A 115343-nucleotide genomic window follows, 5' to 3' on the forward strand; every position below is an offset into this window, starting at 1 on the left:
GTTCATTATCATCAACAGAAATAGCCCACCAATCCTGTGAAGGATCAGTGGGCTAATGGGCTTCCCTATACTAATTATTCATATTTAAAATGAGACAAAGAATCTTTTAACTGTGTAGACACTTCTTCCAACTGCTGCGACAACTCTACTAAACGAGTAGAAATGTTCAGTTGTTCGCCGCTAAGAGATGCCACTTCCTCAGAAGTTGCAGAAGCTTCCTCCGCGACCGCGCTCACATTACTCATCGCTTCAACCAGTGTTGCTTGTGCTTGACTCAAACGCTCGATCGAGCCAGTCACATGCTGCAAATTACCAATCATACCGCCCATCTGATGCTGTACTTGATTAAATATAACGTCAGTCTCGCGAACAGAGTCCGTCTGCATCTGGAAGATCGGGAATGCAGAAGACAATGCTTCAACCGTCTCGATAATTTCTTGTTGAATCTTTTCCGTAATTTGCCCAACAACGTCAATTGACCGATGAGACTGATCCGCCAGATTGCGAATCTCGTCAGCAACTACCATAAAGCCTTTTCCCGCCGCACCTGCTCGGGCCGCCTCAATGGTGGCATTTAACGACAAAATGTTGGTCTGCTTGGTCATGTTATTTAACACGTCCAATATTTGACGAATCGACTTTGTGCTCTCACTTAATTGATTCACTTTGCCAGCAAGAGAACGCATCATTTCTTCTGTCGACATCGTACGCTCCATCAGGGAAGTCATGTTAGAAGCTCCCGAGGAGCTGGACTGCTCGACATCCTGTGCAGATTGATCCATTCGTGTATTAGCCTCAACAACACTGATCATCTGCTCCGCCATATTGTGTGTTAAGTCGTGACCACGCTCCGCCTCAACTGCCAGACTGGTCGCGCCTTTGGCAATCTCTTCTGTAGCAACTGCAATCTCCCTTGCCGATATCGCCGTGCTGCGTGAAGCATCAGACAATGATGCTGCTGTCTCCAGTACGGAACGCGCACTTTCCTCCGTTTGTTTCACAAGTCCAGTTATCTGCTCCATCATTACGTTAAAGGCTGCAGACAACTTCCCGATCTCGTCTTGTGTCTTCACCTCAGCCCGTACAGCCAGGTTCCCTTGTGCGCCCTCATTCATCAGACGTTGAATGGTCATGAGCGGCTTAGAAATCATCCGCATAACCAGCAAGCCAATCACAATCGCAATAATGGCTGCAACCGCCATACTAATAAAGGTAACCAACAAAATGATAGAAGCATCCTTCACAAGTTCTTTTACAGGAACAGCTCCGACCAGAACCCACTTCGTAGACTGCATCTCATGGAATACAGTCAGCGCACGTTCCCCACTATCCGTGGATACCACCGCGCTGCCTGACCAATTGTCAGACTCCTTCTCGCGGTCCGGAACAAGCCATTTAGCCGCAGCAGTTGTCAGCTTTGCTCTGTCCTCTGCATACATGTACTCGCCTTGCGTATTGATCACTTGGACAGAAGAACCTTCTCCAATCTCAATGTCCTTTATCGGGTTGGAGATGGACGCCAGCTTCAGTTCCATTATGATAACGTATTCGGCAGTACCTGTGGACACATCTTTCATCTGACGCGCCAGTCCAATGGTTGGCGTCGTAGATTTGTTGATACCGTTAGGCATCGTACCTATCCACACAGGTTGACCATTGCTATTTTTTACTTCTTCAAACCATTTTTGATCATAAAACATCTGTGTGCTGACATTATACCCTTGTGCAGACAACGTCTGCTTCTTCTCCGTTAAAGGTACAAGATAAATGTTCTCCATTAACTCATTGCCCAGTGTATACCCTTGAAGTGTCTTTTGAATGCTGTCTAACGTTTGGACCATGTCATATGTATTTGCTTTAAGATCATTCAAACTTTTTACATACTTGGTCAAGTTCGGGTCGAACATAATTTGCATACTCATCTTAATGTACTGATTAAGCTGCATATCCAGCTTTTCTGCGCCCTGTATCATCGTCTGATAGCTAGTCTCAGATACTTTACGTTCAATAGCACTTTTGGACACCATGTAAGACAGCATCCCCACGATAAATACAAATGCAATAATGCTAACGACGAAAATGACAAACAGCTTACCGCCCACGGATTGAAGTGGGTTTTTTAGCATTTTGAGTCCCTTCAGGTCTAGCAGGCTCTTCATACTGGAAAGCGTTTTCTCGACGGTTCGCTTGATGCGCGGAACACCGTTCATGACTCGTCCAACTCCCTTGTCTCTGTATGATCTTAAGCATGACTTGCACTATGTATTGCAGGCCACCTCTGTGTACAAGAAGATAGAATGATCCCTTGTTGGACAAAGGTGACGTGTTAACGATATCCCATCTGCTTGTCACTTTAATCCATAATCTATGCTGTTTAAATTCGTGGATGCAAAAGGTAGTAAAGTAATGTGCTGATAGCATGTAAGACATTTTAAGGGGATTAAACCAGCTCGCGGTCAAAAGCTTCTACGATATCCAATCCAATTACTTCCACTTCGCGATAAAACTGAAAGTCAGGATGTTCTTCTATGAGCTTCTCTCTCGATGTTGTCCGCAATTGCGGTTCAGCCATAGGCTCCTCAGAGCCAATCACGAGTTGATCTACTCGCTCTTTCTCACTGTAATCAAAATCTATAGTCTTGCATGTCACGTCCACGATATGTAAATATCGGCCTGGATGGTACCCAACGTGCTTAAATGTTTTTTTGATTGCTTCATAGGTTAACGCCAACTTAGCCCACTCCTTCTTAATGGTATAACCTCTATAATAATATCGGCAGTTTGGATTCATTTCAAAAGACTTTTTTGCAATTTTCACATAAAAATTCAAAAAAACTTGTTAAATGTCGAATTTGCAACATAAAAAAGCGCAAATGCAGTGTGCAAATGCGCTCAGCCAGAGGATAAAACACAATATTTAACATCTATCGATCTTGGGGGGATACGGATGTACCAGCTGTGTTTCATCCCCTGGAGATGGAGCATGCCCCGTTAAACTGAACAGGAATGACGGTTTTATTAAACTTTGCGTTGAAAACGCATACATGCACCTGCCTATATTGTGCACTAGATGTGCATCAGTAAACAGTAGATAAACTATAGATTTAATGGCATAATTAAATAAATATTAATATATGTTTAAATGTTCATTTATAATTATTCGTCATCTTCGTCCTCGAAATGTCTCAAATGGCGTTGGAACATCGCCTTGACCTGTTCATGATTATGTTTTGCGATAAGTACATAAGCCATATCCCCTGCCTGGAACTTAGTTGCTCCATTTGGCGCAATCACCTGTGTGTCCCTCATTACAGCGGTAACGGAAGTGTTCATTGGAAGTGTCAGTTCAGCCAGCGTGGCGTGTTCCACAACGGAGCCTGCCCAGACCTTAAGGCAAATCATATCCATATGTGTATCCAAGCCAGGCAGTAGTTCAATCGTATGTACATGCTCAGCCTGTCTTCCCCTGGCAAGTCCGAGCTTTCCGGCCAAAGGCGAGATCGTTGCGCCTTGAAGCAGTGCAGATGTCAGAACAACAAAGAAAATAACGTTAAAAAACAACTTTCCATTTTCTAAATGTGCCGTTAATGGATAGGTCGCTAATATGATCGGGACAGCCCCCTTGAGACCCGCCCATGCAATCAACGTCTTTTCTTTACGATTGAACTTCGTAAATAGCAAGCTTAGCCATACTCCAATAGGTCGCGCAATAAACATAAGAATAAGGGATAATGCCATGCCTTGCCATGCAATACCAAGCAGCTGCTGCGGAAACACAAGCAAGCCAAGTAAAATAAACATCATGATCTGCATCATCCAGGAAAAGCCCTCGTTAAACCTAATAATCGAAAACCGATAAGTAAGATCCGCATTACCTAGAATAATGGCCATCACATAGACGGTAAGAAAGCCACTGCATTCCATTATAGCCGCTCCACTGTACGAGAAGATGCCGAGTCCTATGGCAAGTACGGGATACAAGCCGGCATTATCGAGACGTATACGATTCAGTAACTGGACTGACAAATAACCAAAAAGAAGGCCGAGCAGCAAACCCGCTCCCATTTGCCAGACAAAAAGTACAATCATTCTTACCCATGAAATCGCTTCTTGTTGTTGAATAAGTGTAATTATTGTAATGGTTAAGAAGACGGCCATCGGATCATTTGTACCTGACTCCGCTTCTAAAGTAGCCTTTAACGTACGCCGAATCGGCTTGCCGCCCAATACGGAGAATACAGCCGCCGCATCAGTCGATCCGACGATAGCGCCAATCAACAGTCCTTCCAACCAATCCAATTGAAGGATAAACTTAGCACATACCCCCACCAAACCTGCTGTGACTGCCACTCCAATAGTAGATAAAGACAATGCAGGAGACAAGATAGGCCGCATCCTGCTCCAGTTCGTATGCATCCCGCCTTCAAACAAAATGACGATTAGTGCCAAAATGCCAAACAATTGTGTCCGGTTTGCATTGTCGTAATAAATAAATGGATTCAATGCCATCCCCAATACGATAAACAGAACGAGTGAAGGCACGTTAAGCTTATTGGTCATCTTGGCACCGACAACCCCAACAAGAAGCATTAATCCAAGCAGAAAGAGAAGACCATCCGTTGTCCATATCATAGCCTTTCATGATCACTCCTTCTCATACCTTACACATCATAACACCTGTTATTTTATCAAATCACTTGATCTCGTACAAAAAAGAGCCCCTATTCAACACTCGTGAATAAAAGCTCTGTTTTCTCATAGGATGAGCTGCTTAAATATAGCCTTTGCTATCGCTAAGTGTCCTGTTGTGCCCGGATGTACACGATCACCTGCGATAACGGAAGGATACAGATGCTCCAGCATCTCATTCATAACAGCCTGTATATCGATAACCTTTATTTTATTTTCCGCGCCAATCTGTTTCACGATCGCTCCGTATCGGTCCATCTCTGCCCGCATCGGATCTTGCTCATTCGGTTCTACATAAAACGGCGTCAGCAGCATGACATCTACTTGCCACGCTAATGTATCATATACCAGATGACGCAGCGTAGCCTCATACTCCTCCGCATAGACAGCATCCTCTGGCATCCAGGGCGCGTCAAATTTGCGCCATACATCATTAATTCCGATACAAATGATAACACCATCAGGTTGTAATTGAATCACATCGTCCTGCCAGCGGCGCTTGAGGTCTCTCACCGTGTTACCGCTTACCCCCATATTGACGAGTCGAATCAAGGTAGCTGGATGTTCAGTCTGAAGCAGTGCATGCAGCAGCGCAACATAACCGTTGCCCAGCTTATTGGCGCTCCCCTCACCAACAGGACGCACTCGATCACAATCTGTAATAGAATCACCAATTACAACCAGCTTGTATCCATCATGTAATTGCATGGCAACCATCTCCTTTAATATCGACGTATCTATCAAATACATAGTTTGATTATCCATTGAATGCCAAACTTATCCTGATTGTACCACAGCCATTTGCTTTCGTCCGTGACTTTCTCTGTATTACCTTAATTGACCTCTTTCTTCCTGCCCTAATATCAAGTATACTGGGATATGTCTATTTTTCCGAACAATTAAACTGATATTTCTCGTATATGTGCAGGAATAGGCCTGTTCGTTTCTACCAGATCACCGAAATGATCGGACTACGGGAGTTAACTGTTCATACATACGGAAGGAAAGAAGTCCGTCAGCTGCGCTAGTCGCATACCTGCACCCTTCAATCCCTCGTTGACGAACAAGCTCTTCAGCCTGATGTTGCCGGTATCCCACCTGATACTGCTCGATCAGGCTTTTTCGTGTTCTGTGCACCCTAACATCCAAGGAGGAGTCCCACTATGAAAATGCTCAAAGACAAGATTTCACAAGAAGGTATCGTACTAAGCGAGACCGTACTAAAGGTAGATTCATTCTTGAATCACCAGATGGACCCTGTGTTAATGATGGAAATGGGTAAAGAATTCGCGCGTCGGTTTGCAGACCAGAAGATTACAAAAGTTCTCACAATTGAATCTTCCGGTATTGCACCCGCTTTAACGACAGCACTTGTATTAAATGTGCCGCTTGTTTTCGCTCGCAAGCAAAAATCCCTGACGCTAACCGAGGACCTGATCGTTGAAAAAGTGCACTCTTTTACGAAACAGACAACTAACGATGTCACCGTGTCACGAAAATATTTGTCACCGAATGACCATGTGCTTGTTATCGATGACTTCTTGGCGGTTGGAGAAGCTTCCTTCGGTCTTGCTCGCATCGCAGAGCAGGTCGGCGCAACCGTGGCTGGCATCGGGATCGTCATTGAAAAATCGTTTCAGCCTGGCCGCGGCAATCTAATAGAAGCTGGTTATCGTGTTGAATCATTAGCCCGTATCAAATCTCTCCATAACGGACAAGTACAATTTGTAGAAGAGTAATTATTGAAGTAGACCTATATATGCTTTCACCTTGAGGAGGAAAAGTTGTCATGCAACCAGAAGATCGCGTCTTTCAGCGCAATCGCCATCCATTTCAAACATTCTCACTTGGACTGCAGCACGTACTCGCTATGTATGCAGGTGCGGTTATCGTTCCCCTTATTGTAGGCGGAGCTCTGCACTTCACCCAGGAGCAGCTTACTTACCTGGTTGCTATTGACCTGTTAATGTGCGGCGTAGCAACATTGCTCCAAGTATGGAAAAATAAATGGTTTGGCATCGGCTTCCCGGTTGTGCTTGGGTGCGCATTTCAAGCCGTAACCCCAATGATTGCAATTGGTAGCGACCCCGATTATGGAGTGTCGTATATATATGGCGCGATCCTGGCCTCCGGCCTCTTTATCGTGTTGTGCAGCGGCGTGTTCGGCAAGCTGATTCGCTTGTTCCCGCCCGTAGTGACAGGTTCAGTTGTGACCATTATTGGTGTGACCTTAATCCCGGTTGCTTTCACAGACTTGGGCGGCGGAAGCGGCGCCTCAGACTTCGGCAGTTTGCAAAATCTCAGTATCGGGTTCGGCGTCTTGATCTTCATTATTCTAATGAATAAGCTATCTTCCGGCTTTCTTCGCTCCGTATCCATTCTGATCGGATTGTTTATCGGAACGCTTGCAGCCTCTTTCTTCGGTCTGGTCGATTTTGCTAAAGTATCGGCAGCTGAAACGTTCCATATGGTAAAGCCGTTTTATTTCGGATCACCTGAATTTGCGATTACTCCCATTCTGACCATGATAATCGTTTCTATTGTAAGCGTGGCAGAATCAACAGGCGTATTTATGGCGCTCGGCAAAATACTGGAAAAAGACGTAACCTCCAAAGATTTGTCGCGTGGATACCGTGCTGAGGGGCTCGCTATTATGCTTGGAGGGATCTTTAATTCATTTCCGTATACCACCTACTCGCAAAATGTCGGTCTGCTGCAAATGAGCCGCGTAAAGACACGAGACGTTATCGTAGTAGCTGGCGGCCTGTTGATCCTACTCGGATTCGTTCCCAAAATCGCTGCATTTGCAACTCTGATTCCGCACAGCGTACTGGGAGGCGCCATGGTTGCGATGTTTGGTATGGTCGTATCCTCAGGCATGCGAATGCTAGGCGCAGAGGTAGACTTAAATCGACACGAAAACTTGTTTATTATAGCTTGTTCCGTTGGTATGGGCCTTGGTGTAACAACTGTTCCTGGCTTGTTTGCCCAACTTCCTACCACTTTGCAAATTCTTACCGGTAATGGCATCGTAGCAGGTACTTTTACGGCAATTGTGCTGAATCTGATCTTTAACGGCTTAGGTGAAAAGAACTCAGATGCTGCTTCCAAAGCTGCCTGATCCAATTTCTACTTAACAGGCATCACATTTGTATGTCCTTAGTTCCTGCTGGTCAAGGGCCAGCAGACAAAACCGGAATAAATACCATGCCTAATAGAGAAGCCGTGTACGTCACATTGTGGAGCATACGGCTTCTTTTTTATGACATCGCCCTCGTTTGAAGGTGATTCTCTGTCATAAACCTGCATGCTCTATTTTGTATAGGCGTGTGATCGAACACTACAAACCGTCTGGACGGTTTGTAGTGTAACCTGTATTCTAGTTATATAAACGTTTTTCATTTTGACGGATTAATGCTGGAGGTGGGCATCCTATGTCTTCAAAATCTGAACAAACACGCGAGAAAATCATGAAGGCTGCCATTTATATCGTCAATAAGCAAGGTGTGCAGCATTTGACCCTAGAAGGTGTTGCCGCCCAAGCAGGCATTAGCAAAGGAGGATTGCTGCATCATTACGGCAGCAAAGAGTTACTTGTTAAAGCACTCCTGGAGTATACGACCCAAGGGTATTACAACGATGTACGTGCCTATGCTGAGGAGGAGAATCCCCGACCAGGGAGCTGGACACGCGCCATGATTAAGGCATCTGCTTGCGATGAATTATATCAGACCGACTTGAATACAGGGATTGCAGCAGCGTTGTTAACCAATCCACAGCTCTTGTCGCTTACACGCGAGCACTATGAATTTATGCAGCAGAAGTTGGAGCAGGATGGCCTCGATCCTGTCTTGGCTACTATAATCCGCTTAGCAGTTGACGGTTTATGGTTTGCTGAAATGCTTCACTTGGCCCCGCTAGATGCTCAAATGCGCGCAAAAGTATCAGAGCAGCTTATGCAGCTTACTTATCTAGGTAATAACGAACCTGAACAGGAATAAAGGAGTTTTACGATGCAAGGGTATATATTTTTGGCAGTTGCCATTGTTACAGAAGTATTCGGGAGCACCATGCTCAAATATTCGAATGGATTTAGCAAGCTTTGGCCTTCTCTTGGAGTTGTTGCAGGTTATGGAACGGCTTTCTATATGCTGGGATTAACCTTAAAGACGCTCCCTCTCGGAACGGCATATGCAATCTGGGCCGGTATCGGCACCGCACTCACGGCGATTATAGGATACTTTTTATTTAAAGACCAGCTCAGCACCTTACAAGGTGTAGGTATCCTGCTTGTCATCGGTGGTGTTGTATTACTTAATTTCGCAAAATAACTGTAGACCTGGCTTATATAGAGGAGAAAGCATCCGCGCTGCCTGTTAAAGGCAAGAACGGATGCTGTTTTGTTTAACTAGCTCTTATTTTAAATAATAGCTCTAGAACCCTCTCGTTCACTCTGGTCGTGTCAAAATAAACTTCTCTCCAAGCTTCGTGTAATCATGACCTGCCATACGGCTAATCGGATTCAGCTTCTCTGCTAAAATGCGGCCATTTTCATACACATCCTCCGCAATATGAAACCGAACAACCCGCGCTATCAATAGATCGCAGGCAGGCTGTTCGCCTGTCCCACCAAGAGGAATCACCTGTTCCAACCTGCATTCCATCCGAATCTTAGGTTCTTTAATGCCCGGTACAGCGACCAAATCACTTGGCACTGGGGTCAACTGTGTCCGATCAACCTCGCTCTCATCTGGAGCAAGATTGGCCGCTGTAAGGTTGACCTGCTCTATTATCGATTCATCTGTAATATGAATCACCAGTTCACCGCGATCAATCGCGTTTCTGGTCGTATCCTTGATTACGCCAGCTTTGCGCTGCACCGATATAGACAACAATGGTGGTTGGCTTGCCACGATTGAGAAGTAACTGAACGGGGCAGCATTTAGCGTGCCCTCTTGCGACAGCGTCGTTACAAAAGCGATCGGCCGCGGAATGACACTCCCGATTAGCAATTTGTAATTCTCATGATCGGTTTGCGCCGTTGGATCAATTGTAATCATCATATCCCCCATTTGCTTGCACCTGCTTAATCTGCTGCAACGTATTCTTTAAACCAAGCAGCTGCTGCATCCACTTCCTGAGCTGTAAGCTGATGGCCGAATCGTTCCCAATGTACCTTAACAGTTGCACCCGCGCCTTCAAGCAGCACCTGCAGCTCCTCTGTTTCGTGTGGCGGGCAGAGCGGATCGTTGCTGCCCGCTCCGATGAAGATCGGCATTCCCGTCATATCCGGCAGTTCTACGCCGCGACGCGGTACCATTGGATGGTGAAGTATTGCCCCTGTTAAGGAGTCTGCATAGTGGAACAGCAAGCTGCCTGCGATATTAGCACCATTCGAATAACCGATCGCAATTAAATGATTTCGATCAAATCCATATTGAAGTGCTGCCTCATCTAGAAAAGCATGGACCTCCTGCGTGCGTAATATGAGATCTTCTTCATCAAACACACCTTCTGCCAGCCGTTTGAAGAATCGGGGCATGCCATTCTCCAGCACATTTCCTCTTAGGCTTAATACCGATGACTGTGGTGAAATAATAGTAGCCAGCGGTAGAAGATCACGTTCTGTTCCACCTGTACCATGGAATAGCACAAGCGTTGGTGCCGAGATATCCGTGCCTTTAATAAAAATGTGTTTCATCATGATTGTTCCCCTTCCAATTCTCGCAACGTAATAGGTAGTAAGTTCGCTTCAATCTCAGCACGATGTGGTTCAAACCATGCTGGCAGCATCAATTGCTCGCCAAGCGCATCTGCAGATTCGTCCTTTGAAAACCCTGGAGGATCTGTCGCAATCTCGAATAGTATTCCCCCGCCCTCGCGGAAGTAAATAGCATTAAAATATTGACGGTCGATCACAGGTGTTACCTGATATCCGTGCTGTTCCACTACGTCTCGCCATTGTTCATGCTGGGTATAGTCTGTCGCGCGCCACGCAATATGGTGGACGGTGCCTGCTCCGCCACTCCCCCAATCCATGCTGGCTCTTGGAACATCAATGATATTTCCGATATCGCCTGTGCCTCTATAACGAACATAACCAACATCTTCAGCAACCTTTTCCAGTCCAAGCACCTGCTCCAGCGCAATTATCGTTTGGCCCGGATTGACACTGTAAAGTACAGCCCCACCAAACCCCTTAATCGCTTTATCGGTCGGTATACCACCAAACGACCACTTACTATTGACTCCTGCTTCACGCTCCACCAGTTCTAATTTTAATCCTTCATTATCTGTGAATTGTAAATAGCTTTCTGAAAATCTTGAACCCTTCATCATGGATATACCGAACTTGTGCAGCCGCTGCTCCCAAAAATCCATCGTACCAGGTGGAATAACATAGGAAGTAACTCCAACCTGACCGCCGCCCACTCGACCCCGCCGCGACTCTGGCCATGGGAAAAACGTAATGATTGTGCCTGGACTTCCTGCTTCATTACCAAAATAGAGATGATATACCTCAGTTGCATCAAAGTTAATTGTCTTTTTTACTAATCGAAGTCCAAGTACCCCTGCATAAAAATCTACGTTTGCTTGTGGGTCTCTTGCAAATGCGGTGATATGATGAATTCCTGCTGTGTGTAAAGTCATCTTCATCCACTCCTTATTTTATATCGTGCGGTGATAGCTTCCTGATGTGATACTCAGAGCTGTAGTATCTGTGAAGCACATTTTGGTGATATCTATCTCCTTGTTTCTTGTATCAGCCTAAAAAAATATTCCCATTCCTACATTCTCGATATCAAGATTTCTAATATACATGATCTCCGAGCGAAATCGTTCGAGCTGTATCATCTTGTAGTTCTGGATTGAATCGCAGCATAGGTATAAACTGTTCTTATTTCTTAAATTTAATGCTTGCTTCTCTTTTATATATATCTTTATTCTATTTATCTTGAATTAAAGATATATGATTTACGGACTATTGTCAACCCTCACGTTGGGAAATAGTCCAATCCTCCTCTATTCTTGATCTTCTCCCCGGATAGCTCCATCCAGCAATACCAAGCAAATCAATAAAGCCGCCAACCCTACTTTCTCAGTAGAGTTGGCGGCTTCAATACTTCATCTTATAGATGGAGGGTATAGCCTCTTCGTCAACCTCTTGACGGCTGGATTAGCCCTGCGGGAAATAACCAACCGCAACAGCATGTTCAATCATCCGTCGAATAAAGCCTTCATCGACAGGCGCACATTCGACCTCTGTCTCAGCGAGAGCTGCTGCCGTATGCATACAGCCATAACGGTAGTTGGAGTTCTTGGCTCCGTCCCCTTCCAACTGAGCCATGGCAAGATGCAGAGCTTCTGTATCCTTAGGGATCGCAGCGTCAAACAGCCAGTTGCTGTACGCGTTAAACTTCATTAGTTCTACGTCGTATCCACAGCGATTAATAAGTTCAATAAAGTCAGCGTACAATACTTGCTGGGGATTACAAATATGGAATACTTGGCCGATCGTGTCTGGTCTTAACGCTAAAGCCACAATCGATTGACTTGCATAATCAATCGGTGTAAAGTCCACATACCAATTTGCTTGTGGCGCCTTCCCAAGCAACAGCATCGCTTTGATCATACGATAAAACGCGTTGCTGTCGATATTTTTCTGGAAGCGGCCATGCTCCGAATGACAAGTCAAATTACCGGCGCGGTAAATATTAACCGCTGCCCCTTGTTTAGCGGCAGCAAACAACAGTTTCTCCGCTTCCAGCTTGCTATTCGTGTATACATTCTCCGCAGCAAGATCGGTTGCAAGCCCCTGCTCCTGCAACGCTGCATCCCACTTGCCTTCAAGTGCCAAATCCTCTGGTATGCCCATCGTTGACACGTGGTGGAACCGGACACCCTGCTTCGCCATAGCCATATCCAGCAAGAACTTCGTACCTGCCACATTGGTCTTCGCGAATTGCGCGACATCTCCGAAGTGACGTACATCTGCCGCACTATGAATGATCGTATCGACACATGAACGCAGCAAGTCTTGATCGTCCTCGGACAGCCCTAAATGATCGCGCTCTAAATCACCTTCAACAGCTTGTACACGATCTTTCATAAGAGTTGCAACCGTCTCGCCGAAATACTGCTTCATCGTATCCTGTAACCGACTGAGGCTTGCACCTGGCGTCGATGGTCTGACTAAGCAGTATACTGTGGCATCTGTTCGTTTCAATAGTTCGAATAAGATATGGGATCCCAAGTATCCCGTTGCTCCAGTTAACAAAACATGCTGCGGCTGCTTAAAGTCCTGTGCATCAAGTTGGCTTTCTAACCGGACAGGATGCTCATTCAAATCCGTTATGATCCACTCCGCTGACTGCTCTTCTTCCGTCACGCTGGACAACTCCGAAAGGATCTGTACACGCTCTGCTAATTCACTAAGCAGCTTATATTGGAAGAAATCGTTGATTCGCAGATTCGGAAAATGCGGCTTGAGCAGCGCCAGAACGTGAATAACACGCAAAGAGTCTCCGCCTACCTCAAAGAAGTTGTCATGGATGCCAATCGGCTTTACATGCAGCACCTGCTCCCACGCTTCCGCAATTTTGCGCTGCGTTTCATTTACTGGCGCAACGTATACACGCTCTGCCAGCTGCTGCTGTTCGATCTGCATCGCTGCCAATCCCTTGCGGTCAATTTTACCGGTTGGCGAAATCGGCATCCCCTCTAGTTGTGTCATATATTTCGGCACAAAATAGGAAGGCAGCTTATCTGCTAAGAATAGTCGTACATCTGCAATGGATACCTGTGATTGATCCTTGGTCGTAAAGAAAGCAGCAAGGACATTTTGATCCTCATCGTCTTTCTTCGCAACAATAGCCACGTCCTGGACATTTGGATATTGAGCCAACTTATCTTCAATTTCCCCGATCTCGATCCGATGTCCACGAATTTTAATTTGTGAATCCTTACGTGTCACATACTCAATCGTCCCGTCAGCCAACAATCGCGCAATATCACCCGATTTGTATACGAGCTCACTTGCCTCAAACGGACTGGCCACAAATGACTGCTCCGTACGCTCAGGCTGATTTAAATATCCTTTGGCAAGCCCAACCGTTGAAATATATATTTCACCAGGCACATTAACAGGACAAAGCTGATCATTTTCATTTACAATATACACTTTATAATTGCTAATCGGCTTCCCGATCGGAATATTGCTTAAAGTTTCCGGTACTAACTCACTCACTTTATGTGTAGTTGTACAAACCGTACACTCCGTTGGTCCATAGACGTTTACAATCTCGATCTGCTCACCGAACTTACGCTGGAATGCACGAACCTGCTCGCCATAAAGTGCTTCGCCCGCAACCGTAATCAGCTTTACTTTGGACAGCTTCTTGTACCCTTCATCTGACAGGTGTGCCGCCAATTGATTAAAGAACACTGTCGGCAGGATCGTAATGATCGTCGTATTGGTCCGCGCAATGGCCTCTGCAAACTCCTCCACAGAGACACGTTCTTCAGCGGACAGTAGGTACAAATGCGCGCCAAAGAACAATGCGCCTACCGTATCCCAAACCGATGCGTCAAAGCTGTAGGTCGCAAATTGGGTCAACACCTCATGCTCATTAATGTGGCAATCCTGCTGTACAACAAACCCGAGATTGACAACACCTTTATGGGCAATAAGTGCACCTTTGGGCTTGCCCGTCGAACCTGATGTGTAAATGATGTAGGCGAGATCATCAGACTGAACATCTACTGCCGGATCAGCAGACGAATACACGCTCAGGTCAGCATCAATATGAACAAGTTCCTTTACCGTCGAGATCGTGGATGATAAATGTGCAGCCTTATCCGCAAATTGTACTTTCGTCACAATAAAAGCAGATTTCGTATCCTCCACGATGTATTGATTACGTTCCTCTGGATGTTCTGGGTCAACTGGAACATACGCGCCGCCAGCCTTCATTATGCCTAACAAACTAATGACTGTCTCCAGACTCCGATCCATGTAAATCGTCACAAAGTCACCTTTGCGCAATCCCTTGGCTAGCAGCATGTGAGCGACCTGATTCGCACGGGCATTTAACTCTGCATAGGAATAACTAGCTTCGAGCGATGAAATAGCCGTTCGTGATGCAAATCTGTTCACTGCAGCCTCAAACATGCCATGAATGGTCTGCTCTGTAGGATAATCAACGTAGGTATTGTTTAACTGCCCGTACACCTTATGATCATCCTCAGTCAAAATATCAAAGCCACCAATTAGCACCTTCGGATCATTAATGACCGCATCAAGCACTTTACTGAAATAGACAGCATACCGCTCAACGGTTGCACGCTGCAGCAAAGACTGATCATATCGAATATTTAGCAAGAACTGCTGCTTAGCCGTATGAACGTTCCATTCAATAATCGGTTTAACATCACGACTTGATTGTGCATTTACCTGAAACACACTATCTGTTTCTGAAGATTCATGCAACAATGGGCTGCTTGCCAACTGGCCTTGTATGAAGTCCGTCAGAGCTTGGAACGTCTGCCCGCCTTCCAGCGTAGCAAACACTGCGCTCAAGGGTCTCTCCATACTATTGGTAGCCACCATCAGCTCTTTTTCACCCGATATCCGGTATACCCATACCATATATGCAGCCGTTAACAAAGCGTGAAGCTGGCCTGCTTGAGTTGCAGCAGCCAGCTTGCCATTCCACTTTCCAGAAAAATCAAAGGATACCTCAGTATAATCGTAAGTACGCAAATGTCTTGCCGCATCCAAAGGGACTTGCAGCATAGGCAGTATGGTATTTTTGTCAAGTGTATTTGGTTTCATAGAAGTTGCGATCATGTACGTTTGCCTCCAACACCTTATCTCTAATATAGGCTTCTCTTTTTTTATAGTTGAAAGTTAATGGCCATGTTGCTAGTCCAGATTACTTTGAATCCTCATCTGCATTCGTATCTTTGCTCACATGGAACTTCGTAATCAAATCTTCCAGCTGTTCGGACAGCTTAGTTAATCGATTCGATTCATGTAAGATAGAAGACATGGATGCCGTCTGTTCTTCCACGGTAGAGGTAATGGCGCTGCTGTTCTCCGCAGTTGTTTGCGCAGTCGCCAGCAATTCTTGAACGGTTGCAGTCAGCTCTTCTGTTCCTGCTGAAATTTCTTCCGTAGCACTGGAGACATCTTGAATTTGCCCAGTTACCGCTTTGGTCGCATTTAAAATATCATTAAAGAGACGTCCCGTTTGTTCTGTAATCACGATTCCCATTTGCACATCTTGTGTGCCTTTCTCCATCGCCTTAACTGCATTTACGATTTCCAACTGAATCTCGCTGATCAGTTCCGCAATTTGCTTCGCGGAATTTTCCGATTGCTCGGCCAGTTTGCGAACTTCTCCTGCAACGACCGCAAAGCCTTTGCCATGTTCACCTACACGTGCCGCCTCAATGGATGCGTTTAGCGCCAGCAGATTGGTCTGGCTTGAGATTCCGGTAATGATATGTAATATATCTCCAATTTCATTTGAGCGGCCTTCCAATGTCTTAATGGCTTTGGACGTATGATCGACAGATTTCGTAATCAATCCCATCTGTGTCGCAACTTGTTGTACAATTTCGTTCCCCTTGAGCGACTTTTCCTCCATCGCATATGCTTCATCAGACACTGTTGAAGAACTGCTTGCGATCGTTTGAATAACAGTGGCCATCTCAGCCATCGCACGCGCACTGTCTGTTGTTGCTTGCTCCTGCATATGAATGCCTTGCGATACTTCTTGCATATTTTTCGTTATAACGTTAGCTCGCTGCGTGTTCTCTTCTGTAATCGCCAGCAGCCCTCTCGCCGATTCCGTCACTTCGACCGACGTCTGCTGTACTTTTACGATCATATCGCGGATTTTAAGCACCATTTCGTTAAATCTCTCATTTACGACACCAAGATCATCTTTGCCTGTATTAATCTGAACGTCGAAATTACCATTACTGACTTCTGCTATACCTTTAATCAGATCTTTAATTGGTGACAACGTGAGTCGTACAATGTAATACTGAATAACTAACACCACAACCAGAAGAACAAGCAAAATAAACAATCCGTTCCAAAGGAGTCGTTGAAGGCCTTCTGGCACCATGCTTGCATCCGCATCAACTGCAAAGTAAGCGAAAATTTTACCGCTTGAATCTTGGAGTGGGTAAGCGATCGTAGTCCAAGTACCAAACATGTCTGAGTAGAAGCTAGTAAATGTAGGCTCTCCTGATTCCATCATCTTGCCCAGTGCTTTGGCAACTTCTCCTGGCTGTTCGTACAGATCCCCGATATTCACATTATTTTTCTTGAAATCTTCCATTAAATTGTTAGGCATTGCCACTAGAGAGGTTTTGTTACCATCCTGAAGTTCGACGCCGAACACATAAGCCTGTGCAATGTTAGGGTTATACTTGGATACTTCACTTAAATACTTGCGAAGCTTTGTTTGTATAGGTCCATCGTAATCCTTCTCTTGAATAGCAGCCGCTATCGCTTTCGTATCAAGACCTTTGACCCAGTTATCAGTCACCGTTTCGATCTGTTTGTGCAACTGATCCGTTAATGTGTACTCCGTATTCAAATAGTTGACCGTGATGAGAATCGTACCGATTAAAATGATGTTTACGGAGGTTAATAATAAGTTTTTCACAAAAAATGACATGCTTTTCAGTCTATTCACCTGGTTCACTCCTATAATGTTTTGACTTGATGACAGCTCCTTGTTGATTTGGCACATCGCTCTCCAATCTATATTTCCGTAATGAAATGAAAATGAAAAATGAAAAAGTATATTCAGTATATATTTCGACATTTTTCTACCAAACTTAATAGTTAGGACAAATTTAATGTGAAATATTTTTCATATGATCACTTTTTACTATAACACATAGTTATAAAGACCTGTTATTCCAGGCCGGTGAACTCTAGATCAATATTAGCAATATAAATAGGCTATTATCTTCACTTTCTATATGCGCACAAAAAACCAATGTTTATCAGGAGAAATTCCTGGTAAACATTGGTTTGAAGTTGGAATATATACAATACGTACATCATTTGTCGAAAATTATGGTGCGGTAGAGAGGACTCGAACCTCCACGGGCATACGCCCACTACCCCCTCAAGATAGCGTGTCTGCCATTCCACCACTACCGCATGTTTTACCTTTTAGAAGGGACAGTTGCTATTGTATCGTGTTCAGTGACGAATGTAAAGTCCTTATTTACAAAAATTCAATTTCATTTCCTATATATTTTTTATCAATATTCAAAACAGTTTGCCATTAATATAGATGCATTTACATTCAACTCCATTCATGAACTGAAATAAAATATCCACATACTGGTACGATGTTACAATGCAGCCACCCCTATTTTATACATTTATGCACCCAATATATACACAAGTTATACATCAGCTGCTTTATTAATGCTTAAATTTAAAGCTTTTACCTTCACCATCCGTCATAAAAGCAAGCATTTAGCTCTGGCACTACGCCTCGAACTTGTCGTACTATATTGTCGTAATCTATTTTTCAAAAAATTAGAATCTCACCTGCATTCATGAATACACGAATCTTCCCCTACATCCTTATCTGCCCCTAAGTATTTGTTAACGCTTTCATCTCAACAAAACGATATTCGCCACTCGAGAGGAGCACCACGTATGAACCGTAAATCTATTTCGTTGTTAAGCGTCCCTTATGGTAAGGGCGCCGCCAGAGCTGGAGCTGAAGCCGGCCCGGCAGCTTTGTTGGAAGCTGGACTCGTTCGTTATTTAAATCAATTGAACCTACAAGTGGTGGATGAGGGTGCTGTAACCCCTCCGCCTGTTATAGAAGAACAACCTCCCGCAAGCAAGAAGCTGAAGCATCTGCACGAGATTGTCGCCCTTAACAGCGCATTGGCAGATCGCGTAGCAGCTATCGCAAGTCACGATCAGTTCCCGCTTATTCTCGGCGGAGATCATAGCATTGCCATCGGTACACTGGCTGGCATTACACGCCATTACAACAATGTAGGCGTCATTTGGTTTGATGCTCACGGCGACCTGAATACAGAAGATACAAGCCCTTCCGGTAACATTCATGGCATGTCTCTGGCTGTAAATCTAGGTCAAGGTCACCCGCTGCTTAAGCAAATTAGACAACACAGCTCCCGTATTAATCCTGCCAAAGTAGTCATTATTGGGGCTAGATCACTCGATCAAGGAGAGCGTGATTATATCCGCGAAGCAGGCATCACCTGCTTTACGATGCATGACATCGATCGCAAAGGGATGCCTTACGTCATGGAGCAAACATTACGCATTGTAGGCGACGGAACGGATGGGGTCCATCTCAGCTTTGACATTGATAGTCTTGATCCTTACGAAGCTCCAGGCACCGGAACTGCCGTCCCCGGAGGTGTAAGTTTCCGCGAGGCGCATCTGGCACTTGAACTTATGTATGAATCAAACCTCATCACATCGGCTGAATTTGTAGAAGTGAATCCACTGCTTGATTCGAATAAGCGCACCGTCCAATTGGCAATTGGTCTTATTGGCTCCTTACTGGGTGAACAAATTTTGTGACCTTACAACATGAATAAAAGGAGGCACCACTCTTGAATCATACAATTAGAATCATCGATCAGACCGAGAAATACGGAGCGCGGAACTATACCCCGCTGCCAATCGTCATCTCGCAAGCGGAAGGTGTCTGGGTCTCAGACCCGGAAGGCAATCGTTACTTGGATATGTTAAGCGCATACTCAGCACTTAATCATGGACATCGCCATCCGGCTATCATTCAAGCCTTAAAGGATCAGGCAGATAAGGTGACGTTAACCTCGCGTGCTTTCCATAATGATCAGCTTGGACATTTGTACGAACGGCTCTCCAAGCTTACAGGCAAAGCTATGATTCTCCCGATGAATACAGGTGCAGAAGCTGTTGAAACAGCTATTAAAGCTGCAAGACGCTGGGGTTATGAACATAAAGGAATCCCTGATAATCAAGCAGAAATTATCGTATGTGACGGCAATTTCCATGGCCGTACCGTGACGATCACCTCCTTCTCGTCTGAGGAGGCTTACAAACGCGGCTTCGGCCCGTTCACACCAGGCTTCAAGCTGATTCCTTATGGCGATATAGCTGCGCTTGAACAAGCCATAACACCTCATACAGCCGCGTTTTTGGTCGAACCGATACAGGGAGAAGCTGGCATAATTCTGCCTGCACCAGGCTTCCTTCAGGCAGCACAGGACCTGTGCAAACAGCACAACGTCCTGCTGATTGCTGACGAGATTCAGACTGGTCTAGGCCGTACTGGCAAGATGTTCGCTTGCGACTGGGAAAACATCGTGCCTGACATGTACATTCTCGGCAAGGCGCTTGGCGGTGGAGTCATCCCAGTGTCCGCCGTTGCAGCCGATACCGAGGTACTCGGCACGTATACGCCTGGCTCGCACGGCTCAACCTTCGGCGGCAATCCACTCGGCAGCGCGGTCGCCGTTGCCGCATTGGATGTTCTAACGAGCGAGAAGCTTGCCGATCGTGCGTTAACGCTTGGCGATTACTTTATGGCCGGACTTCGCAAGCTGCAATCGCCGCTTATTAAGGAACTGCGCGGCCGTGGCCTTTTAATCGGGCTGGAACTGAACGAGCAAGCTCGACCATACTGCGAGCAATTGCAGCGCTTAGGCTTGCTCGCCAAGGAAACACACGACAATACCATCCGCTTTGCGCCTCCACTTATCATTACGACGGAAGAGTTGGACTGGGCACTAGAGCGAATCGAACAAGTGCTGACAAGAGCTTAGCATCTAGACATCCCTTTGCTCGGTATGGGAAATCATTCATCCATTTATTCATGGTCTGTATTTAGGTAACGGAGTTACGCTATAATTAATAGTAACCAGAAAGAGGAGCCTGAGACGGTTCCTCTTTCTGGTTACTACTTACCTTTGGTTTGGAGGAGTACGAATGACCATTAGTTCAGAACAGGATATCGATGGTCTCCAAGAAATTGGCAGAGTTGTTGCTTTGACGATCGCGGAAATGAAACGCTGTGCGCAAGCCGGGATGACGACCAAAGAACTGGACGAAATCGGTGAGCAAGTTCTACGCAGCAACGGCACCGTGTCAGCCCCGAAGAAGGTATTTAACTTCCCAGGGCATACATGTATTAGCCTTAACCGTAATATTGCACATGGCATTCCGGGCAGCACCGTGATACAAGCCGGTGATCTAATTAATGTTGATGTATGTGCGGAGAAGGATGGATATATTGCAGATGCGGGACACTCCTTCCAAATACCTCCCTATACTCATGCCATTACCCAACTTTGCCAACATACGCATAACACGATGATGAATGTCATTTCTGCTTTAAAACACGGTGTACGGATAAATGAGATTGGACGCATCATGCAAGCTGAAGCTGCAAGGGGCGGTTATAAGGTTATTCAAAATCTGTGCAGTCACGGAGTAGGAAGAGCCATTCACGAATCACCAGAAATCCTTCCCGTATATAACAAACACGATAAACGTATGCTGAAGGAAGGAATGGTCATTACAATTGAACCCTTCCTGTCTACAGGTGCAGACTATGTAGTGGAACAATCGGATGGATGGACGCTGCGGCTTCCTGATAACAGTCTAGCTGCTCAACACGAGCATACCATTATTATTACAAAAGATAAGCCGATTATCGTTACAGTTGCATAAGGAGTCATATGATCCAATAAAATTAAACCGGACCATTTAGCTGCAAGCAAAGACACTGCATATGGTCACGATTTACGCCAGCATGTTCGTTCCTAACGCTTAGATCCACTAGAATCGCTAACAAGGCAAGGGCACCGATCTATGATCGGTGCCCTTGCCTTGTTATATTACATCTTGCTTATACGCTTAGCGAATAATTAATCCTGCTTGGTTAAAATAAGCGGACCATCCGCCGTTATCGCCAGTGTATGCTCGTACTGAGCAGATAAGCCACCATCACGCGTTCTAGCCGTCCAGCCGTCAGGATCCCGTTTGCTCTGCCATACGCCTGTGTTAAGCATCGGCTCGATCGTAAGAACCATGCCCTCTTTCAAGCGTGTACCCTTGCCCGCAGGGCCATAATGCAGCACTTGCGGATCTTCATGCATTTCTTGCCCGATGCCATGCCCAATAAATTCACGCACAACAGAGAAACCCTCTGACTCTGCAAGTGTCTGAATCGCATGTGCAATATCACCAAGACGATTTCCTACAACTGCTTGCTCAATCCCTTTGTACATGGATTGTTCCGTGATCTTCAACAGATGAGCCGCTTCTTCAGATATGTTGCCTACTGCGTAGGACCATGCGGAATCGGCCAACCAGCCATTTAAATTTACAACCATATCAATCGTAACGATATCACCGTCTTTAAGCGCGGTTTCGTTCGGAAAACCATGGCAAATGACATCATTAACCGAAGCGCATGTTGCAAACGGATAACCCATATAACCCTTCTGCTCTGGTGTAGCGTTATGCTCCTTCAAGAACCGCTCAACAAAGCGATCAATTTCCAAAGTCGTAATACCTGGACGGATCAGTTTAGCGATCTCTTTATGACAGGCAGCCAGCACTTTGCCAGCTTCATGCATCTTCGCTATTTCTTCCTTGCTCTTAATAATAATCATCTTCTGCACCTCTTTGCTCGTTGACATAACCGTTCTGCTTCATACACAGTATGATGCGTGTCGCGTTCATGATTATGATCATAACAGGAATCCGTGAGAAAGACAAAATGGAAAACGAACGCATTCACATGCTAATTGTAAATTCCAAAGAAGCCTCTCTATGTGTATCTTGTCATTGTACAATTAGTCGTTTTTTATACCAGGTATATACAAAATAACCGATCGCATTCGTCAAGAACATCACAAGTACCCAACCCACATGACCGCGTCTATCATAATATACATTCATGACCGCCCATTCAGTAAAGAGCAGCCAATAACTTACGACTCGTTAAAGTCTTTGTTATAAAATTATCGTTTGTAGAAGAAATGACGGTGTTTCTAGCGCCCGGTGGCGACTTCTCAACATTGTATCTCTAGTCTAACGTGTCATTTACATAGTCACTCGTTGCCGCATCTACCTCGTATTGGAACAGGATAGGAGTAGATCCATTATCCCATTCTGTCTTGGCTAGATAACCCCCTTCTACTTAACCCTGAAATAAATATCAAAAAAACCCTCGCATCGCGAAGGTTGTCTGGATTAAAGTTATGGTGCGGTAGAGAGGACTCGAACCTCCACGGGCGTACGCCCACTACCCCCTCAAGATAGCGTGTCTGCCATTCCACCACTACCGCACATATGGGGTTGATGCTATTGCATCTCACCAGAAATAATAACTGGTGAGCCATGAAGGACTCGAACCTTCGACACCCTGATTAAAAGTCAGGTGCTCTACCAACTGAGCTAATGGCTCATGATGTCTGAACTTAGCTGTTGCCACACTTTCTACTACAGTTGAGCAGTTAGTGGTGACCCGTAGGGGATTCGAACCCCTGTTACCTCCGTGAAAGGGAGGTGTCTTAACCCCTTGACCAACGGGCCATGTCGTTCATCTTCGTCCGTCACCTCATCGGCGACAAGTAAGAGTATATCAAACGAAAACGATGTTGACAAGCCCTTTTTTTAAACCTATTATTTCCACCTTTATAACTACATCATGTACCCATTTTCTCTATTTTATTTATATAAAATAGATACTAAAGACCGTACTACTTCAACTGCGACAACAACACGTTAGTTAGTATAACCCCATAAATACCATTCATTCCAGCCAGAAACCCTAATCCATAATATAACTAAGGAATAAAGTCGCTGTACCGAAATATACCGTCAATGAGAAGATATCATTAAGGGTTGTTATCAACGGACCAGATGCTACCGCCGGATCGGCATTACATTTAAACAACAGGATCGGGATAATCGTGCCCGCCATCGTTCCAATAATAATCGTCAAAAACAACGAGCTCCCCACAACAAACCCTAACGCTATACTGGACTGCCAAAATCCGGCGACAAGCGCAACGCTTATTCCGCATACTGTTCCAATCAGCAGCCCAACCATCAATTCCCTCCACAAAAGACGGGTGATGATCCCTCTGTCCAAATTTTCCTCGGATGCCAGACCGCGTATGACAACAGCCAAGGACTGTGTACCTGTATTCCCTGTCATGCCGGCTATCATCGGCATAAAGAAAGTAAGGGCGACAGCTTTGCTGAGCGTATCTTCAAAACCGCTAATAATACTGCCGGACACAAGTCCAAGAAAGAGCAGCATAATCAGCCAAGGCAGACGACGACGCGCAGCTGTGAGCGGATTGGTACGAAAATCAATCGTCTTGTCTGTCGCAGATAATTTATTAATATCCTCGTGCGCTTCTTCGCGCAGAACGTCGATTACATCATCAATGGTGACCACGCCGAGCAGCTTACTGCTGTCATCTACAACAGGCATTGATAAGTAGTCATACTGTTCAAATAAACGGGCTACGTCTTCCTGATCCGTATCAGCTGTTACCGAGATGACGTCTTCCTGCATCAGATCTTCAATACGATCCTCTTCTTGAGCAAGCACCAGTTCCCGGTAAGTTAAACGCCCCAGAAGTTCTTTAGCCTCGCTGACCACATAAAAATAATGTACATGCTTTGTCAGCTCTGCAAAGGACTTCACTTTCTCGACCGCTTCCCTAACGGTATACCGGTTATAGAACCATACGTAACGATTCGTCATCAGACCACCAGCCGTCTCCTGTCCGTATGTCATCAATTCACGTACGGTATCGCTCTCGGATTGCTCCATCAGCGACAGCATGTACTCCTTGGCTTCATATGGCACCTCTGCCATCATATCCGCCAAGTCGTCATTATCCATCCGGTTAAGCGCCTCAGCTGCACGTGCACGGCCAACGAGCTGCAAAACCTCCATTTGCAGCCTCGGCTCGAGTTCACGCATCATGTCAACGAGGGGTTCAAGCTCAATGATATCAATTAAGAGCGATCTATGCCTTAACTCCAGTTCACGATAAGCAACTGACAGATCATACGGCTGCCATTTCTTGAACTGCTCCTGCATATTGGCACGGTTGCTCACATGGTCACTATGTAGTATTTGTTCCGCTGTTTCTGCTAAATCTCTGCCTGCCACATACAACGATGCCCGCTTTTCTACCTTTGGTCCCTGTTTCATCTATCCATCCCCTTAGAGACATCTATCTGTATATCATGTCCCATCCTTTCCATTAACACCATTCTGAGCATGGTAAACAAAAATTACATGTATTTAAAGATCTGTTCAAGGATTTATCCAAGGATATAACCCTCTTACAATCGTTCAACACAAGTACATTAGGATACCATGTTGGTTACCATGCTTTTCATTTAAGTTTTATTATGAATGTATCGAGAATGGCAGTGAAGATGCGAGAACATCCTAAACCATGAAATAACGAGGATAAAAGGAAGGGACACGTGCAGTACAGAAAGAAGTAAAATCAATAAAGTCAAAAACAAAAAAATCCCTCTCGGGATTCTCTTCATAAGCATTAAATTAACTGGCGGAGAAAGGGGGATTCGAACCCCCGCGGCTGTTACACCCTAACGCTTTAGCAAAGCGCCCCCTTCGGCCTCTTGGGTATCTCTCCATGTGGCTCCCCGAACAGGACTCGAACCTGTGACAACTCGATTAACAGTCGAGTGCTCTACCAACTGAGCTATCAGGGAATAACAATTTTAAATTTATCATAAAGAACGATAGGTGTCAATACTACTTCTCTGCATTTGAACCGGCAATATCCGATTCAACAAATTCTGTGCAGCAGGAGAGCCTGTCTTTATACGTCATCTTGACCCTCCTGTCACACCCTACAGCATCAAGCTAGCTTGGCATCGTACCATTGTGACAACTTTACAATCAAGACTCCCATCCGTTCCTCGTCAGGCACAAGTACACGTGACACACCCTCATCCTGCAGCGCAGCAGCAGTGATTTTGCCTACTGCCGCCGCTAAGGTGCGCTCGGCGAATATCCGGCGCAGTTCAGCTGCAAGTCCGTGTTTATGCGCATATTGAAACAGAAAACGCGCTTGCGGCGCACTAGTCATCGCAACGGCATCAATCTTGCCGTCAAGCAATTCCTGCAACAATAGCTCCAACTCTTGCTCCGCAGGAGGCGTATGGCGATATGGCATCAATTCCGTCCAACTTGCACCAGCTTCCTTCAGAAAGCTGACCAGCGTTGGAGCAGGATCGCCATGAAGCTGCAGCGAAACATGCATCCCACTCCAAGCGTTAATGCCTTGACTCTGCATACCACGCACAAGCCCAAGTGTGGAGCCGTCGTCATCACGCACATCCGGTGTGATCCCTAACTTGCGGAGCGCATTAATTGTTTTGTAACCACGTGCTGCATGCTTCATACCTGCAAACCGCTGCAGCAACAACTCTCGCTTACCTACATCTGCAGCTGCTTCTATTAACATGTTAAGCCCCATACCAGTCGTCCAGACAGCCCAATCCAATGGTTGATTCTGATCCAAGAGCTTGTCTACCTCATTGTCGAGATGATCGAACCCTGCAAGCAGTGTTCCTTGTGTGGCACGAATAAGCGGTGTTCCGCCCTGCTTCCGCACAAGTGTGGACATTTCTTCTGCCTTGCGCGGACCTGTCAGCGCTACTACTTTGCCTTCCAACTTCGCCATCGATAATCCCTCCTGTAATATAGATGCGAGCTTGTTATTCAGCTATAGCTTTAAGCGTAAGCTTGCCCCGGCATTTGCCGCATACGTACTTCTTTACATCCACCTTGCGTTTGCGCATATAACGCTGGCCGCATGCCTGACACAACAGGAAGTATCGATAAGGTTCCGTACGCTTCTTCCGAATGTCTGGCAAAGCCTTGCAGTACCTAGATCCGCCTACTTCAGCAAGCAAACGTTTAAAATCAGCGTCTCTATGCTGATAGCCTCTTCCCTCCAAATGCAGATGATAATGGCACAATTCATGCTTGATGATACGTTCCACTTCTTCTGCACCATTAGTCTCCCATTGCTTCGGATTAATTTCAATATCATGAGACTTTAAAAGATAGCGGCCTCCTGTCGAAGATAAGCGTGTATTCCACCGTGCGTGATGGCGGAACGGTCTTCCGAAGTCACGTGCAGATATTTGCTCGATCCAGCGCTGCAGCCCGTCATTGGACCAGTTGTTCGTCATTGTGTCCGCCTTTCATCCATTTAACTGCCAACCTGTGCTAAAAGATGATCCTACTTGAATTTGTACTTGAACTCCTTTACACTGTCAAGAGTATCCCATATGAACTTTGCAAATTATACCGATAGAAGTGACATGAAGGAGAGGACTACCCGATGTCGAAGATGCGTTATATCATCTTTCAACAGGACACACAACTGGAGTTCGTCGCAATGCCAGCGGATTACGCCTATCAACTAAGCGCGTTGAATCTCCGCTTAAATAAAGAGATTGGCAAGCTGACCGCGAGCAACGTGCCCAGCCTTCCCTTTGCAGTAGCGGAATGTGATCAACTTGAGCTGCTCCGTGAGCAGGACACGCTGACAAGCGGGATCGAATATATGACACGTCTGGAACAAGCCTTTGCTGCCATCCAGGAAACGGAGTATCCATTGATCTCGCTCCTAACCGAGATTCGCGCACTACTTGCGCAGTTGGAACAATGGTATGAGGAAGAAGAAGAGTTGTCATAATTACGAATGATATGAATAGACCGGAAGACCTCTGTATCTAATGCAGTTGGTCTCCGGTCTTTATTTCTTTCCTGCGGACCTGCACTTAATTCAACCCCTGCCCATAAGATAGCGGTACAACGAGAATCCGCATCTCCCCAAAGGAGGTATACTAATGCCGCAATGGTTGAGCAACCAATTGATGCGCGCCTTCCAGAAGAAGGACCGCCGACAAATCAAGCTGCTGAATGAGTGCTGGTTTTTTTACCGTACGAATCCACAAGCTCGCTATTAAATGGAAGCAGCGACGTCTGCAGCGAGCAAATCATGCCTCTTCCCCCCAACCGCCCGAGCCTCCAGATGGTAGCAGCGACTCACATCAGCAACCTTAATCTGCGGGCTAGCGCCCATAAGTCCCGCGCATCACATACGATGGCGGGATTTTTCAAATAGTCACAATCTTTAATGATACTCATCCCCTCTTCAAAACACGAATTAATTCATGTCCAGGCTAGAATTAAGTATCTTAGTCACCCTTCCGGATGCTTTGCAATAAGCTTTCACTGCTTGCTTCCAGCCTCATCGGATAATTAACCGTTAGGTCCGGAGCTGCCGCTTGAACCTGACTGTATACAGCTTGCGAAGCATATAGCCTGCAGTTTTCGGAACTGGATTGAGCTATAAACTGCCTCAGCGAATCAGGATGATCAATCCCTAATGGGATCGTAACAATATGATCAATGCCTGCCTCTTCTGCTTTTGCAGCCATCCACTGCCCACCTTTTAAGCCAAGACATACAAAGCCGACTTTCGTACCTGCCTGAAGCTTGGATAGATCAAGCAGCGCGTTAAATTCGACTGCCGCACCCAGCACGATTAATTCGTGCTTGTCTCCAATGAGTGCTTGTACTTCCTGCTCATGGTTTAAAGTGGTCACAACATATTGCGCGCGGCTTAAGCTTTCTTCTAGCAATGAGGGGGAGTACTTTATATCCTCCAAATAGAGCGTTGATGTACGGGCTCCTGTAATACGGACAATTTCTTGTTCATAAAAGTCATAATCATGCTCTTTACATTCGATAAATAACACTTCAGGCACTTGGCGAACAGGAAGCTGAAACAGTTGCGTATAAGCAAGTCCCGCTACGGCTAACTCCCGTATATCCAACTGGCGTTCGCACGCTTCATTAGACATGCTGTTCAACAGCTCATACATAACGACTCGGTTTTGCTTAAGCTTTCTTACCTGCTCATTATGCTGTACTTCAGTGCCCTTACCTTTCTGGATCGAAACAATGCCTTCATCCTTAAGCTGTATATACACCGCATTAATCGTGTTCCGATTAAGTCCAAGCTGTTCAGCCAATTGAACCGCAGGCGGCAAGAGCTCGCCAGGCTGAATTTGCCCAATCCCGATCAGCCACTTCAGCTGTTCTTTCACTTGCGTGTTAATACTATAGGTTAACGTTGGGTCCACCTGTATTAATAATTGATGCTCGTCCAAAGACAACTCCCCCCGCTATTATTAATCTGTTCATCATCAACTCACAAATACATAGTTAAGTAGGATTTTATGATTTTAGCATATCGGAAATGCACATATCACGCAAGCAACCATTCCCCGCTCCTTTCCGTACTCCTACAAGGACATGGAAGCGTTACACTAAGTTTAACTATACTATATTGATGATAGACTTGTAGTTTCATAACACCCTTGACTTTCCCCTGCACGGGAAACTGTATACTACCATTATGTTATAGATTGGAGGCAATATTTTGTTTAAAATCAGTGAGTTTTCCAGGCTAAGCAAGGTCTCTTTAAAAACACTGCGTTATTATGACCAGATTGGCATCCTAAAACCGAGAAAGGTGGATCACGATACGGGCTACCGTTACTATTCCGCAGATCAGCTTCTTGAGCTCAACCGAATCTTAATCTATAAAGAATTGGGTTTCACATTGCCACAAATTACACAGTTGCTCCATGAGGATATTACATTGGAGAATATTCAAGGGATGTTTAAGCTGAAAAGAAGCGAAATCCAGCAAATCATCGATGCGGAACAAGCCAAACTCCTCAGGATTGAGGAGCGTATGCAGCTTATAGAAAAAGAGGGGCAAGTTGAAACAGGGCAAGAAATCAGAGTCAAAACAGAAGATGACAAACAGTTTCTTTTTCAGAAAGCACGCGGGAGAGAAGAGGACATTCCAGACCTATTTCGTACATTTAATCAGTTATTAACAAAGGAAATTCGCGAATTGACTCAAGGGCCTCAGGTTGTTTTGTGGAAAGAAATAGACGGAAATGAGGAAGAGTTTGAGTTTGAAGTCGGTTATTTTTTAACCTGTGAGCTGCTATTAATTCCAGACCTATTTCAGCTGCGGACTCTTCCACCTGAGCCGATGATGGCCACTATGGCTTTTCGTTCAAATTCTAGCTTTGCTTGTACAGCCTGTGTTCATTTAGCTAAATGGATTGAGAAAAATAACTATCAGATCAAGGAAAACGAATCTGGAAGGGAAATATATTTACCATTATCTCCAGAACAAGATGCACAATTCATAGAAATACAAATTCCAATTATTAATAGATAACTAGAGAAGGAGTGGAGTGAAGTGAAAAATAAAGGGATCATCTATGTCCTGGCACTGGCTGTTTTTCTGATCGGAACCATTGAATACATTATTACAGGAATCATTGAAATGATCGCTTTGGACTTGGGAGTATCTACTTCCGAAGCCGGGTTACTGGTAACTGTGTTTGCTCTTGCAGCGGCCATAATCGCTCCGATTTTGATTGCATTAACGATAAATGCAGATCGCAAGAAGCTACTGATGGTCACCCTTACTGTGTTTATTGCCAGCAACGGACTTATGTTTGTAGATCTTGCTTACGAAACAGTACTATGGGTACGAATTATTCAAGGGGCTAGTGGAGGAATCACAACCGTAGTAGCCATGGCAGTAGCGACACGACTCGTTGAAAAAGAAAAAAGGGGCAATGCCATCGGTATCATTTTGATGGGGCTTAGCAGTTCGCTAGTGCTCGGTGTTCCCATCGGCACATTTTTTAGTGAGATGTTTGGATGGAGATTTCTATTTATTTTAATCGGTTTATTAAGTGTTCTTCCATTACTTATTATCTATAAAAAGGTTCCGGCAATCAAAGAAGAAGAAAAGGTTACCCTCAGAATGCAGTTCTCCATTTTAAGGAATTCAAAAATTCTGACTGCCTTGGTTATTACTTTATTTTATATCGGCGGCTATTCTACACTGTTCACTTATATAACGCCTTTCTTGCAAGCCACATCCTCTCTTTCCATAACCGAAATTAGCGGTGTTCTATTCCTGGCGGGAATTTGCAGCTTTGTCGGATCAAAAGTGGGCGGACAATTGGCAGATGCAAAGGGATCGAAATTTACAATTTGTCTCGGGCTCCTGTTACAAGGGACTTCTCTTCTTTTATTCACTCTAGCAGGTGTCAATTTCTTTTTATTAATCTTGGTGTTCATGATTTTTATGTTAGCAACGTGGAGTATTTCTCCTGCCCAGCAATTATATCTGGTTACGCTAGCGCCTCGAAATCCGGACATTGCCCTTAGCGTAAATACTTCGTTCATCCAATTTGGTTTTGCACTGGGATCAGGATTAGGCGGGCTTGTCATCAGTCGTACATCTGTCCTGTATTTGAATTGGCTGGGTTTTGCTGCTGTAAGCATAGCTTTACTTCTTGCCATCTTGCTATTTAAAAAAATCAGTATCAAGTCTGGAACCCCTATTGCTACTAAATAAATATGAAATGGACTGTACTAGGGTGAAACTAAAATAATAATCCGTCTTTTTCAAGCGGGGCAATCATGTATTCCTCATCCCTTAGCGTGAGCTTAAAAAAATAAGAAAGCATTTGACATGAATAAAAATCACATTTATATTTTAATAAATAACTAGTAACCTATGTATTTATTATTTTATATTTTTCAAAGGAGTGATTGTTCATGTCTCAGTCCCAAATTCAATCTCAACCCGCTGCACCTCCGATTCCTGCGCCTCTTCCAGCTTCAACGGAAGCAGGCAGCTATTGGACTAAGATGTCTACTGCTGCACGGTCACCACTTAAAGTATCCCTGCGCTCGTCGGCTATTGGGTTTGCCGGCGGGCTCATCTCGATCTTGTTACTCGCTTCTCTAAGCAGTTGGACCTCAACACTGTGGATAATGGCTCCCTTCGGTGCCAGTGCTGTCCTGGCCTTTGGACTTTGGGATGCGCCTTTATCGCAGCCCCGCAACATTATCGGCGGGCATTTGATCTCCACTTGTATCGGCTTATGTGTGTATCATTTATTTGGGTCAAGTCCGATGACGCTTGCACTTGGTGTTGGCGTTGCAATCGGTGCCATGATGCTCACCAAGACGACTCATCCTCCGGCAGGTGCCGATCCGATTGTCGTTATCACAGCTGGCTGCAGTTGGTCATATCTAGTCAGTCCCGTGCTGATCGGCTCACTCCTTATCGTCCTGCTCGCCCTGCTAATCAATAATCTGGAACCCGGAAGACGCTACCCGACGTTCTGGTATTAACCTTTGAGCAAGAGGCTACAGCTTCTTTCGTTGCTTCAGCCTCTTGATGCTGGCTAGCACAACTTCGTCGATCTGTTCTGTATTAAGCGGTTCATCTTTCTGTTCATCTTTCTTTTGCTCTTCCTCCGCTTTCTCTTGATTAGCCTTGATAAGGGAAGCAAGTGCAATAATACTGCCAAAGGCTCCTAGGTAACCTGCAATTAAGGCAAGATCGTCGGATGTCAGCTCATATTTATTATTGGTGATGTTCTCCGCCATATCGGAGAGTTGGGATTGCGCCAGAAGTGGATTACTGACGGAGATCCCTCTGTTACTCTTCCTGCAGCGTTTCGCCATAGTCCCATCCCTCCCCTTTATAGGAGTCCATATCTGCCTAACTGTAGCATATGAACATTTAGGTGGCAGTGTCAGGGCGAGCGCCTATCTCAATAGCAAAAAGCCTACCTGTCTTCAAGACAGGTAGGTTTAACTTTACACAAATTGTACTTTGTACAGCTTATTTTTGAGTTCCATTTATTGCTCCGGTGCCCGCATCGTTAATCCGACTCTACCCTTTTTAAGATCCACACTAAGTACCCATACCGTTACGTTATCTCCCACAGATACAACATCCAACGGATGTTTAACGAAGCGGCCACTTAGTTGTGAAATATGAACCAGTCCGTCATTTTTAATCCCAATGTCTACAAACGCACCAAAGTCGATCACATTACGAACCGTTCCTTGCAACTCCATGCCCGGTTTTAAGTCTTCGATCTGCAGCACATCCGTACGGAAGATTGGCGGCGCAAGTTCTTCGCGCGGATCACGCCCTGGACGGAGCAAGCTGTCCACAATGTCCTTTAATGTGGGAATGCCTACGCCAAGCTGATCAGCAAGAACCGCAGCATCTGCTTGAGCAAGCTTATCCGTCAATTCTTTTGTTCCGATTGCACTGTCCATTACGCCAAGCTGCTTAAAGAGTTGCGCAACTACCTTATACGATTCCGGATGAATCGGTGTGCTGTCGAGCGTATTCATCCCATCCGTAATCCGCATAAAACCGATACACTGCTCGTACGCTTTTGGCCCTAAGCGAGGGACTTTCTGCAAAAGTCGGCGTTCTGTAAACTTGCCGTTTTCCTCTCGATACTTGACAATATTTTTGGCCAAAGTTGTATTTATTCCTGAAACGTAAGATAGCAGCGATGGTGACGCGGTATTCACATCCACACCAACATGGTTTACGGCCGATTCCACAACCGCGCCCAAGCTTTCTTCAAGCCGCTTAGGTGCCACATCATGTTGGTATTGTCCTACGCCGATCGCTTTTGGATCAATCTTAACAAGCTCAGCCAGCGGATCTTGCATCCGGCGTGCGATCGAAGCCGCACTTCGCTCTGCAACATCCAGATCCGGGAATTCCTCTTGTGCTAGCTTGGAAGCCGAGTATACACTCGCTCCGGCCTCATTAACAATGACATACTGCAGCAGCTCGCCTTTCTCCGCTTTACGTTTGCTGATCCAATCGGCCACAAATTGCTCTGTCTCACGCGATGCGGTGCCATTCCCAATAACGACTAACTCCACATCGTAACGATCAGCCAGTTCTGTAAAGGTACGTTCCGCTTCCTTTACCTTGTGATGCGGCGCCGTCGGATAAGTGACCGCCACCTGCAGCAGCTTGCCCGTATCATCAACCACTGCCAGCTTACAGCCCGTACGAAAAGCCGGATCGACACCAAGCACTGTCTTCCCCTTAACCGGAGGCTGTAAAAGCAGGCTGCGCAAATTGCTCGCAAATACTTGAATCGCCTGTTCTTCTGCTTTCTCCGTCAGTTCATTGCGCACATCGCGTTCTATAGACGGCGCAATTAGGCGCTTGTAAGCATCCTCTGCCGTCGTGATTAGCAAATTACGAACGATAGATGCCCCACGAATCGTCTTGCGTTCCATATAAGCCGCTATTTTCTCAGTTGGCACATCGAGGCCGACTTTTAATATGTCCTCTCGTTCGCCGCGATTAATGGCCAGAATGCGGTGTGATGGCAAGCGTTTCACAGGCTCCTGATAGGCATAATACATTTCGTATACGGTCTCTTGCTCTTTATCCTTCGCTTCCGTACGCAAAATGCCTTGATCAAACGTATATTGGCGGACCCATTTACGTATATCAGGGTCGTCTCCGATCATTTCTGCAATAATATCAAGCGCTCCCTGAAGTGCTTGTTCATGACTTTCGACACCTTTGTCAGCATCAACATAGTTTGCTGCCTCTGCCTCTACACTACCAGTCTTCGGTTCAGTCAGTATCCAGCTCGCAAGCGGCTCCAGACCGCGCTCCTTAGCAACGCTTGCCCGTGTCTTCCGCTTCTGGCGATAAGGACGATACAAGTCCTCTACTTCTTGCAGCTTGATTGACTTCACGATAGATTGCTGCAGCTCATCCGTAAGCTTATCCTGCTCGTCGATCAGACGCAGCACTTCCCGCTTACGTTCCTCTAATCCACGCAAATACCCAAGTCGTTCTTCGATAGCACGAAGCTGGTTTTCGTCAAGCTCACCTGTCATTTCTTTGCGGTAACGAGCAATAAATGGAATTGTATTTCCTTCGTCCAACAGCTCGATGGTACGTTGAACTTGTCCCTTCCCAAGAGACAATTCAGCCATGAGCTGCTTAAGCAAACGTTCTGGTTCGCTTGCTTTCATCTGTTCAATCGACGCATCCAACGCCTTGTATTCTTTCGTTTCATCACGTACGGTCATGTATAAACTTCCTTTCCATACCTGTTCGTGTAACCCTTTACAAGCTTATCCCTTATTGTCGCAAAAATTAACTATAAAATCCACTCTTTATGTATTGCAGCTTTTCCAGAACTTTAACACTTGCAAATGGCTCGATGTCCATACTGCAGCTACACATTTCTTCTACCTCTCTGCTTTGATCTAGGCAGTGAACAGGTACGGATATTAAAGAATAAAGAAAACCACGACAGGAAACACATCTGAAAACTTTATTAAGGGTTAGTCTTCTGTAGTATGCTGGCACTCATTGTCTGTCCGTCTCTGACCAGATCTCAAACCACATCAGTTATATTTTGTGTCGGATCCATATGCAGCGTCAACAATGCAGAGTAGAGCAATACTCCTATATGGATGATCACGTGCGCACTTCTACCTATAGATACAAAGAGAAGGGATCGGCTCGATGCGCCAATCCCTTCTCTAACTAATGTACCTACTAGAAATCAATTAAGCCGATGCTAATCTGCAGCGCATCGTCCACCTTACGCATCGTCTCTTCGTCAAGATGCGTAATCTTGTCTGTCAGACGCTGCTTGTCAATCGTACGGATCTGTTCCAGCAAAATGACCGAATCCCGATCAAAGCCATGAGTAGCCGCATCAATCTCCACATGGGTCGGAAGCTTCGCCTTCTGTATCTGTGCAGTAATTGCGGCTACAATAACAGTCGGGCTGAAGCGGTTGCCAATATCATTCTGAATGACAAGGACGGGACGTACCCCTCCTTGCTCCGAACCAACGACGGGTGACAAATCGGCAAAAAAAACGTCGCCGCGCTTTACGATCAATGTCTACACCCCGCTAACTAAACGGCCAAGCGTGCCATCTGCATCTTCTTCCGCATAGAACGCCTCGGATGCCATCGTCAAATTAATCTTGGCCATTTCCATATAGCCTCGCTGCATTGATTCACGAATATGACGCTTCTTGCGTTCATTCAAATACAATTTCATCGCTTGTCGAATAAATTCACTACGATTAGAATTCTCCATAGCAACAATGCCGTCCACTTCCTGCAACAATTGGTCGGGCAAGCTGATCATAATCCTTTTGGTGTTCTGAATGTTGGCCACCTGTCCTCGCACCCCCAAAACCTTTCCTACCTAGTAACCATTATGTCAATCCATAGAAAATTTATACAAAAGCATATATATGCCTCATGCAGATCAAGTATGTTGATCTAGGAGCAAATTCCATGCAATACGAAATATTTCGCAACCCTACTCTCTATTCGAGCCCAACTGCCGAAATTCCTTCCCGTCAGCATGATCAATTTCATGTAAATTTAGGAACCTGCTAACATGATGAGCAGTCTGACGCATCCGATGATGAGTGCCATAGAGGGTTCACAACAAGATCTGGCGCATTTGCACTCACATACACACGCGGAATACGATGTGCTAACATACAGGCTACCTCATAATGAATCGTATTCAACTTATCAGCAACTTCATCTATTAAAATATGCTGACTTCCTTGCGCCCCGATCAGGACCACTTCTTCACCGGTCTGTATCTTCGCCGCATCTTCACCAAGTGCTGAAAGCGACAACATACATTGATCCATACAAATGGTGCCAACGACAGGTACTCTTTTGCCGCGTATGAGCACTTCCGCCTTGCCTGTCAATAAGCGAGAATAACCATCGGCATAGCCAACAGGAATAGTTGCAATCCATTCGCCTGCTTGCGCATGGTAGCGCGCCCCATAGCTTATAGCTTCACCTGCTTCAACCTTCTTGACATGTATAACCCGGGTCTTTAATGCAAGTACTGGCTGAAGATCGATAATCTGATGGTTGACCTCGGCAGAAGGGTACAAGCCATATAAACTAACCCCGATACGCACCATGTTATGTGCATATTGCGGTGTATCAATGGCTCCTGCACTATTGCTTGCATGTATGACAGGGGGCAGCAGTCCTGCTTGCGCCAACGCTTCTAAGACCGCTTGAAAACGTTGATGCTGCATCGTTGTGTATGATTTATCCGTTTCGTCGGCACAAGCAAAGTGGGTAAATACCCCCTCCACTTCTACGCCATCAATCGCCGACAAACGTGTCATAAACGCCACCGCATCTTCCGGTGTACGTAATCCGAGTCTACCCATGCCGGAGTCAATCTTAACATGGACTTTCAATCGCCGTCCACCAAATGACGCACTTAATGCAGGACTAACATTTTCCAGTTCTTCAAGAACCTCCTGCGAGAACACATTTAATGTTATGTTATGGCAAAACGCCGTCGGAATCCCTTCCGGCGGCGTGTAGCCTAGTATGAGGATCGGCATCACAACGCCAGAATGCCGCAGTTGAATGGCTTCATCAAAAAACGCTGTATTCAAATAATCTGCGCCAGCCTGCTCGGCCACTCGCGCAACTTCAATTGCACCGTGACCGTAGGCGTTGGCCTTCACACATAAGCTTAACTTCACCTCGTGCGGATGTGCCTCTCGAAACGCTTTAATGTTATGACGCAGTGCATCTACGCTAATTTCTGCCCGCGTCGGACGATAGTACGTTTCCATATCAGTCACCTTCTTCACTCTCATCTCACTCCGTATCAATCCGTTAACAAACTTATGTTAATGCCCAACAGAGTGACTGTCAACGAACAACACAGAAATAAGAAATGGAAGTTAAAGAGATGAATGCATTACATTTTTTATTTTCCAGGCTGATCTACCAAGGATTGCGCGACTTTTACCATCTCATTCTGTGGAAGGTCACTGGACGTCAAACGGTACTTCACACCCTCATACATCCAGGTGAGCGACTTCTGCTCATCACCAGTCAACTGTCCTAGCGTAAAGCCAAGATCAATACCGTGACCCCATATGACACCTACTTCTACATCCTTGGGACGAGATTCCATCAAGGTATACGTATACGTGCCTGAATAACGGATCAGCACGGCATGGTTGTCACTATTTGGTACTTCCAGACTCTCTTTAATCGCAACCCCGTCAGGTGCATAGGAAGGTGTGATAATACCAAAAGGACCCATGGCTAAGTTCGGCTCTCCTTCCGGACCGGAGCCGGTTTCCTTCTTCGGTTCAACTGCTACCGGCTTATCGCCGTCCTTCGTGCCTTCGCCTGCTGCTACTGGCTTATCGCCGTCCTTCGTGCCCTCGCCTACTGCTACCGGCTTATCGCCGTCCTTCGTGCCTTCGCCTGCTGCTACTGGCTTATCGCCGTCCTTCGTGCCTTCGCCTGCCGCTACTGGCTTATCGCCGTCCTTCGTACCCTCGCCTACTGCTACTGGCTTCTCGCCGTCCTTCGTGCCTTCGCCTGCTGCTACCGGCTTATCGCCGTCCTTCGTGCCCTCGCCTGCTGCTACCGGCTGCTGAGCACCTTCTTTAGCTGCATCTGTAATGACCGGCAGCGGATCAATATTAGCGCTGGCTGTCATGTTAGCCTGCATATCAAAAGCTTCCTTGTCAAATTTCTTGTCGAAGTTGAATTGATCAAATTGCATTTCAACAACAACACGCGCCTCAGCATCCGTAACCTGAACCTGTTTAGGCTTATAATCACCTTTGTTCAGCCATATCTTCTGCTTCACCAGCGAATCGGTCTGATAGTTGGCCGCCACCTCAAACACATAACTTTCACCTTCCGTAGCAAATTGACGTGTATTATCTGCCAAAATGCTATGGATCAACGTCTGATACAAGTAAACCTGTCCTTGGTTATCCGGCCAATCGCTTTGGAAACGGAAGCTCTTCTTCAAACTCGGTGTAAGAACAAATACGCCTTCATCATTACGAAGCACAATTTGCTTAATATCCTTCTTCGGGTTCGTCAGCTCAATTCGATAATAAGTAGGGTCTTGATACTTCACCTCTACTTTGTACTGAAGCGGCTGTTGCCCGGAGTGGAGCGTCATTGTACCTATGCCTTCATAACTTTGCAACTTGCTCATCTTCTGGTCCAATTCTTTGACCACGGCGGACGCGTCCTTCTGACCGCATCCGGCCAATAGAAGCGTAACACTCATCACGATGGCCAATACCCATGTGATCCGACGCATGAGATCATCCCCTCTGACATGTAAATTCGACGCCTGCAGCGGCATAATTACCGGCTTGGCTTCATCACTGATAACATGTCTATGTGGGTACTTGGCCAATTATGCAGACTAGCCTGACAAGCGTGACAAGTTTAGCAAAGGGTTCCCTTTTTTAAAACGATAGAAGGAATACATGCAACAATTTATAAAATCCCCCACTTCTTTAGCCATTTTAATTTCAACCACTTAGCTCATTCCCCCTCTTATCGTATCGTCTTCACTGGGTATGCAGATGCGCTATTGGCAGCCTCCTCGTATTTCCAAGAGGTTTTGGCACCTCGTTCAATACCACTTAGCAACTTTGTACGAGTGTTGATACTTGTTGAAAGCTGACTGTAGGAACAATTATTTTTGGCGAGCATCTCGTCCGCACGAACACAGCGCAGACCTTTGGCGCGAATGTCCTCCAACAAATAGGGAAGCCCAGTCAGCATTTGGCCCGGAGCCCCTTCATCTGCTCCCAAAGTACTCCCGCAATCGTGCAGCAGTATAATAGAGCCTGGCTGTACTTGCTCAGCTATGTAACGTTTCCATCGTGTTACATCCGCTTGCAGCTTCCAATCTCGCCCCATTACGGACCAGAGTACAACCTGGTACGACTTGCGAAGCAAGAACAAATCACCTAGGTTAAGCAGTCCCCAAGGCGGGCGATAGAACGCAGGGCGCTCACCAGTGATCTGCTCCACGATGGCAGCAGAACGTTCAATATGCTGGCGCCTCACACAAAAAGGAGTCATGATCCAATTCGATTTGTGCGAGTAATTATGAATGCCAATCTGATGTCCTTCCATGTGCATACGCTTAATTAGCTCCGGGTACAATTCCGCTCGACTGCCCAATACAAAAAACGTTGCTTTAACTCCATGCTCCTTTAGCATATCAAGCAATCTAGGAGTGTAGTAAGGGTCGGGACCGTCGTCAAATGTCAACGCGACATTCCTCTGATGCTTGCCCTTAATAGCTGCGCCAATACCGCATATTCTCGTTATCACAAATGGAACCAGCATATAAATACACAGTAACGTTAAGCACACCAGTAATATAAACGTCAGCATGGAACACCCACTTTACCATGCTTCTCCAATAAAGACTGCTTGGTCATCATTAGCATCATCGGCACAAGCTTTTCTGTATTTTGCGAGACACGCTGCTTTCCTTCTGGATGAAGCATTCTCAGCAGACAGCGAAGATAATAAGTAGAAATAAACGTAAACAGCTTGGAAGGCAGCGGGTGAAGTTCAAACCCTAATCCGCGAATAATCCCGCGATGCAGCAATGTAATTCCCGTCAGTGCCGATACATTCGCAAGCTCCGGTCTGTTTTCCATCGCATCGCTGATCTGTTGAATCGCTGTACGCAGCATTCTTGCTGTTCTTATGGCTGCTCGGTCAGAGCCAATAGAACGTGACATTTCCAGTACTTGTTTGTTATCTAAATGAATTTCACCGACCCAATCTCCAGATCGTATCCATTCACCATTGCTGCACTGAATGTTAGTCCCATGATATTTTTTCACCACAAGCTTACATATGCCATATCTGGTAACCGATACACTCCTCATCCGAGTGATTTGGTCAAACATGGATTCCCACAACATCCATCCCCATTGTGATCCATTTCTGATAGCTCTCCTGATGACACTCAATACATTCACCGCTTTCTATATGTGCCTAACTTCCTAACGTTCAAATGAACGGTTTGAGAACATAAACTTGCTCCAGATCTCGTTCCTGCCCAGCCCACTGTAATTACGAGGATACAGACAAGAAGTAGTCTAACGATTTTTATCGAACGTCTATTTGACGATTGCATGCGCATAAACCCTTACAGGTACTTATTTTCTATTTGCAATCAAGCCCAACCCGCTCACTACACTGAGAACAATGGCAACTCCAAGTGCCACCAGCGTTCCCTTGGCACCCGAAATAGAATAAATTACTCCGTCAATCAACATAGCAGCAACACTTATAATAAATGTCCATCTCAGCACCTGTTTTGATTTAACCACTCGTACCATCTCTCTTTCGTTTAACTGTTTCTTCCTCTGTTCTACTTTAAGGAACAATCTTTTCTTTTTTGTTTCTTATTTCTTACAAAACCCTTACGTTTACAATTAAGGCCTGCTTCTTCTGATAAACAGGGTTCAAACCAAAATAAGCCGTCATCTCTTCCAACCAGAAGAGGCAACGGCTTATTTCACTAAGAGGCTGGATCAGATTTCTGTCGATACAATAATCGTGACACGACGATCCCAGCAGCGCCAAGACCGATAAATAATACAGCCCTGACCGCCACGGATACGCCAGGCATATCCACAAATATAATTTTAAATAACGTTAAAAATAAAAATAGCAGACCTGCTAGCCTTACTCTGCGTTTGTTAAATGTTACACCTATAATAATGACTGTAATTGCATACACGATCCACACGCCAGATAAAACAAGGTGGCGCAAATCATAGGTATAAGTCATCATTACCGTTTCTGTTAGCTGTGTAATAAAATATAGAATCAAAAGCGCTTCCGCCCACATCAACCCTTGTACAAATGGCAGTAGACCACGCGGTTCCTGACGCTTCCTTATGAATTGATACAGTAAAGGTATAATCGTCAGCAATACGATCCAAGACAACGACTCTGGCGACAACACGGCCATAATCGGATCTTGCATCAATCCAACTGCACCAAACAGCAAGATCATAGCGCCCATGATCTGCTGGAGCCTGCTGCGCACGTAAACACCCATTACAAATGCAATCGCACCTTCTGCTATTACGGCAGCTGCCGCATAGTCGGCCTGCACGATATGCAGCAGCCACAGCAGCCAGCCTAGTGTAGCAATCGCTATATAAGCAACTGCGGAGCGCTTAGGGCTGTGCACCCAGATGGCCGTAAACGTATACAAGATGGACCACGCAGCAAGTATAGCCGGGTACACCATACTCGAGTTATGCGCATAGATCACAAAGAGCCACATGGCCATAAGCACAAACCCGGCAAATAGCGTTCTGCTTTGCACAAATCGCTGGCGATAAGTCAGCCATAAAGAAACTAGGAAAAATACAGCGTGCTGCACCATGACAGCCAGCATAAACACATAACGGCTATCGTCAAAGTAGCCTGATACATAAGCGAAAAAAAGGGGTACATGCAGCATGCCAACCGCTAATGATGCAGCTATACGAAATTGGAAGGCAACTGATATAAGCAATAAAATTATGGATAATATAGTCTCGTACCCTGCGAATCCCCATGGATTTGGTGAAGCCGAAACCACAAGAAAAGGAACCAGATACCCTGACAGCATCATCGTAATGATCAAAGTCTGAGAGCGATAACGTGTGGCAGTCCATACCCCAATACCAATGGATAACACATACAAAAGGAAAGCAGCAGTCGATGGGATAAGGCCGTACAGCATATGTGCGGCAAATAGCGACAACACCAGAATCACGTTCGCACCACCCAACAGCACCTGCCCAAGTCCAACACGCCCACTCCGCATTTGTCCCAGACCCAAGATATACATCGCCACAGCTGCTACAATACCTAACGCGCAGCGAATCGGCTCTGTAATAATCCCGGCGGAAACTGCAGCCATGAACCCCCACAGCACACCTAGCAGCAACACCACAATAAATATTCTGGGCAGCCATACTCTGGCAAGCAGATGTTCCCAATCTGTGTCCCGCTTCGGCTTCTCTATTGGCTTATGTGGGAGCGATGTGGTTTGTCCTGCTGTTTTAGAATCTGACATCGTCAAAAGTAAGCCAACATTTTCAACGTGGTCAGGCTGTTTTGACTGCATATCTGGTACAGCACCACGAAGCAGCTCCAATTCTTGTTCCAGGTGCCTGACCTTGGATTCCAGACGCTCGATTCTTTTTTCTACATCCATATGAATCCCCCTTTATAAAGGAATTGCTTGACGTACAGCCCTTCGGCGATATGCTGCTGTGCTGTATGGGTGTATTATAACAAAATTTTTAAAATGAAAGAGCAGTCTGCTCCTACATATTAGGAACAAACTGCTCAGCACACATTACATCTATCCATCTTTTTTCATCATTAGAGTATATGATGGCCCTATTACTTAGACGAATTCTCGTCTGCCGTTACAATAACAATTTCAGCATTTGTTATGCCCGGCAGCGATTTTGTCATTATTGGAGAATGATAAGCTACAATTTTCATGCCCGCTTTTAATTGAATGTCTCCGCCAAGTACAGGGATGACTGTCGTCTCTTTGGAGATGTTCAAGATAACATCGTTATCCGTCGATTGATCAGAACCAACATTTACATATACTTGTCCTTCACCTGCACGATCTGTAGCTATGATTGTACCTTCCACTTTCTTCGTTTCTGCCGTTTTAACCACGATGGACTCTGCATGTGTTTGCGCCGGATAGATGGCAGCAAGCACCTCGCCATAACGGGCTTCCACACGAACGTCAGCCTTCAATGCTTCTTTAGTTAATGGCTTTCCGTCTTCGCTCACAATACGAGTATTCTCATCTATGCTTAGGATGACATAGTTCACGCCGCCCTTTTCCAGAGGGTTGCCGATTACGGTCAGCTTGCCATCCGTAACATTCGTAATGATACCGGCTGTTCCCGGAGCATCTGCCTGAACATCTGTTGTATCAACCATGACGTAATTTGTTGTCGATTGAGGCGGCAAACTCATTGCAACCGCTGGACCGTAAAAGGCCTTAACGGTCATGCCCGGTTGAATATCACCAGCCTTGATCGCTTTACCATCCTGATCCAAGAGCTGCGCTTTATCTGCAAAGTGTAGAACGATCGTTTCCATATTCATATTGTAGAGATCTGCCCCTTTAACGACGATCCCATTCTCGCGCACTTCTGTTACTTTGCCCAAGATAGCCGCAAAGCTATGATCTTGAACGACCAGTGTCAAAGCGGTTCCACGTGCACTGTCCGTACCGTTTGCTGTATAAAATGCCTTTACGACCTTTTTCTCATCGATAATCGTTTTTAGAGGTACTGTTTTTCCTTTGGAATCGATAATCTTCGTATTTTTGGTGAGGGATAATACCATTTCACTTTGATCTGTGGCAGCAAGGCCACGACCTGTTACTGTAATAAATTTACCTGTATGATCATTCACAAAATCGGTGATGAATCCCATTGTACCTGGAACTGCTTTCTGTTGTTGGACTGTGGAATCACTCTTAACAGGTACTCCGTTCTGCGCACTTGCTGCTAACGGCATGGCTGCTATCGCCAGTATAGATGCGGTTGTCAACACTTTGTACATTTTGTTCATTTGTCATTCCTCCATTGGTGTGTCTAAGGTTAGAGCTTTCGCAATTTAATGTTGTTGATCTTGCTGAGCATCCTGTTGTTCAAATCCCTAGACGGTACGTTTCTGAAAAATGTTTCACAAGTAAATCATGAAGTATTTCCCAAACAACCACGCAAGATGGAATAATCACATGCCAGCTCAAGAAAAATGTAGATTCTATTCCGATCTTGAATATGTTCACTTCTACCATTTTGACCGTGCCATTAAGGATGGATATGCCATGCCTGCATAACCCCTTAAGAAATCCCACCTAACATCCTAATTTTCACGCATTGTTCCTGTATGTCTGTGCACGGATAATAAAGATATATTTGAACTAAGGGGGAACTACACAATGGCAAAGCCACTTCAGTTTCTGCTCCTCACGCTTGCCTTAATCTTAACGTTAGGCTTGACGGCTTGCGGCGGTAGTACTACGAATTCATCTCCGACAGACAGCAAAGGAACAACTTCGGGTGGAGCAACTACTAATCAGCCCGAGCAGAGCACACAAGAACAAGTGACGATTACGTTCCAGAACATCTATCCTGATCCGAACACACCCTCCTACAAAATGATGATGAAAATTGTAAGCGATTTCGAAGCAGCAAACCCAAACATCAAAATTGAACTTGATTCTTTAAATACGGATCAACAGAAACTGAAATTAAAAACACAAGCTGCATCCAAAGAAGTTCCTGACATTACGATCGTAAACCCCAACGAACAAATGAAGCCCTTCGTGGATGCCGGACTGCTGGCTCCACTTAATGACATACTGGATCAGAACGGCCTTAAAGATACGTTTCTAACTGGTATTCTGGACTATTACACCTTTGATCAAAACGTATATGCGCTGCCGGACGGAAACAATACCGCAGTCGTGTATTACAACAAGGACATGTTCGCTCAAGCCGGTGTTGAAGTGCCTACAACGTTTGAAGCTATGATTGACGTCGTAAAAAAATTAAAAGCGTCAGGCATTCAACCGATGGTTATCGGGGAAAAAGATTCGTGGACCGGCTCCTTTTTGTTCATGAACATCCTGCTGCGCACGAATGGAGGCCCCGGCTTCCTACAAGATGTTCTGGATAAAAAACGTACGTTTAACGATCCGGCCTTTGAAGAAGCTGTTAATAAGTTTCAGGATCTTGTACAGGCAGGCGCTTTTCAAGATGGCGCGACTTCTTTTGATTACAATGCAGGCGAGAACTTGTTTAAATCCGGGAAGGCCGCCATGTACTTTATGGGTACATGGGCAACAGGTGGGATCGATGATTCGTCTGTTGCGGGCAAGATTGGCGCCTTTAAGTTCCCTACTGTTGGTGGGAAAGGGAACGTCGATGAATACATGCTCGCCCCTGGAAGCGCCTTTGCCATTTCTGCAAATAGCAAACATTTAAAAGAATCAAAAGCATTTTTGAATTATTTCATGGTGAACTATCCCAAAGTTAATTTTGATCTGAAAAATGCAGTTGGCCTTGCCCAAAAAGTTGATGGCGACTTTAAAGCAGCTGGTTATTCGGATCTGGCAATGGATTTGCTTAAGCTGGCCGAAAATGTGAAAGGCGGTGACCTCGCCTTTGATAATATGATTAATCCAGGCACAGCCCAGGTCCACTTGACGAGTATCCAGAACTTATTTGTACAGAAGAAGGATGCAAAGGAAGTCGCTGCCGAGCATCAAGCAGCTTTTGCAGCGAACAGCCAATAAGGACGAAGGACCACACAATGTGAGAGGGAGCATACCGTTCCCTTTCACATTTTTTATCGCTGTTCCTGTTTTTCAATCAGCCTTTTTAACACTTAACCACCTATTCAATTTTACTAGAGACTTATGTTCAAGGAGGCTTCAACTATGAATGTGTTAAAAGTTCCGGCCAGGACCATCGCTGTCTTCGTACTCCCTTGTCTCCTGCTCTACACAGCGCTTGTGTTTGTCCCGATTCTTGTCTCTGTTTATACCGGAACACTTGACTGGAATGGCATTAACGAGGCTGCATTTGTGGGCCTCGATAACTTTAAGGCGCTGTTTACTAGCGATACGGTCTTCTGGCCGTCCGTCAAGCGCACATTGCTGTTTGCCGTCTTCTCTATGGCTGAGATCCCCGTTGCATTATGTATTGCCATCTTGTTATGCCGTTACTTAAAGCGCCCTAACTTTCTCGTCTCCAGCTACTTCCTGCCTGTTATTTTATCTGTCGTTATTATCGGTCAACTGTGGAAAACGATATATGATCCCGCTTCAATGGGCGGGATGCTGAATCAGATTCTAATCACGTTTGGTCTGGAGACGTGGACCAAGTCCTGGCTCACCGATCCTGAGGTTGCGATGATTGCACTGTACTTTGTTGCACTGTGGCAGTATCTAGGCTACCATGTGCTGATCCAATTTACGGGTGTCACCAGCATCCCGAGCGAAATCTATGAAGCGGCACAAATTGATGGTGCCGAAGGATTGACAGCTGATCGCCATATTACGTTTCCATTAATGATTCCAGTATTTAAAATCTCCATCATATTGGCCTTTATTGGCTCCCTGCAGGCATTTGACATGATTATGGTCATGACCGGGGGAGGACCTGCACACGCGACAGATGTCATCTCTACGCATATGTACAACATGTCTTTCTTATCGATGAAATATGGATATGGCAGCGCGATCGCCGTATTCCTCGTGCTGTTGTGCCTCATCTCAACTATGCTCATTAATGCGTTGTTCCGCACATTGGAAAAACGACATTCTTAACTCGTCAGGAGAGAGATGTATGAACAATCAATTGCGAATGGAAGCGGTCAAACCGCTTACGATCAAGAACAAGTCACGCTGGTCCTGGAAAAAGGGACTTGTCATGACGCTGCTGTCCGTCTTGTTTGTCACGCAAGTATATCCACTGTTCTGGCTGCTCCTTTATTCGTTAAAGACCAACGAAGAAATTTTGTCGGGCAGCTTCTTCTCGCTGCCCGCTGTCGTCCAATGGCATAACTATGCGGATGCCATGCAGGGCGGGAAGTACTTTAAATACTTGTGGAACAGCGTCATGGTTACTTCCGTCACGATGGCTGCTGTCATCGTACTAAGTGCCATGGTCGCATATGCCATCTCACGCTTCCGCTGGCGTTACGGGCAGGCCGTGATGACTGTGTTCCTTGTCGGTATGATGATCCCGCTCCAGTCTACCCTGCTGCCGCTGATGGTCATTTTCAAACATATCGGCATTCTGAATACACATCTGTCGCTCATTCTGCCTTACATTGCTTTCTCTACGCCAATTGCTGTCTTTATATTAAGCGGCTTTATGAAATCGATCCCGCATGAATTGGAGGAATCCGCAGTCATGGATGGAGCTAGCGTCTATCGTACATTCCGTACTATTATTCTTCCGATCTCACTGCCGCCAGTTATGACCGTATGTATATTAACGTTTATTTCAATCTGGAATGAATACATTTTGGCGGCCACCTTTATCTCATCCGAGCGGTTAAAGACGCTGCCGTTTGGCATTTACAGCTTCGTTAGTCAATACTCCGTCAACTATGGCGCGATCGGTGCTTTTCTGGTATTGGGTGCACTGCCCGTGATCCTCATTTACTTTTTATTGTCGGAGCGAATTACAAAAGGAATGGTAGCAGGAGCCGTTAAAGGATGAGACGCCGCGTACGTCGAATACAAGTGTGGAAAGGTGTCCATTTGTTATCCTGAAAGGGGTTCATCGTTATGGCACGCGGCTTCCGCACCATTCACGGCCGATTGTTTATCTTATTATTTATTAGCATGATGAGTCTGCTGCTCATCGTGTCGGTGCTCTATTACAAGCGTGCAACCGACTTGTTCCATACAAAGATCAGCAGTATCGCAGAGAAAAGTGTATCCCAGACCGTCAACTATTATGACCTGCTTCTGAAAGGCTACGACAGCTTAACCAAATCGATTACCGGAAACCTGGATATTCAGCGTCTCATAGCCGATACCCGTGTCACGGATTCGGCGCTGCGCATGATTAATACCCGTACCATTACCAATCTACTCGGAGCAATCTACTATTCCCGCAAAGACATCATCGGCATCCATGTAATGTCGTATACCGGCTCTTTCTACAGCTATGAAAATTACATTAATGCAATTGATCAAAGTTATGCGTCAAGTCCATGGTACCGCCAGCTCAAGCAGTCTAACGGAGAATTGATCTTTTTGGGCGTATACGACCAATCTATTATTGACCGGATGGAGACCAGATCGGTATTTGCTTTTGGACGTCAAATGTACGACCTAACCCAACATAAGCCAATAGGCATTGTATTAATCGAGATGGACTCGGCCCCCATTATGTCCGCGCTGGATAATTTAAGACTAAGCGCGAATAGCGACGTCACGATTTTAGCTAGAGACGGTGTCGTTGTAGCCTCCACCAAAGGCAGCTCTACATCCAAATCAGATCCAACTGCAATGGATCGGGGGCTGGCTCCGTCTAATTCTTATGCCAAGCTGGCCAACTTGCTGCTTTCACGTGATGTACTTGTGAATCAACAAATGGACTACATGCTCGTCGCCGCCAAGCCTATAATGGCCGATTGGATCGTGTATAGCGAAACACCTGAGAAGGATCTGAATGTTGAGCTGGATCAGACGAAAAATTATTTATTGCTTGTTATTTCGATTTTGATCGTGGTGGCAATGGCTCTGGCTATTTTTGTTTCACGCACGATATCCTCCCCCTTAAAACGCCTCATCCATGAGATGCGTCGTGTAGAAAGAGGACATTTCAAAGGTGAACTGCAAGTACAGTCCTATGAAGAAATTAATATTTTAGTATCTTCCTTTAATCAAATGGTCAATCGGATGGATGAGCTGATTGAGCGGGTGAAAGTCTCTTCTATCAGCGAGAAGAACGCGCAGCTTCAAGCGCTCCAGTCCCAAGTGAACCCACATTTTCTATATAACACACTGGATATGATCTACTGGATGCTGGACGAGAAAGAAAATGATAGGTTGGGCAGTGTCGTGCTATCCCTTTCCCATCTGTTCCGTTACAGCAGCAACTGGGAGGATTCTTCTCAAGTTACCTTGCGCGAGGAACTGGAGCAAATGCGTCATTATTTAACGATAATCGCATCTCGCTTAGAGGGAAGGCTGAGTCTGCGCATCCATATAGATGACCAGTATTTAGATGCTCCACTGCCTAAGATGACGCTCCAGCCCATTATTGAAAATGCGGTCAAATATGGGCTGGAGCCTTTACCAGTGGAAGGCAAATTGAACGTGTACTGTCAAGCTTCAGACCAGGCGCTGTATATTATCATTCAAGATAACGGAATTGGTATCGTGGCAAATCGTCTAACCGAGCTGCAAGAAGCTCTTCGTCAAGTCACGCTCCAAGCGGTGAAGCCTGACACGGAGCCGGCAGCAGCAATTGCAATGGAACGCAAAGGCCGAAAAGGGGTTGGACTGCTTAACGTTCATCGCAGACTCGTCCTTATGTATGGGGAGAACTTCGGTATCCAACTAGATAGCACGGAAGAGAAAGGCACCACAATCAGGCTCTCGATGCCGCTTCCGTCCGGTTCCGCGGAACACGTATTACCTTCGACAAAAAGGCCTTGATTCATGCTTGGGAGACATCATCTTGTAAGGAGAGCCGCCTATGAACATTTTGATTGTGGACGATGAAAAGGTCATTCGAGAGGGAATGGTTCGGACCATCCAACAGCACGCTCCCTCCTTTCGCTTATTCATCGCAGCTTCACCTGAAGAAGCTGTTCAGGTGCTTCGCTCGCACTCGATTGACTTGGTGATGACGGATATCTTGATGCCGGGCATGACTGGCTTGGAGCTCATGAAGCTGTTTTTTGAACGGACTCCCCGTATGAAGTGGGTAGTGATTTCTGCCCACTCAGAATTCGCATACGCGCAGGAGGCCATTCGACTAGGGGCCAAAGATTACTTGCTCAAGCCGATTGGTAAAGAGCGAATAGTCGCGGTTATAGACAGACTCCATGGCGAATGGCAAAATGAAACAGCCTTGTCTTTAGATGCTGCCGAGTTAAAATCGAGCTTAAAGTATTTACGCGAGGCCATCTTTCAACGTTGGGCCTCAGGTCTTGATATCGGCTGCTTTGATATGCGGCCCCTTATACAGCGCCATGCTGCATTTCATCTTCTGATGGTGAACCTAAATAGTGATCGTAGTACGCATGTAGAACATTTTATGGTTGAGAACGTTTTATCGGAATTAATCGATCAGCATGGACACGGCTTTGTTGTCAGCTTTGATAAACAGAACTTGCTGGGACTTGTTACGTTACACTCAGCATGTGATATGCTGAATCTGACGGAATCCATCAAGGCTCAGCTGAAACGGATCGTAAAGGTCCCGTATCAAGTGCTACCTTCTGCTCAGATGTCTGACTTTGGATTAATACCTGAGCAATTAAGGAAGCTAAGATTGACTGCTTCCGCGCACGTCTATGAGCCAAAGGAATGGGGTGGTGAACGTGCAATCGAGCTTGCGGTACAGTACATGAAAGCTCATTTTCACGAAGACTTATCCTTGGAACGGATGGCTGCCTACGTTTACCTGAACCCAGTCTATTTCAGTCAGCTATTCAAACAGAAGGCTGGGCAAGGCTTTAAAGACTACTTGATCAGTCTTCGTATGGATCAAGCCAAGCTGCTGTTGTCCAGCACAGGACTAAGACTCGCAGATATCGCAGCTCGCATCGGGTATCAGGATATACGGCATTTCGCTCAGCTTTTCCGCAGAAAGTTCGAGATGACACCGACGGAATACCGACAGCAGCGTGAGCAGCCACAAATCAATATTCATAATACAATAACGGATCAATAGGTGAATTTGTATTTTCAAACGCACTAAACCCACTAAACCTTAATAAGATAAGATACTAGACAAACCAAGTAACAACCCTTCTGCAAGATTAAGAACTTAAGATATGAGGCATAACAACTATGAAAATTGATCGCTTGCTATCGATTGTAATTGTCCTATTAAATCGTCGTTCCGTACAAGCTAAAGACTTGGCTGAACTATTTGAGGTATCGGTACGCACGATATACCGCGATATTGATTCACTGAACATGGCTGGCATCCCGATTGTGACACAGCAGGGGTCAAACGGCGGTATTCGTATTGCAGAAGGCTACAGGCTTGATCGCAGCCTTCTAAGTAACGATGAGCTAGCTTCCATCGTTACTGCCTTACAAAGCTTGGCTTCCGCCCATCAGACAGACAGCACTCATCTGCTGGTCGAGAAGATTCATAGCATCATCCCGCCTGCGCAGGCAGAGACGTTTCAGTTCAAGACCAGTCAATATCGAATTGATCTTACGCCATGGGGCAACCAACATAAATTCGAGGAGAAACTCGCGCTGCTTAAGCAGTCAATCGAGACGTTAACACAGGTAACGTTTACGTATTGTGATGCGGCAGGAACTGTCACGGAGCGAACCGTCGAGCCTCATACCCTAGTCATGAAAGGTCAGAAGTGGTATTTGTATGCATACTGCACGCAAAGGCAAGCATTCCGCTTCTTTAAACTATACCGTATCAAAGAGTTGAATACGGCAAGGCAATCGTTTAAGCGCCGTCCCGTCGATCTAGAAGCACAGCCTTGGGATGAAGAATGGCACAAAGCTGACAACCTCATTCGACTTGAACTTGCTTTTACACCGCAAGCCAGGTATATGGCTGAAGAACGGTTCGGTGTCGACGAACTGTATACAGCTGATGATGGTTCTTTGCGAGTGGAACTACATTACCCTGAAGACGAGTGGTTGTATGGCTTCCTGCTGTCCTTTGGCACAAACGTAACCGTCATTAAACCGATTCATGTAAGGGAACGCATACGTGCTATGGCTCAACATATTCAGCAATTATATGATGGAGACAAATAAAAATACGGCTGTAAGTAACCTGACAACCAGTTGTCAGGTTACTTACGTTATACTCGCTTTATGAAACACAGCTGCTTCTTGTTTGCTGGCTCATTATTTGATAAATAACATTCGATAAACCAAAGGAGACAAGAACGATGACCCTTTATTGCCAAAGCTGCGGAATGCCTATGGAAGATGAAAAATTGTACGGTACGACTTCACAAAGGGAACCTGAGCCTCAATATTGTCATTATTGCTATCAGGATGGCGCGTTTACACAACCCGATTTCAAGGTAGCGGATATGATTAACTTCTGCCTGCCGATCTTAGTTGGCGAAGGAATGCCAGAACAGGAAGCAAAGAAATTACTTGAACACTCGCTGCCGTCTCTCAAACGCTGGCAGGCGCAAGAAGGTGGGCGTCCAATCCCAGAATTAACTCCTGATAGATTCGAAACACGGGATCGCTTCTTTATTAGCGGCACTAGCGCGCGCACAACTAACCTCAAAGAAATGTCAGGTACTGGCGTCATTGCTGGGTTATGGTCCGACTTTTGGGCGCAGCAGCAAAGCCCGCCAACTCAACCAATCTACTCGTTATATACTCATTACGAAAGCGATGCATCAGGTGAGTATGATTATGTACTCGGTATGGAATGTGTAGATGAGGAGAAGCAGACCAACAGTGCTCTGGCAGAAGCGGATCAAGCAAATGTATTTGAGGTGCCAGCAGCACGATATGCTGTATTTGTAACACGGACCGGGCCGCTTGTTGAAGTTGTTGTCGAAGCTTGGCAAGCGATATGGAACTGGTCGCAGCAGCCAGGCAATGTTCGTACCTATACAGGCGACTTCGAATTGTATAACGAACGCAGCATGAACCCAGAAGCAGCGCAAGTAGAAATCTTTATTGCCGTGAAGTAAACGGACCGGATTGGGGCTTTTTTGCCGGATATATCCTTGGTATTGTACCAGCAAAGTATTAGCAAAGAGGCCCTTAGTCTTGGCTGCGCCTCGTTCATTCCGCTGCTCAGTTTGGAGTATCGATCGCAAAAAAATAGCCTCTAATCTGCTCCAGATTAGAGACTCAAACGCGTTGCATATATATCGTAATAGAACAGAACAGAAATCCGTAACCGATAGGAGATTGGAACCTAATTAGGTTCGGTTGGGGTATGAGCTTCGTGAATAGTCTGATGAAATTGTTTAATCATCGATTTGAACAAAAACTGCTCTTGATTGCTCAAACCCACTTGATTTTCCTGCACCACATATTGTTGAATGCTGCGCTTCATGATTTCATGACGACGTTCCGCTTCTGCTAATAACACCGAATCACTCCTTCTTAGTAAAGATTTCCTAATAGGACTATTCAAGTATATCGAACATCGCCGCTTTAAGAAAATGCAGTGTAAAAGCATAACAGGGTATCTCCTGCGCTGAGCTTGGTTGAGAGCAGCAGAGCTATCCTCATTTAAAATAATGCTCCCATATCCTCCGCCATCCACCCTAATATAATTGGTAAAACGTTTCCATAATCCTCTTTAACCAATTGGCCTTGTTCCATTGCTTGACCTTTAGTGTATTCATAATCTGCTAGAAGTCCTGCTATCTTACGAGGAGCTCATTGCTTTATATCTGCTGCGCAGCATCCATGCTCGTTCCTTACGGCGCATATACTTCGGTAAGGCGCGATAGATGCTAATCGCCTCGTTCCAAGACCTCTTGGCCTCATCCTTGCGGCCCATCTCTTCATACAGCAGTCCCATGCGATAATAGGCTTCGCACGAAGAAGAATGCAGTGTATGCAGCTCTTGAAGAGCCTCAAGTGCCTTATCCTTATCGGTGCGGGCATACAAAGCAGCAAGCCGCAGATAAGGCTGTCCGTATTTTACACGCGGATTTATATCCAACGCTTGTAAAATTGCTTGTATTCCTTTCTCTTCGTCATCGGTATGGACATAACTTGTTCCTAAGTCGTCCCAATATTCCGCCGAATGCTCCATTCGATCTTGGATCGGCTCCAATACTTCCCGCGCTTCTCGGTAACGCTTACGCTCAAGCAGCAGCCTCCCCAACTCGTGCTTTAAGGATACATTGTGTGGGTTTGCACTCAGCTCCTGCTTCAGTTTCCCGATTCGTTGCATACGCTTTATAGGCCGGATGAAACTTGGGGATAAACCAACATACCTGCGCTCTAGCATGTACGCAATAATAAGCAAGGCAATAATCGCGATAAAAGGATTGCCAAATAGCCAATACAACAATCCAAAGCCTAGTAATTTACTCATCTATTTTATCCACACCCTCTATTAAACTACGAATATTATACCATATCTTGGATATAATCATAGGTGATTTTATTCTCATTTAACGAGAATGCTGCTGATAAAAAGCCTCCACTATTGCTGCTGATGACGTTTAGGCAATGCCAATCCTACTGCTAACTGTCGGTAGATATCCACAATTTCTTCCAGCTTCATTCTGACGAGTCCACTTGAAGATGGCGCAACAAATGCCGCAGTCCCCTCTACTATCGGCTCAGACTGATAACCCCAGACAGCATCCTTACTGCTGAACGCATGATATACTCCTTTGCCTACAAAACAGACCACCTGCGGTCGATACAAGGTTATTTTCCGCAAGAGATTGATCCGACCCGCGGCATATTCCTCAGTCGAGATCTCGGCAGCCGTACGTGTAGGCCGAGATACAATATTGGTAAATCCGTAGCCAAGTGCTATCAGATCCTGATCCTCGTCTGCATGATAAAGGCGGTCCGTCAATCCGGAACGGTATAAAATAGTCCAGAAGCGATTGCGCGGATTTGCGTAATGATGACCTGTCTCACCAGAGCGAAGACTAGGATTAAAGCCAACGAACAATACCTTAAGACCTTGCTGAATATGATCCGGAATTGCAGCAAGCACATCTGTTCACTCCTTTCCTTTACAAGCACATTTTCTTAAATATAACTTCCATAATATGAATAAGTTACGAATCAGTTTCTGCATATGAACAAGACCTGATCCTTATGGAAGTAAACTAGCCTGTCACGCGTCTAACGGTCCTTCTACGACAAAGCACCCTGCTAATGGCAAGGTGCTTTATTACGCTTAAGCCCATCTTATTTGCTAGGAATAAACTGCTGCACCCATTGACCAAAGCCTCGTGGGTTACGTGTCTGGATAAGCACCGATCCTTCTCCACGGAAACGACAGACTAGTACCTCACCGCTCGTGACAGATGATACCCATCCCTTCGATGACTTCTCCAGCTTATAATCAATATAACTTGGCCACGCGACCAGATGACCATTATCTACAACAACCTCTTCCCCAGGTCCGAGCTGAATCGGATGAATGGCGCCATACGAGGATAGAAACACAGTACCCCGACCACTAATTTCAATGATAAAAAAACCTTCGCCTGACAACAAGCCTTTACCAAGGCGCTGCATTTTGGTAGAGACGTCAATACCGCTCGTTGCAGCAAGAAACCCGTCTTTCTGCACAAAAAGCGAATAGCTTCCATCCAACTCAACCGCCGTAATTCCGCCAACAGAAGCTGGCGCAAGCGTGGCCTGACCATGCCCTTGCTGAGATGTCAGCTCTTGAAAGAAAAACTTCTCCCCGCTCAGCATCCGGCCGAGCCCTTTCATAATACCGCCCTCCATCGACCCGCGCAGCTGAATATTCGGGCTCATAGATACCATTGCACCTGATTCAGCTTTAATTGACTCGCCATGCTCTAATTCAACCTGCAAGAGAGGGAATGCTCCTTCGTACAATATTTCATAACGCAAATGAATCACCCTTTCATTATGAGAAATGGAAGTATGAAATGGCACATAGGATCAGCATCCGCATGCACATCTCGCCTCTATAACTTGTAATACGCATTAAAACGACAGACGTTGTATGTATATACCTAATTGCACCTGTTTCATACAAGCTGATAAAATGAATGCAGTCGATAAGCGCATACGCTTTATCATACTCGTTAGATTAATATTTCAACTTCAAAGGAGCAATATGAAATGTACCAATATATAGACCAACAATATACAGAAGTGGATTTTAGCAATAAAGACCTGCGGGATGGCGAATTACGGGGCTGTACCTTTACCAATTGCCGATTCCGCGGGGCTCATATGGAAGAAGTATGGACTACAAGCTGTCAATTTATGAACTGCGACTTTACGGGTGCCGTTTTAAACGCCTCTATACATACACGCTCCGCCTTTACGAATTGTATATTTAGCGGCACGAACCTATTTGTAGCCAAGTTTGAGGAATGTAAAATGACAGGATCAGACTTTGCCAACGCCCAGTTAGACGGTATTACTATTCAAGGCGGCGATTGGTCTTACACCAATTTGCGGCATGCTAATCTGGTTAAGCAGCAGCTACGACACGTGAAGTTGGCTGAGGCAGACTTGTATGAATGCAATTTGGAAAAAGCAGATCTAAGAGATGCCGACCTGACTCGCGTACGGCTTGGCAAAACTAAGCTTAAAGGCGCGGACCTAAGGGGAGCGATCGTAGACGGTATCGACTTTAAGTCAATAGATATGAAGGACGTACGCCTTGATGTCACACAAGCTGTAGTAATGGCTCGATCATACGGTGCCAAAATAGATTAATTGATGATCACATCATATAAAAGCCGCCTCTCCTCGCCTTACAGATAACCGAAAAACGTGTTATCGTATGACGAGTTAGAAGCGGCTTTCTTACATGAAGTCGTTATTTGATTCGCTAACAAACAGTCTGCTTATTTTACGAGAACCCATACGTCCGAAGCGCCAGGTGTTTCGCCTTTTGTCCACCATTTAGCTTGATAGACCTTGCCTTGGTAGGCTACCTTAGCCTGTCCATCATATGCAGTCGTTTTGTTCCATTCTAATGTCACATTGCTAACCACTTTCCATACATCTGAAGCCCCTGGCTCATCCCCTTGCGTCCACCATTTCGCTTCGTATTCCAAACCGTTATGGGTGACACGGTCGCGGCCAAGATATACTTTACTGCGATCCCAAGTGGTGAATTGCCCTTTTGCTTTTGTGCTTGCTTCAATGGCTGCACTTGCCGCTGAACGGTTTGCTGCTGCATCTACAGCTACTACTGTGTAAGTGTACTTCGTATCCGGCGTTAAACCGTTGTCTACAAAGGAAGGCTGTACCGTGGAACCAACCAACTGGCCGTTACGGTACACTTCATATTTTGCAACACCGACATTATCGGAAGATGCATTCCAAGCTAATGTAATACTTGTCTCTGTTTGAGCAGTAGACTTGACATTGCCCGGAACTGTAGGTGCTTCTTTATCAACTACAGCTGCTTTTGTGCTTACAACAAATGGTGTACTTGCTCCAGAACGATTACCCGCTTCGTCTGCAGCCACAACTGTGTACGTATACGATGTTGCCGGTGTCAGTCCGCTATCCATAAAGGATGGTTCTGCAACTGTGCCGACCAGCTTGCCGTCACGGTATACCTCATACTTGGCCACACCTACGTTATCAGTGGATGCCGTCCAAACAAGATGAATCCCTGTCTCCATCTGATGAGGAGCCTTTACGTTTGTTGGAACAGATGGCGCTTCTTTATCAACCACTGGTGATTTTGTGCTAACAGACAACGGTTTGCTGGCTGCCGAGCGATTGTTTGCTCCATCCACAGCAATTACCGTGTATGCATAAGCTGTAGTTGGCGTTAAACCTTTATCGCTATAGGATGGTGCTGTTGTGGTGCCAAGCAGCTTCCCGTCACGGTACAATTCGTACCATTTGATACCTGCGGAAGCCGATGATACATTCCATTTAATCTCTATGCTAGTTGTCGTCTGCGACGGAGAAACAACGTTACTTGGAACTGTAGGAAGTTGAACTTCGGAACCATCGTTCACAAGGTTAACGTCCATTACTTGATAGAATGCATTGGGTGTATCTGCAATCTCCCATACGCCAAGAATTAAATGATAACCGCTGCGATCCTTTGGAACATTAACTTCATGGGAAACTTTTGTTTGCGGTTTTTTGCCGCCATCATCAAAGTATGCAATTTGTTCGAGATCCGCACGCTTCAATGGTTTGTTAGGGTCCCAATCTTTTTTCGTAATGTAATATTTCCATTCTTTTGTGCTGTGCGGAGCTGTCAGGTGCCAAGAGATGGTGTTCTTACCACCATTCATTGTCACTTTTGACCAGCGGTTAGCTGATTGTTCATACAGCTCCGTGAAGATACCGCCGCCAGTTATTTGGCCATCTTTAGGTCCGCCTTCTGGAAAGTTCCCTAATGCTTCTACACTTTGCGGTTCATATTGGACCGCTCCGCAAGATTTATTTTCACCCTGCTTGCACAACAATGCGCGGCTAGCAGGGCCCTCGATATACCCATGTGCTGATGCAGTATCTGCAAAAGCAAAAGTTGTTGCTGCACCAACTGCCACCAACCCCATCGTTACTAAAAGCGTTGAAACATTTGTTTTCCACAATCTTTTTGTCAACATCAGATCAATCTCCTTATTCATTCGTAGTATATCGCCCGTTGAAACTTACTTTTGGATAAGCTGACTGTACTTGATGAGAGTGCTAAGAGTTGAATAATTGCATATGTCTCCCCTCATATGCGTAATTATTCATATTACACTCTTGTCCATATCTTACTAAATGCCGACATTCCTCGAAAGGTTCATCATACCTAGTAGAAATCTTATCGTTTCACATGAATGTATATACGAATGTATCCGTTTTCCAATAGATCACTCATGACTGTAGTCTTAATTTAATCGGGACAATGTTCTACTTTCTTTTCATACATTCGACTACTTTAAACAAGAAATGGATAATATGAGGCAGCAAGACTATAACAAAAAGTGGTAGTTATATTCTATAAAATTAAAGCGGTATAATTCTTACAGACTATAAAACGTGAGGTCACTATACCTAAAGCACTACTAAATTTCCATGCAAAAAAATGAATTTTTGTACAAAATAGCTCTCCAAACACCTTGAATTTCTTCCCCAAGAGCTTTACAGTGTTCATGCAAGCCAAAAATTTGGCTAAATTTTAAATAACGAAGGAGGAATTAATAATGATCGAATTTTTAAGGAGGAACCTGTGGGCTTCAGCTTTTCTGTTTGTTATCCGGTTATACTTAGGCTATACCTGGATTTCGGCTGGGCTCGGCAAAGTATCAGGCGGATCATTTGATGCAAGTGGATTTCTGAACGGCGCCTTGGCCAAAGCAACCGGTGAACGACCGATTGTCCAAGACTGGTGGGCATCTTTTCTGAAGCATGTTGCGTTACCGAATGTAGAATTATTCAGCATCATGGTACAATGGGGGGAAATACTTGTTGGCGCAGGTCTCCTGCTAGGCGTCTTAACAAAGACTGCGGCTTTCTTCGGAATTGTCATGAATATGTCGTTCCTCTTAAGCGGAACAATTAGCGGCAGTCCGATTATGATTATATTGTCCATGTTTGTTCTTGTTGCATATACCAACGCAGGACGGATAGGTTTAGATTATTATGTATTCAGCAAGCTTAGATCGAGATCTAACACTAACAGCGACAGATCCCCTCACAGCAGCGCGGCTCCCTCTGCATGACTTAACTTCACAGCCTGTCCCAGCAAGAAAGGTCCCCAGACGCAAGCCGAAGACCTTCCAACATGATATTGTATAAGGCAGTCTGATAAACGGTACTACTTTATTAAAGCGCATGTATGGCCCGTTCGATTCGTTCCAGCGCTTCCTTTATGACACTGCGTGACGATGCCATATTTAATCGCTTGAATCCGCTTCCTTCCACTCCAAAAGTATAACCTTCACTTAACCACACCTTGGCCTGTGCAAGTGACCAAGATTCAAGAACGTCGTTATTCATACCGAGCGCCCGAAAATCGAGCCATTTTAAGTACGTGCCTTCTAGCGCAACAGTCTTCACAACTGGCATTCTTGCAGCTATAAAAGAATCAATCAGAGCATTGTTCTGCTCCAAGTAATGTATAACTGCTTGCAGCCACTGCTCACCATGTGTGTAACCGGCGATTGTTGCCTTGATAGCGCCTACATCCAGACTCGTGCAGCCTACACGGTTAATTGCGACGTTATACGCCTTGCGAAGCTCTTCATTCTGGATGATGATATTTCCCATCTTAAAGCTCGCAAGGCTAAACGTCTTGCTTGGCGCAGTTGCCGTAATCGTGATCTCGGATACGCCCGCAGATAAAGAAGCGATCGGGATATACTGAGCCGTGCCGTAGACAAAGTCGTGGTGGATATCATCCGAGAAAATGATCACATCGTTCTCCAGACAAATATCCGCGAGCCGCTGAAGTTCATCTCGCGACCATACTCTGCCTACCGGATTATGTGGATTGCAAAGGAAGAATAATTTGAGAGCAGGATCTTGAGCTTTCAAGGCAAAGTCTTCGAAGTCAATCTCATATCGCTCATTGATCAGCTTTAACGGGTTGGTAACCAGTTCAGCACCGTTTAGTTGGATCATTCTCGCGAATTGTGGGTAAACCGGAGGCTGAATCATGACCTTTTCACCAGGCTTAACAACGGATTGAACCGCAAAAGCCATTGCTGGAATCACCCCAGGGGTGGTCAGAATCCAGTCACGCTTCACTTCCCAAGCATGACGGCGCTGCATCCAGCTTATAACCGCCTCATAATATGATTCCGAACATAACGTGTAGCCATAATTCGGAATGTTCATGCGCTGCATCAGTGCATCCTGTATTTCCTTGGCAGCAGGGAAATCCATATCAGCAATCCATAGTGGAATACAGTCTTGCTGCAATGAATGCTGCGGCGTGGCTTTAATTGCATCCATACTCATTCTGTCCATGATTCCATCAAAGTTGTACATATCATTCTCCTTGTCTGACTTCCAGCTGTATTGAGCTCCTAGTCTTTATATTAACGTAAACGGAATCATATTAAAAATAATGAAAGCGCCGCATTTCATCCGGTCAAGACAAATGAACAAGCAGCTATTCAGAGGAGTGCGTATCCTATAGTACTTTCTGAAAAGGAGATGTGAGCAAATGAAACGTAATTCTTGCGGTTGTGGTCCTAGCAAACCAAATATGGGTGGCGTCTCTCCGTATGGCATGAGCCCTAACATGATTAGTCCTGCAAGTGCAGGTCCAGGAATGGGCCCTAATATGAATCCTGGTATGGTCAGCCCCGCTTCCACAGGCCCTCTCAATCCGATCGTAGCCCCAGAACAAACGATATTCAAAAACTTCTACCATACAGCAACTCAACCTATCGTTCACCCCGTTAATATTGTCAATCAACATCATACTATTCCAGTACCTCAGCACTTCTGCTCCTACAATGTAAAAGACGTGAACTGTGGCGTGCGCAACAAACGCAGAGGACGTCGTTAATCCCCATTTGTTCATTAGAGCCCAATTGTAGATGAGAAGCGCCTGCTCAACATGAGCAGGCGCTTTCTAAACATTAATTACATAATTCCAACGTGACGCTAACTCTCTTCAGCAATCCCAATCATTGTGCGAATAAAGAAGTGCATTCACGTCGATTCTATATTCACATCCGTGTCACAAGTTCGCCGCACCGTGCTTCACGGATCCGCTTTGCTGAACTCATTTTTATTTTTGAAGGGGGATTCATACATGTCCATTCCAAAAAACCGTCGAGAAAATGCGAATAAAATTCGCAAGCAAACTCCACATGCACATGGCAAAATCAAATCATTCCGTGAGCTGGCTGAGGAATAGACTGTTTATTCGACTGACGTGAGCTAAAGTTAAGTTTACGTCAGTCTCCCTTCATTGAATCTCCCCCTACAGGAGATTGTATAATAGATTCAGGAGGTGCTGCAGCATGACTATTTCCATGCCAAAAAAGGAACCAGCAATGTTGTTGTCCAAGGTTCCTGATTCTGAGTTGTATTATACAATCGGCGAAGCCGCAAAAATGATTGGATCAACTGTAAAAACGGTTCGCCATTATGATGAAGTCGGACTTCTAAAGCCCACCAAATATACCGAAGGCGGCCATCGACTTTACACAACAGCCGATATATGGCGCTTGGAACTCATTGTAATGCTGCGTTATTTGGATTTTGGAATTGAAGATATCCGGCATATGATGTTTGATGATACTCAAGTAGCAGAAGCTCTTGACTGGCAAATAGAAGCGCTAGCAATCAAAATGAGCACACTTCAAAATATGATTACGATCTTAAAAGAAGCAAAACAGCATCATTCTTCAAAGGATTCGCTTAATTATATTCATCAATTAATGGACACTATAACAACAAGCACTAAACAAAAAAATCAATACATAGCCGATAAAATAAAAGAGACGAAGTTATTTGCCGACACCCCACCTGAATGGGAAGATTCAGTGCTCTTTCTCTTTAACAAATACATTGTAAAAGACCACAAAAAAAAAACAGCCCGACAAACTTTTGCGTGGAATGAACTTAAGAAATTAATAAACGATCCACAGTTTATAATGGAATTTAAAGAAAGCACTTTTCCTTTTATACAAAGCAACCCTAAATTTGATGTTGAAGTGTGGAAAAGCAATTTGGAAATGAGATTGTTACGACTTCAGGCTGCTATTGAACAGCACGCAGCTCCAAATAGTCCGGTCGTACAAGCAATTGTAATGGAAGCTGCGTTGATGATGCAGTCATCCGAAGAGCAGCTTCTCGACAAGCGAGCCTATTTACGTCAATATGCCCAACTCGCTTTGAGACCACGACCAGAATTAATGAAACGATTTGATCGCCTTTGCATGATCATTAATCCCGAATGGCGCACATTGCTTCAAGCAGATAAATTATTACTGCAAGGCATCCAATGGATGGTTGATCATTTAGAGGACGACGATAAGTAGCAGAATTCTGGCACACCAGCGGCTAAATAATAAGCTGACACTGAAGTACCCCGTGTCAGCCTCTTTTATAATTCAAATGCACTCTTTATGCAGGACAGCTCATTGTTTTCATCAAGAAGATAAATACCGCAGCCTATCGTCCCGCCAGTCTTCCATAATCCTGCTGCAGCAACTGCTTCACAGGCTTTTCTCGGAGACGGTCCATCTGATATAGTCCCATCGTCTGCACCCACTGGCTGTGATTCACATACCAGTTGTATATCGACCAATAATCGATACCGGCAACAAAGCCTTCTGTCCGCGGCAATCCAGCAGCAGTTACGGTCGCACACTCTAACAGTGCACGCAGCGTCTCCTGGTACATCTGCACCTGTTTGTCAGCATCACTATTGTCTTCTTGGCTCCAATACCCGTACTCTGTATTCAGGATCGGTTTGTCCGGCCATAACTTGTGGGCCTCCTCCAAAAACTGTTGTGTGCCCTCATATGCCGTCCCCCCGTGGAATATACCAAAATACATCGTCCATGCCGCCACATCAAGCGGTTCCATAGACTCGTCATGCGCTCCAGGCTGATCGGCTGCGGCGCTCTGCGTAATTAACCGATCATCCGCATAATTGGAGCGAACATCATGAACAAGCCGCTCGTTGTATATTTTACGCAGCTTTACTTCCTTGCTTTCATTTTGTGTGCTCCACAAGAGCACTGACGGACGATTAAACTGTGAATAAATCATTTCGCGCCACATTTGATCAGCGAGCCGTTTCTGCTCCTGCGCCTCGTAATGAATCGCCTCAAATTGCCAGAGCGGTATCTCGCTCATCGCAGCCAAGCCAAGCCGATCTGTCAGCAAATACGTATAAATATGATTCGGGTAATGAGCGGTCCGAACCATATTCGCATGTAATTGCTGTATCTGTTGCAGATCTGTCTTGATGCGTTCCCACGCAGCTGTCCTGCCATAGCGCGGCCACTCTTCATGACGTGCAATACCACGCAAAAACACAGCATGCCCATTCAGCTGAATCTGTGTACCAGATGTCCGAATCGTCCGAATACCAAATTGAGTGGCGAGTTGATCACGCTGCTCCAACTGCTCTCTGCACAAGCTGAGCTCAGCAACGTACAAATGTGGATGCTCCATATCCCACAGCTTAGGCTCGTGGACATGCAAATGCCAAGTTACGACAATACTTTGCCATGGCTCTAGTTTGACACTTCGTGGCTCCCAATCGTCCACTGCCACAACAGATGCTCGAATATCGTCTGCATAAGGAGAAGCCAGCAGCTTGTCTGTTTCAGTTGTTGCCTCGTAAAGTTTACCTTCAAGCGTGGCCTGCGCACCAACAGCGGAACGATTCTCAATGACTGCCTTCACGAACAAACGTCCTTGCTCATTCTGTGGCACAACATCCAAGCGTGCTATATGGATGGTTGGTGCCGCCTCCAAATACAAATCCTGAATGACACCTGTATAGTTAAAGAAGTCGGTATCTGCCCTCGCAGGAATCATATCTATGCGGCTTCCCCAAGGCGGGTTGTCTATTCGGATTGTGATCATGTTAGTGCCTTCACGCAGCATAGATGTCACATCTAACGCAAACGGCGTAAACCCGCCCTCATGATAGCCTGCCCACTGGCCATTGATCCAAATATCACATACATAGCTGATGCCTAAACTTTTTAGCGTAACCGCCATCTCCAACCAATGGATAGGAACATGGAATGTCCGGCGGTACCACACGCCATCCTCATACCGTTCCGCTCCAGCAGAACTCTCTTCGCCTGACATCCGGTTCTCAGGCCCAGGAAGCTCGATAGCAGTCCACTCGGAATCATCATATTGAAGTTCCGTACGCCCCTTCGCATCTGCTTCTACCTCGCTTATCCACTTCATACTGCGTGGTGTCAGCGATTGGTCATGATCGGCAGCAAAACGTTGTTTGCGCCATACACCATGTAAAGATAACGTTTGTCGTTTTTGCGGTTCAAAGGTGGGGACTGGTATGCCGCTTTGAAATGCAATAGCATGTTCCTTTACTTGCTCGATCTGAAAAGTTGGTAGCAAAAAACCATCTGTCATTTGCTGCGGTAATCTATTACACATACATCTCCCTCCATCATACGGCTTCAGCTTGTGGTTGGTTCTGAATATAGGAGGGGCACCGCTGATTTGCCGTGCCCCACGCTTATAATTATTTAATAGATACAGCCTTGTACCACTCGTTTACTTCCTTCGTCACTTGCTCGCCACCATTATGCTTCCACTTCTCCACGAATGTATCGAAGTCATCAATCGACAGTTTGCCATAAATAATTTTGTTAAATGTTTCGAACTCTGATTGACGCAGCAGATTCCATTTGCTCTGCATTGTAGGCGTTGGAGCACCGTTAAAATAATTTTTGCGTCGAATCTCTTTTTGATCCATAACAATCTTGGCGCCATACCAATTCTCCGGCTTGCGCTTCTGTGCGAGCAGCTTCTCGTATGGTGTCTCTGGCTTCTTGCCCTCGGCCAGCTTTACAAGCGTACTCATGTACAAGTTCGGAATGACCGCTTGATTGTTGTTAAAGCCCGTGATAAACATAAATTCGTTGTTGTAATCCGGAATACTCGCCGGATCACTCGTTGGCTTGCCATCTACTTCATCCCAGTCATACCCCTTGGCAAAACCAAATTCGAACTCCCCGCCAACTGGTGGATTCGCATAGTTCTCTAACAAGTAATTATAGTAAATAAAAATAGCTTCCGGGTGCTTTGCATGTTTGCTAATCAGCACATTGCCGTTTGCGCCTGTGCTGCTCTTCCACTTGGTGCCGATCTTGCCATCAGGCCCTGCCGGAATCGGATAAGCCTTGTATTGCGCATGGGGTACATTTTTGGTCAAATCCGGGGCTGGCCAATCGGGAATCCACTGTGCTCCGGGCAATATCCCTGCGTTGCCTTTCGTCCAAATCTCAGCAGATTTCCCTTCATCCCATAAGGCCGCATCAGGATGAATGTATCCTTTCTCCATCCACTCATGCAGCTTCTCTAAAGCCTGCTTAGTACCCGGATGGATCGAGCCGTACTGCAGCTGATTATTCTCGCCCATGTTCCACTGCTCGGGCACTTCGCCATAGGCAGCAAACACCCACTCCAAGGATCCCATCCAGCCATTGTACCCGCTCTTCATTGCACCGGTCAGCGGAAATACTTTATCAGGAGCAAGCCCATCCGGGTTATGGTTCTTGAACTGATCCATCATGTGTTCCAAATCGGCAATCGTATTAGGTGCAGACAGCTTTAACTTTTTCATCCAATCCTCACGCAGCCAAAGCACCGTGTTGTCATTATCCAGATTCTCCAGGATCGGCAGCGCGTACTTTTTACCGTCTTTGATGTACGGATACCAAATTTCAGGATGCTGTTTGGCATGCTCTTTCAGAATGGGCGAAGCATATTTCTCAAACAGATCATCAATCGCCATAAACTCTTCCGAATCGATCAACTGGCCTATGACGACAGGGTCATCATAATAAGGAACAAAGTCAGGAATTTCTTCTCCTGATGATAACGCTAATTGCAGTTTTTGTTTGTACTGGTCCGTATTGGCCGGCTCCCAGATGTTGTTGATCTTAATACCCAGACGCTGTTCAGCCCATCGGCTGTGTACATTGTTATCCTTGGTGTCACCCTTTGTATATTTACGCTGGCGTCCTACACTTGTAACCTCAACAGGAGTGACATACTTGCCATCTTTAATCGTAATGTCTGCCATCGCAGCTTGTTCTGCGCTTGGCGTGGCTGTATTGTTATTGGAGTCAGAACAGCCCGCGAGCATGCTTATGATCAGTATGCTGATTAGCACCATCTTAAGCCCTTGCCCCTTGTTGACCATGTGTATATCTCCCCCTTGTGTTGTAGATAGGTTCATCTTATCAACCGAATGTAGGCGTTTCCATAAGGGTTTGTTGTGTTTGATAAGAGTTTGTTAGTGTTATTCGCAGCTATGCTGATGCCGCTCTCGATATTCTTGTGGTGTCATGCCATAATATTTTTTATACACTTTAATGAAGTAAGCAGGGTCTGAATAGCCGATCTCTTCGCAAATTTCATAGATGCGCTTTGTTGTCTCCATAAGCAGCCTGCTGGCCTTGTCCATACGAACATTCATCATATATTCACTTAGACTTTGGCCCGTTTCCAGCTTATATATTTTCGATAAATGAGTGGGGTGCATATGAACTTCATCTGCAATAGCCCGCAGGGAAGCGTCCTTATGTAGATTACGCTCAATAAACAGGTGTACTTTGCGAATCGTACTCTGTCGGCTGCTGTGTACCTCTTCTTTCTGTACCTGCTGAATGAGCCGTAACATGTCATATGACCATCGCTCCAGCGCCTGGATTGAACGGAAAGGTGCTCCGCTGCTAAAGGAGGCCATTAGCTCAGGACTCAAGTCTGTCAAGTATTGGCCGTTGCGATGAATAAGCTGCATATAGGCCGTGCTAATTTCCATTCCGGCAATAAGTACATGTTCATAGGATTGCTGCCACTGCTCGGATAACTCCGCAAATATTTGGCTTAAACGCTGCTCTGCCAGTTCCCATTGGGACATTTCCAGCAATTGCAGCAGCGTCGGCGCAGTATGGAGCGCGCGCATGGACTTAGCCGCAGGATGCAAAGCGGCGGATTCGAGCAGAATTAGCTCCTGTCGTTCGCCCACCTGTCGCCTGAAATCGATAAGCGCTTGCTCATAAGCAGGCCTTACTCCAGCTGGGAACGTATGCGCTCTAGTCAGCAGCAGCGATACTGGTTCCTTGGCGATCGACTTCAGCTTCTGCTGCAGTCCAAGCATCATGTGTTCCAGAAGTCGGGTGACCTCAGCAGACACTAGCACGCTGTCACTCGGCTGGAGCAGCAGCACAATATAACCATGCTCTTCGCGGCAGCCCCATACTTCAAAATCCGGTGACAACCATTCATCTGCTATATTAAGCACCGCAAATTCCGCCCAACTGCGATCCGTTGTCGTATTTTGCGACGCTGTCTGATATTCATTTTCAAGCCGAATCAGCATCATCCACACTTCTCTCTGCTCAACAAAGGGAATTTGGTAGCGGTCTGCTTGATCCTTCCAACGGCTCGTGTTTCCTTTACCGACAAGCCATTCCCGCAGCAAATGGCTTCGTATAAGCGGCAAGTTCTCTTGCAGGCTGTGCTGAAGTTTCTGATACACACCTTTGTCCGCATCCCTCCGCTCCAACTGCTGAACAGCCTTATTGACCACACGAAATAATTCCTCGTCCTTTACTGGCTTAAGCAAATAATCAAATGCCTCCAAGCGCATCGCCTGCTTCGCATATTCGAACTCTGAATAGCCGGACAAGAGCAAACACACGGTGTTAGGCTTACGCTTCTTGATCTCTTCTATTAATTCCAGCCCGGACAGTTCAGGCATTGATATATCCGTAATGACGAGATCGATCGGATAAGTATCCATAAGCTCCAACGCTTCGAACGGGGAATACGCTTTATGTACCACATCAATCTGGAGTTCATTCCAAGGCTTGTGATCAGCTAGATTGTCCACCCAATGAGCTTCATCGTCTACGATCAGTAAGTTTCTCATCGTTCACTCTCTCCTTCTTCCGCGCTGCCTCGGTTATGCGGATGCCTATATTGTTCGTTCTGGTCTAGGACCATCCATTCCAGACGAACGATAAGTCCTTGCAGTTCGGCTTGTCTGATCGTTATGTCGGCCCCTTCCGCATAACGGTACAAAAGTCGCTGTCTTACATTCCACAGTCCATAGCCTATCTGCGGATTGTCAGCGGCTGTGACTGCGTGCAGCAGGGCTGCAAGCTGCTCATGCGATAAGCCCTTGCCGTTGTCTTCAACCTCAATCCACACTAGTTGGCCGGACCGCCCTCCGCGGATAAGGATACGTGCTGGCCGGATTAAGCTGCTAATGCCGTGTACGATTGCATTTTCCACGACAGGCTGTATGATCAGCCGCGGTACAATCAAGCTGTGCAGCGATTCAGCGATATCGATCTCAACCTGTAAACGCGAGAAGCGCATTCGCTGAATGTCTAAATAGCTGCTGACTACGGCCACTTCATCTTTCAGCATCACTTCCGTAATATCTGTACGTGTCATGTAACGATAATAATCGCTTAAGTTGTGTGCCATCGTAATGGCAGCTTGATCCTGCTTCATCTCAATCATATTAATAATAAAGCCAAGGCAGTTGTATAAAAAATGAGGATTGATCTGAGCTTGAAGCTGCTTTAAATAAGCATCCTTCGCCCTCAACTGCTCCATCAAAATGTTCTCTATCAATTCTCTCATGTCTCTGCTCATTTCATTAAACCGATCAAACACAAAGTTAAACTCGTCGTTGCGATCTGTCTGAATCTGAACGGCGTATTGTCCGGATTGAATGCTTTTAAGCCCACGCATCAGTGTCTTCAGCGGGGCAAGCACATGACGATACACAGTATAAGACATCGAGAGGGTTAACAGAAACAGCACAACAAGCACCCCGTAAAACAGACCATTTACCACAGATAACGGCTTCATTGCATCATCAAGCAGCGTGCTGTCGACCATATACCAATTAAGACTGTCAGATTCAACTCCAGTGACCAAATACTGCTGTCCGTTAGCTTTGAATACATACTGAAAAGTATGCTCTAATTCCCTTCCCTGGAGATTGTTAACGATAAGTTCGTTAATGGAGCTGCCTTCACGACTTCCTTCAATCCACTCATCCCGACTGTGATACAAAATCGTATTACCACGATTGTGTTCCATCGCCCGATCCAACGTCTCGCGTATGTTAGATTCCGGGAAGGAGGCGCCTACAATGGTTGTCGCATGCAGGCTGGCTGCTCGCTCGCGGATAATACCATCCAACGTGAAGCGGTAGAAACGTCGGTCTGCGGAGGGCTCATTCCGTCGCAATACCCACCGGGCAGTTAATTCATGATGGAATAAGCTTTCCTGAAATATTTTACTATCAAGTGCAATCATTTCTTGATTCAGCACAGAGTATATCCCGTAAGAGCTTTTCCACTGGGCAAATGTGTTCTCTTTGTATGCAAGCTTGTCTTGGATGGACCTTCGATTCTCAATCCGGTCATAATTTAAAGCTTCCATTGATATAGATGCAAATCGCTTCACAGTAGAATCGGTCAACAATGTTAACTGAAAGTCTGTCATTTGACGTACCTTGCTGTCCAATTCCTCTGTCAGCAGCATCAGCTTCTGCAAGCTGGAGCGACGTATCTCGTCTTGTAATATCGCCGTTGTACGCTGGTGAGCGATTCCGTAGACAACTACAATAATGAAGAAGACAAGTGCCAGCCCCAAGTTCAGCTTCTTGAACAGGTTACCACGAAATTTCATCTGTCCCCTCTTTTCCGCGCAAGTGCCTAATGAATCCCTACCTGCCTAACAAAGCCATATAGGCACTCTCTATGCTGACTAGTAAGATGAAGTATATCTGAAACCGCATTCATTCGAAAAGGGGGCAATTTCTATGAACCAGACCGTTCCGAGCTCACAGCCTTCCGGGCCTGCCAATATCAAGCGAATCAAACCCTTCGTCAGTCCGCTCCGGAAACATACCTGGATGCTGCATCTTATGGTGCTTCCGGCGGTCATTTTCACCTTTATATTTGCTTATCTCCCGATGTCAGGCATCTTGATGGCGTTCCAACACTACAAGCCCAAGCGCGGCCTTTTTGGCTCTGAATGGGTGGGGCTGGAGCATTTTCGGTATATGCTGCAAAATGATTATTTCCTCCAGATCGTAGGCAACACATTATTTTTTGCCGTTATTAAAATTGTGTTGAACCTGATCGTTCCTTTTGTATTTGCGCTGCTGTTGAATGAGGTTCGAAAATCGATCATCAAACGATCTATCCAGACGTTAGTCTACTTGCCTCATTTTCTATCCTGGGTTGTTCTGGCTGGCATACTCACGGATATGCTTTCACAGACCGGGATCGTAAATCAGTTTTTGACCTGGCTGCTTGGCATAAAGCCGATCTTCTTCCTTGGAGAGGGCAATTGGTTCCGGGGGGTAGTCATCGTCAGCGATGTGTGGAAGGAATTCGGCTTTAGCACGATCGTATTTTTGGCCGCTTTGGCAGGCGTCAATCCATCCCTGTATGAAGCGGCGGAGGTGGACGGCGCCAACCGTTGGCAGCAGACAATTCACATTACGATTCCGGCGTTGATGCCAATCTTGATCGTAGTTGGCACCTTGGCGCTCGGCGGCGTGCTGAACGCCAATTTCGACCAGATCTTTAATATGTATAATTCGCTCGTGTACGACAAGGCGGATATTATCGATACGTTTGTGTATCGTGAGGGCTTACTAAGCGGCCAGTATAGCTTTGCGACAGCAGTCGGCCTATTAAAATCATTAATCAGTCTTGTCCTGATTGTCATCTCGTACCTGCTCGCCTATCGATTCGCGAACTATCGAATATTTTAATAAAGGGAGGAGATCACCATTATGTATCATAAGACAACCGGCTATCGAGTCTTCTCAGCATGTAATTATATCTTTCTCATTACGTTATCCGTCCTGTGCATATTACCGCTTATTCACCTTATGGCGGTGTCCTTTAGCGGACCTGCCCCGGCGAATGCGGGATTGATTACCTTTTGGCCAAAAGACTTTACGATTGAGGCGTATCAGAAGACATTTGACAACCCAAACTTCTTAAACTCCATGTGGATCTCCGTCCAACGAACCGTTCTGGGCACGATTCTGAGCATGACGGTCACCACTTGTGCCGCCTATGCCCTCTCCAAGGAGAAGGTACTAGGAGGACGCAATGCCTATATGTGGTATTTCATATTTACGATGCTGTTTAGTGGTGGAATTATTCCGGGATACATTCTCATTACGAAGCTTGGCTTGATCAACACCTTGTGGGCGTTAATCTTACCGGGTCTAGTTGGTGTCTACAATATTATTCTTATGCTGAACTTTTTTCGCAACATTCCAAGAGAACTCGAAGAAGCTGCTGTCATTGACGGGGCCAATCACTTTCAGACCTTCCTGCGTGTGTATTTGCCTATATCGATGCCCTCTATTGCGACCATTACGTTGTTTATTATCGTCGGTCATTGGAATTCCTATTTTGACGGCCTGATTTACATGCGCGAAGTAGAGAAGCTGCCCCTTGCCACGCTGCTGCAAACGATTGTGGTGCAAACCGACTTTACTAACATGGACCCGGAAACGGTTAAAAAGCTGTCCCAACGGACCGTAAAGTCGGCACAAATCTTTATTAGCCTTATTCCGATCTTGGCCATATATCCATTTTTGCAAAAATATTTTGTTCATGGGATCGTATTAGGTGCGGTGAAGGAGTAGATTATGCTTTAAATTGGGTTCCTAATTTTTTAAGACTCGTGACTTGTATCCAAGCTTAAATATATAAACCTCCATACAGTATTAGGAGCATAAGAAGGAGGTATGTTGAATGGCTAGATTAGTGGACGAGGAAGTTTCCTTGAACTCCAGTGTTCTTGGAGAACTCGACATTCCAATTACGAAGACCCCCCAATTGTTTGGGACCCTTGGTCTGGATACTTCGAATACAGGCCCTACTCTAAGAATTGAATTCGACTACACGTTAGAGTTCAGTTATGTTAAAAACAGCAGTGTTCTCATTAGTATTTATCGCGGTGAAGGTGCTGATGCCGTGCTGGTATTTCAGACCCAGCACAGCGGCGTGGCAGAGGATGACCATAAGTGTGCCATAAGAAGCGTTGCTTCAGCTAGCGGCGTGGATTACTTGCCCCCTAACCCTGGTTTTCTCATTTATCAAGCATTTGTTTCCACGACGAATACAAAGTCCTCCAAGTTAAAACGTATCGGCCCTGAGAGCTTTGCTGCTAGAGCATACTCAGACTAGTCACAGCGTCAACCAAGGCTCCCCTAGTTCTTTAAACTTGTGGGAGCCTCATTGCCGTGGTTCACAGCTGGGCATGAACAGCAACCGTCAGTACTTATAAGAAAAGGGACAGCCGCAGAGCCAAATCGGCTTTACAGCTGTCCCTTTACGTTATAATAGGTGCGTTCGGCGTGTAATAAGCTAGCTTAATCGGACCAAGCTGTAATTTTTCTTCCCTTTGCGAATAATAATAAATCGTCCATCAAAGGCAAGATCCTCACTCACATCCATGCCAACATCCTGAACCCGCTCTCCATTCATGGAGATGGCGCCTTTCGTAATATCTTCACGTGCCTGGCGTTTGGACGGTTCGATTCCTAACTCCACCAGCCAATCCACAATGTTCATCGTTTCTTTGGAAGCATGGAACGTCGGCATATCTTTAAAGCCCTGCTCAATCTCATCTGCTGTCAATGATTTGATATCCCCGCTAAACAATGCTTCCGTAATTTTCTTCGCTTGGATCAACAGTGCTTCCCCGTGGACAAACTTCGTCATTTCTTCTGCTAACACTTTCTGTGCTTCACGCTTATGAGGCTCTGTCTGCACTTTTTCTTCTAATTGGTCAATCGCTGTCTTATCGAGGAACGTAAAGAACTTCAAATATTTGATGACGTCTCGATCATCTGTATTCGCCCAGAATTGGTAGAATTCAAACGGTGTTGTTTTGTTGGCGTCGAGCCACACCGCTCCACCGGCAGTCTTGCCGAACTTCGTACCATCTGCTTTAAGCATCAATGGAATCGTTAAACCAAATACTTTAGCCTCTGATCCTTCTTTTCTACGAATCAAGTCCAGGCCGCTGGTGATGTTCCCCCATTGGTCAGAGCCACCAATCTGCAGTTGAACATCCTCATGCTTGTAAAGATGATGGAAGTCCATCGACTGCAAGATCTGGTAAGAGAACTCCGTAAAGGAGATACCACTATCCAAACGGCTCGCGACGATATCTTTTGCCAACATCGTATTCACGCTGAAGTTTTTGCCGTAGTCGCGCAAGAAATCAATTACGTTAAGCTGATGTGTCCAGTCGTAGTTGTTGACCATTTTTAATTGATTGCTGCCGTCGATATCAAACAGTTTCTTCATCTGTGCTGTTAACGCGTCTACATTCGCCTGCACTTGTTCCATCGTCTGCAGTTGGCGTTCAGTCTGACGTCCGCTTGGGTCACCAATCGTTCCCGTCGCTCCGCCAATCAAGATTACCGGACAATGTCCTGCCAACTGGAAGCGTTTCATCATCATAAATGGGATTAAATGTCCAATATGCATGCTATCACCCGTTGGATCTACACCGCAGTACAAGGAGATCTGCTTCTCCTGAACTAATTCGCGCAATCCTTCCGCGTCTGTTTGCTGGTTAATCGCTCCGCGCCATTCTAATTCCTCAATAATGTTCATGACTTTCCACTCCTTAAATAAATAGATATCATTGCATTGATTCATGTCATTCATGTCATTCGTGTCGTTCCATAGACCTGATAGGAACCGGTATAAACACAAAAAAACGTCCCTTGTCTATTGTAGACATAGGGACGATTGATTAACCGTGTTACCACCCAGATTGCACCAACGACGCTTCTGACGCCATTCATGCCACTCTCGGCAAAATATCGATTGCCATTCCGCTTAGCATTACCCAAGATACTCCAGAGTGTAATTCGCAGGCTTGTGTGTGCTAGGTTCCATCAACCCCCAGCTTTCTGGCAACAGGGACAAAGCTGCTACTAATCTCCTTCAACGTACATCGTTTATTAGATTACAGACAGTATATTGAATTAAAATTTTTTTGTCAATCGAGATGGATTGGAGCACATTGATAATGCCTAAACTTCTTCCTAATCGAAATGCAGCCTCAACACCTCATGCACACAGATCAATACGCTTTCATCAGTCGATTGACCTGCTCAGATCCAATAAACATAAGCACAATGTAAGTTATCACAAAATAAGGAAGAACTCCTGTTGTCGAATAACCAATGACCCAACCGAGCAGCGGCGGTAAAAAAGTGCTGCCGGTATACGCAACGGCCATTTGATAACCCATGATACCTGTGGACTGCTCTTTGCCGAATCGGGTCGGTGTCTCATGGAGCAGGCAAGGGTAAATAGGTGCACATCCGAGGCCAATCATAATGAAACCAACCAGGGAAAATGAAGTCGGCAGCGGTAATACGAGAAGAACGGTTCCGGCCAGTGCAATCATTTGTCCCGCACGGATTAGCACACGATTGCTGACTTTAAAGGTAACAAATCCGGTTATCAGTCTGCCAACTGTGATACCCGCATAATACAAAGATACCCATTGTGCGGCTGTGGCGGCTGTGAGCTGTTTGGTGTTGACTAGAAAGCTGCCTCCCCACAAGCCAACAGTGGATTCAACGCCGCAATAGAGCAGGAAGGATGTGAGCGTTAACTTTACCCCCTTGATCTTTAACGGGTTTGTACGTGCCTTTTGCTCGTTAGCTCCCTCAGGAGCTGTGTCTCCCCCGTCATCGGTTCTTTCATCACGACTTTCAGGTGATACACGTTTCCAGAGCGGCAGTGTACAAAACAACAGCACGACCAGTGCGAGCTGAATGATAAAAATAGTCGTATAACCGTCTCTCCACGATTGCCCTCTTGAAATATAAAAAGACATAATCATCGGGCCAATGGTAGCTCCAACGCCCCAGAAGCAGTGCAACCAGCTCATATGATGCGCCTTATAATGTGTCGCTACATAATTATTTAATCCTGCATCCACTGCCCCTGCTCCCAAGCCAAGAGGGATCGCGCATAGAAATAGCCAGATCAGCGAAGGCGCAATCGAGAACCCGAATAATGCCCCTGCTGTCAGCACACAACTTACAAAGGTTACTTTCCCTGTCCCAAAACGTTTAAGTACAGTTCCACTTGCCAAGCTGGATACGATCGTTCCGCCAGCTATAATCATATAGAGCATGCCAGCCGTCTCGATGGGTGCTCCGTAATCCATTCGCATGACCGGCCACGCCGCTCCTAACAATGAATCTGGTAAGCCTAAGCTAATAAAAGCCAAATAAATAATAACTAAGAATAGAGTTGCCATGATGAAATTAACCGCCTTTATCGTTTCTGTTGCAGCACAAGACCAGATTCCAATGTATCTAGCGTCTGCACAATCATGCCGCTAAGATAGTCGGCTGCAAAATCCTCTGAGAGGAACATATGAGGCACCGCACTTTGAGGAAGCTGTGTACTGCATTGTTCTATAACTGCCTTGACATGCACCTGTTCAATTCTGTGCCCACACAGTACCACTAGGTCCGGATTAAGGACACTGGATACCGCAACCGTAAGCTTCGCAATTGCACTGCACCATGTGTCAAAAGTATTTGCCAGTGTCCAGTCTCCCCATGGGATGCCAAGCGGTATATTCGCGACTTCGCCAGCAAAATTGCCTTTCCCCTTATACAGCCTGCCATTCATAAAAATACCCGCCCCCGGTGGATACCGCTGTGGAAAATAGAAATAAACTACCGTCTGTTCCGGGGTTACGCGCATTCGATTGCTAAAGCCTATAACTGCTGCATTCACGTCATTTTCAATGATAATGGGTCGATTATAACGGACGCGCAAATGTTCAGCGAGCGAGACGCCAAGTAAGGATTGATAATCAGACACAATCATCTTCCCCTCGTACTCTGCACCTGGCAAACCAAGGCCAATCGCCTGAATAGAAGGATAGGCAGCAAGTAGACGATCAATTATAGATTCTAATTGCGCCACATCCAGTTGATCGACGTCCACATCTGTCTCGTAGACAGGATCACCAGACAAATTAACCACCGTGCCATGTATTTGGATGCATCCGTCCCTTTCAAGGGGATACAAGATGAGAGCCAATGCATAGTCCGAATGGTAGGCAAACAGCATAGCAGGCCTTCCGCCCGAGGAAGAGGAGAGGCCCGACTTCATTACTTCTCCTTGCTTGACAAGGGACTGCAGTACGGTATTAACCGTCACGACGCTTAAACCGGTTGCCAACGCAATTTCTTGCTTGGTGGCGGTTCCCTTGGCTTTTAACATTTGACGAACGAGATTCATATTAATCTCTTTGATCACAAGTGCGTTTCCGCTAATTGGTTTCATCCTACACCTCAATGATAAAACACTTTTTAAAAGTATTTTAATAAGTTTAGAACTAAAGTTACCACGTCTACACATACCTGTCAATCTCAACTTCGACTCCCCTAGGCCGCCATCATCAGACAAAAAATAAAAGCCGCTTTATACTTAGCAGCTCTTATCCATTCAAGTCGACTCCCAATTATAATGTTTATCTGTACATTTGAACATTTCCTAAGCCATTTATCCTCCTATCCGCTCCTACGTCTATAAAATATTAGCGTTATTACTTTTATTATTTAGATCACTTATCCTTCAAGTCAACCCGTCGTGTACGAGACTTGGGAAAATAAAGGGCTACACTCGTCCCTACGCCAAATTGACTTTCCACCTTTAATTGCCCATCATGTTTCGTCATCACCTGCTGACAGTAACTAAGGCCAAGCCCAAAATGAGTAGACTTCTTTTTTGTTGTATAGAAGGGTTCTTGAATACGTGCAAGATCTGCTGGCAAGATGCCTGTTCCATTATCACGAAATTCGATCAGTGCTCCCTTCTTATACGTAGCAATACGGACTTGGAGCAGCCCCATATCAGGTTTCATAGCTTCAATTGCGTTAAAGCATAGGTTGACCATACAATCTTTCACGTAAATAGAATCACAATGGACGATCAGCTTTTGCTGCTGTAAATCCGAGCACTTTACCATACTTACACGATGCTGCTCCGCATAAGGCTGGATTAACAATAACGCTTCGTCAACCAGCATATCCATCTCAACGGCTTCCTCATGCAATATGAGGTCGGAACTGAATTGACGTATTTTATTCACCATTTCTTGTACATGATTTGTGATCCGATACAGCTCGTCAACGGACTGTGATGCCGTATCATATGGGAGACCGCCTAGCGCTTTCTTCAATTGATCAGCCAAGTATTGAATTTTGTTCATCTCGTTCTTGATAGAATGATTAACGATGGACGTAACCGATAAAGCGGCAGAAGCTTCCTTTGGGCCTATGGTCATACAGCCCTTCAGGTTTACCTCCTTCACCCCTCTTTCCATCCACTGCCGACCAAAAATGACAAGCACGCTAAAGATCAGTCCAGCAGTTCCCCAATGAGATATCAGTACTCCCTGTCGGATAATTTGTACAAGAACCAACGTATCATGCATGCTTCCTATGAACATAATAAAGAGCCCTGCAACAAACCATTTCCCATCCTTTGTCAAGCGTGCATATTCAACCAAGCTGCAGCTTAAAACATAACTAAGACCTCCCAGCACCATTATGACAAATATAAATATGACAATAGGCAGTCCAATGAGACCAAGAACATACAGGAACAGCAGCACTGTGCCACAGACCGCGTACACCCGCCAGAGCCATCCTTTATACCGCAGCACCGAGCGGTCGAACATTTGATCCACGAATAAAAAAAAGACGACGGGTATCCCCATCATATTGAGTAGAATCGGAAACGGTTTCAAGCTGAACCATACGATAAAAATACTGCTTAACGACCATTTAATACCTGTCATTGCGATCATGTAATTAGCAAGCGCACATAACAATAACATAAAATATAAATACACATATTGCTTTCTCGTTTGCTTAAATACAAATAAAAAAAAACAGCCAGGCTTACGTAAATGACAGCCAAGCCAAACTTGCTCAGATCTTGCCGAAGCAGGGCCTGCGCGGTAATTACAGAATGATCAGCGCTCATCCAATGAAAGTTCTCATAAGGGGGAGCACCCCGTAATAATAGAATCGGCAGAAGGAAAAGAAAGATAACTGTCAACAGAACTGCTCGTTTTGCGGCGATTTTGACCAATTTCTAATCACTCAATGTCTTTGTTCTTTTTCTGCCGATACTTTTGATCTGGCTTTTCACCGTATCCAACGACTTATGGAGCATGGAGGCGATCTGATGGCTTTTGAATCCTTGCTCTTTCAAATCATAGACTTCTCGCTCCGACCGCGACAAAAATCGTAATCTCCATTCAATCAACAGTACATCTGCACAGCAGCCATGTATCGACGAATGGCCAGCATGCGCAGCGCGAATCGCATCCACGATATCTGAATAATGCTCCTTGGTCACGTAATTAACAGCACCCATATCAAACGCGTCCAAAATGATATTGCGCTCATGATAAGAGGTCATCATAATGACCTTGCAGTCCGTCCGGCTCGTAATTTCCTGTGTGGCATAAAGGCCGTCACGTTGATTCGGGTTCAGTTCCACATCCATCAGAACCACATCGATATCAGCATGAAGTGCTGCGTCAACTGCTTGTTCCTTCGTATCTGCTGTATAGGCTACCACGATGTCCGCTTCCTGATTCAGATCATGAACGATATGCTTTATCCAGAACGGATCGTCTTCTACCAACAACACTTTAATTTTATTCATAGAAAAACGACCTCCTTATGATAAGAAAATTGCTTTTCTCACTACCTTTTCCACTTATTCGTTATGCCACAACGCATCGGATAACCGATTATACTTCACATCCTTTCGAGAGTGTATTTCACTACATGTCAGTTCCTTACGCTTCATGTTCATATGAAGGGATGGACTGGCCGTACACAATAAGCAAATACAAAACTGATCCTGTCCATGCCATACCATCCCCTCCTGCTGCAATTATGTAATATTACAGCTTATGTTCATATGAATCTATTGTAAACTATGAATACGCTTGTCGGTTAGTAGGCCTTCATTCCCATATCGGAACAGCATACGAAAAGCCTCTACAATATGCTGCATATCCTCTAAATCTCCAAGCAGCACGGAATGATGAAATACGATACCGCAATCGTAAGCAGCATCACATTGCGGAAGCGTAAATCGCTCTGTGCGCAGTGCCTGCGTATAAGACTCCTCCAGCTTGTGACGCCTGGAATGCGGCGTATACAGCGGATTACGATGCAGCGGAATATAAGGCTCATGCAAATAGTAAGCGCCTAAGCCAAGCATTTGCTGCAAGCTGAGAATCGTCTGGCTGGCCGTGCTGCCGAATACGTCTGGCTGGATTCTTACAACAAATCCATAATAGGATTGTCGATCGACTTGTGGCTGTGTGCGCATCGTGAGCACACCTGGAATCTCACGCAAATGTTCATTGAGATAACGCACATTGCTTGCACGAACATCATGGTGGTCATCCAGCTTACGAAGCTGAGCCAGCAGAATCGCTGCTTGAAACTCCGACAAGCAGCGATTTGTGCCAAAGCGACCGCCAGTCTCACTTAACTGCATTGCCCCCAGCCTCAGCTCCGCATCTGGCAATTTGGTCCGTGCGTTCCAGGCGGACGCCTCCATCTTGGCTAACAGCCTCTCGTCCTTCGTAATAGCCGCGCCGCCTTCGCCGCAGGTAAGCACCTTTCCCTGCTGCATCGAGAAGGCGCCGATATGGCCAATCGTGCCTGCCCGTTGGCCGCGCCAGACGGACCCATGACTGTGGGCGCAGTCTTCAATTACATATAGATTGTATTCTGCGGCAATCTGCATAATTGCGTCCATGTCTACCATGCTGCCATACATATGGATGGGGAGAATGGCTTTTGTGCGCGGCGTAATGGCTAGACGCACACCTTCAGGGCTCATACAGAATGTGTCTGCTTCAATGTCTACCATAATCGGAATTGCATTCACCGATAAGACGGCAACGGCTGGCGCAATCCAAGTCAATCCGGGTACGATCACTTCATCCCCATAACCAATCTCCAATGCCTCCAAGGCAGCAATTAGAGCAGAAGTACCGTGATCCAGCGTCAAACAGTGCTCAATACGATTATATTGCGCAAAGGCAGCGGCAAACTGCTGCTCCTTGGTCTCCCTGCCCATATAGGCGCCGCTGATCGCCCATCTGCCGCTGTCAAGCACATCTAGCAGCTCCTGACGAGTATCTTCATCTGCCATTGGCCAACAAGGCCAGCTTTTGGTTCGAATAGGTGCTGCCATGTCAGCTCACCACACTTTGCTTGGATTGAATTTGTTCCTGCATGACCTCATGAATGAGATCGTTGGGTACTAAGGTAATGTAGGAATCATGCTGCATTGCTGGCTCACCTAATCCTTGCAACAGCACCATACCTGTATGGCCTGGCCGACTCTGACGGTATCCCCGCTTGTTGTCAGAATGCAAGATGTGCTCAACAGCAGGAAGCAGTTCCTGACGGGGCTGAATCCATGCGCCGATCTGATTCAGCAGCTCGTGATGCAGATTAACCGCTTCTCGGCTTAGAAGTCCGAGCTTCTCCGCAATTCGCGCTGCGCACAGCATACCAAAGGCGACACTTTCGCCATGGTTGTATTGCCCCTTCGAAGCCAGTTCCAGCGCGTGCCCGATCGTATGGCCATACTCCAGAATAAGGCCGGTTTTCTTCTCGAAGGGATCTTCGCGCATCACGGTACTTTTGGCCCGAATACAAAAGTCGATAATGTCCCCCAGCTCACCCGAATGATATTGATGATCTGGCCGAAAGATCTCCTTAAACCGGTCGATCTCCTCTGGCGCAATCGTTAATAAATTTTTAACGGCTTCGCACAGACCCGCTCGTATTTCCCGAACGGGCAAGTTTGAGATATAGCTGAGTTCTGCACATACGATACGAGGAGCGTAGTAAAAACCGACTAAATTTTTGCCGCTGGACAAATTTACGGCCTGTTTTAATGACAACACCGAATCAGATGCGGCCATTAACGTTGTTGGCACATGTATCAGCGGCAAGCCGCGAAATAACATCCCCGCCACCATGCCGGCGATATTCCCGGTTACACCACCGCCCACCGCCACAATAACTGCGCGCCGATCTGCACCAAGGCCAATGACTTGCTCGCACAACTGTGCGACGGTCGCCAAGTTCTTATGCTCCTCGCCAGGCTGGAATCGCAGCACATGAACTATTCCAGCTCGCTCCAGTTCGGCGCTGGTTTCTTCCAATATACGCGGCGGAATGCCTGTATCCGCAATAAGAATAAAGCAGCCTGGAATCGATTCTTGGTTCGTAAACCATGAAGACAACTGCGAGATCACATGCTTCCCATACCAAAAGTCATATTTATACGAACCAAACTGGATCGTTCTAACTTTATGTGTCATGCCAACTACCTCCAGTCTCCGCTTAGTGCCCGGTTAAAGACGTACGAGCAGAAGATCATACCTGCAATCGACAAGCCGAAGATACATAAGCCTGGTCGGAGCAAAATGTCCCATTCCCATCCTTTCAACCATAACGTACGTACAACAACGACATACCAGTCGACCGGATTAAAATAAGAGACCACTTGAATCCATTTCGGCAGCGAACTCATCGGCATCATCGTACTGGATAAAAATTGCATCGGCATCAGCGATAAATTAACGATGACCATCATACTGTCCGTATGGCGAACTAGCAGTGCAACACCATATGATATAGCCGCAATGCCAATCGACATTAAATAGCCGAATCCCGCAATACCCAGCGCTGTACCAATATTTAAGCTTCCTTGCGCCCCCATCAGAATCGCAATCACCATGACAATAACGGCTTGCATAATGATTACCATGGCTTGATGTGACAGCTTGCCCAGAATAACGGCAGAACGGTTAGACGGTGTAGAAATAATTTTCTCGATGACGCCTGTCGAGATATCGGCCAGCACTCCCATGCCTGACCATCCCGCGCCAAACAAAGTCGTCATAACGACAACGCCTGGTGCAAAGAACAGCAGATAATTGTCCCCAAATTCACTAAACTGCCCAGTATGAATGACAGGTTGAAAAATTTGACTAAACAGCAGCAGCCAGATTAAGGGGGTTGCGATACTTGTCAGCAGGTAGATCGGCAGCTTGACCAATTGAGCATGGCTCCGCCAAAAGATGCCGCTAAAATCAAACCACAGCCATTTCCAATTAAGCATATTGAATACTCCTTTGTGTATATTGCATCATAACGTCATCCAGCGTTGGTTGCGTGACACGTACCGACGTGATCTGTACGTCATAGTGGCTTAACAAATCAAGAATCGGGGTAACCTGACGATGGCCCTGATCAACCCAGAAACGCAGCTCCGTACAGGCCTCATTTATCTGGATTCGCTTTACGACCAACTGCTCATGCTCCTCTAGCAACTGACTGCGCAGTTGTTCTTCTGTAATATCAGACGAGTGTTCCGCCACTGTAATATAGACCTGATCGCCGCCTACCTCTTGCTTGAGCTGTTCAGGTTCACCAAGACATACACATTGGCCTTCCTGAATAATCATGACACGGTCGCAGAGCCGATCGGCTTCCTCCAGGTAATGCGTGGTTAGAAATACTGTCATGTTCTGCTCCCTTTTGAGCCGCTCCAGTACATGCCATAATTGATAACGATGCTCTACGTCCAATCCTGCAGAAGGCTCATCCAGGAACAATATTTTCGGATGATGCAGCAAGGCTGTCGCTATTTCGAATCTACGCCTCATCCCTCCCGAGAAGGTCATAAGCAAGTTGTCTTTTACTTCCAAAAGGTGTACATAGTCCAGTACTTCCATAATTCTGTCGTTCATCTGTTTACGTGGGATGTGATACAGCTTGCTGATCCAGCGCAAATTCTCGTAAGCCGTCAATTGATGATCGTGTCCACCAATCTGAGAAACATAACCGATATGTTCTCGAATCGCCTTCTGGGATGTCATCGTATCCCGATTTAAAATAAATATGGAACCTTCTGTCGGTTCGAGCAGCGTGGTCAACATCTTAAAGGTTGTGCTTTTTCCTGCGCCGTTTGGGCCGAGCAGACCGAATATTTCCCCTTGCTCCACCTGAAAAGACAGATTGCGAACCGCCGGAAACGGTGCTTTGTCGTATTTTTTAAACAAGTTGTCCACTTGAATGACTGGCAATAGAAGCGCTCCCTTCGTGTATAAATGCTTATCTCATTTTTGCAGCCTCAACTAGGGTAATGACACGGCTTAACGTGTTGTATTCCAAATGAATCAAATGTTCGTAGTGCCCCTGCAATGCCGCCATATCCGCACTGCTTCTCCGCATTAAAGCCATTGCCAATTTATTGCGGAAGGCATCCCATCCCTGCACAACAGCCTGAAATGCAGTATTACCTGCCTCCCCATCATGGCAGGAGCGAAGATAATTCCGCACCAGTTCTCTGCTGCGTGTCACGATGCGCTGATAATCCAGCACTTGATGCTCATAATGGAGATGACGTTCACCAGAACGGATATACGCAGACAACGCTTGTAAATAATCACTGCCCTCATCCAGATTCGATTCAAGCGGATAATGCTTCAGCACGTGCCGGAGCATGTCAACTCTGTCATTGTCACGCCCAAGAACGGCCTGTGCCTGCTCATAGTTTTCCAGTTCCAACTGCATAAATGGCGTAAATTGCTGCGCATATCGGTAATTAAATGACGTATCAATCAACTTGGCCAAGTGCGCTGAACAGACTTCATAATAATCGCCGTTAAATAAATTAAAGATGATAAATTTATCTTGTTCCGTCTTACGCACTAATAGATGAAAATGCCAGTGATCATCATCAAACGTCTTGGGTGATGCCGCATCATATTTCAAATTAATAGATAGCGGCAGGACGCCCCGTCGGTCTAAATAGTGCTGCGCGTAGGCAATTGCTCCGTTCACGTCCAACATATCCGGGTAATATATGCGTGTGCCAAATTGCACCAGAAAATCGTTAGCACGATGAATGGGAGAACCGCAGCTTAACCTTCCCTTATCGACAAACAACTCAAAAAAGGAGGACGACATACTCATCAATTCGAAAGGAAACCGAAAGTTATAGTTAACGACTAGCATGTTATACACGGCTGCGGACACACAATTATAAGCATGTGTGAATGTCATTCACTGTGCAGCCCCCTTTGCTTGCATAAGCAGAACCTGCTGCTCCAATCGCTTCACAACAAGCGTCTCATGACGATTCAGATCCCGATACATCCATAGCAGATGCTCGTATCCTTCTGCCTCGCGCCTGTTGATAGTCATTGCAAGCTGGAGCCTGAATGTCTCCCACCATTTCACCAGTTCACGATCTTCCTTTGTGATTGGAATTCCGATAGCTGCTGCGCTGTTCAGCAGTTGCTCTCTGCTCTTGGAAATAATGATTTGGAACCCCATGATTCGATACACCTCATCATGAAGATCTGTTACTTCCTCCTTCAAAAAAGCGTTACGAATATATTCGATAAAGGCGCAGCCCTCATCCAGATTGTGCTTGGGTGAGTAAGCCTGCAAAGCACCCAGCAGGCGGTCTGTTATGTTCGCTTGCTGGAGCAAGTGCCGAGTATGCTCAACGTTAGGAATGTGAATGACCATAAAGGGCGTGAATTCCCCTTCATTGCGATAGTTAAATGGCGTATCGATCATATTGGAAAAATGATGCATATTTACGGTGTATTTTGTCCCATGGAACATATCAAACATTACAAAATGCTGTTCGTCGATCCGTTCCACTACCATTTGAAAATTCCAGAAATCATTATCAAATGGGGCTGGATCGAGCACAGAATACTTCAAGTTAATCGCAATCGGCAGCACCCCTGTATGCTGTAAATGCTCATCAGCATACGCTACTGCACCTTCTAGATCACGTACATCTGGAAATTCAATCGTCCCCCCTATCTCCATCACGAATTGTTTGGACACATCATAGGGATGAGACAGCAGCAGCTTCGTATACAAATGCTGAAGCTTTAGGAATTCGGGATTAAACAGCAGCGTCTCCAGTTGAAACGTTAGCGGATACGCTTGGGTGATGTAGTTATACACGCTTGCGAGTATGCAATTATACGTCGATACCAGCTTCATATTGGCTCATAACCTCCTGCAGACAATGTAGTTCGAGGTATATTAATTGCTCGTATTCTTGTGCTAAGCGAATGAATGCCTCACGTTCCTGCCGATGTAAGGCCATGCCGAGCAGCCTGCGAAACCTTTCCCAGCCGCTCTGCAGCTGTTCCAACCCAGTCAGCTTGACACCACCCATACAGCGCTTCATATACTCGGCAACAAAATGACGGCTTTTACAAATAATGTGCGGATAATTCATCAGCTTATAGATGTCGGAATCCTTTGGTCTCTCCACCGCATATCGGGAGATACCGTCTAGAAACACGCTTCCCATATGCAAATTGATGTGCAGCGGATAATGTTCGACAGCGTGCCGCAAACTGGATAATCCAGTACCGCTGGCCGAGAGCTTACGCTGTGTGGCTTCCCTGTCGGTCACATCCATCTGCATAAATGGAGTAAATTGGCCTGTATTCCTGTAGTTAAATGGCGTATCAATAGCTTTCATCAGGTGTTGTTCGTCCACTACATAATATTTGTCCTCGAACTGGTCGTACATCTTAAACCTATCTGTTCCTTCTCGACCAACTATGATATGAATGTGCCACGCATCATTGTCGAATGGCAGCGGTTCGAGCACATCGTAGCGCAGATTAATAGCTACCGGCATAATGCCCTTTGTGCGTAGGTGTTCGTGTGCATACATCATAGCTGCCTGCGGGCTGCTTACATTTGGAAACACCATATGGCAATCCGCCTGCTGCAAAAAAGGAGTTACGACTTCCTCAAATGGCGCTGATGTCAAAAAGCCGTCATAGGAATTAACCAGTTTAAAAAAAGGAGGGCTAAAAATAAGGGCTTCCAGTTCAAATTCAAGTTTCTGTACGTGTGATAAGTAATTGTAAATCGTAGCAATGACACAGTTATAGGTCGTAACCAGTTTCATGTCTTGCGCTCCTTTTATCCGAAATGGCTGCTCACTTGCTGTTCCTGAAGAAACGTATCCATATGTGCGACAGCCTTGCTTGCACCCCCGAGCGCTTTTAATTCCACTTGCACTTGCAGTGCAAGCGTATGCTCATCACGGCAGGATATTAGCTGCTGCGAAAGGTCACGGATCTGTTCACTCGTGAAGCCATCCGCTTCACAGATGAAGCCAAGGCCCACTCGTTCCAGACAACTGGCGTTATAAGCTCTTTCAAAGAAGTCAGGAAACAATAGACAAGGCACCCCATGCTTCGCTGCCGAAACCATCATACTGTGTGTGCCCGGAAATATCGCCAGCTGGGATCTTCCCATCATGGCTTCACCTGGCACAAATCGCTCAAAGCGTATATTAGGTCCTTCCAATCGTCGCAGTTGCTGTTCTGCAGCATCATTAAACTTGCCGATGCCAAAAACGGCTTGCATGTCGGTCCCCCGATAGCTGTCGGCTAACAGCTCAAAGCTGTCAATCGTATTCATGCCAAACGGAAGGGAGGACAAGTAAATAAATACAGTTGCTTGTTCAGGCTCGGGATGATCCAGTGCGTTCATCCAAGAGGGAACCTCGGCAAATTTGCCTTGAGGGGCTAGATGCCCAACATATTGTACGTGTGGGTCCTGATAGGCAAGCTCTGGTTCCAGAGTCGGACTTGTTGGTGCCATGAGCAGTGAGCTTCGATTAAATAACAGCTCGCTCAAATGCAGAACTGGCTGCAAGTCGTACTTGTCCAGCACTTGATTCCAACTGCCGCGCAGACGACGCAGCATCATGGCCCGAAGCGGGATGTCAGGCTCCTGCGGTGAACAAAAGTTGGGATGCAGCGGCCAGGTCACAATTGAAGCGACAGGTACATGTTCCAGACTAGCCGATATTCCAATGGTGAACTGCTCGTCGTTAAGGATAATATCCGGTACATATTCCTGTATCACTTCACGTTCTCGTTCAACGGTACAGATAATCTGTTGCGGTTCTGTGTGGCCTGAGGCGAATAAAATATCTTCGTACGTATGCAGGCCAAAATAAATTTTGTTGGTGAAGCTCGGCTTAGGTGCCGACTCATACCATTCCGCTTGCTGCGGAAGCAGATCCCGATAAGACTTCGGGCATAGAAAGGCAGCCTGATGGCCTTGTTTAATGAGTTGTTCGGCGATAGCAATACCACGCACCACGTGCCCCAACGTCTCCGTCCAGTTGCTGGTCACGAGCAGCACTTTCATGGACTCTCCCCCTTCTCGGTGTAGATGATCAGGTCCTCTACCGAAACCATAACCTTCCCCTCGACAGAAGCTGTACCTTTTCCTTTCGTAAATGCGCCTTTCTGTGTCACAATCTCGAAGTAGAGATCCAAGCGGTCTCCTGGCCTCACTATGCCTGCATATTTGGTATAGCCGACAGACGCAATCATACCGCGTCGCGGTCCCCCCTCATACGGTGAAGCAGCAAAGGCTGATAGTTGTGCAATCGCCTCCGTCATAAGAACTCCCGGCATAATCGGTTCCTCGGGAAAGTGTCCTGCGAAGAACCATTCATTTCTGGTGATCTGTTTATAGCCTCTGGCCATAACCCCCGGAACACATTCTACGACCCGATCAACGAACAGGAAAGGGCTGCGATGAGGAAGAACAGATATCACATCCGTCATAAGAGCACCTGTTTGGCGGGTACTTGAACTTGTTCTAGATAAGCCAGCTCACGCTGATATTGCTCACGGGAAGGCAGGCCAAACCACTCTAACGTAACTGCCCCGTTATATCCGCTGTCGGAGGCGTACTGCATGATTGGCAGTATGTCAATTTGGCCTTGATAGAGCTCGGTCAGGTCCGAATAGTCACCCGCTGGATGGTACACGTTGGCAAATACGAACTGTGCTGTCCGCTTGCTCGCATTTTTTAGATGAATATGCTTAATGACAGGGAACCAACGCTGGATATAGTCGAGCGGATCAACTCCGAACTCCCAGACATGGTATACATCAAAGTTAAGACCGATCTGCTTCCAGCTTCTCGTTGTGATCGCCTTAACGAAGCGGTCTACGGCATCCGGCTGATCCAGGAGCGTACCGGGATGCGTTTCAAACACGACCTGTACTTTCCTCTCGGCAGCCATATGCTCAAGCGTATCCAAGCGATCGAGCCACGCTTGCCAGACACTATCGTTTGCCTCCGCACTTGACATTTGACCTGTAAACAGCCGAAGCACTGGAATATTTAATTGCTGGCATACCTCTAATTTATGTCTGAGCTGCTGCTGCCATTGATGCGTAGGCTGTGCCAGATCGGTCAAGTCCTGATATCCGCTTAATACACGTATAGGAAGCGCATCCTGTTGGCTGGATTGAAGATAGTCGAGGATGGCGTCAGCGTGCCGGGTCCAATGAGGCTCCCACAGCTCTATCCCTTGAAAGCCGGCATCTGCACCAAACTTCATCAGCTCGGCAAACGAGTGCAAATGGTAACGAAAAGAAACGGTTGTCATCGTCCACTTCATGTCTCAACACCTCTTAGTCTAAGATCGATATAGGTGGAAATCGAATGCATGCTTTCAAAATTAGTTAGGTCCTCTGTGCGGTAATCTATCTGAATCGCATAACGTTCTTCTAACTTCGTGATCAGCCAAATTAAGGACATCGAATCAAAATGAAGCGGATCATGCGCTCCTATTTCCTGATCCAGACTTGAAAACAAATCGGACTCCGTTACCATCTGCCTGATCTCATCCAGAACGTTCATAAGCTATCTCCTTCATCAATTGTCCTTTTAAAATTTTGCCTGCCGCCGAGGTAGGAATATGTTCAACAACCCGGAATTTACGTGGGATTTTGTAATCCGCCAAGTGCTGCTTTAACCAATGCGTAAGCTGTTCGAAAGACTGCCATTGTTCAGGTCCCCATACGATAAAAGCTTCCAGTATATGTCCATAAATCGGATGAGGAAGGGCTACTACGCAGCAATCGTGGATATCCGGATGACCCCGCAGCGTATGCTCCACTTCCGTTATTTTTACTTTTAAACCGCCGATGCTAACAAGATCATTGGCACGTCCCGTAATGGTAAGCCAACATGAATCATTCATTTCCACCACATCCTGCGTAAGCAAGATCCCTTCGGCAGGTTGAGCGGCGCTAGACGATGCTTTATCATGGGGTATCCAATTCTCCTGCTGTGTTACATAAGGCGAACAAGGCAGTTGAATGCCTAATTGCTGCTCCTCATCAATCATCCATGACAGATGTGAGGCAATGCTGCCAACAGAGCCTGGCTGTAAGGCGCGAAAATCCACTGCAATGTAGCCGACTTCGCTCATGCCGTACTGCTGTCCGATGCCAACGTGCAGCTTGTCCTGATATTGCTGCAGCAGTTGTGCGGGAAGAGGCCCGCCTGAGCACAACATAAGCGGGAGCTTGCAAGGCAGCGCATGCCGTCGCTGCTCCAATTCGGTCAAGAGCAGCTGATAATGGAAGGCTACGCCGTACATATGCGTAATAGATTGCTCCGCTATGATATCTACGATAGCTCGCGGCTTGATCATTTCCGGGAATACGATCGTTCCGCCGCGTCTTAACGTATGGACGACTGCGGACACCAGCCCAAACGTATGGCTGACAGGAACGAGGCAAAGTACACGTGCATGTTCATCCGGTGATCCATCTTCCTCGCTGTAGCTTGACCACTCTGCCAGCAAAGCGGCACTGTCTCGTTTGATCAGTTTTGGAATCCCTGTTGATCCCGAAGAAAAAAGGACAAGCGCAGCGTGATTATGCTCTACTTCCTGTGCCGTGTTGCTGATAGGTGCTTCTTCCTCGTAGGAACAAGGGCGTACTTGGAAAGGCACATCCAATTGAAATGCAGGTGCTATACCCGCTCCTGCATCCGAACAAATGATAATATCCGGCCGATACTGCAGCAGACGCGCCTGCTTCTCTGCTTCTGTTAGTCGCTGATCCAGAATCATGATACACAGCTCACTGCCCCATGCAGCCAATGCCCATTCTAGGAACGTACCTGAATCTGGGAGGTCAAGAGCTACTTTCCCAGTCTTGCTGTCTAATGATTGCAGCAGCTCCATTTTATCGTTTACTGCGCTTTGCAATTCCGCATAACTTTGTGTCCAGCTTCCAATCTGAACTGCCGAATGATCATCATGCCGCGTCATGAGCTTCATTACGTTACACTCCCCTTTATGTCCAGAACTGTCGGGCCATTCCAACCCCGCGCTCAGGCTGAAGCTGATCGTAAAACTCCTGCACCGTGCATACGTTCGCTGCTCCCCGACCAGCAGCGTGCTCCTCAGATTCCATCACCCAGCTGACGATACCCCCTGCCAACTCTCGGGTAGGATTATCAGGGTGTGCTGCTTCGCGTGCCCACTGTTTCGCTCGCAGTGAAGGTACATCGCATAACAAGATAAGCACGATATCCGCAAGGCCATCCTCCAGCCAGTCCGCAGCCTGCCGCAGTATAATCCCTACTCCATCTGCCTGTGGGCTGGGACTTATGCAGGTCATGGGACCATATACGGACAATTCTTTATTAACAAAACCAAGAATCGAGCTAGGAACGATCTGCGGAAACATGATGGGGCTGACCTTTTTGCCTGCCAGCAAATCCTGCCATTGCTCTTCCTCTGTCATCGCATCGATAAACATACTGCCTAGAATGATCCCTTTACGAGTGCCTGAGATCTCTGGTCCGGCAAAGCCAGATTGGGTTGAGACTTGTGTTGCACTTGTATAAATAAGCGGGCTGAACGGTGAACGAATAAATCCTCTTAATGCGCCTGTATCCAGCACCCCCGTCTGTTGATGCAGGCCTGTAATACAATAGCGAGCATTGAACTCTTTTAGCTGTTCGTCGTTCAAAAATGAGGTTCGTTTTGCCTTAGTCATTCATCCTTCCCCCTCCCCAAAATCAAGGAGCAGTTGTTCCCGCCAAATGCACTAGAATTGGACATCACAATTTGAAGCGGCGCTGCTCTGACACCCTCTGTCACGTAGTCCAGATCTAGCGTGGGGTCTGGCGTGCCATAGTTGGCTGTCGGCGGAATCCGCTGATCCATAAGCGCCAATATGCCGATGACAGCTTCTACAGCTCCTGTTGCTTCCAGCATGTGTCCTGTCGTTGATTTGGTGGAACTAACAGGAATCTGATAGGCTTCCTTGCCAAACACCTGCTTCACGGCTTTTGTCTCACTGCGGTCGTTCAGCGGCGTACCTGTCCCATGTGCATTGATATAATCGATGTCCGCAGGGGATAAATTGGCGCTGCGCAGAGCAGCCTGCATCGCTCTGGCCAGACCGTTTCCTTCTGGGTGCGGCTGAGTTACGTGGAATCCATCCGCGCTTATACCCCAGCCTAATAGTTCAGCAAGCGGCTTGGCCTGCCTTTGCCGTGCGTGTTCGCGTGTCTCCAGCAGGAGCATAGCTGCCCCGTCGCTAATTAATAAGCCATCGCGCTCAAGCGAGAAAGGACGCACGACTCCACTCGCCATCGCACGATTGGAATCAAAGTTGTTAAACACAAACGGATTCAAAATATGAATCCCGCCAACCAAGGCACACGATGCTCTGCCTTTGCGGATCTGATCATAACCGTAGCCAATCGCATTTGCCGATGCTACGCAGGCATTGGAAAATGCGATGTGGACATTCGTGGAACCAATGTACGCTGCCGCCTCTTCTGCAGCGCGGAAAGGATCACGTTGACGAATGAACGAATCATCTACGGCAGCTTGCAGTCCCGAATTGCCGCTCGTCTTTCTGCCGTATTGAGCGCTATAATAAGACTCTAGACTGACACCTTCCCCCACATTACCGATCGCCACCACAGCATCTTTCAGCAGCTCTCGATCCTTCATCCGATCCAGCCCTGCCATTGCCAATGCTTCGTCAATGCAATACCTGCTGAAGGCACGGAATGTGCGATCCTTAACTTTTAATTCGCCACCTCTCTTTGCATGATTCAATGCAGTTGAGAAGCTTTCGATGTCAGTGAAGCCGTGCCGTCCTGCAAACGTGTGACTGCGTATCGCCTCTATCCCTTTGCCAAACGGTGTAATAACACCTAAGCCCGTAATGACTACGGATTTATCCATGAGCTACTGTCCGTTCTTCAAAATAAGCACACAACTCATGCAAGTTCATTCGGCCGATCCGCTCGATATCATCGTCAGGCACTTTTGTATCGTATTTATCCTCCAGATTGACGATTAACTCAAACATCGAGATCGAATCCAATTGAAATACCGTCTCCACAGCACCCTCTGTATCAATCACTTCCGGAATGGCGATATTCATTTTCTCTTGGCAAATTCCCGCAATAAAGTTCTTTAATCCATCCACCTTTGCTATCATCCACATATCCCCCTAATGTAAGATTGCTGACATTCCACACTCGATCGTCGCCATGTCAATCCACTTCAATTCATTTACCGTGATCCTCGTTATCCGTTCACTTTCAATGAACCTCTATCGATTCCCCAATAACCTTCTTCTCAGGCCTAATGTCTACCAAATGAATAGGAATGTTCAATTCACTGCATAACTGCGTAATGTCCTGAGCTGATGACCAATAATTGCGCTCCTTCAAATGCCCTTTTCTCAAACCTGAAGAGACGATGTAAATATCCGGCTGAAAACGTGCTAGCACGGATGGAACGTCTATCTTATTTTGCTCTGCCAGCGTCTCGCTCGCCCATGCTGGCATATGATCATCCCCATGAACCCATACCAACTGCCGAGTAATGCGATGTAATTCCTGCAGCAATATACGCTGCATATAAGGGTGAAACACGCGAATGTAATCCGACATAATAACAACATCAAAATATTGATCCGTAAAAGGCGTATCACATCCAATCAAATTGAATGTTTCTCGATCGCCCAACTCCTTCATGAACTGCTCATAGCCCTTCTTGCGATGGGTAAATACATGAGTCGTATTAAGCTCCTTCGCGATGGCTGGCAGCTCAATACCAAGTAATAAGGACTTGCTTGTACCACTTACATGGTTGTCTCTAATCTCTTTGAGGGTTAGTGGTGAAACTTTATTGGCAGGCCATATGTGTGTGAGGTCTAGCTGATGCATCTTTTCGAGTACAGGCCCAATAAGCAGTCCCTGATAATAGACAAACAGCTCTGTTTCCATGCAGTAGTGCTTGCGGTGCATCCGAATGCGGTTATTTCGATCGGACAACATTTTTTGTTCGGTTAGCGAAGTCGGATGAGGCAGATGAAGCGCATAAGCTTGTCTCTCACCACGGAACGATGCGCCGGCAAGATACAGCCGATACGCAAATTCGATATCCTCTGTTCCCCAGCCCATAAACGTGTCGTCAAATCCATTTACTTGTCTCGCTAACGATGCAGGTACAGTGATTGCACCTGCTAGCCCGAACTCCCACGGGGCTGGCAAGCCATCAAGCCGATCCCGCAGCATATTAAACGTAGGCTCCCGAAAATCTTGCCAGATGGAGGCGTCTTTATTGTGTTCCACCCATTGCTGAAAGTTATAGGGATTTAAATTTTCAATCGCGCTTAAACCATTGCGATCTGTATCCAAAGGAACACCATAGATCACGTGCAGCAGAACCACACGGGAAACAGCAGGTGTCTGGGTAGCGTACCGAGCAGCAATCCCTTTTGCAAAAGTAGACGGCACAACAATACCCGCATCTAAAAAGCAAATGAGATCTCCACTAGCTTGTTCAAGTCCTTTATTTCTTGCTCTGGCGCGATTCGACAGTTCATCCCTTGGACGGAACACATAAAGAAAAGTCTGAAACTGATCACGAAACGATTCCACCGCTTCCTTTGTTCCATCCGATGAGCCGTCATCCACGACGATTACTTCCATTTCAAGCTCTTGATCAAGCTGCTGTGAAGCTAAAAAGGTCAAGCCTTGAACCAAGTGAGGAGCCGAGTTATACGAAGGAATAACAAAAGATATTTTCACAAAATCCCCCCTACCCCGAATAAATGGCAGGAAACGAGCCTGGAAGAATGCCCGGGCGTGTATCATATTGTAAGATCATGACATTTCATTTCCTAAAATCAGGATAACACTGCTCCTTTCATCTCGGGAGGGTGAAAAAATTTAACCCTTGCACTTTTTGATAATGCTGGTTATGTAGGAGCAGCAGTTTTGAACCTCGGTCAATAGAGCGGTGCTTGGAATAGAAATGTTGATCCTGTGTGAAGAGCGATTTGGGGGCTGCGCAGTTTAAAGCGCTGTTTATGGATACAAAATATATGAGTAATGGTTATCGTTAACATAACTAAATATAGCTATATCAATGGTATTCGTCCCATTCGAAAACGATTATAAAATATGTTTTACTATACATATACATACACTAGACTAAGGAGAACCTCATCATGATTAGCAAAAAGTCAAAAAGGTTTATCATGGGCTCAGTAGTATTCCTTATCGTACTGCTGCTGCTTCCCGTTATCGTCGTTAATGTGACACCTTCACTGACAGCTCTGTATGTCAGACATTTATTTAAGGAACCGATTGCTACGACGCCCCCAGGCTATGATCAATACAGCAGTAAAGTGGCCGTTCATAAGGACCTAACCTATCCTTCACAGTATAAAAACAATACGTTCAATATTTATATGCCTAAAGCTGCTGAATCGAAGCCGAAACCACTCCCTACTATTATTTGGGTACATGGTGGAGCCTTTGTCGGTGGAGACAAAGATCAGATTGATATTTACTCCACTGTGTTAGCCAGCCAGGGCTACATCGTGCTGAATATGAATTATGAGCTTGCTCCTGAGGCGACCTATCCAGCACCAGTCGTGCAGCTGGATGAATTTTATCGGCATATAGAGGCTATACACACAAAGTATCCAATCGATGTGCATCAGTTATTTTTTGCTGGTGATTCAGCTGGGGCCCAAATTGTAAGCAGCTACGTTACCATCCAAACGAATTCCGAATTGGCAAACAAGATGGGATTGGAACAGGTTGTTCCCAAAAACTCGCTCAAAGGGGTGTTATTGTATTGCGGACCTTACAATATTGAGAAGTTTAACAAGCCTAACCAATCAGCAGTGATCCGTTTTGCACTTAATCAGATTGCATGGAGTTATTTAGGAACTAAAAATTGGCAGGAAACAGAAGAAGCCAACTTGGTTTCGGTTGTTCATCATGTGAATGAGCAGTTTCCACCAGCGTTTATTACCGATGGAAATAAAGGCTCATTTGAGGACCAAGGCAAAGAGCTTGCTGCCAAATTGGTAGCGCAGCAAGTAGAGGTTGACACCCTTTTCTTCGCAAAGGATGTGTATGAGACAGGGCACGAATTCCAATTTAAGCTGGATACGCCACCCGGGCAGCAAGCGCTGCAAGCAACATTAGCTTTCTTGCAAAAGCACGTGGCACAAGCAAAATGAATGGATTAGAACGAAGTGTCGATGTTTAATTTATTCATAGTTATGCCATATCCACATTCATGAAATCAAAACGAAACCCCATCTTCGTGTATATTACGAGGTGGGGTTTATTTCTGCTGGAACCGTATGCTTAAATCCTCCGCTACACCTTTTACCGTCATCATCCAGCACCACCTTACATCTCTAATCATCTAAACATCCTACCATACTTCCTAGCTCTCTCGCTGGCGTCAGTCTAGTAGTTATCTCTCACTTGACATGTTATCGATAGATATAGCTACTATACGATTTCTTTAACAACTTCGACAGTATCTGTCATTCTATCCTATGTGTATGCGATTTGATTTATGATACCATTCGAGGTGAATCTACTATATGCATAGTATGATTACATTTCTATACCATTGGAGGGAATAATCGTTGAACAAGAAATCTCGTCTGTCTGTAGCATTGGCCGTCTCAAGTGTCCTCATGTTATCCGTCGTTTCAAGTGCTTTTGCAGCTGCTGGTCATAACAATGTCGCTGCTGTTGGCACTGCTGCATCTAATACGAAGTACGGTACAAGCTTCCAAAGCACATATGCGCTAGGACAAACGCATGCTCAGGTCGCTGTACTCAAACAGAATCTAAAAGACTGGAGAGCATATGGCAGCAACGAAAGTTACTTCGCAGGAGTTGCCAAAATTACCAGTACAAATGGAAATTTTGACCAAGCAACCAAAGATAATCTCAAAGTTTTTCAGACGGTCAAAGGCCTGACTTCGGATGGTATTTATGGGGCTGGAAGCCGCAACGCGCTGCATGCTGCCATCGGTTCTTCACCTGTTGGGTATGTCCGCCTCAAAGATACATCCCACTATATTAATTACAATGATACAACGGCTGGGATTGCTGCTGATGCGAGCTACAAGCTCGATCATAGCTGGGTAACACCTGCAACAAAGACCGCATTGGATCAAGTCGCCTCCAGCTTTTACTCCACTTACAGCAAAAAGCTCGAAATTAATGATGGCAGCCTCATCGATGGCGACGATACTCCAGAGCATGCGGGCCACAGAAACGGCAAAAATCTCGACATTCGCAACAAGTTCGGAACTACTGCCATGACGCCAGCGCAAGAAAAGAAATTTTTAGAAATTGCGATTGCAAACTCAAGCGTAACCAAGATCCGCTTTAGTAATACCTATGGTTTAACAAGCTCAAAACTCATCCAAGACTCCACCCATGCTGATCATTTCCATCTCGACTTCTAATCTTCCCCAATGAAAGACGCCTACTATCAATGAGATTTCTACATGAAAGATTGACAATTAACCAGATCGCAGCAGTTGTTAATTTAACCTAAGAGACTTCCTACTTATCATTAAAGCTGGATTGATATGCATCTTTATACCTCACTTAGGTCCAGTCACACATAATCATATACACGTCGCGACCCAGCCTCGGGCAGCTCTTATCCTAGGCTGGGTCATTTATTGTTTCCGTGGTATTATACTCCAAGAACAGAAGAACTACTGGCGATAATACGAAGTTAGACGATGTTCTTGCCCTCTTCTAATTACTCATTATAACTATACTTAGCTAGCAATTTTCCCCCAGGATCTATTCCTGTTCTTCAAATCCATATCAAACACGGCGATTCTAAATTTTTCAGGGAATACATATGTCATCAAACGCACGCTATGAATATCTCACTAAGTTGAACTTGGATCGACGTGTTGCGTATAGCGACATTTTGGATAATTACTGCAGCCATAAAATCGTCCCTTCGAACCCTTACGAAGCACCAAATTAGCGTTACATTTTGGACAAACAATCTCTTTTGTTGGATTGCTTGCAATCACAGCCTTCGCGGTCGTAGCTGCTGTTGTATTAACTGCTAAGATCATTTCAATTAATTCTGCACGATTTATTAAACGAACATGGTTTGATTTAGCTAAATCATAGGCTGCTACTGTGTAGTCACTATTCGTTATGACCCAAGCTTCATTTGCTGAATAATACGCGATTGATGCTTTGGCTTCTTGAACAGCTTTTAAACCAACATTCTTGCTATATCTTTTTGCCTGTACGACAATCTTTTTATTACCCTTTGTAATGATCAGATCGGCACCATAATCACCTGATGCATTTGTAACTTGGGTTTTGTAGCCATGTGCAGTAAACAGATGCCCGAGGTACTTTTCAAATTGAACACCGTCCATTTTATCGATCTCTGCTATACCAGACCTCTTTAAGCGTTCGGATTTCTTCGTTTGAATTAGAACGGTCACCGTCACGAACACAGCAAGTACAACTCCACATGCAATGATTGCTGCTGTCCAGGAATGAGTAGCATTAAAGGTTCCAAAAAGTGCAGTAAGTATTGCGAGTCCTAATATCCCATGAATCAATTCCTCTTGTTGTTTAGCTTTACTCTTTTTTCTTGCCAATACAATAACCTCCCATGATGACTATCTTATAGCAATTTCGACATAAGGAGGGTTTTTCCTGTAAATGGGCATGTAAAAAGGCGATGAAAAACGCCGCAGTTAATGCACTGTGTTTAGTAACCTTGTGTCGGTTCTCCCCTAATTCGAAATTTCCACTAAGGAGATTTTTGTCATGTGCTCGTCAAGTCTCACCTAATTTTTTATCAGCTTTTCGACATAGTTTCTTCAGTAATACAATCATAAAGTTCCCCCTAAATTTTACACATCACAAAAGGGGTTCGGTATACCGTGTCAAATACATATACATGTAACATATTATGTAATTATAGGAGGATTGAAAAATTGAAGAAGATCGCAGTATTGTTGTTGTGTGCATGTATGCTCGGTTCGTTAGCAACAGGAGCCGCAGCCCAGACCAATGTTGTTGAGACAACCCCGGACTACGTAGTATCACTTGATTCCCAAACGATACCACATGATGCACTTGCTTCAGGAGGCCATGCATCTGCAATAACTCGGTACGAATTACCAATTGATATGAGTGCGCGAGTAGAGTTTGTAGACCCTCTGCTGCAGCAATCAAATAGTGAGTTCTCGACTCTCGGCGGTGATCGAAGAGTATACGTAGGATCATCGTATGTTATGGGAAGAGCACAAATAGTCGGATATTCAGTAGGACCTATCCATAATCAAAAACTGCTCGCAAGCGTCGCAAAAGGCAAAACATATCAAAGATCAGATACGTTAGAAGTGAGTGGCACTATATCCATAAGTGGGACGTACAATGTAAATGTTTTGAACCTGGTGAAGTCAAGCTTGACCGGTTCGGTATCAGGTACAGTGAAAAAAACCTATGGAACAACAGAAACCTATTCAGGACCTCCAGAAAGCTCCCCTTACACAACGCGTAACTATTATGGCGCTATCAACTACGACAGATACGATACTACAGTTGTCCAATATGATGCATACGACGAATACATTGGTAATGTTTATCAAGGCCGTGTTACGGAGATCAAGTACATTCCAGTAGATAGTGTATTGAGACCAATAAACATTGAATACCACATCGATCAAAATTATTCATAAATCTCGGTTAAACATAATAGAGGCCGAGCAGATGTAGCTCGGCCTCTATTATTAAAAAACACCAACCTTAGAACGAATAATCCGTGCAGCTTCAACGAATTTGAAACAGATGCGACGCCAGCATCAAACCGATGATCCACCGTCCTATCGCACACGCCTTCAACCCCGTCGATGGACTCGTCTCACATATGTCCCTCAATGATGCTTTGTTTCTAGTCAATCAGCGTAATTTTCCAAACGCCATCTTTGTCTCTTATAAACGTGGTGGTGTGTCCTTTTACTTCATCTACTTGTTCACCTGTTCTGTAATTGAAAACAATATTAATTCTGCCGTTCTCAGATGATTGGTCGATGATATAGGGTGCGCCCACAAACTCATATTGTGCTGAATCTTCAAGCAGAAACATATGATTATCAGCCCAATCTTTTGAAACAAAGCATTCGCGGAATGCCTTTTCATCTTTAGCAGCCCACGCCGCCAGATTTTTTATAAATAAAGTAACAATATTCCGGTATTTCTCATCATATTTCATTTCATCTAAGGATAAACCTGTTTGAAATGGCCCCAGCTCATCACCATTCACTCCTTTGAGTACCTGTTCATTTTCCCCTATTTGTTCACTTGCATGCTCTCTCCTATCCGATGTTTTTACATGATTACCATCCTCGTCCATAATCGAACCTTTTTCAATTGCGACTTGACCCTCTTCTTTCTTATCAACACAGCCAGTTAAAATAAGACATAAACAGAAAATGGCGACTATAAGAACACGCAAAGTTTTATCCTCCTTAACATATTAGTAAACTATATAAATTACGTAATTATACATAGTGCATTATCACTTGATTATCTTTTACATTAAATTAATGATGCGTGGTACATCTTTTAATTTAATCCCTTTTACATAGCACCATAATTTTTGGAATTGTTTCTAATATTAGAAACAAGCGGACCAGACCATTGTTACACATGAGGGTAGCAGGAACCTTTATAGAATCATTACAGTAAACGTAATCTGTGTTAATCCCACTATCTCCTTTATAATTGCTAATTGTAAAACGAAAAGGTCACCTAGAATGTTGCTAGTTAAATAATAAAATTCCTGTAACAGGAGGCTTTTTTTGTTTGTAGTGAAAGCTCAATGTTTTGCTCGATGCTATTCAGTCGATCCACTAGGTTGACTTCCTCCAGTAATTTGTTGGTACAAGTCGAGGCATTTTGTTTAATTGCAGCAGATATAACACGTCTATTTCTGATCTTCTCTTTAATTGCTTTCTCTTGAATCGTATCTATTAAATAAGACAAACCAGCAGGAGGCATCAACCAACAAAAAAAGGCTTCTCATTCGTTCTTGGAACGAATGAGAAGCCTTTTAAGTTATTGCAAGACGGACAGGATTATATAATCCTTGATGCATTCAGGACGCTAAGTCCCTATTACATCATACCGCCCATTCCACCCATGCCGCCCATGTCAGGCATAGCTGGTGCATTCTTTTCTGGTTTATCAGCGATAACCGCTTCAGTTGTCAAGAACATAGCTGCTACGGAAGCTGCATTTTGCAATGCGGAACGAGTAACTTTAGCAGGGTCAACGATACCTGCTTCGATCATGTTAACCCACTCGCCAGTAGCTGCGTTGTAACCAATACCAACTGCTTCTTTTTTCAAGCGCTCAACGATTACAGAGCCTTCTTGACCTGCATTGTCAGCAATCGTGCGGATCGGCGATTCAAGAGCCTTCAACACGATGTTAATGCCCGTTTGCTCGTCAGTAGTTGCTGCAGCTACAGCAGACACTGCACCATATACGTTAATAAGAGCTGTACCGCCACCTGCAACGATACCTTCTTCAACTGCTGCACGAGTTGCGTTCAAAGCATCTTCAATGCGCAGCTTGCGCTCTTTCAATTCTGTCTCAGTAGCCGCACCAACTTTGATTACTGCTACGCCGCCTGCCAATTTAGCAAGACGCTCTTGCAGCTTCTCTTTGTCGAACTCGGAAGTTGTTTCTTCGAGCTGCGTACGGATTTGTTTGATACGAGCATTGATATCATCTTTAGCGCCAGCGCCATCAACGATAATCGTGTTTTCTTTGGTAACACGGATTTGACGAGCTGTACCCAATTGATCGATCGTAGTCGATTTCAACTCAAGACCGAGTTCTTCTGTGATTACTTGACCACCAGTCAATGCAGCAATATCTTGCAGCATTGCTTTGCGGCGATCGCCGAAGCCTGGAGCTTTAACAGCTACGCAAGTGAAAGTACCGCGCAGTTTGTTCACGATCAACGTTGCTTGTGCTTCACCTTCAACATCTTCTGCGATGATCAAGAGCTGCTTGCCTTGTTGAACGACTTTCTCCAGCACAGGAAGAATTTCTTGGATGTTCGATACTTTTTTATCTGTAATCAAGATATAAGCGTTGTCGAGAACGGCTTCCATCTTGTCTGTGTCTGTGATCATGTATGGAGATACATATCCACGGTCAAATTGCATACCTTCAACCACTTCAAGCTCTGTGTTGAAGCCTTTGGACTCTTCAACTGTGATTACGCCGTCTTTGCCGACTTTCTCCATTGCTTCTGCGATCAATGCGCCAACTTCTTCATCAGCAGCAGAGATGGAAGCAACTTGAGCAATCGCTTGGGAATCTTCGATTGGCTTAGCAATCGATTGCAGCTCTGTTACAGCTGCACGAACCGCTTTGTCGATCCCTTTGCGCACAACCATAGGGTTTGCGCCTGCAGTAACGTTTTTCAAGCCTTCGCGGATCATCGCTTGTGCAAGAACTGTTGCTGTAGTTGTACCGTCACCGGCAACATCGTTAGTCTTTGTAGCTACTTCTTTCACGAGCTGTGCGCCCATGTTCTCGAATGCATCTTCGAGTTCGATTTCTTTAGCGATTGTTACACCGTCGTTTGTGATCAATGGGGAACCAAATTTCTTCTCCAATACCACGTTGCGGCCTTTAGGACCGAGTGTTACCTTAACTGCATTTGCAAGAGCGTCCACACCGCGGAGCATGGAGCGACGAGCTTCTTCAGAGAACAAAATTTCTTTTGCCATTATGAAATACCCTCCTCTAATCCATTCACATTATTAATTCATCTATTCAACGTTCAAATCCGCACACAGGCGGCATCTACAATTAGTAGCTATAGCGCAAGCTGTATCAGGCGATTAACCAACGATCGCGTGAATGTCGCTTTCTTTCATAATCAAATATTCTTTGCCTTCAAACTTGATTTCTGTACCAGCGTATTTCGAGAAGATTACGCGGTCACCTTCTTTAATGTCGAGCGGAATACGTTGGCCGTCTTTCCATACGCCATTACCTACAGCGATTACTTTACCTTCTTGTGGCTTTTCCTTTGCTGTGTCAGGCAATACGATACCGAAAGCAGTCGTTTCCTCCTTAGCAATGGTCTCGATTAATACGCGTTCTCCTAAAGGTTTGATCATGAAAAAATAGCCTCCTTTAAACAAGAGTGATTATGGTATGGAACTCACAGCTAAAGCTATGTAGCTCCTAAAAAACGGATTACCCGATTATTAGCACTCGAATGTGGTTAGTGCTAATAACAATTTATATGATACTGATTTTGGTATCGATTTGCAAGTGGTTTTAACGTAAAAACTTCAGATTCGGGCTAATTACTTTACGACAGCATTCTTTCGACAAGCCCTCACCGCACTCCTATCCATTTCAACAAAAAATGCAGTTTCCGCTCATACATATATACATTTATGCATGAGCCGGAACTGCATCTCCAGGCGAATAAGCTATGAAACTGTGATTTGCTTGATGTTAGGATACAGAGGAAGCATCCGCTGTCTGCTCTTCCTCGAACTGCTGCTCCCACTCTTGCTGCCGCGCCAACTGCTTGCGATATATAAAGGCAGACAGGAACACACTGAATTCATATAGTATAAGCAGTGGAACCGAGACCAGAAAGTCTGAGATAAAATCAGGCGGTGACAATGTAATACCTAGAAACACCAGAATAAAATACGCAAACCGACGCATCTTCCGCAGGCGAATCGGATTCAGCAGCCGAATGGCTGTCAAGAACATAATGACAAGCGGAAGTTCAAACAACAGCGCCATTGGCAGCAATATATTAAACATGAAGCTTAAATACTGTGTAATTCCATATGTCTCTTTTAAATTTAAGTACTGATTAATACTTGAAGTAAACTCAAATGCCATCGGAAACACAACAAAATAAGCAAATGATAGCCCGCACAGAAATAAGATAAACACATACGGAATATACTTCACTGTCGCTCTGCGCTCCACAGGCTTTAACCCAGGACTGACAAACGCCCATACTTGATAAAGGGTGCATGGCAGGGTCACCGCAATTGCGATAATAACAGCTATCTTCATATAGATGCCAACCCCATCCCATAGGGAAAAGCTATGAAAAGCAAATCCATTCGCTGGGGGTCTTGAAATCAAATACTTGTAGATCGGATCAGCCGCAAAGAAACCGCCAACCAAACCTACAACAAGCACAATTAATACATATATAATTCGCTTACGCAACTCGGTAATATGCTCTATGATCGACATTTGTTCATCCGACTGCGACATGCTTACACCAACCTGTTCCTTGCAAAATATGTTCGCTAGTGCCCCCGCATCTTCGGTCGGCGCGCGACACTATAGATGGCATGAGAAGCAGGCTATTCCGGTAAACGGCGAGACGGTTCAACTGGAGGTACAACCTCAGTAGTTGGCGCAGGCTGTGGTGCTGCGGCTTGGGATACTTGTGGCGTTGGTGCTTGGACAGGCGTAGAAGCGGCAGGAGTAATATCCTTGCGGTTGTTGGACGAATTCGTCTCATCTCCATCGCCCATAATATCACGCGCGCCTGCCTTAAATTCACGCAATGTGCGCCCGAACGCACGGCCAAGCTCCGGCAGCTTGTTCGGCCCGAATAACAAGAGAGCCAAGATCAGAAGTAATATAATTCCCGGTACTCCAATACCACTCATGTTGAATCTGCTCCTTTCGATTCACGCCATACACCTATGGACTGTGATATAGATCATATCATAACACTCCCTCATAAAATACCAGGAAGTGTCACAACTTTATGAATATAATTTGAAAAAAATTGAAAAACCAACCTATCTATTCGTGATCATGATACCTTCCACTTGCTACTTCAAGTGCATGCGGCAACTGATCAATGACTGCCATCAAATTGTCGTGTACGCCTTTTGGACTTCCCGGCAAGTTAATAATTAGTGTCCGGTTCCGAATCCCGCATACACCTCGTGAAAGCATCGCACGTCTTGTCTTTAGCATCGACGCCGCTCTCATCGCTTCTGCTATCCCAGGGACGATACGATCTACAACCTTAAGCGTAGCTTCCGGCGTCACGTCTCGTGGTGCAAGGCCTGTCCCACCTGTCGTCAAGATGAGATCTGCTTGAAAATAATCAGCCATCTCGATTAGCGAAGCTGTAATGTCGTTCAACTCATCGGGAACGATCCGGTATTCAACGATCAGACCACCAATCTCTTCTTCTACTAGCTCACGAATCACTTGGGCACTCGTGTCCTCTCGTTCTCCACGCGAGCCCTTGTCGCTCGCTGTTAGTATCGCCACTTTCCAACTCATGTCTCTTCCTCCCTTCAATCATTGACCATTTATAATATCTAATGAATAGATTCCACTCATCATCTAGCCGATTGTATAGTCTCCATGCTGTCCGCCACTTTTCAGCACTAGATACGTAGGACCTATGATCATATCTTTCTGCATCGCCTTGCACATGTCATATATGGTTAGCGCCGCTGCTGAGGCTGCCGTAAGGGCTTCCATTTCCACGCCAGTCTTGCCTGTCGTCTTCACTGTAGCCTCAATAAATAGTGTATCATCATCGTTGTCGCGAAATGAAATATTAATACCTGTCAGCATCAAGGGATGACACATCGGAATCCATTGTGCTGTATTCTTCGCTGCCATAATACCCGCAACTTGAGCAACGGCCAGGACGTCTCCTTTTTGGACTTGTCCCTGCTTAATACGCTGCAGCGTATCTGAATGCATCGCCACTGATGAACATGCAACCGCAGTCCGCTTTGACACTTCTTTGTCAGACACGTCCACCATGCGTGCACGGCCTTCTTCATTAAAATGTGATAGTGGATCAGCCATCATCAAGCTCCTCCTGTTCCCTTCCCTTGTTAATCCCTGTGCGCTGTCGTATATATAATCTCGTCCTCGTGTACGAGCACGTCTACGCTCATGTCATGCGATTCCATCGGTACCGCCTCAAGGAGCTGCCAGCTATAAAGTAAGCTGATCCGCACAGGCCTGTTGCACACCTTCTTCATGCCGCCATCACCCAACTCAACAGCGGATCTAGCTTCAAACGACAAGACTTCGAATAGCCGTGACCAGAAGCGGTCATAATACCCTGCACCCATGCCTAGTCTACCGCCTTGACGATCAAATGCAACCCCAGGAACCAAAATCATATCAATCTTACCCCATGATTCTTCTTGCAGTGGCGCATCATTAGAAGGTTCCAAGATACCAAACGCCCCTGGCTTCATCGTAGTGCTGTCATTCCATTGATGCCAAGACATGCTAGTATTTTCTCGATGTGTGAGTGGAATATATACCTGATCCCCTTTGTTTCTTAGGTCTGTTAAAAGCAATCGAGTATCCAACTCGCTTGCAAATGGCATATAGGCCAGTACAGTAAGTTCATGATCAAGCTGCCTGCGTATATGATCTATGACTGGAATTGCCAGGCTGCATGCTTGTGAACTAGCCAATTCCCGATTAATTGTTGATACTTCCTGACGCCGCTGCTTCAGCAGCGTTCTAAGGTGCTGTTTGTCAGCGTAATCCCAATGCTGTTGATTATATTCCATGAACGTCCCCCATTTCCTTGCAATAGGCTCAAGTCGTTCAGTACTTTTCATACATTTTCATCATTTTCAACTTTTAGTGTACCATCGTTACCGCCTTCCTGCTACCATTCCGGTCATAATCACGCTGATAACGTCGCACTTCCTCCTATTTTCATGTAAACTAGGGATAGTTTGTTCAACATGGAGGAGATCTGAATGCTGCTGCAGGTAAACGGCATAAATAAAAATTACGGGATAACTCCCGTCTTAACCAATATAACGTTTCATATGAACGACAAAGAGCGGATCGGTCTTGTAGGCGTGAACGGTGCCGGCAAATCGACCCTACTACAAATTATCGCCGGCGAACTCACAGCTGACGCTGGCACCATCTACCGCGCCAAAGAAACAAAAATGGGGTACTTAGCTCAAAACAGCGGTCTGCAATCTGATCGGTCAATTTGGGATGAAATGATGCTTGTTTTCTCCCATTTGACCGACGCTGAACAGGAATTGCGCGATCTTGAGCAGCAAATAGCAGACCCAGCGTTGGCGGAAGATACGGTTCGTTACGAAGATGCGCTGCACCGATACTCCGTGCGTTCCGACTGGTTCCGCGAACAGGGCGGGTACGCAATGGAAGCAAAGGTGCGCGGTATTTTGCATGGTATGGGATTCGGCGGAACAGATCCCGACACGGCAATTCACACGTTAAGCGGAGGGCAGAAGACACGTCTGGCACTAGCCAAAATGCTGCTGCAACAGCCCGATCTACTGCTCCTTGATGAGCCCACTAACCACTTGGATATTGATACGTTGACGTGGCTTGAGCAGTATTTGCGTTCCTATCCCGGCGCTGTGCTTGTCGTATCCCATGACCGGTACTTTTTGGATGCGATGGTTACCTCTATTGTAGAGATCGAGCGGCATCAAGCTAAACGGTATTCCGGAAATTATACCAAATACATGGAGCTGAAGGCCGCTGAATACGAACAAGTTATGAAGCTGTACGAGAAGCAGCAGGACGAGATTGCAAAGCTTGAAGACTTTGTGCGCCGCAACCTTGTACGGGCTTCAACAACCAAACGAGCCCAAAGCCGACGCAAGACACTAGAGAAGATGGAACGAATTGAGAGACCAATCGGTGAGCTAAAACGAGCGCGTTTCTCCTTCGAGGTCGCAAGATCAAGCGGCAAGGATGTCCTGCGGGTGCGCGACGCCTCATTTTCCTATGAGAATAGCCCTCCATTGTTCCAACAAGCAAACTTAGATCTAAATCGTGGCGAAATGGTGGCGCTTATTGGACCAAACGGGGTTGGGAAGTCAACCTTGCTCAAAGCATTAATAGAGAAACATTCCTTAACATCCGGTACGATTAACTGGGGTACCCATGTCATGATTGGATACTACGATCAAGAACAGACAACACTTAACCCTAATCATACTGTGCTGGAAGAGCTATGGAATGAGTATCCTCATATGGAAGAGGTTCGTATTCGCACTGTACTGGGCAGCTTCCTCTTTAGCGGCGACGATGTACAAAAGAAGGTCAGTACCCTAAGCGGCGGGGAGAAAGCACGTGTTGCATTAGCCAAGCTTATGCTGCAAGATGCCAATATGCTCATACTGGATGAGCCAACCAACCACTTGGATCTGTTCAGTAAAGAAGTATTAGAATCTGCCTTAATGGAATATGAAGGGACATTGCTCTTTATATCCCATGACCGTTATTTCTTGAATAAAATGGCCGAGCGGATTGTAGAACTTGCCCCTGATGGAATGACATCCTACTTGGGCAATTATGATGATTATACGGCGAAGAAGCAGGAACTGGAAGAGGACCTTGAGATGAGCACTGTGCAGTCCGTCTCTGCTGCCGCTGCAACGTCTAAAACGACATCCGTAAATACGGGTTCTAATCAAGCAGCAGATGCTCGGGGAGCCTCGCAATTTGAGCAGGAGAAACAAGCCAAACGTGAAGAACGTGCGCGTCAGCGCCGCCTGGAACAGATTGAAGTTCAGATTGCAGAATGGGAAGCCTTTATTGAAGAGCAAGAGGCGCTGCTTACGGACCCTGAGGTCTATAACGATTATGTTCGAGTTCAAGCCATTCAGCAGCAGATTGATGAGCAGAAAGCAAAGCTGGAAGCTGCGTATGCAGAATGGGAAGCCAATATGGAGTAGGAACGGTACTGACAAGAGCCTTCTGGCAATCAGCTTGGTCTGCAAATGCAGCTAAGTCTAATGCTGGTTGGCTCTTTTCTCCTTCCCCACCTCCATATATATCTTGTTATCCTTACACAACTATATTTATCCACAGATTAAAATCAGAAATTTCCCATTATCGACTTTAAAAATACCTTATTATCATAGGACTTTCGTCCCTTAATCCAAGTTTATCCACTGACTTATGCACACTATCCACATTTTCCACACTAAAAGTTGAAAACAATATCCCCCTTTTCCGAAAAAACCAAAAACCTATTAAATAAGTGTTGTAAGCGTTTTCCACATGATATTACTGAATATGTGGATAACTTTTATCCACAACCATTGGAGATGTCATTTTTTCATGAACAATATAAAAAGGGAAGCCCATTCGCGCCCACACACGAGAACGAAAATAAGCCTCCCTACTAAACTGCTGTTTTCAGCTATTCATTTAACATTGCATTCATTCCACGCAGATTAACAAGCCGATCCGTTTCTTACTTCAAACTTATCAAGCCATGCAATCTCCAAGCATTCTTACGAAGACATTACCGACCATTGCTCCAACGAAAAAGTCGGCTCCGCTGTGAAATCAAATCCGACGAATTGCTCATGTTTCCATTTGAGATATCCAGCAGCACCTATCATTGCCGCATTATCTGTACAATATTCAAATGGTGGAATGACAAGCGGCACTTGCTCCAACGCACATCGTTCGGTGAGCGCCGCACGCAACCCTCTGTTAGCAGCTACACCGCCGCATAAGAGCAGCTGCTTTGCTCCATATTCCTTAATGGCACGCATCGCCTTGGTAATTAACACATCAATGACGGATTCCTGGAACCCGCGTGCGATCGCAGCTGGCATTGGAGGCTCGCCTTTCATCTTCGCTTGATTCACTACATTAAGTACAGCGGACTTCACACCGCTAAAGCTAAAGTCGTAAGAATCAGGCTCCAGCCAAGCACGCGGCAGGCTGACAACTTCCTCTGCTTCAAGCGCAAGCCGATCAATGTGAGGACCGCCTGGGTAAGGAAAGCCCACAGCACGGGCTACTTTGTCGTATGCCTCGCCCACTGCATCGTCACGAGTCCGTCCTATGACACGAAATTGACCTTCACGCTCCAGCAATACCAGCTCGGTATGTCCTCCGGACACCACAAGTGCCATGCATGGATATTCGAGCTTTGCTACAAGCTGATTCGCATAAATATGCCCAGCAATATGATGTGTCCCGATTAAAGGAATGTTTAATGCCAATGCAAGTGACTTGGCCGCCATAATACCTACGAGCAGTGCGCCTACGAGTCCTGGCCCTTGCGTCACCGCGATTGCATTTAGATCACGCAGTGTCAATCCAGCTTGTTCCAGCGCCTGTTCAATCATGACGGTAATCGTCTCCACATGCTTGCGAGAAGCGATCTCTGGCACTACGCCGCCAAACCGACGATGCACATCAATCTGGCTTGACACCACATTTGCCAGTACTTCTTGGCCGTCACGTACGATTGCTACAGCCGTTTCATCACAGCTTGTCTCAATTGCAAGAAGAATACCACTACGGCACAACTTTATTTCAATTTGTTCGTTCGTTGACTGTATTTGCGTCATGTTACCTCTCACCTACTTCGTTCTGGGTGCTGCACAGCTGCTGCAGATCCGTCCACATAATTAAGGCATCTTCTTGATTATCGGAGTAATAGCCTTTACGAACACCGGCGGGTTCAAATTTGAATTTGCGATACAGATGCTGCGCAGTAAGATTAGTCACTCGTACTTCAAGTGTCATTTTCACCATGCCGAGTGCGATTGCACGAGCAATCAACTCCCGCAGCAGCCACTCGCCCCACCCTCGTCTTCGAAAGTCAGGATGAACCGCAATGTTAGTGACATGTGCTTCATCCAGAATGGTCCACATACCAGCGTATCCTGCTATTCTTCCTTCATGTTCGATAACAATATATCGGGCAAAAAGGTTGGTGGTCAATTCATTATGAAAAGCATCATTCGTCCATGGCACTGTAAAAGAGGCGTGCTCGACCTGTATGACCTGCTCAACATCCGTAATTTCCATCCCACGCACATATGTGACAGCCTGTAATTCAGCTTGGTCCCGTTTCATTTCCTTCATCCCGCCCTGCTCCTTCCACTGCTTTTTCCTTATAACCTCTTGTATATCCAGCCAAATGTTCAGTTCAAACATCTTATGGTTTGAGCTAATTGTTCGCCTGCTGAGCGTTAAGTGCATTTAATTTGGCTTCTGCTTCAGTCACTTGCGTGTAGTTCGGCTCTAACCGATGTACATCAGACTGCTCACCACGTGTTAGAGCCGCCTGCCCTAATACACCAATCCAGCCTGCATCCATTTCACAAGGAATGACTTGAATTCGAGCTCCAAACTTAATCGATAACTCGTCCAGTATGTCTTGCTGCTGAATGGTCTCCCCGACAAACAGAACGTTCTGATTCGAGTCTGCCAGCAATAATTGCTCCGCTTCTCTGGCTACATCGACAAACATACGTATGCTGTCCTCCCGCTCCACTTTACAAGCCTGTTCACGACTGCAAGCTTGAGAAGCGTGATCCAGCAGTGTATTAAGCTCAGCATGAAATCCTGTAAAAGAAGAAGTATATACTTGTCCTCTACGTGCATTCATAAGCGGATATACTGTAAAATTACCCTGCTTATCGGAATAATTAGCATCCACGCATCTATCTTTTGCTGAAGCTGCATATATTGCAGTCCCTGTTAAAGCCAGCGCCCTTAAGCTAGAGACACCGATAACCGGCTTATTCCAGGCCCACGCTATCGTTTTGGCTGCTGTTACTGCAATACGCACCCCTGTGTAAGAGCCTGGCCCCATACCAACTGCTATCCCATCAAGCTGCGCTTCACCCCATTGTTCCGTTTGCAGCATATCATGCATAGCTGGTACCAGCTTGATCGAATGATTACGCTCCGCATTATCGTGCGTGCACTGCTTAACTTCCCCGCCTTGCACGAGGGCTACGGCAAGCGTTGCTGTTGACGTGTCGAAAGCAAGTAATCTGCGATGTTGTTCCGTTTCGTACGACATATTACACTCCGCTCCATTTCAATTGATTCAACCAGGTTACATAAGGTTCTCCATAAGCTGTCATACGAATAATACGCTCGTGCTCTGCTTCATACTGCAAGTACAGATGCAAGTACTTTGGTGGCAGAATGGGCGTAATAATGCTGGACCATTCTACTAGCGACACTCCATCTCCGTAAAAATACTCGTCAAGACCAAGCTCATCCGCCTCAGCCATGCTGATCCGGTATACATCCATATGATAAAGCGGCAATTCCTTGCCGTTATACTCTTTAATGATCGTAAATGTGGGGCTGTTGACAACATCTGTGACTCCCATCGCCTTGGCAATAGCCTGTGAAAAGCGTGTTTTGCCTGCGCCCAAGTCTCCGTCCAGCGCAATAACTGTCCCTGGCCCACAATGCTCAGCCACACGTGTCGCCAAACGCTCCGTATCAGCTTCGCTCATAGAACGAAACGAAAAGTTTGCCGTCTGCACACTTGATCCCCTCCTGCATGAATTGTTCCGTGCAGCTTGCCGCATGACGATTCAATATAGCAAGCCTAACTAACACCTCATTATAACATAAATAAAAAGTGATTATAGAACTCAGAACATTTGCAAGCGTCCATATCAAAACAACAAAAAAGCTGCGCAATTGGCTTCATAGAGCCTTGATCGCGCAGCTTCGTGCAGTAAAACGTTATGCCCTATCTATTTCGATTCCCACTTAGGTCGATTCAATCAGACGCTCTACCGATACGGTTTCCGTATTCGTCGGGTTGGCACCTACCTGAACGGTCGCCATTCCGTTGGCCGTATCGACATGTTCGATCCACACTGATTGTTCTCCATCTAATTTTACAGGTACTGTATCTTTCATTTCATATATTTGCTTGGCACGTTCTGCGTTCATCGTGAACCTCCTCATATGTCGGTATGTTTAATTTGGCTTAAACTCGTCCGAAACATACATGACTTCCCATCTCTTTCCCGTGTAGATTGACCATCAAATTCACATACTGAACCTACACAAATGCTAATGAAGAACAGGAGAATGATGATGCATACCGTATGGAAAGGGGCCATCAGCTTTGGACTTGTCCACGTTCCTGTAAAAATGCACTCTGCCACCGAAGACAAAGATATCTCACTGCGTATGATTCATTCGGTATGCGGCAGTCCGCTAAACTATGTACGCCAGTGCCCTGTTTGCGACACAGAAGTAGCATGGAACGATATCGTTAAAGGTTATGAATATGAAAAAGGACATTTTGTGCTTTTTAACAAAGACGAGCTCGAAGGTCTTCAAGATGATGCCAATCGAGCAATTGCCATTTTGGATTTTGTAGACTTGGCGGAGATTGATCCCATTTATTATCAAAAAACCTATTATCTCTCCCCAGATCAGGCAGGTGGCAACGCTTATCAACTGCTGCGCGAAGCCCTAAACAGTACCAACAAGATTGGCATTGCAAAAGTAACGCTGCGCGCCAAAAGCAGCTTAGCCGCTATTCGTGTGCTTGATAACTGCCTTGTGATGGAGACGATGCATTATCCAGATGAAATTCGCAGTTCTGGGCAAGTTCCAAACATTCCTGAGAACATTCAAATTAATCCGAAGGAGCTAGAGATGGCCCAAGTACTGATTAACCAGTTGTCCAGTGATTTTGAGCCGCAAAAATATACGGACGAATACCGCGAGCGCCTGCTTACACGGATTCAAGAAAAAATTGCCGGCAAAGAGATTACAACAGCACCAGCGGCAAATAACGAGCCGCCAATCGTGGATCTCATGGCTGCGCTGCAGGCCAGCATTCAGGCCATGCAGCCTGTCGTGCCTGACCTCGGCTCAGCAGCAGCAAGCGGCAAGGCTGCACCTCAGGTCGGCGCAGAAGCAAGCCGGACAACTGCGGCGCAAACTGGCACTGCTGGCAATAAGGCTGCGACAAGCGCGACTCCAGCTGCAAGCAGCCGTGCAAAGGGCAGGAGCGCAGCCAAAGGGCCGGCTGGCCAAGCCGCCGCAAGCGCTAAGCCAGCCGCAGGCTCCCGCAAGCGGCGCACCGCGGCGGGGGATGCATCAGCCGCGAGCAGCAGCAACGCTGGCGCTGAATCGGCTGCCGCCCCGCCGCTGGCCGTAGACAGCACGCCTACCCGCACGAAGCGGACACGCAGCCGCAAAGCGGAAGAGCTGCCTGCGGCAGCAGGCAGCGACAGCGCGGCAGGTGCTCCCGCGCCGCGCAGGCGTACTCGCCGCGGCACGGAGGCGCCGTGAGCAAGGTACGGCAGCCAGACCAACTGCTGCCTCTGGACATCCATTTGGATCAGCGCTTCATGCCGATGGCCCCGCTGCCTATTCAATCGCTGCCAGCAGGTGAAGATTGGCTGCATCAATTAAAATGGGATGGTATTCGGCTGCTGGCCTTCATCCATGAGGGTCAGATCGAGCTCTATACACGCAAGATGGAAAAGCGGACAGCAGATTATCAGCCTATCGCTGCTGCTTTAGCCACCTACCTTCCCCTTGAAGGGCATTCTGTCTTGTTAGACGGTGAAGCTGTCGTTTTTGATCCGGAACTGCAGCGTCCATCCTTTTCCCTTATTTTAAAAAGACAACGCTCGGCCAACTCCACAAGACAACAATACAGCCTTACGTATGTGGTTTTTGACTTATTGGCCTTAAATGGTAAGGATATGCGTCAACTCCCCTATGAGCAGCGACATCAAACCTTGCTGGAGCTTATGCCAGAACGTACTGCCTCTTTGTTTGTAACCGATGTGTTTTCTAATGGCCCTGCCCTATGGCAGTGGATAGAGGCAAACGAGTGGGAGGGAATCGTTAGCAAACACCGCAATTCCCCTTATCTGCAAGGCAAGCTGCACCGGGAATGGGTAAAACTGAAGAAACGTTTGAATCTCACCGCACTTGCTGTTGGCTACGTTATTAATAGCGGCAGGATTGCAAGCTTGATCCTGCTGCATACCGACGGTGTCTATATTGGCAGAGCGGCAAGTGGATTAAACGAAACGCATCGCACCCTGCTGCAGGAATGGTCCCAACAATATGGCGTTAACAAGCCCGTTGTCGGACGCATTAATTCCTTTCCAGCTGAATTAAACCGAGAACAGCTGCAATGGTTCACGCAGCCGCTTCTTTGTGATGTGACGGCCCTTGAACTTACCAGCGCAGGTGTACTCAGGCATCCGAAGCTATTAGCTCTGCCAAGCAAGCAGCACCTGCAAAATTAAGTGCCAATACGTAACCCCAACCATTTTCATTCTCGAATCAATGGCATGGCAATAATAAAGGAGGCCCCCAACCTATGGCAGCTAAATATTCACTCCAAATCGAAGGGTTTGAGGTCCCTTTATCCAATCCTGACAAGCTATTGTGGCCTGAACTTGGATTAACAAAAGCCGATTATGTGAAACTTTTGCTGCCT

The 115343-nt window shown here is 45.9% G+C and carries 104 protein-coding genes, 6 tRNA genes, 2 pseudogenes, 1 riboswitch and 1 other annotated feature (1 of these 114 running past the window's edge); of the genes and pseudogenes, 34 read left to right on the top strand and 78 right to left on the bottom strand.

Annotated features, from left to right (window positions below; genetic code table 11):
* Positions 1 to 74: 74 nt before the first annotated feature.
* The 5 genes from MH117_RS15630 to MH117_RS15650 all read right to left on the bottom strand — a co-directional run bounded on the left by MH117_RS15630 (position 75) and on the right by MH117_RS15650 (position 5826).
* Entirely contained in the window at positions 75 to 2210 is a 2136-nt protein-coding gene (locus MH117_RS15630; RefSeq protein ID WP_239329872.1) for a methyl-accepting chemotaxis protein, read from the bottom strand.
* 230 nt (positions 2211 to 2440) lie between these two features.
* Positions 2441 to 2818, bottom strand: coding sequence for a hypothetical protein (locus tag MH117_RS15635; RefSeq protein ID WP_239329876.1), 378 nt, complete (start codon positions 2816 to 2818; stop codon positions 2441 to 2443).
* A 338-nt stretch (positions 2819 to 3156) separates the two neighbouring features.
* Positions 3157 to 4632 carry a potassium/proton antiporter gene (locus tag MH117_RS15640; protein WP_239329878.1) on the bottom strand — a complete coding sequence of 492 codons (1476 nt, stop codon included), beginning with the start codon at positions 4630 to 4632 and terminating at the stop codon, positions 3157 to 3159.
* 123 nt (positions 4633 to 4755) lie between these two features.
* Positions 4756 to 5397, bottom strand: coding sequence for an SGNH/GDSL hydrolase family protein (locus tag MH117_RS15645; RefSeq protein ID WP_239329880.1), 642 nt, complete (start codon positions 5395 to 5397; stop codon positions 4756 to 4758).
* Between the two features lie 186 nt (positions 5398 to 5583).
* Positions 5584 to 5683, top strand: a riboswitch (purine riboswitch).
* Positions 5644 to 5826 carry a hypothetical protein gene (locus MH117_RS15650; protein ID WP_239329881.1) on the bottom strand — a complete coding sequence of 61 codons (183 nt, stop codon included), beginning with the start codon at positions 5824 to 5826 and terminating at the stop codon, positions 5644 to 5646. It overlaps the preceding riboswitch by 40 nt.
* 26 nt (positions 5827 to 5852) lie before the next feature.
* Between MH117_RS15650 and MH117_RS15655 the strand changes: the two genes are divergently transcribed.
* From MH117_RS15655 to MH117_RS15670, 4 genes are all read left to right on the top strand, one after another.
* Entirely contained in the window at positions 5853 to 6428 is a 576-nt protein-coding gene (locus MH117_RS15655; RefSeq protein WP_239329883.1) for a xanthine phosphoribosyltransferase, read from the top strand.
* Between the two features lie 50 nt (positions 6429 to 6478).
* Complete coding sequence (locus MH117_RS15660) at positions 6479 to 7810, top strand: nucleobase:cation symporter-2 family protein (protein ID WP_239329885.1); 1332 nt, start codon at positions 6479 to 6481, stop codon at positions 7808 to 7810.
* A 313-nt stretch (positions 7811 to 8123) separates the two neighbouring features.
* The gene (locus MH117_RS15665) at positions 8124 to 8690 is read left to right on the top strand and encodes a TetR/AcrR family transcriptional regulator (protein WP_239329887.1); all 567 of its coding nucleotides are present in this window, start codon (positions 8124 to 8126) and stop codon (positions 8688 to 8690) included.
* Between the two features lie 12 nt (positions 8691 to 8702).
* On the top strand, positions 8703 to 9020 hold the full coding sequence (locus MH117_RS15670; protein WP_239329889.1) for a DMT family transporter: 318 nt from the start codon (positions 8703 to 8705) through the stop codon (positions 9018 to 9020).
* 117 nt (positions 9021 to 9137) lie between these two features.
* Here MH117_RS15670 and MH117_RS15675 read toward each other — a convergent pair whose 3' ends face one another.
* The 6 genes from MH117_RS15675 to MH117_RS15700 form a co-directional block, all read right to left on the bottom strand.
* Positions 9138 to 9749, bottom strand: a complete 612-nt coding sequence (locus MH117_RS15675; RefSeq protein WP_239330671.1) for a flavin reductase family protein — start codon at positions 9747 to 9749, stop codon at positions 9138 to 9140.
* 26 nt (positions 9750 to 9775) lie between these two features.
* A complete protein-coding gene (locus MH117_RS15680; RefSeq protein WP_239330673.1) occupies positions 9776 to 10390 on the bottom strand; it encodes an alpha/beta hydrolase in 615 nt (204 codons plus the stop codon).
* Complete coding sequence (locus tag MH117_RS15685) at positions 10390 to 11340, bottom strand: ring-cleaving dioxygenase (protein ID WP_239329892.1); 951 nt, start codon at positions 11338 to 11340, stop codon at positions 10390 to 10392. Before MH117_RS15685 ends, MH117_RS15680 begins: the two co-directional genes overlap by 1 nt.
* 526 nt (positions 11341 to 11866) lie before the next feature.
* Positions 11867 to 15523 carry a non-ribosomal peptide synthetase family protein gene (locus MH117_RS15690; protein ID WP_481857275.1) on the bottom strand — a complete coding sequence of 1219 codons (3657 nt, stop codon included), beginning with the start codon at positions 15521 to 15523 and terminating at the stop codon, positions 11867 to 11869.
* Between the two features lie 100 nt (positions 15524 to 15623).
* Entirely contained in the window at positions 15624 to 17402 is a 1779-nt protein-coding gene (locus MH117_RS15695; RefSeq protein WP_239329897.1) for a methyl-accepting chemotaxis protein, read from the bottom strand.
* A 390-nt stretch (positions 17403 to 17792) separates the two neighbouring features.
* Positions 17793 to 17878: transfer RNA gene (locus MH117_RS15700), tRNA-Leu, on the bottom strand.
* A gap of 510 nt (positions 17879 to 18388) precedes the next feature.
* On the opposite strand from MH117_RS15700, the gene rocF reads away from it, so the two are divergent.
* The 3 genes from rocF (at position 18389) to map (MH117_RS15715) (ending at position 21430) form a co-directional block, all read left to right on the top strand.
* On the top strand, positions 18389 to 19294 hold the full coding sequence (gene rocF / locus MH117_RS15705; RefSeq protein ID WP_239329899.1) for an arginase: 906 nt from the start codon (positions 18389 to 18391) through the stop codon (positions 19292 to 19294).
* A 32-nt stretch (positions 19295 to 19326) separates the two neighbouring features.
* Complete coding sequence (locus MH117_RS15710) at positions 19327 to 20523, top strand: ornithine--oxo-acid transaminase (protein WP_239329901.1); 1197 nt, start codon at positions 19327 to 19329, stop codon at positions 20521 to 20523.
* 163 nt (positions 20524 to 20686) lie between these two features.
* On the top strand, positions 20687 to 21430 hold the full coding sequence (gene map / locus MH117_RS15715; protein ID WP_239329903.1) for a type I methionyl aminopeptidase: 744 nt from the start codon (positions 20687 to 20689) through the stop codon (positions 21428 to 21430).
* Positions 21431 to 21627: 197 nt separating this feature from the next.
* Here map (MH117_RS15715) and map (MH117_RS15720) read toward each other — a convergent pair whose 3' ends face one another.
* From map (MH117_RS15720) to MH117_RS15760, 9 genes are all read right to left on the bottom strand, one after another.
* Positions 21628 to 22377: a type I methionyl aminopeptidase gene (map, locus tag MH117_RS15720; RefSeq protein ID WP_239329905.1), complete on the bottom strand. Its 750-nt coding sequence runs from the start codon at positions 22375 to 22377 to the stop codon at positions 21628 to 21630.
* Between the two features lie 592 nt (positions 22378 to 22969).
* Positions 22970 to 23055, bottom strand: a tRNA-Leu gene (locus MH117_RS15725).
* A gap of 43 nt (positions 23056 to 23098) precedes the next feature.
* A tRNA-Lys gene (locus MH117_RS15730) sits at positions 23099 to 23174 on the bottom strand.
* 53 nt (positions 23175 to 23227) lie between these two features.
* Positions 23228 to 23302 (bottom strand) — tRNA-Glu (locus tag MH117_RS15735).
* Positions 23303 to 23540: 238 nt separating this feature from the next.
* Entirely contained in the window at positions 23541 to 24944 is a 1404-nt protein-coding gene (gene mgtE / locus MH117_RS15740) for a magnesium transporter (RefSeq protein WP_239329907.1), read from the bottom strand.
* A 365-nt stretch (positions 24945 to 25309) separates the two neighbouring features.
* A tRNA-Ser gene (locus MH117_RS15745) sits at positions 25310 to 25398 on the bottom strand.
* Positions 25399 to 25401: 3 nt separating this feature from the next.
* Positions 25402 to 25477, bottom strand: a tRNA-Asn gene (locus tag MH117_RS15750).
* Positions 25478 to 25626: 149 nt separating this feature from the next.
* Entirely contained in the window at positions 25627 to 26454 is an 828-nt protein-coding gene (locus tag MH117_RS15755) for a uroporphyrinogen-III synthase (protein ID WP_239329909.1), read from the bottom strand.
* A gap of 34 nt (positions 26455 to 26488) precedes the next feature.
* Positions 26489 to 26968: a SprT family protein gene (locus MH117_RS15760; RefSeq protein ID WP_239329912.1), complete on the bottom strand. Its 480-nt coding sequence runs from the start codon at positions 26966 to 26968 to the stop codon at positions 26489 to 26491.
* 152 nt (positions 26969 to 27120) lie between these two features.
* Here MH117_RS15760 and MH117_RS15765 point away from each other — a divergent pair, with 152 nt between their 5' ends.
* Together MH117_RS15765 and cmpA are read left to right on the top strand one after the other, a co-directional pair.
* Positions 27121 to 27477 (top strand): hydrolase/acyltransferase, encoded by a 357-nt coding sequence (locus MH117_RS15765; RefSeq protein WP_239329914.1) that lies wholly within the window; start codon positions 27121 to 27123, stop codon positions 27475 to 27477.
* 154 nt (positions 27478 to 27631) lie between these two features.
* A complete protein-coding gene (gene cmpA / locus MH117_RS15770) occupies positions 27632 to 27751 on the top strand; it encodes a cortex morphogenetic protein CmpA (protein WP_157277755.1) in 120 nt (39 codons plus the stop codon).
* 231 nt (positions 27752 to 27982) lie between these two features.
* Here the strand turns inward: cmpA and MH117_RS15775 are convergent, their stop codons facing one another.
* Complete coding sequence (locus tag MH117_RS15775) at positions 27983 to 28960, bottom strand: GntR family transcriptional regulator (RefSeq protein ID WP_239329916.1); 978 nt, start codon at positions 28958 to 28960, stop codon at positions 27983 to 27985.
* A 272-nt stretch (positions 28961 to 29232) separates the two neighbouring features.
* Here MH117_RS15775 and MH117_RS15780 point away from each other — a divergent pair, with 272 nt between their 5' ends.
* The 3 genes from MH117_RS15780 to MH117_RS15790 all read left to right on the top strand — a co-directional run bounded on the left by MH117_RS15780 (position 29233) and on the right by MH117_RS15790 (position 32033).
* The gene (locus MH117_RS15780; protein WP_239329918.1) at positions 29233 to 30051 is read left to right on the top strand and encodes a MerR family transcriptional regulator; all 819 of its coding nucleotides are present in this window, start codon (positions 29233 to 29235) and stop codon (positions 30049 to 30051) included.
* Positions 30052 to 30072: 21 nt separating this feature from the next.
* The gene (locus MH117_RS15785) at positions 30073 to 31248 is read left to right on the top strand and encodes an MFS transporter (RefSeq protein ID WP_239329920.1); all 1176 of its coding nucleotides are present in this window, start codon (positions 30073 to 30075) and stop codon (positions 31246 to 31248) included.
* A gap of 296 nt (positions 31249 to 31544) precedes the next feature.
* A complete protein-coding gene (locus MH117_RS15790) occupies positions 31545 to 32033 on the top strand; it encodes an HPP family protein (RefSeq protein WP_239330675.1) in 489 nt (162 codons plus the stop codon).
* A gap of 15 nt (positions 32034 to 32048) precedes the next feature.
* On the opposite strand, the gene MH117_RS15795 is transcribed toward MH117_RS15790, so the two are convergent.
* From MH117_RS15795 to MH117_RS15845, 11 genes are all read right to left on the bottom strand, one after another.
* On the bottom strand, positions 32049 to 32369 hold the full coding sequence (locus MH117_RS15795) for a hypothetical protein (RefSeq protein WP_239329922.1): 321 nt from the start codon (positions 32367 to 32369) through the stop codon (positions 32049 to 32051).
* A gap of 177 nt (positions 32370 to 32546) precedes the next feature.
* Positions 32547 to 34778, bottom strand: a complete 2232-nt coding sequence (locus MH117_RS15800) for a Tex family protein (protein ID WP_239329924.1) — start codon at positions 34776 to 34778, stop codon at positions 32547 to 32549.
* A 475-nt stretch (positions 34779 to 35253) separates the two neighbouring features.
* Positions 35254 to 35604: a type II toxin-antitoxin system PemK/MazF family toxin gene (locus MH117_RS15805; protein ID WP_028545886.1), complete on the bottom strand. Its 351-nt coding sequence runs from the start codon at positions 35602 to 35604 to the stop codon at positions 35254 to 35256.
* 3 nt (positions 35605 to 35607) lie between these two features.
* Positions 35608 to 35889 (bottom strand): CopG family ribbon-helix-helix protein, encoded by a 282-nt coding sequence (locus MH117_RS15810; RefSeq protein ID WP_028545885.1) that lies wholly within the window; start codon positions 35887 to 35889, stop codon positions 35608 to 35610.
* A 223-nt stretch (positions 35890 to 36112) separates the two neighbouring features.
* Positions 36113 to 37342: an alanine racemase gene (gene alr, locus MH117_RS15815; RefSeq protein WP_239330677.1), complete on the bottom strand. Its 1230-nt coding sequence runs from the start codon at positions 37340 to 37342 to the stop codon at positions 36113 to 36115.
* Between the two features lie 137 nt (positions 37343 to 37479).
* A complete protein-coding gene (locus MH117_RS15820) occupies positions 37480 to 38847 on the bottom strand; it encodes a DUF4367 domain-containing protein (RefSeq protein ID WP_239329926.1) in 1368 nt (455 codons plus the stop codon).
* 242 nt (positions 38848 to 39089) lie between these two features.
* Positions 39090 to 39941 carry a polysaccharide deacetylase family protein gene (locus MH117_RS15825; RefSeq protein WP_239329929.1) on the bottom strand — a complete coding sequence of 284 codons (852 nt, stop codon included), beginning with the start codon at positions 39939 to 39941 and terminating at the stop codon, positions 39090 to 39092.
* Positions 39935 to 40540, bottom strand: coding sequence for a YkoP family protein (locus MH117_RS15830; RefSeq protein ID WP_481857273.1), 606 nt, complete (start codon positions 40538 to 40540; stop codon positions 39935 to 39937). Before MH117_RS15830 ends, MH117_RS15825 begins: the two co-directional genes overlap by 7 nt.
* A gap of 180 nt (positions 40541 to 40720) precedes the next feature.
* Positions 40721 to 40876, bottom strand: a complete 156-nt coding sequence (locus MH117_RS15835) for a hypothetical protein (protein WP_239329933.1) — start codon at positions 40874 to 40876, stop codon at positions 40721 to 40723.
* A 209-nt stretch (positions 40877 to 41085) separates the two neighbouring features.
* On the bottom strand, positions 41086 to 42783 hold the full coding sequence (locus MH117_RS15840) for a DUF2339 domain-containing protein (protein ID WP_239329935.1): 1698 nt from the start codon (positions 42781 to 42783) through the stop codon (positions 41086 to 41088).
* A 191-nt stretch (positions 42784 to 42974) separates the two neighbouring features.
* On the bottom strand, positions 42975 to 44177 hold the full coding sequence (locus MH117_RS15845; RefSeq protein ID WP_239329937.1) for a peptidase: 1203 nt from the start codon (positions 44175 to 44177) through the stop codon (positions 42975 to 42977).
* A gap of 373 nt (positions 44178 to 44550) precedes the next feature.
* Here MH117_RS15845 and MH117_RS15850 point away from each other — a divergent pair, with 373 nt between their 5' ends.
* From MH117_RS15850 to MH117_RS15880, 7 genes are all read left to right on the top strand, one after another.
* Positions 44551 to 45909, top strand: coding sequence for an extracellular solute-binding protein (locus MH117_RS15850; RefSeq protein ID WP_239329939.1), 1359 nt, complete (start codon positions 44551 to 44553; stop codon positions 45907 to 45909).
* A gap of 144 nt (positions 45910 to 46053) precedes the next feature.
* Positions 46054 to 46944: a carbohydrate ABC transporter permease gene (locus MH117_RS15855; RefSeq protein WP_239329941.1), complete on the top strand. Its 891-nt coding sequence runs from the start codon at positions 46054 to 46056 to the stop codon at positions 46942 to 46944.
* A 103-nt stretch (positions 46945 to 47047) separates the two neighbouring features.
* On the top strand, positions 47048 to 47845 hold the full coding sequence (locus tag MH117_RS15860) for a carbohydrate ABC transporter permease (RefSeq protein WP_239330680.1): 798 nt from the start codon (positions 47048 to 47050) through the stop codon (positions 47843 to 47845).
* A gap of 68 nt (positions 47846 to 47913) precedes the next feature.
* Entirely contained in the window at positions 47914 to 49797 is a 1884-nt protein-coding gene (locus MH117_RS15865; protein ID WP_239329943.1) for a sensor histidine kinase, read from the top strand.
* Between the two features lie 40 nt (positions 49798 to 49837).
* Positions 49838 to 51040, top strand: coding sequence for a response regulator (locus tag MH117_RS15870; RefSeq protein ID WP_239329945.1), 1203 nt, complete (start codon positions 49838 to 49840; stop codon positions 51038 to 51040).
* Between the two features lie 119 nt (positions 51041 to 51159).
* On the top strand, positions 51160 to 52104 hold the full coding sequence (locus MH117_RS15875; RefSeq protein ID WP_239329948.1) for a helix-turn-helix transcriptional regulator: 945 nt from the start codon (positions 51160 to 51162) through the stop codon (positions 52102 to 52104).
* Positions 52105 to 52241: 137 nt separating this feature from the next.
* Positions 52242 to 53009, top strand: a complete 768-nt coding sequence (locus tag MH117_RS15880; protein ID WP_239329949.1) for a zinc ribbon domain-containing protein — start codon at positions 52242 to 52244, stop codon at positions 53007 to 53009.
* Positions 53010 to 53239: 230 nt separating this feature from the next.
* Here MH117_RS15880 and MH117_RS15885 read toward each other — a convergent pair whose 3' ends face one another.
* The 4 genes from MH117_RS15885 to MH117_RS15900 form a co-directional block, all read right to left on the bottom strand.
* Positions 53240 to 53416: a hypothetical protein gene (locus MH117_RS15885; protein ID WP_239329950.1), complete on the bottom strand. Its 177-nt coding sequence runs from the start codon at positions 53414 to 53416 to the stop codon at positions 53240 to 53242.
* A gap of 282 nt (positions 53417 to 53698) precedes the next feature.
* Positions 53699 to 54376 carry a tetratricopeptide repeat protein gene (locus MH117_RS15890; RefSeq protein ID WP_239329951.1) on the bottom strand — a complete coding sequence of 226 codons (678 nt, stop codon included), beginning with the start codon at positions 54374 to 54376 and terminating at the stop codon, positions 53699 to 53701.
* 111 nt (positions 54377 to 54487) lie between these two features.
* The gene (locus tag MH117_RS15895) at positions 54488 to 55015 is read right to left on the bottom strand and encodes a mismatch-specific DNA-glycosylase (protein ID WP_239329952.1); all 528 of its coding nucleotides are present in this window, start codon (positions 55013 to 55015) and stop codon (positions 54488 to 54490) included.
* A gap of 197 nt (positions 55016 to 55212) precedes the next feature.
* Entirely contained in the window at positions 55213 to 55890 is a 678-nt protein-coding gene (locus MH117_RS15900) for a TIGR00266 family protein (protein ID WP_275444679.1), read from the bottom strand.
* A 234-nt stretch (positions 55891 to 56124) separates the two neighbouring features.
* Here MH117_RS15900 and MH117_RS15905 point away from each other — a divergent pair, with 234 nt between their 5' ends.
* Positions 56125 to 56730, top strand: a complete 606-nt coding sequence (locus tag MH117_RS15905; protein WP_239329954.1) for a pentapeptide repeat-containing protein — start codon at positions 56125 to 56127, stop codon at positions 56728 to 56730.
* Between the two features lie 131 nt (positions 56731 to 56861).
* Here MH117_RS15905 and MH117_RS15910 read toward each other — a convergent pair whose 3' ends face one another.
* Entirely contained in the window at positions 56862 to 58598 is a 1737-nt protein-coding gene (locus MH117_RS15910; RefSeq protein ID WP_239329955.1) for a lytic polysaccharide monooxygenase, read from the bottom strand.
* Positions 58599 to 59180: 582 nt separating this feature from the next.
* Between MH117_RS15910 and MH117_RS15915 the strand changes: the two genes are divergently transcribed.
* Complete coding sequence (locus tag MH117_RS15915; protein ID WP_239330683.1) at positions 59181 to 59702, top strand: TQO small subunit DoxD; 522 nt, start codon at positions 59181 to 59183, stop codon at positions 59700 to 59702.
* 103 nt (positions 59703 to 59805) lie between these two features.
* Here the strand turns inward: MH117_RS15915 and MH117_RS15920 are convergent, their stop codons facing one another.
* Positions 59806 to 60951 carry a MalY/PatB family protein gene (locus tag MH117_RS15920; protein WP_239329956.1) on the bottom strand — a complete coding sequence of 382 codons (1146 nt, stop codon included), beginning with the start codon at positions 60949 to 60951 and terminating at the stop codon, positions 59806 to 59808.
* A 199-nt stretch (positions 60952 to 61150) separates the two neighbouring features.
* On the opposite strand from MH117_RS15920, the gene MH117_RS15925 reads away from it, so the two are divergent.
* The 3 genes from MH117_RS15925 to MH117_RS15935 all read left to right on the top strand — a co-directional run bounded on the left by MH117_RS15925 (position 61151) and on the right by MH117_RS15935 (position 62981).
* Positions 61151 to 61498, top strand: coding sequence for a hypothetical protein (locus MH117_RS15925; protein ID WP_239329957.1), 348 nt, complete (start codon positions 61151 to 61153; stop codon positions 61496 to 61498).
* Between the two features lie 249 nt (positions 61499 to 61747).
* Complete coding sequence (locus MH117_RS15930; RefSeq protein ID WP_239329958.1) at positions 61748 to 61852, top strand: DUF6254 family protein; 105 nt, start codon at positions 61748 to 61750, stop codon at positions 61850 to 61852.
* A gap of 106 nt (positions 61853 to 61958) precedes the next feature.
* Complete coding sequence (locus MH117_RS15935; protein ID WP_239329960.1) at positions 61959 to 62981, top strand: MerR family transcriptional regulator; 1023 nt, start codon at positions 61959 to 61961, stop codon at positions 62979 to 62981.
* Between the two features lie 133 nt (positions 62982 to 63114).
* Here the strand turns inward: MH117_RS15935 and MH117_RS15940 are convergent, their stop codons facing one another.
* From MH117_RS15940 to MH117_RS15955, 4 genes are all read right to left on the bottom strand, one after another.
* A complete protein-coding gene (locus tag MH117_RS15940; RefSeq protein ID WP_239329961.1) occupies positions 63115 to 65088 on the bottom strand; it encodes a glycoside hydrolase family 2 TIM barrel-domain containing protein in 1974 nt (657 codons plus the stop codon).
* Between the two features lie 88 nt (positions 65089 to 65176).
* On the bottom strand, positions 65177 to 66862 hold the full coding sequence (locus tag MH117_RS15945) for a type 2 periplasmic-binding domain-containing protein (protein WP_239329962.1): 1686 nt from the start codon (positions 66860 to 66862) through the stop codon (positions 65177 to 65179).
* 99 nt (positions 66863 to 66961) lie between these two features.
* Complete coding sequence (locus MH117_RS15950; protein ID WP_239329964.1) at positions 66962 to 68596, bottom strand: response regulator; 1635 nt, start codon at positions 68594 to 68596, stop codon at positions 66962 to 66964.
* Positions 68593 to 70377 (bottom strand): sensor histidine kinase, encoded by a 1785-nt coding sequence (locus MH117_RS15955; protein WP_239329966.1) that lies wholly within the window; start codon positions 70375 to 70377, stop codon positions 68593 to 68595. The genes MH117_RS15950 and MH117_RS15955 overlap by 4 nt, the downstream gene beginning before the upstream one ends.
* Positions 70378 to 70603: 226 nt before the next feature.
* On the opposite strand from MH117_RS15955, the gene MH117_RS15960 reads away from it, so the two are divergent.
* The 3 genes from MH117_RS15960 to MH117_RS15970 all read left to right on the top strand — a co-directional run bounded on the left by MH117_RS15960 (position 70604) and on the right by MH117_RS15970 (position 72908).
* On the top strand, positions 70604 to 71473 hold the full coding sequence (locus MH117_RS15960; RefSeq protein WP_239330685.1) for an ABC transporter permease: 870 nt from the start codon (positions 70604 to 70606) through the stop codon (positions 71471 to 71473).
* A 21-nt stretch (positions 71474 to 71494) separates the two neighbouring features.
* Positions 71495 to 72364, top strand: a complete 870-nt coding sequence (locus MH117_RS15965) for a carbohydrate ABC transporter permease (protein WP_239329967.1) — start codon at positions 71495 to 71497, stop codon at positions 72362 to 72364.
* Positions 72365 to 72473: 109 nt separating this feature from the next.
* The gene (locus MH117_RS15970; protein ID WP_239329969.1) at positions 72474 to 72908 is read left to right on the top strand and encodes a hypothetical protein; all 435 of its coding nucleotides are present in this window, start codon (positions 72474 to 72476) and stop codon (positions 72906 to 72908) included.
* Positions 72909 to 73088: 180 nt separating this feature from the next.
* On the opposite strand, the gene tyrS is transcribed toward MH117_RS15970, so the two are convergent.
* From tyrS to MH117_RS16075, 22 genes and pseudogenes are all read right to left on the bottom strand, one after another.
* On the bottom strand, positions 73089 to 74348 hold the full coding sequence (gene tyrS / locus MH117_RS15975; RefSeq protein WP_239329971.1) for a tyrosine--tRNA ligase: 1260 nt from the start codon (positions 74346 to 74348) through the stop codon (positions 73089 to 73091).
* Between the two features lie 127 nt (positions 74349 to 74475).
* Positions 74476 to 74697: a binding site (T-box leader), on the bottom strand.
* Between the two features lie 126 nt (positions 74698 to 74823).
* Positions 74824 to 76017: an MFS transporter gene (locus MH117_RS15980; RefSeq protein WP_239329973.1), complete on the bottom strand. Its 1194-nt coding sequence runs from the start codon at positions 76015 to 76017 to the stop codon at positions 74824 to 74826.
* A gap of 17 nt (positions 76018 to 76034) precedes the next feature.
* The gene (locus MH117_RS15985) at positions 76035 to 77060 is read right to left on the bottom strand and encodes an ROK family transcriptional regulator (protein WP_239329976.1); all 1026 of its coding nucleotides are present in this window, start codon (positions 77058 to 77060) and stop codon (positions 76035 to 76037) included.
* Positions 77061 to 77340: 280 nt separating this feature from the next.
* Positions 77341 to 78102 carry a sensor histidine kinase gene (locus MH117_RS26715; RefSeq protein WP_343224465.1) on the bottom strand — a complete coding sequence of 254 codons (762 nt, stop codon included), beginning with the start codon at positions 78100 to 78102 and terminating at the stop codon, positions 77341 to 77343.
* A gap of 30 nt (positions 78103 to 78132) precedes the next feature.
* Positions 78133 to 78666: pseudogene (locus MH117_RS26555) on the bottom strand (7TM diverse intracellular signaling domain-containing protein); the annotation flags it as partial.
* A 212-nt stretch (positions 78667 to 78878) separates the two neighbouring features.
* Positions 78879 to 79457, bottom strand: coding sequence for a response regulator transcription factor (locus MH117_RS15995; RefSeq protein WP_239329980.1), 579 nt, complete (start codon positions 79455 to 79457; stop codon positions 78879 to 78881).
* Between the two features lie 267 nt (positions 79458 to 79724).
* Positions 79725 to 81011, bottom strand: coding sequence for a DegT/DnrJ/EryC1/StrS family aminotransferase (locus tag MH117_RS16000; protein ID WP_239329982.1), 1287 nt, complete (start codon positions 81009 to 81011; stop codon positions 79725 to 79727).
* A gap of 1 nt (position 81012) precedes the next feature.
* Positions 81013 to 82152, bottom strand: a complete 1140-nt coding sequence (locus MH117_RS16005; RefSeq protein WP_239329984.1) for a 2-deoxy-scyllo-inosose synthase — start codon at positions 82150 to 82152, stop codon at positions 81013 to 81015.
* Positions 82153 to 82157: 5 nt separating this feature from the next.
* Positions 82158 to 82955, bottom strand: a complete 798-nt coding sequence (locus MH117_RS16010) for an ABC transporter permease (RefSeq protein ID WP_239329986.1) — start codon at positions 82953 to 82955, stop codon at positions 82158 to 82160.
* Positions 82948 to 83922 (bottom strand): ABC transporter ATP-binding protein, encoded by a 975-nt coding sequence (locus tag MH117_RS16015; protein ID WP_239329988.1) that lies wholly within the window; start codon positions 83920 to 83922, stop codon positions 82948 to 82950. The genes MH117_RS16010 and MH117_RS16015 overlap by 8 nt, the downstream gene beginning before the upstream one ends.
* Before the next feature lie 28 nt (positions 83923 to 83950).
* Entirely contained in the window at positions 83951 to 84904 is a 954-nt protein-coding gene (locus tag MH117_RS16020) for a hypothetical protein (protein ID WP_239329990.1), read from the bottom strand.
* Positions 84905 to 85867 carry a hypothetical protein gene (locus tag MH117_RS16025; protein ID WP_239329993.1) on the bottom strand — a complete coding sequence of 321 codons (963 nt, stop codon included), beginning with the start codon at positions 85865 to 85867 and terminating at the stop codon, positions 84905 to 84907.
* Positions 85845 to 86795, bottom strand: coding sequence for a hypothetical protein (locus MH117_RS16030; protein WP_239329995.1), 951 nt, complete (start codon positions 86793 to 86795; stop codon positions 85845 to 85847). Before MH117_RS16030 ends, MH117_RS16025 begins: the two co-directional genes overlap by 23 nt.
* 14 nt (positions 86796 to 86809) lie before the next feature.
* Positions 86810 to 88051, bottom strand: a complete 1242-nt coding sequence (locus MH117_RS16035) for a glycosyltransferase (RefSeq protein WP_239329997.1) — start codon at positions 88049 to 88051, stop codon at positions 86810 to 86812.
* Positions 88048 to 88476, bottom strand: coding sequence for a 3-hydroxyacyl-ACP dehydratase FabZ (fabZ, locus tag MH117_RS16040; RefSeq protein WP_239329999.1), 429 nt, complete (start codon positions 88474 to 88476; stop codon positions 88048 to 88050). The genes MH117_RS16035 and fabZ overlap by 4 nt, the downstream gene beginning before the upstream one ends.
* Positions 88473 to 89321 (bottom strand): sugar phosphate isomerase/epimerase family protein, encoded by an 849-nt coding sequence (locus MH117_RS16045; protein ID WP_239330001.1) that lies wholly within the window; start codon positions 89319 to 89321, stop codon positions 88473 to 88475. Before MH117_RS16045 ends, fabZ begins: the two co-directional genes overlap by 4 nt.
* Positions 89318 to 89563, bottom strand: coding sequence for a hypothetical protein (locus MH117_RS16050; protein ID WP_239330003.1), 246 nt, complete (start codon positions 89561 to 89563; stop codon positions 89318 to 89320). The genes MH117_RS16045 and MH117_RS16050 overlap by 4 nt, the downstream gene beginning before the upstream one ends.
* A complete protein-coding gene (locus MH117_RS16055) occupies positions 89547 to 90995 on the bottom strand; it encodes a class I adenylate-forming enzyme family protein (RefSeq protein ID WP_239330005.1) in 1449 nt (482 codons plus the stop codon). Before MH117_RS16055 ends, MH117_RS16050 begins: the two co-directional genes overlap by 17 nt.
* Before the next feature lie 16 nt (positions 90996 to 91011).
* Positions 91012 to 91719 (bottom strand): beta-ketoacyl-[acyl-carrier-protein] synthase family protein, encoded by a 708-nt coding sequence (locus tag MH117_RS16060; RefSeq protein ID WP_239330007.1) that lies wholly within the window; start codon positions 91717 to 91719, stop codon positions 91012 to 91014.
* A complete protein-coding gene (locus MH117_RS16065) occupies positions 91716 to 92924 on the bottom strand; it encodes a beta-ketoacyl-[acyl-carrier-protein] synthase family protein (RefSeq protein WP_239330008.1) in 1209 nt (402 codons plus the stop codon). Before MH117_RS16065 ends, MH117_RS16060 begins: the two co-directional genes overlap by 4 nt.
* Entirely contained in the window at positions 92917 to 93183 is a 267-nt protein-coding gene (locus MH117_RS16070) for an acyl carrier protein (protein WP_239330011.1), read from the bottom strand. Before MH117_RS16070 ends, MH117_RS16065 begins: the two co-directional genes overlap by 8 nt.
* Positions 93184 to 93286: 103 nt before the next feature.
* A complete protein-coding gene (locus tag MH117_RS16075) occupies positions 93287 to 94783 on the bottom strand; it encodes a glycosyltransferase (RefSeq protein ID WP_239330013.1) in 1497 nt (498 codons plus the stop codon).
* A 422-nt stretch (positions 94784 to 95205) separates the two neighbouring features.
* On the opposite strand from MH117_RS16075, the gene MH117_RS16080 reads away from it, so the two are divergent.
* Together MH117_RS16080 and MH117_RS16085 are read left to right on the top strand one after the other, a co-directional pair.
* On the top strand, positions 95206 to 96231 hold the full coding sequence (locus MH117_RS16080) for an alpha/beta hydrolase (RefSeq protein ID WP_239330015.1): 1026 nt from the start codon (positions 95206 to 95208) through the stop codon (positions 96229 to 96231).
* 420 nt (positions 96232 to 96651) lie between these two features.
* Positions 96652 to 97485, top strand: coding sequence for a peptidoglycan-binding domain-containing protein (locus MH117_RS16085; RefSeq protein WP_239330017.1), 834 nt, complete (start codon positions 96652 to 96654; stop codon positions 97483 to 97485).
* A 441-nt stretch (positions 97486 to 97926) separates the two neighbouring features.
* On the opposite strand, the gene MH117_RS16090 is transcribed toward MH117_RS16085, so the two are convergent.
* Positions 97927 to 98664, bottom strand: a complete 738-nt coding sequence (locus tag MH117_RS16090; RefSeq protein ID WP_239330019.1) for a restriction endonuclease — start codon at positions 98662 to 98664, stop codon at positions 97927 to 97929.
* Positions 98665 to 99006: 342 nt separating this feature from the next.
* On the opposite strand from MH117_RS16090, the gene MH117_RS16095 reads away from it, so the two are divergent.
* Positions 99007 to 99753, top strand: a complete 747-nt coding sequence (locus tag MH117_RS16095; RefSeq protein WP_239330021.1) for a hypothetical protein — start codon at positions 99007 to 99009, stop codon at positions 99751 to 99753.
* 212 nt (positions 99754 to 99965) lie between these two features.
* Here the strand turns inward: MH117_RS16095 and MH117_RS16100 are convergent, their stop codons facing one another.
* The 8 genes from MH117_RS16100 to MH117_RS16135 form a co-directional block, all read right to left on the bottom strand.
* Positions 99966 to 100529 (bottom strand): hypothetical protein, encoded by a 564-nt coding sequence (locus MH117_RS16100; RefSeq protein ID WP_239330023.1) that lies wholly within the window; start codon positions 100527 to 100529, stop codon positions 99966 to 99968.
* A gap of 661 nt (positions 100530 to 101190) precedes the next feature.
* Positions 101191 to 102822, bottom strand: coding sequence for a chaperonin GroEL (gene groL / locus MH117_RS16105; protein ID WP_239330025.1), 1632 nt, complete (start codon positions 102820 to 102822; stop codon positions 101191 to 101193).
* Between the two features lie 114 nt (positions 102823 to 102936).
* On the bottom strand, positions 102937 to 103218 hold the full coding sequence (gene groES, locus MH117_RS16110) for a co-chaperone GroES (RefSeq protein ID WP_028545827.1): 282 nt from the start codon (positions 103216 to 103218) through the stop codon (positions 102937 to 102939).
* Positions 103219 to 103564: 346 nt separating this feature from the next.
* A complete protein-coding gene (tatC, locus tag MH117_RS16115; protein WP_239330027.1) occupies positions 103565 to 104353 on the bottom strand; it encodes a twin-arginine translocase subunit TatC in 789 nt (262 codons plus the stop codon).
* A gap of 92 nt (positions 104354 to 104445) precedes the next feature.
* Entirely contained in the window at positions 104446 to 104757 is a 312-nt protein-coding gene (locus tag MH117_RS16120) for a twin-arginine translocase TatA/TatE family subunit (protein ID WP_239330030.1), read from the bottom strand.
* Between the two features lie 139 nt (positions 104758 to 104896).
* Positions 104897 to 105388 (bottom strand): MogA/MoaB family molybdenum cofactor biosynthesis protein, encoded by a 492-nt coding sequence (locus tag MH117_RS16125; protein ID WP_239330032.1) that lies wholly within the window; start codon positions 105386 to 105388, stop codon positions 104897 to 104899.
* A gap of 63 nt (positions 105389 to 105451) precedes the next feature.
* Entirely contained in the window at positions 105452 to 105928 is a 477-nt protein-coding gene (gene moaC, locus MH117_RS16130; protein WP_239330034.1) for a cyclic pyranopterin monophosphate synthase MoaC, read from the bottom strand.
* A gap of 29 nt (positions 105929 to 105957) precedes the next feature.
* Positions 105958 to 106653, bottom strand: coding sequence for a 5-formyltetrahydrofolate cyclo-ligase (locus tag MH117_RS16135; RefSeq protein ID WP_239330036.1), 696 nt, complete (start codon positions 106651 to 106653; stop codon positions 105958 to 105960).
* 195 nt (positions 106654 to 106848) lie between these two features.
* Here MH117_RS16135 and MH117_RS16140 point away from each other — a divergent pair, with 195 nt between their 5' ends.
* Positions 106849 to 108816, top strand: coding sequence for an ABC-F family ATP-binding cassette domain-containing protein (locus MH117_RS16140; protein ID WP_239330038.1), 1968 nt, complete (start codon positions 106849 to 106851; stop codon positions 108814 to 108816).
* A 564-nt stretch (positions 108817 to 109380) separates the two neighbouring features.
* Here the strand turns inward: MH117_RS16140 and tsaD are convergent.
* The 5 genes from tsaD to MH117_RS16165 form a co-directional block, all read right to left on the bottom strand.
* The gene (gene tsaD / locus MH117_RS16145; RefSeq protein WP_239330040.1) at positions 109381 to 110454 is read right to left on the bottom strand and encodes a tRNA (adenosine(37)-N6)-threonylcarbamoyltransferase complex transferase subunit TsaD; all 1074 of its coding nucleotides are present in this window, start codon (positions 110452 to 110454) and stop codon (positions 109381 to 109383) included.
* 1 nt (position 110455) lies between these two features.
* The gene (gene rimI, locus MH117_RS16150) at positions 110456 to 110974 is read right to left on the bottom strand and encodes a ribosomal protein S18-alanine N-acetyltransferase (protein ID WP_239330687.1); all 519 of its coding nucleotides are present in this window, start codon (positions 110972 to 110974) and stop codon (positions 110456 to 110458) included.
* An 85-nt stretch (positions 110975 to 111059) separates the two neighbouring features.
* Entirely contained in the window at positions 111060 to 111920 is an 861-nt protein-coding gene (gene tsaB / locus MH117_RS16155; RefSeq protein ID WP_239330042.1) for a tRNA (adenosine(37)-N6)-threonylcarbamoyltransferase complex dimerization subunit type 1 TsaB, read from the bottom strand.
* A 1-nt stretch (position 111921) separates the two neighbouring features.
* Entirely contained in the window at positions 111922 to 112443 is a 522-nt protein-coding gene (tsaE, locus tag MH117_RS16160) for a tRNA (adenosine(37)-N6)-threonylcarbamoyltransferase complex ATPase subunit type 1 TsaE (protein ID WP_239330044.1), read from the bottom strand.
* 187 nt (positions 112444 to 112630) lie between these two features.
* Positions 112631 to 112816: an H-type small acid-soluble spore protein gene (locus MH117_RS16165; protein WP_239330046.1), complete on the bottom strand. Its 186-nt coding sequence runs from the start codon at positions 112814 to 112816 to the stop codon at positions 112631 to 112633.
* A 147-nt stretch (positions 112817 to 112963) separates the two neighbouring features.
* Here MH117_RS16165 and ku point away from each other — a divergent pair.
* The 3 genes and pseudogenes from ku to ligD form a co-directional block, all read left to right on the top strand.
* A pseudogene (gene ku, locus MH117_RS16170) lies at positions 112964 to 113881 on the top strand (non-homologous end joining protein Ku); the annotation flags it as partial.
* Positions 113882 to 114171: 290 nt separating this feature from the next.
* Entirely contained in the window at positions 114172 to 115149 is a 978-nt protein-coding gene (locus MH117_RS16175; protein WP_239330049.1) for an ATP-dependent DNA ligase, read from the top strand.
* Between the two features lie 74 nt (positions 115150 to 115223).
* Positions 115224 to 115343: the 5' end (the start) of a non-homologous end-joining DNA ligase gene (gene ligD / locus MH117_RS16180; protein WP_239330051.1), read on the top strand. Its footprint extends 774 nt past the window's final position; only the first 120 of its 894 coding nucleotides appear in the window; the start codon lies at positions 115224 to 115226; the stop codon falls past the right edge of the window.

It is taken from the genome of Paenibacillus sp. ACRRX (genome assembly GCF_022346885.1).
Classification (GTDB): domain Bacteria; phylum Bacillota; class Bacilli; order Paenibacillales; family Paenibacillaceae; genus Paenibacillus_B.

Excerpts from the sequence above, each read along its gene's own strand:
- MH117_RS15630 (WP_239329872.1), bottom strand. The coding sequence starts at position 2,210 with ATGAACGGTGTTCCGCGCATCAAGCGAACCGTCGAGAAAACGCTTTCC.
- MH117_RS15640 (WP_239329878.1), bottom strand. The coding sequence starts at position 4,632 with ATGATATGGACAACGGATGGTCTTCTCTTTCTGCTTGGATTAATGCTT.
- MH117_RS15645 (WP_239329880.1), bottom strand. The coding sequence starts at position 5,397 with ATGCAATTACATGATGGATACAAGCTGGTTGTAATTGGTGATTCTATT.
- MH117_RS15655 (WP_239329883.1), top strand. The coding sequence starts at position 5,853 with ATGAAAATGCTCAAAGACAAGATTTCACAAGAAGGTATCGTACTAAGC.
- MH117_RS15660 (WP_239329885.1), top strand. The coding sequence starts at position 6,479 with ATGCAACCAGAAGATCGCGTCTTTCAGCGCAATCGCCATCCATTTCAA.
- MH117_RS15665 (WP_239329887.1), top strand. The coding sequence starts at position 8,124 with ATGTCTTCAAAATCTGAACAAACACGCGAGAAAATCATGAAGGCTGCC.
- MH117_RS15670 (WP_239329889.1), top strand. The coding sequence starts at position 8,703 with ATGCAAGGGTATATATTTTTGGCAGTTGCCATTGTTACAGAAGTATTC.
- MH117_RS15675 (WP_239330671.1), bottom strand. The coding sequence starts at position 9,749 with ATGATTACAATTGATCCAACGGCGCAAACCGATCATGAGAATTACAAA.
- MH117_RS15680 (WP_239330673.1), bottom strand. The coding sequence starts at position 10,390 with ATGAAACACATTTTTATTAAAGGCACGGATATCTCGGCACCAACGCTT.
- MH117_RS15685 (WP_239329892.1), bottom strand. The coding sequence starts at position 11,340 with ATGACTTTACACACAGCAGGAATTCATCATATCACCGCATTTGCAAGA.
- MH117_RS15690 (WP_481857275.1), bottom strand. The coding sequence starts at position 15,523 with ATGAAACCAAATACACTTGACAAAAATACCATACTGCCTATGCTGCAA.
- rocF (WP_239329899.1), top strand. The coding sequence starts at position 18,389 with ATGAACCGTAAATCTATTTCGTTGTTAAGCGTCCCTTATGGTAAGGGC.
- map (WP_239329903.1), top strand. The coding sequence starts at position 20,687 with ATGACCATTAGTTCAGAACAGGATATCGATGGTCTCCAAGAAATTGGC.
- map (WP_239329905.1), bottom strand. The coding sequence starts at position 22,377 with ATGATTATTATTAAGAGCAAGGAAGAAATAGCGAAGATGCATGAAGCT.
- mgtE (WP_239329907.1), bottom strand. The coding sequence starts at position 24,944 with ATGAAACAGGGACCAAAGGTAGAAAAGCGGGCATCGTTGTATGTGGCA.
- MH117_RS15755 (WP_239329909.1), bottom strand. The coding sequence starts at position 26,454 with ATGGCGAAGTTGGAAGGCAAAGTAGTAGCGCTGACAGGTCCGCGCAAG.
- MH117_RS15760 (WP_239329912.1), bottom strand. The coding sequence starts at position 26,968 with ATGACGAACAACTGGTCCAATGACGGGCTGCAGCGCTGGATCGAGCAA.
- MH117_RS15765 (WP_239329914.1), top strand. The coding sequence starts at position 27,121 with ATGTCGAAGATGCGTTATATCATCTTTCAACAGGACACACAACTGGAG.
- cmpA (WP_157277755.1), top strand. The coding sequence starts at position 27,632 with ATGCCGCAATGGTTGAGCAACCAATTGATGCGCGCCTTCCAGAAGAAG.
- MH117_RS15790 (WP_239330675.1), top strand. The coding sequence starts at position 31,545 with ATGTCTACTGCTGCACGGTCACCACTTAAAGTATCCCTGCGCTCGTCG.
- MH117_RS15795 (WP_239329922.1), bottom strand. The coding sequence starts at position 32,369 with ATGGCGAAACGCTGCAGGAAGAGTAACAGAGGGATCTCCGTCAGTAAT.
- MH117_RS15800 (WP_239329924.1), bottom strand. The coding sequence starts at position 34,778 with ATGACCGTACGTGATGAAACGAAAGAATACAAGGCGTTGGATGCGTCG.
- alr (WP_239330677.1), bottom strand. The coding sequence starts at position 37,342 with ATGGAAACGTACTATCGTCCGACGCGGGCAGAAATTAGCGTAGATGCA.
- MH117_RS15820 (WP_239329926.1), bottom strand. The coding sequence starts at position 38,847 with ATGCGTCGGATCACATGGGTATTGGCCATCGTGATGAGTGTTACGCTT.
- MH117_RS15825 (WP_239329929.1), bottom strand. The coding sequence starts at position 39,941 with ATGCTGACGTTTATATTACTGGTGTGCTTAACGTTACTGTGTATTTAT.
- MH117_RS15840 (WP_239329935.1), bottom strand. The coding sequence starts at position 42,783 with ATGGATGTAGAAAAAAGAATCGAGCGTCTGGAATCCAAGGTCAGGCAC.
- MH117_RS15845 (WP_239329937.1), bottom strand. The coding sequence starts at position 44,177 with ATGAACAAAATGTACAAAGTGTTGACAACCGCATCTATACTGGCGATA.
- MH117_RS15850 (WP_239329939.1), top strand. The coding sequence starts at position 44,551 with ATGGCAAAGCCACTTCAGTTTCTGCTCCTCACGCTTGCCTTAATCTTA.
- MH117_RS15855 (WP_239329941.1), top strand. The coding sequence starts at position 46,054 with ATGAATGTGTTAAAAGTTCCGGCCAGGACCATCGCTGTCTTCGTACTC.
- MH117_RS15860 (WP_239330680.1), top strand. The coding sequence starts at position 47,048 with ATGACGCTGCTGTCCGTCTTGTTTGTCACGCAAGTATATCCACTGTTC.
- MH117_RS15865 (WP_239329943.1), top strand. The coding sequence starts at position 47,914 with ATGGCACGCGGCTTCCGCACCATTCACGGCCGATTGTTTATCTTATTA.
- MH117_RS15870 (WP_239329945.1), top strand. The coding sequence starts at position 49,838 with ATGAACATTTTGATTGTGGACGATGAAAAGGTCATTCGAGAGGGAATG.
- MH117_RS15875 (WP_239329948.1), top strand. The coding sequence starts at position 51,160 with ATGAAAATTGATCGCTTGCTATCGATTGTAATTGTCCTATTAAATCGT.
- MH117_RS15880 (WP_239329949.1), top strand. The coding sequence starts at position 52,242 with ATGACCCTTTATTGCCAAAGCTGCGGAATGCCTATGGAAGATGAAAAA.
- MH117_RS15890 (WP_239329951.1), bottom strand. The coding sequence starts at position 54,376 with ATGAGTAAATTACTAGGCTTTGGATTGTTGTATTGGCTATTTGGCAAT.
- MH117_RS15905 (WP_239329954.1), top strand. The coding sequence starts at position 56,125 with ATGTACCAATATATAGACCAACAATATACAGAAGTGGATTTTAGCAAT.
- MH117_RS15910 (WP_239329955.1), bottom strand. The coding sequence starts at position 58,598 with ATGTTGACAAAAAGATTGTGGAAAACAAATGTTTCAACGCTTTTAGTA.
- MH117_RS15920 (WP_239329956.1), bottom strand. The coding sequence starts at position 60,951 with ATGGACAGAATGAGTATGGATGCAATTAAAGCCACGCCGCAGCATTCA.
- MH117_RS15925 (WP_239329957.1), top strand. The coding sequence starts at position 61,151 with ATGAAACGTAATTCTTGCGGTTGTGGTCCTAGCAAACCAAATATGGGT.
- MH117_RS15930 (WP_239329958.1), top strand. The coding sequence starts at position 61,748 with ATGTCCATTCCAAAAAACCGTCGAGAAAATGCGAATAAAATTCGCAAG.
- MH117_RS15935 (WP_239329960.1), top strand. The coding sequence starts at position 61,959 with ATGACTATTTCCATGCCAAAAAAGGAACCAGCAATGTTGTTGTCCAAG.
- MH117_RS15940 (WP_239329961.1), bottom strand. The coding sequence starts at position 65,088 with ATGTGTAATAGATTACCGCAGCAAATGACAGATGGTTTTTTGCTACCA.
- MH117_RS15945 (WP_239329962.1), bottom strand. The coding sequence starts at position 66,862 with ATGGTCAACAAGGGGCAAGGGCTTAAGATGGTGCTAATCAGCATACTG.
- MH117_RS15950 (WP_239329964.1), bottom strand. The coding sequence starts at position 68,596 with ATGAGAAACTTACTGATCGTAGACGATGAAGCTCATTGGGTGGACAAT.
- MH117_RS15955 (WP_239329966.1), bottom strand. The coding sequence starts at position 70,377 with ATGAAATTTCGTGGTAACCTGTTCAAGAAGCTGAACTTGGGGCTGGCA.
- MH117_RS15960 (WP_239330685.1), top strand. The coding sequence starts at position 70,604 with ATGCTGCATCTTATGGTGCTTCCGGCGGTCATTTTCACCTTTATATTT.
- MH117_RS15965 (WP_239329967.1), top strand. The coding sequence starts at position 71,495 with ATGTATCATAAGACAACCGGCTATCGAGTCTTCTCAGCATGTAATTAT.
- MH117_RS15970 (WP_239329969.1), top strand. The coding sequence starts at position 72,474 with ATGGCTAGATTAGTGGACGAGGAAGTTTCCTTGAACTCCAGTGTTCTT.
- tyrS (WP_239329971.1), bottom strand. The coding sequence starts at position 74,348 with ATGAACATTATTGAGGAATTAGAATGGCGCGGAGCGATTAACCAGCAA.
- MH117_RS15980 (WP_239329973.1), bottom strand. The coding sequence starts at position 76,017 with ATGGCAACTCTATTCTTAGTTATTATTTATTTGGCTTTTATTAGCTTA.
- MH117_RS15985 (WP_239329976.1), bottom strand. The coding sequence starts at position 77,060 with ATGAAACCAATTAGCGGAAACGCACTTGTGATCAAAGAGATTAATATG.
- MH117_RS26715 (WP_343224465.1), bottom strand. The coding sequence starts at position 78,102 with ATGGAAAGAGGGGTGAAGGAGGTAAACCTGAAGGGCTGTATGACCATA.
- MH117_RS15995 (WP_239329980.1), bottom strand. The coding sequence starts at position 79,457 with ATGAATAAAATTAAAGTGTTGTTGGTAGAAGACGATCCGTTCTGGATA.
- MH117_RS16000 (WP_239329982.1), bottom strand. The coding sequence starts at position 81,011 with ATGGCAGCACCTATTCGAACCAAAAGCTGGCCTTGTTGGCCAATGGCA.
- MH117_RS16005 (WP_239329984.1), bottom strand. The coding sequence starts at position 82,152 with ATGACACATAAAGTTAGAACGATCCAGTTTGGTTCGTATAAATATGAC.
- MH117_RS16010 (WP_239329986.1), bottom strand. The coding sequence starts at position 82,955 with ATGCTTAATTGGAAATGGCTGTGGTTTGATTTTAGCGGCATCTTTTGG.
- MH117_RS16020 (WP_239329990.1), bottom strand. The coding sequence starts at position 84,904 with ATGACATTCACACATGCTTATAATTGTGTGTCCGCAGCCGTGTATAAC.
- MH117_RS16025 (WP_239329993.1), bottom strand. The coding sequence starts at position 85,867 with ATGAAGCTGGTATCGACGTATAATTGCATACTCGCAAGCGTGTATAAC.
- MH117_RS16030 (WP_239329995.1), bottom strand. The coding sequence starts at position 86,795 with ATGAAACTGGTTACGACCTATAACTGTGTCATTGCTACGATTTACAAT.
- MH117_RS16035 (WP_239329997.1), bottom strand. The coding sequence starts at position 88,051 with ATGAAAGTGCTGCTCGTGACCAGCAACTGGACGGAGACGTTGGGGCAC.
- fabZ (WP_239329999.1), bottom strand. The coding sequence starts at position 88,476 with ATGACGGATGTGATATCTGTTCTTCCTCATCGCAGCCCTTTCCTGTTC.
- MH117_RS16045 (WP_239330001.1), bottom strand. The coding sequence starts at position 89,321 with ATGAAGTGGACGATGACAACCGTTTCTTTTCGTTACCATTTGCACTCG.
- MH117_RS16050 (WP_239330003.1), bottom strand. The coding sequence starts at position 89,563 with ATGAACGTTCTGGATGAGATCAGGCAGATGGTAACGGAGTCCGATTTG.
- MH117_RS16055 (WP_239330005.1), bottom strand. The coding sequence starts at position 90,995 with ATGAAGCTCATGACGCGGCATGATGATCATTCGGCAGTTCAGATTGGA.
- MH117_RS16060 (WP_239330007.1), bottom strand. The coding sequence starts at position 91,719 with ATGACTAAGGCAAAACGAACCTCATTTTTGAACGACGAACAGCTAAAA.
- MH117_RS16065 (WP_239330008.1), bottom strand. The coding sequence starts at position 92,924 with ATGGATAAATCCGTAGTCATTACGGGCTTAGGTGTTATTACACCGTTT.
- MH117_RS16070 (WP_239330011.1), bottom strand. The coding sequence starts at position 93,183 with ATGATAGCAAAGGTGGATGGATTAAAGAACTTTATTGCGGGAATTTGC.
- MH117_RS16080 (WP_239330015.1), top strand. The coding sequence starts at position 95,206 with ATGATTAGCAAAAAGTCAAAAAGGTTTATCATGGGCTCAGTAGTATTC.
- groL (WP_239330025.1), bottom strand. The coding sequence starts at position 102,822 with ATGGCAAAAGAAATTTTGTTCTCTGAAGAAGCTCGTCGCTCCATGCTC.
- groES (WP_028545827.1), bottom strand. The coding sequence starts at position 103,218 with ATGATCAAACCTTTAGGAGAACGCGTATTAATCGAGACCATTGCTAAG.
- tatC (WP_239330027.1), bottom strand. The coding sequence starts at position 104,353 with ATGTCGCAGTCGGATGAACAAATGTCGATCATAGAGCATATTACCGAG.
- MH117_RS16120 (WP_239330030.1), bottom strand. The coding sequence starts at position 104,757 with ATGAGTGGTATTGGAGTACCGGGAATTATATTACTTCTGATCTTGGCT.
- MH117_RS16125 (WP_239330032.1), bottom strand. The coding sequence starts at position 105,388 with ATGAGTTGGAAAGTGGCGATACTAACAGCGAGCGACAAGGGCTCGCGT.
- moaC (WP_239330034.1), bottom strand. The coding sequence starts at position 105,928 with ATGGCTGATCCACTATCACATTTTAATGAAGAAGGCCGTGCACGCATG.
- MH117_RS16135 (WP_239330036.1), bottom strand. The coding sequence starts at position 106,653 with ATGGAATATAATCAACAGCATTGGGATTACGCTGACAAACAGCACCTT.
- MH117_RS16140 (WP_239330038.1), top strand. The coding sequence starts at position 106,849 with ATGCTGCTGCAGGTAAACGGCATAAATAAAAATTACGGGATAACTCCC.
- tsaD (WP_239330040.1), bottom strand. The coding sequence starts at position 110,454 with ATGACGCAAATACAGTCAACGAACGAACAAATTGAAATAAAGTTGTGC.
- rimI (WP_239330687.1), bottom strand. The coding sequence starts at position 110,974 with ATGAAGGAAATGAAACGGGACCAAGCTGAATTACAGGCTGTCACATAT.
- tsaB (WP_239330042.1), bottom strand. The coding sequence starts at position 111,920 with ATGTCGTACGAAACGGAACAACATCGCAGATTACTTGCTTTCGACACG.
- tsaE (WP_239330044.1), bottom strand. The coding sequence starts at position 112,443 with ATGCGGCAAGCTGCACGGAACAATTCATGCAGGAGGGGATCAAGTGTG.
- MH117_RS16165 (WP_239330046.1), bottom strand. The coding sequence starts at position 112,816 with ATGAACGCAGAACGTGCCAAGCAAATATATGAAATGAAAGATACAGTA.